The 112,206-nt window shown below is 51.9% G+C and carries 117 protein-coding genes (2 of these 117 cut by a window edge); 64 read left to right on the top strand and 53 right to left on the bottom strand.

Annotation, left to right across the window (positions count from 1 at the left end; genetic code table 11):
- The 3 genes from L4D79_RS22085 to L4D79_RS22075 all read right to left on the bottom strand — a co-directional run.
- Positions 1-1,057: the 5' portion of a coniferyl aldehyde dehydrogenase gene (locus tag L4D79_RS22085; protein ID WP_428654517.1), read on the bottom strand. Its footprint begins 374 nt before the window's first position; only the first 1,057 of its 1,431 coding nucleotides appear in the window; its start codon is at positions 1,055-1,057; its stop codon lies off the left edge, out of view.
- Positions 1,058-1,151: 94 nt separating this feature from the next.
- A complete protein-coding gene (locus tag L4D79_RS22080; RefSeq protein ID WP_428654426.1) occupies positions 1,152-1,733 on the bottom strand; it encodes a tRNA-uridine aminocarboxypropyltransferase in 582 nt (193 codons plus the stop codon).
- Positions 1,734-1,815: 82 nt separating this feature from the next.
- The gene (locus L4D79_RS22075; RefSeq protein ID WP_428654424.1) at positions 1,816-2,859 is read right to left on the bottom strand and encodes a COG3650 family protein; all 1,044 of its coding nucleotides are present in this window, start codon (positions 2,857-2,859) and stop codon (positions 1,816-1,818) included.
- Positions 2,860-2,926: 67 nt separating this feature from the next.
- Between L4D79_RS22075 and L4D79_RS22070 the strand changes: the two genes are divergently transcribed.
- Positions 2,927-3,385: an EVE domain-containing protein gene (locus L4D79_RS22070; RefSeq protein ID WP_428654422.1), complete on the top strand. Its 459-nt coding sequence runs from the start codon at positions 2,927-2,929 to the stop codon at positions 3,383-3,385.
- A 60-nt stretch (positions 3,386-3,445) separates the two neighbouring features.
- Here L4D79_RS22070 and L4D79_RS22065 read toward each other — a convergent pair whose 3' ends face one another.
- Together L4D79_RS22065 and L4D79_RS22060 are read right to left on the bottom strand one after the other, a co-directional pair.
- Complete coding sequence (locus L4D79_RS22065; RefSeq protein ID WP_428654420.1) at positions 3,446-4,246, bottom strand: Cof-type HAD-IIB family hydrolase; 801 nt, start codon at positions 4,244-4,246, stop codon at positions 3,446-3,448.
- Positions 4,247-4,341: 95 nt separating this feature from the next.
- Positions 4,342-5,343: an alpha/beta fold hydrolase gene (locus L4D79_RS22060; protein WP_428654418.1), complete on the bottom strand. Its 1,002-nt coding sequence runs from the start codon at positions 5,341-5,343 to the stop codon at positions 4,342-4,344.
- Between the two features lie 147 nt (positions 5,344-5,490).
- Here L4D79_RS22060 and rhtB point away from each other — a divergent pair, with 147 nt between their 5' ends.
- Positions 5,491-6,108 carry a homoserine/homoserine lactone efflux protein gene (gene rhtB, locus L4D79_RS22055; protein ID WP_428654416.1) on the top strand — a complete coding sequence of 206 codons (618 nt, stop codon included), beginning with the start codon at positions 5,491-5,493 and terminating at the stop codon, positions 6,106-6,108.
- Positions 6,109-6,186: 78 nt separating this feature from the next.
- On the top strand, positions 6,187-7,437 hold the full coding sequence (locus tag L4D79_RS22050) for an EAL and HDOD domain-containing protein (protein WP_428654414.1): 1,251 nt from the start codon (positions 6,187-6,189) through the stop codon (positions 7,435-7,437).
- On the opposite strand, the gene L4D79_RS22045 is transcribed toward L4D79_RS22050, so the two are convergent.
- Positions 7,415-8,254 carry a LysR family transcriptional regulator gene (locus tag L4D79_RS22045; protein WP_428654412.1) on the bottom strand — a complete coding sequence of 280 codons (840 nt, stop codon included), beginning with the start codon at positions 8,252-8,254 and terminating at the stop codon, positions 7,415-7,417. The genes L4D79_RS22050 and L4D79_RS22045 overlap by 23 nt on opposite strands.
- A gap of 152 nt (positions 8,255-8,406) precedes the next feature.
- The gene (locus tag L4D79_RS22040; protein WP_428654410.1) at positions 8,407-10,002 is read right to left on the bottom strand and encodes an AbgT family transporter; all 1,596 of its coding nucleotides are present in this window, start codon (positions 10,000-10,002) and stop codon (positions 8,407-8,409) included.
- 553 nt (positions 10,003-10,555) lie between these two features.
- Here L4D79_RS22040 and L4D79_RS22035 point away from each other — a divergent pair.
- Positions 10,556-11,278 (top strand): SDR family oxidoreductase, encoded by a 723-nt coding sequence (locus L4D79_RS22035; RefSeq protein ID WP_428654407.1) that lies wholly within the window; start codon positions 10,556-10,558, stop codon positions 11,276-11,278.
- A 154-nt stretch (positions 11,279-11,432) separates the two neighbouring features.
- Positions 11,433-12,437, top strand: a complete 1,005-nt coding sequence (locus L4D79_RS22030) for an acyltransferase (RefSeq protein WP_428654405.1) — start codon at positions 11,433-11,435, stop codon at positions 12,435-12,437.
- Positions 12,438-12,455: 18 nt separating this feature from the next.
- On the opposite strand, the gene L4D79_RS22025 is transcribed toward L4D79_RS22030, so the two are convergent.
- Positions 12,456-12,791 (bottom strand): DUF2500 domain-containing protein, encoded by a 336-nt coding sequence (locus L4D79_RS22025; RefSeq protein ID WP_428654403.1) that lies wholly within the window; start codon positions 12,789-12,791, stop codon positions 12,456-12,458.
- A gap of 228 nt (positions 12,792-13,019) precedes the next feature.
- Here L4D79_RS22025 and L4D79_RS22020 point away from each other — a divergent pair, with 228 nt between their 5' ends.
- The 5 genes from L4D79_RS22020 (at position 13,020) to L4D79_RS22000 (ending at position 16,507) form a co-directional block, all read left to right on the top strand.
- The gene (locus L4D79_RS22020; protein ID WP_428654401.1) at positions 13,020-13,385 is read left to right on the top strand and encodes a DUF4145 domain-containing protein; all 366 of its coding nucleotides are present in this window, start codon (positions 13,020-13,022) and stop codon (positions 13,383-13,385) included.
- 989 nt (positions 13,386-14,374) lie between these two features.
- A complete protein-coding gene (locus tag L4D79_RS22015) occupies positions 14,375-15,001 on the top strand; it encodes a lysoplasmalogenase (protein WP_428654399.1) in 627 nt (208 codons plus the stop codon).
- 68 nt (positions 15,002-15,069) lie between these two features.
- Entirely contained in the window at positions 15,070-15,402 is a 333-nt protein-coding gene (locus L4D79_RS22010) for a DUF7577 domain-containing protein (protein WP_428654397.1), read from the top strand.
- Between the two features lie 98 nt (positions 15,403-15,500).
- Positions 15,501-15,746 carry a YecH family metal-binding protein gene (locus L4D79_RS22005; RefSeq protein WP_428654395.1) on the top strand — a complete coding sequence of 82 codons (246 nt, stop codon included), beginning with the start codon at positions 15,501-15,503 and terminating at the stop codon, positions 15,744-15,746.
- Between the two features lie 170 nt (positions 15,747-15,916).
- Complete coding sequence (locus L4D79_RS22000) at positions 15,917-16,507, top strand: YhgN family NAAT transporter (RefSeq protein ID WP_428654393.1); 591 nt, start codon at positions 15,917-15,919, stop codon at positions 16,505-16,507.
- Between the two features lie 55 nt (positions 16,508-16,562).
- Here the strand turns inward: L4D79_RS22000 and L4D79_RS21995 are convergent, their stop codons facing one another.
- Positions 16,563-16,829 carry a DUF1145 domain-containing protein gene (locus L4D79_RS21995; RefSeq protein ID WP_255040276.1) on the bottom strand — a complete coding sequence of 89 codons (267 nt, stop codon included), beginning with the start codon at positions 16,827-16,829 and terminating at the stop codon, positions 16,563-16,565.
- Entirely contained in the window at positions 16,826-17,431 is a 606-nt protein-coding gene (rsmD, locus tag L4D79_RS21990) for a 16S rRNA (guanine(966)-N(2))-methyltransferase RsmD (RefSeq protein ID WP_428654390.1), read from the bottom strand. The genes L4D79_RS21995 and rsmD overlap by 4 nt, the downstream gene beginning before the upstream one ends.
- Positions 17,432-17,576: 145 nt before the next feature.
- Between rsmD and ftsY the strand changes: the two genes are divergently transcribed.
- The 10 genes from ftsY (at position 17,577) to glpD (ending at position 27,529) form a co-directional block, all read left to right on the top strand.
- A complete protein-coding gene (gene ftsY / locus L4D79_RS21985) occupies positions 17,577-18,938 on the top strand; it encodes a signal recognition particle-docking protein FtsY (RefSeq protein ID WP_428654388.1) in 1,362 nt (453 codons plus the stop codon).
- A gap of 3 nt (positions 18,939-18,941) precedes the next feature.
- Positions 18,942-19,613, top strand: a complete 672-nt coding sequence (ftsE, locus tag L4D79_RS21980; protein WP_428654386.1) for a cell division ATP-binding protein FtsE — start codon at positions 18,942-18,944, stop codon at positions 19,611-19,613.
- Positions 19,600-20,526, top strand: a complete 927-nt coding sequence (gene ftsX, locus L4D79_RS21975; RefSeq protein ID WP_428654383.1) for a permease-like cell division protein FtsX — start codon at positions 19,600-19,602, stop codon at positions 20,524-20,526. The genes ftsE and ftsX overlap by 14 nt, the downstream gene beginning before the upstream one ends.
- 122 nt (positions 20,527-20,648) lie before the next feature.
- Complete coding sequence (gene rpoH, locus L4D79_RS21970; RefSeq protein ID WP_428654381.1) at positions 20,649-21,509, top strand: RNA polymerase sigma factor RpoH; 861 nt, start codon at positions 20,649-20,651, stop codon at positions 21,507-21,509.
- 247 nt (positions 21,510-21,756) lie between these two features.
- Entirely contained in the window at positions 21,757-21,978 is a 222-nt protein-coding gene (locus tag L4D79_RS21965; RefSeq protein WP_428654379.1) for a hypothetical protein, read from the top strand.
- Between the two features lie 2 nt (positions 21,979-21,980).
- Entirely contained in the window at positions 21,981-22,310 is a 330-nt protein-coding gene (glpE, locus tag L4D79_RS21960) for a thiosulfate sulfurtransferase GlpE (RefSeq protein WP_428654377.1), read from the top strand.
- A gap of 80 nt (positions 22,311-22,390) precedes the next feature.
- A complete protein-coding gene (gene glpG, locus L4D79_RS21955; protein WP_428654375.1) occupies positions 22,391-23,221 on the top strand; it encodes a rhomboid family intramembrane serine protease GlpG in 831 nt (276 codons plus the stop codon).
- Between the two features lie 269 nt (positions 23,222-23,490).
- Positions 23,491-24,861, top strand: a complete 1,371-nt coding sequence (glpT, locus tag L4D79_RS21950) for a glycerol-3-phosphate transporter (protein ID WP_428654373.1) — start codon at positions 23,491-23,493, stop codon at positions 24,859-24,861.
- A 168-nt stretch (positions 24,862-25,029) separates the two neighbouring features.
- Entirely contained in the window at positions 25,030-25,791 is a 762-nt protein-coding gene (locus L4D79_RS21945) for a DeoR/GlpR family transcriptional regulator (RefSeq protein ID WP_428654371.1), read from the top strand.
- A 226-nt stretch (positions 25,792-26,017) separates the two neighbouring features.
- Positions 26,018-27,529, top strand: a complete 1,512-nt coding sequence (glpD, locus tag L4D79_RS21940) for a glycerol-3-phosphate dehydrogenase (RefSeq protein WP_428654369.1) — start codon at positions 26,018-26,020, stop codon at positions 27,527-27,529.
- An 83-nt stretch (positions 27,530-27,612) separates the two neighbouring features.
- Here the strand turns inward: glpD and L4D79_RS21935 are convergent, their stop codons facing one another.
- A complete protein-coding gene (locus L4D79_RS21935) occupies positions 27,613-28,032 on the bottom strand; it encodes a flagellar basal body-associated protein FliL (protein ID WP_428654513.1) in 420 nt (139 codons plus the stop codon).
- A gap of 163 nt (positions 28,033-28,195) precedes the next feature.
- Here L4D79_RS21935 and L4D79_RS21930 point away from each other — a divergent pair, with 163 nt between their 5' ends.
- Positions 28,196-28,741, top strand: coding sequence for a chorismate lyase (locus L4D79_RS21930; protein ID WP_428654367.1), 546 nt, complete (start codon positions 28,196-28,198; stop codon positions 28,739-28,741).
- Positions 28,738-29,592, top strand: a complete 855-nt coding sequence (ubiA, locus tag L4D79_RS21925) for a 4-hydroxybenzoate octaprenyltransferase (RefSeq protein ID WP_428654510.1) — start codon at positions 28,738-28,740, stop codon at positions 29,590-29,592. Before L4D79_RS21930 ends, ubiA begins: the two co-directional genes overlap by 4 nt.
- Before the next feature lie 204 nt (positions 29,593-29,796).
- Here the strand turns inward: ubiA and plsB are convergent, their stop codons facing one another.
- Positions 29,797-32,247 carry a glycerol-3-phosphate 1-O-acyltransferase PlsB gene (gene plsB / locus L4D79_RS21920; RefSeq protein WP_428654365.1) on the bottom strand — a complete coding sequence of 817 codons (2,451 nt, stop codon included), beginning with the start codon at positions 32,245-32,247 and terminating at the stop codon, positions 29,797-29,799.
- Between the two features lie 276 nt (positions 32,248-32,523).
- On the opposite strand from plsB, the gene lexA reads away from it, so the two are divergent.
- From lexA to L4D79_RS21890, 6 genes are all read left to right on the top strand, one after another.
- Positions 32,524-33,141, top strand: a complete 618-nt coding sequence (gene lexA / locus L4D79_RS21915) for a transcriptional repressor LexA (protein ID WP_107349729.1) — start codon at positions 32,524-32,526, stop codon at positions 33,139-33,141.
- Between the two features lie 86 nt (positions 33,142-33,227).
- Positions 33,228-34,028: a class I SAM-dependent methyltransferase gene (locus L4D79_RS21910; protein ID WP_428654363.1), complete on the top strand. Its 801-nt coding sequence runs from the start codon at positions 33,228-33,230 to the stop codon at positions 34,026-34,028.
- Positions 34,029-34,312: 284 nt separating this feature from the next.
- Positions 34,313-35,458 carry a cytochrome c oxidase subunit II gene (gene coxB / locus L4D79_RS21905; protein ID WP_428654507.1) on the top strand — a complete coding sequence of 382 codons (1,146 nt, stop codon included), beginning with the start codon at positions 34,313-34,315 and terminating at the stop codon, positions 35,456-35,458.
- A gap of 14 nt (positions 35,459-35,472) precedes the next feature.
- Positions 35,473-37,083 (top strand): cytochrome c oxidase subunit I, encoded by a 1,611-nt coding sequence (ctaD, locus tag L4D79_RS21900; protein WP_428654361.1) that lies wholly within the window; start codon positions 35,473-35,475, stop codon positions 37,081-37,083.
- Between the two features lie 8 nt (positions 37,084-37,091).
- Complete coding sequence (locus tag L4D79_RS21895) at positions 37,092-37,697, top strand: cytochrome c oxidase assembly protein (RefSeq protein WP_428654358.1); 606 nt, start codon at positions 37,092-37,094, stop codon at positions 37,695-37,697.
- A gap of 9 nt (positions 37,698-37,706) precedes the next feature.
- Positions 37,707-38,609: a cytochrome c oxidase subunit 3 gene (locus tag L4D79_RS21890; protein WP_428654505.1), complete on the top strand. Its 903-nt coding sequence runs from the start codon at positions 37,707-37,709 to the stop codon at positions 38,607-38,609.
- Between the two features lie 43 nt (positions 38,610-38,652).
- Here L4D79_RS21890 and L4D79_RS21885 read toward each other — a convergent pair whose 3' ends face one another.
- Positions 38,653-38,859, bottom strand: coding sequence for a DUF2909 domain-containing protein (locus tag L4D79_RS21885; protein ID WP_428654356.1), 207 nt, complete (start codon positions 38,857-38,859; stop codon positions 38,653-38,655).
- 29 nt (positions 38,860-38,888) lie between these two features.
- Here L4D79_RS21885 and L4D79_RS21880 point away from each other — a divergent pair, with 29 nt between their 5' ends.
- The 6 genes from L4D79_RS21880 to L4D79_RS21855 all read left to right on the top strand — a co-directional run bounded on the left by L4D79_RS21880 (position 38,889) and on the right by L4D79_RS21855 (position 44,119).
- Positions 38,889-39,566 (top strand): SURF1 family protein, encoded by a 678-nt coding sequence (locus L4D79_RS21880; protein WP_428654354.1) that lies wholly within the window; start codon positions 38,889-38,891, stop codon positions 39,564-39,566.
- Entirely contained in the window at positions 39,563-40,111 is a 549-nt protein-coding gene (locus tag L4D79_RS21875) for a cytochrome oxidase (protein ID WP_428654352.1), read from the top strand. Before L4D79_RS21880 ends, L4D79_RS21875 begins: the two co-directional genes overlap by 4 nt.
- A 12-nt stretch (positions 40,112-40,123) precedes the next feature.
- Positions 40,124-41,152 carry a COX15/CtaA family protein gene (locus L4D79_RS21870; RefSeq protein WP_428654350.1) on the top strand — a complete coding sequence of 343 codons (1,029 nt, stop codon included), beginning with the start codon at positions 40,124-40,126 and terminating at the stop codon, positions 41,150-41,152.
- Positions 41,153-41,187: 35 nt separating this feature from the next.
- Entirely contained in the window at positions 41,188-42,108 is a 921-nt protein-coding gene (cyoE, locus tag L4D79_RS21865; protein WP_428654348.1) for a heme o synthase, read from the top strand.
- 163 nt (positions 42,109-42,271) lie between these two features.
- Positions 42,272-43,621 carry an MATE family efflux transporter DinF gene (dinF, locus tag L4D79_RS21860; protein WP_428654503.1) on the top strand — a complete coding sequence of 450 codons (1,350 nt, stop codon included), beginning with the start codon at positions 42,272-42,274 and terminating at the stop codon, positions 43,619-43,621.
- A gap of 105 nt (positions 43,622-43,726) precedes the next feature.
- Positions 43,727-44,119, top strand: a complete 393-nt coding sequence (locus L4D79_RS21855; protein WP_428654346.1) for a 3D domain-containing protein — start codon at positions 43,727-43,729, stop codon at positions 44,117-44,119.
- 185 nt (positions 44,120-44,304) lie between these two features.
- On the opposite strand, the gene nfuA is transcribed toward L4D79_RS21855, so the two are convergent.
- Positions 44,305-44,883, bottom strand: coding sequence for a Fe-S biogenesis protein NfuA (nfuA, locus tag L4D79_RS21850; protein WP_107349739.1), 579 nt, complete (start codon positions 44,881-44,883; stop codon positions 44,305-44,307).
- A gap of 128 nt (positions 44,884-45,011) precedes the next feature.
- Positions 45,012-45,701 carry a ComF family protein gene (locus L4D79_RS21845; RefSeq protein ID WP_428654344.1) on the bottom strand — a complete coding sequence of 230 codons (690 nt, stop codon included), beginning with the start codon at positions 45,699-45,701 and terminating at the stop codon, positions 45,012-45,014.
- A 36-nt stretch (positions 45,702-45,737) separates the two neighbouring features.
- Between L4D79_RS21845 and bioH the strand changes: the two genes are divergently transcribed.
- From bioH to L4D79_RS21830, 3 genes are all read left to right on the top strand, one after another.
- Entirely contained in the window at positions 45,738-46,502 is a 765-nt protein-coding gene (gene bioH / locus L4D79_RS21840) for a pimeloyl-ACP methyl ester esterase BioH (protein ID WP_428654342.1), read from the top strand.
- A gap of 134 nt (positions 46,503-46,636) precedes the next feature.
- Positions 46,637-47,014: a hypothetical protein gene (locus L4D79_RS21835; RefSeq protein ID WP_428654340.1), complete on the top strand. Its 378-nt coding sequence runs from the start codon at positions 46,637-46,639 to the stop codon at positions 47,012-47,014.
- A 74-nt stretch (positions 47,015-47,088) separates the two neighbouring features.
- On the top strand, positions 47,089-47,547 hold the full coding sequence (locus L4D79_RS21830; protein WP_428654338.1) for an ATP-dependent Lon protease: 459 nt from the start codon (positions 47,089-47,091) through the stop codon (positions 47,545-47,547).
- Between the two features lie 196 nt (positions 47,548-47,743).
- On the opposite strand, the gene L4D79_RS21825 is transcribed toward L4D79_RS21830, so the two are convergent.
- Together L4D79_RS21825 and greB are read right to left on the bottom strand one after the other, a co-directional pair.
- The gene (locus tag L4D79_RS21825) at positions 47,744-50,101 is read right to left on the bottom strand and encodes a Tex family protein (RefSeq protein ID WP_428654336.1); all 2,358 of its coding nucleotides are present in this window, start codon (positions 50,099-50,101) and stop codon (positions 47,744-47,746) included.
- A gap of 113 nt (positions 50,102-50,214) precedes the next feature.
- Positions 50,215-50,685 (bottom strand): transcription elongation factor GreB, encoded by a 471-nt coding sequence (greB, locus tag L4D79_RS21820; protein ID WP_428654334.1) that lies wholly within the window; start codon positions 50,683-50,685, stop codon positions 50,215-50,217.
- Positions 50,686-51,012: 327 nt separating this feature from the next.
- Between greB and ompR the strand changes: the two genes are divergently transcribed.
- Entirely contained in the window at positions 51,013-51,732 is a 720-nt protein-coding gene (gene ompR / locus L4D79_RS21815; RefSeq protein WP_107349746.1) for an osmolarity response regulator transcription factor OmpR, read from the top strand.
- A gap of 3 nt (positions 51,733-51,735) precedes the next feature.
- Positions 51,736-53,085, top strand: coding sequence for a two-component system sensor histidine kinase EnvZ (gene envZ, locus L4D79_RS21810; RefSeq protein WP_428654330.1), 1,350 nt, complete (start codon positions 51,736-51,738; stop codon positions 53,083-53,085).
- A 102-nt stretch (positions 53,086-53,187) separates the two neighbouring features.
- On the opposite strand, the gene recG is transcribed toward envZ, so the two are convergent.
- The 6 genes from recG to L4D79_RS21780 all read right to left on the bottom strand — a co-directional run bounded on the left by recG (position 53,188) and on the right by L4D79_RS21780 (position 60,232).
- A complete protein-coding gene (recG, locus tag L4D79_RS21805) occupies positions 53,188-55,269 on the bottom strand; it encodes an ATP-dependent DNA helicase RecG (RefSeq protein WP_428654328.1) in 2,082 nt (693 codons plus the stop codon).
- A 26-nt stretch (positions 55,270-55,295) separates the two neighbouring features.
- Positions 55,296-56,009 carry a tRNA (guanosine(18)-2'-O)-methyltransferase TrmH gene (gene trmH / locus L4D79_RS21800; RefSeq protein ID WP_428654326.1) on the bottom strand — a complete coding sequence of 238 codons (714 nt, stop codon included), beginning with the start codon at positions 56,007-56,009 and terminating at the stop codon, positions 55,296-55,298.
- 79 nt (positions 56,010-56,088) lie between these two features.
- Complete coding sequence (spoT, locus tag L4D79_RS21795; RefSeq protein WP_428654324.1) at positions 56,089-58,191, bottom strand: bifunctional GTP diphosphokinase/guanosine-3',5'-bis pyrophosphate 3'-pyrophosphohydrolase; 2,103 nt, start codon at positions 58,189-58,191, stop codon at positions 56,089-56,091.
- Between the two features lie 18 nt (positions 58,192-58,209).
- Complete coding sequence (gene rpoZ / locus L4D79_RS21790; RefSeq protein ID WP_107349751.1) at positions 58,210-58,485, bottom strand: DNA-directed RNA polymerase subunit omega; 276 nt, start codon at positions 58,483-58,485, stop codon at positions 58,210-58,212.
- 53 nt (positions 58,486-58,538) lie between these two features.
- A complete protein-coding gene (gene gmk / locus L4D79_RS21785) occupies positions 58,539-59,165 on the bottom strand; it encodes a guanylate kinase (protein WP_428654322.1) in 627 nt (208 codons plus the stop codon).
- Between the two features lie 203 nt (positions 59,166-59,368).
- Positions 59,369-60,232, bottom strand: a complete 864-nt coding sequence (locus tag L4D79_RS21780; RefSeq protein ID WP_428654320.1) for a YicC/YloC family endoribonuclease — start codon at positions 60,230-60,232, stop codon at positions 59,369-59,371.
- 297 nt (positions 60,233-60,529) lie between these two features.
- On the opposite strand from L4D79_RS21780, the gene rph reads away from it, so the two are divergent.
- Entirely contained in the window at positions 60,530-61,246 is a 717-nt protein-coding gene (rph, locus tag L4D79_RS21775) for a ribonuclease PH (protein ID WP_428654318.1), read from the top strand.
- A 125-nt stretch (positions 61,247-61,371) separates the two neighbouring features.
- Positions 61,372-62,013 carry an orotate phosphoribosyltransferase gene (gene pyrE, locus L4D79_RS21770; protein WP_428654316.1) on the top strand — a complete coding sequence of 214 codons (642 nt, stop codon included), beginning with the start codon at positions 61,372-61,374 and terminating at the stop codon, positions 62,011-62,013.
- 152 nt (positions 62,014-62,165) lie between these two features.
- Here pyrE and slmA read toward each other — a convergent pair whose 3' ends face one another.
- On the bottom strand, positions 62,166-62,756 hold the full coding sequence (gene slmA, locus L4D79_RS21765; RefSeq protein ID WP_428654314.1) for a nucleoid occlusion factor SlmA: 591 nt from the start codon (positions 62,754-62,756) through the stop codon (positions 62,166-62,168).
- A 193-nt stretch (positions 62,757-62,949) separates the two neighbouring features.
- Positions 62,950-64,167 (bottom strand): bifunctional phosphopantothenoylcysteine decarboxylase/phosphopantothenate--cysteine ligase CoaBC, encoded by a 1,218-nt coding sequence (gene coaBC, locus L4D79_RS21760; protein WP_428654312.1) that lies wholly within the window; start codon positions 64,165-64,167, stop codon positions 62,950-62,952.
- A gap of 280 nt (positions 64,168-64,447) precedes the next feature.
- Between coaBC and radC the strand changes: the two genes are divergently transcribed.
- From radC to L4D79_RS21730, 6 genes are all read left to right on the top strand, one after another.
- Positions 64,448-65,122 carry a RadC family protein gene (gene radC / locus L4D79_RS21755; protein WP_428654310.1) on the top strand — a complete coding sequence of 225 codons (675 nt, stop codon included), beginning with the start codon at positions 64,448-64,450 and terminating at the stop codon, positions 65,120-65,122.
- Between the two features lie 173 nt (positions 65,123-65,295).
- A complete protein-coding gene (gene rpmB, locus L4D79_RS21750) occupies positions 65,296-65,532 on the top strand; it encodes a 50S ribosomal protein L28 (RefSeq protein WP_107349761.1) in 237 nt (78 codons plus the stop codon).
- Between the two features lie 13 nt (positions 65,533-65,545).
- Positions 65,546-65,713 (top strand): 50S ribosomal protein L33, encoded by a 168-nt coding sequence (rpmG, locus tag L4D79_RS21745; RefSeq protein ID WP_004405486.1) that lies wholly within the window; start codon positions 65,546-65,548, stop codon positions 65,711-65,713.
- Between the two features lie 184 nt (positions 65,714-65,897).
- Entirely contained in the window at positions 65,898-66,383 is a 486-nt protein-coding gene (locus L4D79_RS21740) for a hypothetical protein (RefSeq protein WP_428654307.1), read from the top strand.
- Between the two features lie 37 nt (positions 66,384-66,420).
- Positions 66,421-67,230: a bifunctional DNA-formamidopyrimidine glycosylase/DNA-(apurinic or apyrimidinic site) lyase gene (gene mutM / locus L4D79_RS21735; protein WP_428654305.1), complete on the top strand. Its 810-nt coding sequence runs from the start codon at positions 66,421-66,423 to the stop codon at positions 67,228-67,230.
- 221 nt (positions 67,231-67,451) lie between these two features.
- Positions 67,452-68,459: an NAD-dependent epimerase gene (locus L4D79_RS21730; RefSeq protein ID WP_428654303.1), complete on the top strand. Its 1,008-nt coding sequence runs from the start codon at positions 67,452-67,454 to the stop codon at positions 68,457-68,459.
- Between the two features lie 98 nt (positions 68,460-68,557).
- On the opposite strand, the gene coaD is transcribed toward L4D79_RS21730, so the two are convergent.
- Together coaD and L4D79_RS21720 are read right to left on the bottom strand one after the other, a co-directional pair.
- Complete coding sequence (gene coaD, locus L4D79_RS21725) at positions 68,558-69,043, bottom strand: pantetheine-phosphate adenylyltransferase (RefSeq protein WP_428654301.1); 486 nt, start codon at positions 69,041-69,043, stop codon at positions 68,558-68,560.
- Positions 69,044-69,069: 26 nt separating this feature from the next.
- Complete coding sequence (locus L4D79_RS21720; RefSeq protein WP_428654299.1) at positions 69,070-70,107, bottom strand: glycosyltransferase family 9 protein; 1,038 nt, start codon at positions 70,105-70,107, stop codon at positions 69,070-69,072.
- Between the two features lie 91 nt (positions 70,108-70,198).
- Here L4D79_RS21720 and L4D79_RS21715 point away from each other — a divergent pair, with 91 nt between their 5' ends.
- Positions 70,199-70,903: a 3-deoxy-D-manno-octulosonic acid kinase gene (locus L4D79_RS21715; RefSeq protein ID WP_428654296.1), complete on the top strand. Its 705-nt coding sequence runs from the start codon at positions 70,199-70,201 to the stop codon at positions 70,901-70,903.
- Position 70,904: 1 nt separating this feature from the next.
- Here L4D79_RS21715 and waaA read toward each other — a convergent pair whose 3' ends face one another.
- A complete protein-coding gene (waaA, locus tag L4D79_RS21710; protein ID WP_428654294.1) occupies positions 70,905-72,197 on the bottom strand; it encodes a lipid IV(A) 3-deoxy-D-manno-octulosonic acid transferase in 1,293 nt (430 codons plus the stop codon).
- Between the two features lie 141 nt (positions 72,198-72,338).
- Here waaA and L4D79_RS21705 point away from each other — a divergent pair, with 141 nt between their 5' ends.
- From L4D79_RS21705 to L4D79_RS21685, 5 genes are all read left to right on the top strand, one after another.
- On the top strand, positions 72,339-73,403 hold the full coding sequence (locus tag L4D79_RS21705) for a CDP-glycerol--glycerophosphate glycerophosphotransferase (RefSeq protein WP_428654292.1): 1,065 nt from the start codon (positions 72,339-72,341) through the stop codon (positions 73,401-73,403).
- Positions 73,404-73,457: 54 nt separating this feature from the next.
- A complete protein-coding gene (locus tag L4D79_RS21700; protein WP_428654290.1) occupies positions 73,458-74,237 on the top strand; it encodes a glycosyltransferase family 2 protein in 780 nt (259 codons plus the stop codon).
- 48 nt (positions 74,238-74,285) lie between these two features.
- The gene (locus L4D79_RS21695; protein ID WP_428654288.1) at positions 74,286-75,365 is read left to right on the top strand and encodes a glycosyltransferase family 4 protein; all 1,080 of its coding nucleotides are present in this window, start codon (positions 74,286-74,288) and stop codon (positions 75,363-75,365) included.
- Between the two features lie 112 nt (positions 75,366-75,477).
- Positions 75,478-76,545 carry a glycosyltransferase family 52 gene (locus tag L4D79_RS21690; RefSeq protein WP_428654286.1) on the top strand — a complete coding sequence of 356 codons (1,068 nt, stop codon included), beginning with the start codon at positions 75,478-75,480 and terminating at the stop codon, positions 76,543-76,545.
- The gene (locus L4D79_RS21685) at positions 76,542-77,621 is read left to right on the top strand and encodes a glycosyltransferase (RefSeq protein WP_428654284.1); all 1,080 of its coding nucleotides are present in this window, start codon (positions 76,542-76,544) and stop codon (positions 77,619-77,621) included. Before L4D79_RS21690 ends, L4D79_RS21685 begins: the two co-directional genes overlap by 4 nt.
- A gap of 42 nt (positions 77,622-77,663) precedes the next feature.
- Here the strand turns inward: L4D79_RS21685 and L4D79_RS21680 are convergent, their stop codons facing one another.
- Genes L4D79_RS21680 through rfaD form a run of 3 tightly spaced genes read right to left on the bottom strand, consistent with a single transcriptional unit; the run spans position 77,664 to position 80,756 of the window.
- Positions 77,664-78,845 carry an O-antigen ligase family protein gene (locus L4D79_RS21680; RefSeq protein WP_428654282.1) on the bottom strand — a complete coding sequence of 394 codons (1,182 nt, stop codon included), beginning with the start codon at positions 78,843-78,845 and terminating at the stop codon, positions 77,664-77,666.
- The gene (gene lpxM, locus L4D79_RS21675; RefSeq protein WP_428654279.1) at positions 78,846-79,799 is read right to left on the bottom strand and encodes a lauroyl-Kdo(2)-lipid IV(A) myristoyltransferase; all 954 of its coding nucleotides are present in this window, start codon (positions 79,797-79,799) and stop codon (positions 78,846-78,848) included.
- Complete coding sequence (gene rfaD / locus L4D79_RS21670; RefSeq protein ID WP_428654277.1) at positions 79,800-80,756, bottom strand: ADP-glyceromanno-heptose 6-epimerase; 957 nt, start codon at positions 80,754-80,756, stop codon at positions 79,800-79,802.
- 111 nt (positions 80,757-80,867) lie between these two features.
- Here rfaD and L4D79_RS21665 point away from each other — a divergent pair, with 111 nt between their 5' ends.
- Positions 80,868-81,512, top strand: coding sequence for a TetR/AcrR family transcriptional regulator (locus tag L4D79_RS21665; RefSeq protein ID WP_428654274.1), 645 nt, complete (start codon positions 80,868-80,870; stop codon positions 81,510-81,512).
- Here L4D79_RS21665 and L4D79_RS21660 read toward each other — a convergent pair.
- From L4D79_RS21660 to gpmM, 3 genes are read right to left on the bottom strand one after another with little or no spacing between them, the layout of a single operon-like run.
- Complete coding sequence (locus tag L4D79_RS21660) at positions 81,509-82,264, bottom strand: divergent polysaccharide deacetylase family protein (protein WP_428654272.1); 756 nt, start codon at positions 82,262-82,264, stop codon at positions 81,509-81,511. The two genes, L4D79_RS21665 and L4D79_RS21660, sit on opposite strands and share 4 nt — an antisense overlap.
- Positions 82,265-82,321: 57 nt before the next feature.
- Complete coding sequence (locus L4D79_RS21655; protein ID WP_428654270.1) at positions 82,322-83,476, bottom strand: peptidoglycan DD-metalloendopeptidase family protein; 1,155 nt, start codon at positions 83,474-83,476, stop codon at positions 82,322-82,324.
- 8 nt (positions 83,477-83,484) lie between these two features.
- Entirely contained in the window at positions 83,485-85,026 is a 1,542-nt protein-coding gene (gene gpmM, locus L4D79_RS21650) for a 2,3-bisphosphoglycerate-independent phosphoglycerate mutase (RefSeq protein WP_428654268.1), read from the bottom strand.
- A 422-nt stretch (positions 85,027-85,448) separates the two neighbouring features.
- Here gpmM and L4D79_RS21645 point away from each other — a divergent pair, with 422 nt between their 5' ends.
- From L4D79_RS21645 to cysE, 4 genes are all read left to right on the top strand, one after another.
- Positions 85,449-85,898 carry a rhodanese-like domain-containing protein gene (locus tag L4D79_RS21645; protein ID WP_428654267.1) on the top strand — a complete coding sequence of 150 codons (450 nt, stop codon included), beginning with the start codon at positions 85,449-85,451 and terminating at the stop codon, positions 85,896-85,898.
- A 129-nt stretch (positions 85,899-86,027) separates the two neighbouring features.
- Positions 86,028-86,498 carry a protein-export chaperone SecB gene (gene secB / locus L4D79_RS21640; protein WP_428654265.1) on the top strand — a complete coding sequence of 157 codons (471 nt, stop codon included), beginning with the start codon at positions 86,028-86,030 and terminating at the stop codon, positions 86,496-86,498.
- Positions 86,499-86,515: 17 nt separating this feature from the next.
- Positions 86,516-87,532, top strand: coding sequence for an NAD(P)H-dependent glycerol-3-phosphate dehydrogenase (gene gpsA, locus L4D79_RS21635; protein ID WP_428654263.1), 1,017 nt, complete (start codon positions 86,516-86,518; stop codon positions 87,530-87,532).
- 134 nt (positions 87,533-87,666) lie between these two features.
- Positions 87,667-88,488 (top strand): serine O-acetyltransferase, encoded by an 822-nt coding sequence (gene cysE, locus L4D79_RS21630; RefSeq protein ID WP_428654501.1) that lies wholly within the window; start codon positions 87,667-87,669, stop codon positions 88,486-88,488.
- 176 nt (positions 88,489-88,664) lie between these two features.
- On the opposite strand, the gene trmL is transcribed toward cysE, so the two are convergent.
- The 3 genes from trmL to L4D79_RS21615 form a co-directional block, all read right to left on the bottom strand.
- Positions 88,665-89,129, bottom strand: a complete 465-nt coding sequence (gene trmL / locus L4D79_RS21625) for a tRNA (uridine(34)/cytosine(34)/5-carboxymethylaminomethyluridine(34)-2'-O)-methyltransferase TrmL (RefSeq protein WP_428654499.1) — start codon at positions 89,127-89,129, stop codon at positions 88,665-88,667.
- A gap of 119 nt (positions 89,130-89,248) precedes the next feature.
- Positions 89,249-90,610, bottom strand: a complete 1,362-nt coding sequence (gene cpxA, locus L4D79_RS21620; protein WP_428654261.1) for an envelope stress sensor histidine kinase CpxA — start codon at positions 90,608-90,610, stop codon at positions 89,249-89,251.
- Complete coding sequence (locus tag L4D79_RS21615) at positions 90,610-91,302, bottom strand: response regulator (protein WP_428654259.1); 693 nt, start codon at positions 91,300-91,302, stop codon at positions 90,610-90,612. The genes cpxA and L4D79_RS21615 overlap by 1 nt, the downstream gene beginning before the upstream one ends.
- A 189-nt stretch (positions 91,303-91,491) precedes the next feature.
- Between L4D79_RS21615 and L4D79_RS21610 the strand changes: the two genes are divergently transcribed.
- Positions 91,492-91,995, top strand: coding sequence for a CpxP family protein (locus L4D79_RS21610; protein WP_428654257.1), 504 nt, complete (start codon positions 91,492-91,494; stop codon positions 91,993-91,995).
- Positions 91,996-92,570: 575 nt separating this feature from the next.
- Complete coding sequence (gene pfkA, locus L4D79_RS21605) at positions 92,571-93,533, top strand: 6-phosphofructokinase (RefSeq protein ID WP_428654254.1); 963 nt, start codon at positions 92,571-92,573, stop codon at positions 93,531-93,533.
- Positions 93,534-93,684: 151 nt separating this feature from the next.
- On the opposite strand, the gene tpiA is transcribed toward pfkA, so the two are convergent.
- Positions 93,685-94,455 (bottom strand): triose-phosphate isomerase, encoded by a 771-nt coding sequence (gene tpiA, locus L4D79_RS21600; protein ID WP_107349789.1) that lies wholly within the window; start codon positions 94,453-94,455, stop codon positions 93,685-93,687.
- Between the two features lie 450 nt (positions 94,456-94,905).
- On the opposite strand from tpiA, the gene L4D79_RS21595 reads away from it, so the two are divergent.
- Positions 94,906-95,253 (top strand): 5-carboxymethyl-2-hydroxymuconate Delta-isomerase, encoded by a 348-nt coding sequence (locus L4D79_RS21595; RefSeq protein WP_428654251.1) that lies wholly within the window; start codon positions 94,906-94,908, stop codon positions 95,251-95,253.
- Here the strand turns inward: L4D79_RS21595 and L4D79_RS21590 are convergent.
- From L4D79_RS21590 to L4D79_RS21560, 7 genes are all read right to left on the bottom strand, one after another.
- The gene (locus tag L4D79_RS21590) at positions 95,250-95,579 is read right to left on the bottom strand and encodes a DUF3135 domain-containing protein (RefSeq protein WP_428654249.1); all 330 of its coding nucleotides are present in this window, start codon (positions 95,577-95,579) and stop codon (positions 95,250-95,252) included. The genes L4D79_RS21595 and L4D79_RS21590 overlap by 4 nt on opposite strands.
- 191 nt (positions 95,580-95,770) lie before the next feature.
- Positions 95,771-96,514: a ferredoxin--NADP reductase gene (locus L4D79_RS21585; protein ID WP_428654247.1), complete on the bottom strand. Its 744-nt coding sequence runs from the start codon at positions 96,512-96,514 to the stop codon at positions 95,771-95,773.
- Between the two features lie 13 nt (positions 96,515-96,527).
- Positions 96,528-97,145, bottom strand: a complete 618-nt coding sequence (locus L4D79_RS21580) for a helix-turn-helix transcriptional regulator (RefSeq protein WP_428654245.1) — start codon at positions 97,143-97,145, stop codon at positions 96,528-96,530.
- Between the two features lie 187 nt (positions 97,146-97,332).
- Positions 97,333-98,340: a class II fructose-bisphosphatase gene (gene glpX / locus L4D79_RS21575; protein ID WP_428654243.1), complete on the bottom strand. Its 1,008-nt coding sequence runs from the start codon at positions 98,338-98,340 to the stop codon at positions 97,333-97,335.
- A gap of 213 nt (positions 98,341-98,553) precedes the next feature.
- Positions 98,554-100,071: a glycerol kinase GlpK gene (gene glpK / locus L4D79_RS21570; RefSeq protein ID WP_428654241.1), complete on the bottom strand. Its 1,518-nt coding sequence runs from the start codon at positions 100,069-100,071 to the stop codon at positions 98,554-98,556.
- 97 nt (positions 100,072-100,168) lie between these two features.
- Positions 100,169-101,017, bottom strand: coding sequence for an MIP/aquaporin family protein (locus tag L4D79_RS21565; protein ID WP_428654239.1), 849 nt, complete (start codon positions 101,015-101,017; stop codon positions 100,169-100,171).
- 185 nt (positions 101,018-101,202) lie between these two features.
- Positions 101,203-101,526, bottom strand: a complete 324-nt coding sequence (locus tag L4D79_RS21560) for a hypothetical protein (protein ID WP_428654237.1) — start codon at positions 101,524-101,526, stop codon at positions 101,203-101,205.
- Positions 101,527-101,675: 149 nt separating this feature from the next.
- Between L4D79_RS21560 and zapB the strand changes: the two genes are divergently transcribed.
- Positions 101,676-101,918: a cell division protein ZapB gene (gene zapB / locus L4D79_RS21555; RefSeq protein ID WP_428654235.1), complete on the top strand. Its 243-nt coding sequence runs from the start codon at positions 101,676-101,678 to the stop codon at positions 101,916-101,918.
- A gap of 108 nt (positions 101,919-102,026) precedes the next feature.
- Here the strand turns inward: zapB and rraA are convergent, their stop codons facing one another.
- The 7 genes from rraA to priA all read right to left on the bottom strand — a co-directional run bounded on the left by rraA (position 102,027) and on the right by priA (position 109,836).
- Complete coding sequence (gene rraA, locus L4D79_RS21550; RefSeq protein ID WP_428654233.1) at positions 102,027-102,512, bottom strand: ribonuclease E activity regulator RraA; 486 nt, start codon at positions 102,510-102,512, stop codon at positions 102,027-102,029.
- 134 nt (positions 102,513-102,646) lie between these two features.
- Positions 102,647-103,558 (bottom strand): 1,4-dihydroxy-2-naphthoate polyprenyltransferase, encoded by a 912-nt coding sequence (locus L4D79_RS21545; protein WP_428654231.1) that lies wholly within the window; start codon positions 103,556-103,558, stop codon positions 102,647-102,649.
- A gap of 145 nt (positions 103,559-103,703) precedes the next feature.
- Positions 103,704-105,035 carry an ATP-dependent protease ATPase subunit HslU gene (gene hslU / locus L4D79_RS21540; RefSeq protein WP_428654229.1) on the bottom strand — a complete coding sequence of 444 codons (1,332 nt, stop codon included), beginning with the start codon at positions 105,033-105,035 and terminating at the stop codon, positions 103,704-103,706.
- Positions 105,036-105,047: 12 nt separating this feature from the next.
- Positions 105,048-105,572, bottom strand: coding sequence for an ATP-dependent protease subunit HslV (hslV, locus tag L4D79_RS21535; protein ID WP_107299002.1), 525 nt, complete (start codon positions 105,570-105,572; stop codon positions 105,048-105,050).
- Between the two features lie 134 nt (positions 105,573-105,706).
- Positions 105,707-106,306 carry an SPOR domain-containing protein gene (locus L4D79_RS21530; RefSeq protein ID WP_428654226.1) on the bottom strand — a complete coding sequence of 200 codons (600 nt, stop codon included), beginning with the start codon at positions 106,304-106,306 and terminating at the stop codon, positions 105,707-105,709.
- Positions 106,307-106,457: 151 nt separating this feature from the next.
- A complete protein-coding gene (gene cytR / locus L4D79_RS21525; protein WP_255040362.1) occupies positions 106,458-107,462 on the bottom strand; it encodes a DNA-binding transcriptional regulator CytR in 1,005 nt (334 codons plus the stop codon).
- 172 nt (positions 107,463-107,634) lie between these two features.
- The gene (gene priA / locus L4D79_RS21520) at positions 107,635-109,836 is read right to left on the bottom strand and encodes a primosomal protein N' (RefSeq protein ID WP_428654223.1); all 2,202 of its coding nucleotides are present in this window, start codon (positions 109,834-109,836) and stop codon (positions 107,635-107,637) included.
- Between the two features lie 233 nt (positions 109,837-110,069).
- Between priA and rpmE the strand changes: the two genes are divergently transcribed.
- The gene (gene rpmE / locus L4D79_RS21515; RefSeq protein ID WP_008988141.1) at positions 110,070-110,282 is read left to right on the top strand and encodes a 50S ribosomal protein L31; all 213 of its coding nucleotides are present in this window, start codon (positions 110,070-110,072) and stop codon (positions 110,280-110,282) included.
- 294 nt (positions 110,283-110,576) lie between these two features.
- Positions 110,577-111,827, top strand: a complete 1,251-nt coding sequence (locus L4D79_RS21510) for a malic enzyme-like NAD(P)-binding protein (protein WP_428654221.1) — start codon at positions 110,577-110,579, stop codon at positions 111,825-111,827.
- 116 nt (positions 111,828-111,943) lie between these two features.
- On the opposite strand, the gene metJ is transcribed toward L4D79_RS21510, so the two are convergent.
- Positions 111,944-112,206: the 3' portion of a met regulon transcriptional regulator MetJ gene (metJ, locus tag L4D79_RS21505; RefSeq protein ID WP_068330548.1), read on the bottom strand. Its footprint extends 55 nt past the window's final position; 263 of the gene's 318 nt are visible here — the last part of the coding sequence; the start codon falls outside the window, past its right edge — the gene reads right to left on this strand; the stop codon is at positions 111,944-111,946.

The following is a 112,206-nucleotide window of genomic DNA, read 5'->3' as shown; positions in this document are numbered from 1 at the left end:
TTTCTTCCTGCATCAGCGTGGCCTGACTGGGAATATAGCTGAGAAGATGGGGGATCAAACGGTGCTGAGTGTCACTGCGCGCTTTCTCGTGACACGGAAAGACATTGGCACCGAGCTGCTTGGCTTCGTCAAGCCACTGGCACAGGCGCTGGTATTGGCGCTCGTTGATCACCGAGGCAAAGTCCGGGTTATCCACCCCGTCCGGGTAATGGTGGTTGAACTGTTTGATAAAGTTATCGATAAAGGCTTGGGCCAGTCCTTTGGGTACCAGAATATAGTCGGGGGCAACACAGATTTGCCCGGCATTCATGCATTTTCCGAACAGGATCCGTTCTACCGCTAATCCTATCGGCATATCTTTCGCAACAATGACTGGGGACTTGCCCCCCAGTTCAAGGGTCACCGGTGTCAGGTTGCCGGCAGCAGCCCGCATCACATGGTGGCCGACAGCAGTGGAGCCGGTAAACAGTAGGTGGTCAAACGGTAACTGGGTGAAGTGGGCGGCGGCGTCTGCTTCACCCTCGAACACGGCAACTTGATCGGGCTGGAAGATCTCTTCAATCAGGGTGCGGAGAACCTGGTTGGTCGCCGGGGTAAACTCGCTGAGCTTGATCATCGCCCGGTTACCTGCGGCCAGGGCAGAAACCAGCGGCCCGAGGCTGAGCATCACCGGGAAGTTCCACGGCACCACGATACCCACCACACCGACCGGCTGGTAGTGAACGGCAACTTTGGCAGGGGAAAGCATCAACCCGGCGTGCCGGCGAGAGGGTTTCATCCAGCGTTTGAGCCGTTTCAGGGTGTAATTGATGTTATTGATACAGGGGACAATATCGGCGACTAAGGAATCTTGGTGGTGGCGTTGACCGTAATCCTCGTCGAGTGCTTGGCAGAACGCCTCCCGGTGTTGCTTGATGGCACGCTTGAGGGCGGTGAGCTGGCTTTTTCGCTCGTCAAGAGAAGGCATGGTGGTCTCCCTGAAGGCCGCCTTCTGGGTTTGTAGTGTACGGTCCATTTCGGTGCAGTATGCTGGCTGGATCTGGATATTCTCGGCCACAGTCATCGGTGGGTCTCCCTGTCAATAAAACTGACTAGTCAGTCGGTTTTAGTATAGAAGACTTTCCCTGGCGCGGAGCTGGAAATTTACCCGATTATTTTTTATGGCCGCTTTTCTCGGCATGGAACACATCGATAAAATGATTGAAATAGTGCTGGAGTTGCTCGGCATCTTGAGGGAAACCGGCTGTTTCAAGCAGCGAGATCCCAGCTTCGCAGGTGCACAAGTTGCCCTGTTTCTGGTTGCGGCGCAGGGCGTAGGTCGAGTTTATCGTTGGGGTCAATTCCAGCCGTGGCAAGGTAGCCAGCCACGGGCTGCGGCGGATCATCTTGCGCGCTTCCTGCCAAGTCGCATCGAGCAGGATGAACAAAGGCGTTTTGCGAGTGTGTGTTTGGTATGGCATGGCTGGCACGGTGTCATCGCCGGGAAATAGCAGCCAAGGCTGGTATTGGGGATCGGCCAGCATATCCAGCAATGCTCGGGGAGGGGTAGTCCTATCCCAGATTTGGCGCTGGCAGTGGGGCAGGCTGCGCTCCATCAACTGGCCGGTATTGGTGTCTTTGTTTAATTCCTTGGGGTGAGTGAGTAAGACAAAGACATACGGGCAGTTCAGCGCGGGCTCGGCGTGACAGATACAGTTGTGGTGAAAGCCGCAGCGCGGGCAGGGAGTATTCATGACGATGGATTGTAGCCAGTGGGTTATGCCACGCAGTGTGGCATAACCCAACCCAAAAAAGGAGGGTTTTCCGTTTTGTCGCTTATTCCTGCACTGGGCTGAGCTTGTCGAGGGTTAGGCCACTGTCGCCCAGCTCATAGGTTTCGCCGTTGATGACCTCTTGGCGGGTCGATAATTGGCCATCCTCACGAGTAAACAATCTTTCGCTTATCAGCCTGCGGCCTTGGTACTGGGCCATGGTGACTTTGATTTTGCCGTCACCGGCTTGTTGCCAGAAGCCTTTCTCGCTCAGGCCTGGCTGTCCATCACTGTAGCTGTACTCAGTGACCGCCGAGTGATCCGGCAGCAGGTTCAGCGTCGTTGTCAGTACTGTCGCACCCAAATCGCTATGGCCCTGATATTGGCCGACCCAATGTTGGGTAACGTCAGTGGATCCGAGCGTGGCGCATCCGGTATATTCCGTACCTTGCCAGATAAGGTTCGACTGCCAGCCATACAGTGCATCGCTCATGGTGTCGTTGCATTGGGCCTGGGTGATGGTCAGGGTAAAATCACGCCCCTTGTAGGTTTGCTGTCCTGAGCGGATATCGCGGCTGGTAATGGACTGCTGTTGGGTTGGATAGCTGATCCGGCTGAGAGAGGCCGTGTCCCCGGCGACGTCGATAGTCCACCCAGGCTCATTGCCAAACGCCCGTGTTTTACGCGGTGGTTGCTGGCAGGCCTGACGCATTTCGCTGGCAAGTAAATTGATTTGTTTGACGTTGAAGCGAGCATCATAGTCGGCGGCAAAACCTTCTTCCGGCGCTGGCTCGAGATAACCGATAAATTCGCCGTACATCGGCTCGTATCCGCGTGGTGCTACCGCATTCGCGGCGGGCAGATCACCTGCCGGCAAATGCAGCCAATACTGCTGATTGCTACCGCATGGCTGAATACTACGGCTTTCGTGGCCGAAGACGACCTGACCACGCAGCATGAAGGCCTGCACCTTGCCGCTGCTGGTGGCAACCTCAGGTGTGGTTAGCGCTTCTTCTTCTGGCGTTGGGCCGGTGGCAGGATCACTGGCACAGCCTGCTAGCAGCAAGATGGCGGCTATTGGTGCTAGGGTAAGTTGTCGGCATATCATCGGGATCCCTCGTTGTGATAGGCTGGGTATAAAGTCAGTTATACCAGATAAATAAAAGAGTATCAGAATGGCGTATTGGTTATTCAAGACAGAGCCGGACACCTTTTCGATAGACACGCTCAAGCAGCAAAAAGTTTCCTGCTGGGAAGGTGTCAGGAACTATCAGGCGCGAAATATGATGCGTGATGACATAAAGCTAGGGGATCAGGTATTGATTTACCACTCTTCTTGCAAGGATGTCGGTGTGGTGGGGATTGCCGAAGTTGTGCGCGAGGCGTATCCGGATCATTTCCAGTTTGATCCCGAGGGGCCGTATTTCGACCCAAAATCCGATCCAGACAACCCGCGCTGGATCATGGTGGATATTGAATATCGCCGCCATTTGCGGCTGGTGTCATTGAAGCGGATGAAAGCCAACCCAGCTTTGGCTGAGATGCCGCTGGTCAAGCGGGGCAATCGTCTCAGCATCATGCCGGTTTCCGAAGGCCAATGGTTGGAAATTTTGCAGATGACCGGGCAGTTCTAACACCGTGGCAAAAAAAGGAAGCAGCTCTACTGCTTCCTGATCGCTTTTCCGTTGTGGACCTTACTTAAGAAACCGCTCACTGAGGTAGTGCGCAACGGCCTCATCACTGCAGTCGCCGATCACTTCATTCTTGGGTAGGGCGGTCTTGACCTTGATGTGCGAGGTCCCCATCACCAGCCCCTTGCCGGCCATGGTCAGCATCTCGACATCGTTCATCCCGTCCCCAAAGGCAATACAGTCAGCCAGGGCGTAGCCTTTTTCTTTGGCTACCGCTTCCAGGGCATGGCCTTTGGACACACCGGCATCCATAACCTCGAGGCACCACGGGGTCGAGAAGGCGACATTGGCCTTGTCGCCAAATTGGGCGTTGATCTTATCTTCCCATTCCACCAATTTGTCATGGTCATGGTCGTCGCGGGTGAAGAAAATCTTGGCGACGCCTTCCAGCGGTGGGTTCTCGACATCGAACAGCTGGTAGCTGAAGGTATCGTGGAACTCGCGCAGGCTTGGATCTTCTTGGTTCAGCAACCAATCATCGTTGCGGTAGATATGGATTTTAAGCGCTGGATCTTGCTTGGTCATGGCAATGATGCCGGTAATGACCTCAGGCTGGACATCCTGCTTGAAAATCACTTCGTTTTTGCAGTTGTGTACCCGAGCGCCGTTGGAGGTGATCATGTAAGCCGGGATCCCCAGTTGCTCACGCAGCCCTGCCACATCAATATGATGGCGACCGGTGGCGAAGATGAAATCTTTACCCTGGTGATGGAGCTGGTTGAGGGTATCTTTGGTGAATGGGGCAATTTTATGGTCTGGTGTGAGCAGGGTGCCGTCCAGATCCGATGCAATAATTTTGTACATGAAACCTCTCGCGGTAGGAACAGAGGCCCAATGCCTGAGCATTGGGGGAAACAGTGCAATATTAAACCAGTTCCCCCAAGAGAAAAGAGGCTATTTTATGCGTTGGGTATTTCCGCTTTCCGAAAATGCTCAAGGGTAGAGGCCAGTGCCGGGATGCGGTAGGTGTCGGCCTCGAACAATAGTTCGTGGCGGGCACCTTTAATCACCTTGAACTGGCAGTCACGGTTGGCTTGTACCATGGCCTGATGAAACTGCTGCTGGGCAGCATTATCGATGATGGTGTCTTCACTGGCCTGCAGCAGCAGAATAGGAGCGGAGATGTTGCCGGCTTCGCTGATACAGCGTTTGGCTGCCGCCAGTCCTTGCCATACCCAACGGGCGCTGGGGCCACCGATCTTCAGCTCTGGTTTATGCTCGTAGAGATCTCGGAACCACTGGTAGCGCACCTTGCTTTGGGTCAACGGATTGTTGCTAAATGGCTTGGGGTAATAGGGAACCTGCCCCGGCGCATAGCTGGGCTGGCCCTGCAATTGCTCCATGACCCGGGCGAGGGGCGAGGCGATAGGGCGCATCCACTTGTTGATATTGATGCCGTGCATCGGGGCGCTGAGTACTGCCCGCTCAATGGTGCCGGGGTGGCGGGCTAGGTAAAGGCTGGTAATGGTCCCCCCCATTGAGTGACCGAGCATAAATAGCTGCTGGTAGCCTCTGGGCTTGACCACCGACTCGATGAAGGTGTTTAAATCGCTGACGTAGTCGTCGAAGTGGCCGACATGGCCAAGCTCGGTATCTTCGGCCAGTCGGTCGGAGACGCCTTGGCCCCGGTGGTCGAGGGCGAAAACATCGTAACCCTGACGCACCAGATCATAAAACAGCTCTTGGTATTTCCAGTAGCTTTCAATTCGTCCGTTAACCACGACAATGGCCTTCTCCGGGTTGTTCCCGGTAAAGGCAGCCCAGCCAATATTGGTGTGGTGGCTCCCCTGGAACATGCCTTCCTGGCGCTGCTGCCATAGCTCAGCGACGGGCCCAGCCATGGTCTCTTCAAAGCAACTTTCTTGGGATAGATCAAAAAAAGAGGGGGGCTGGACAGTCATTTATCATCTCGGTTAACAGCATCTGGGGCAAGTATAACCCAATGTCATACAAGATGTTGCCATAAGGCGTGAACAGCTGTTAACGTGTGGCGTTTTTATGCGGCTAGTGACAAACTTTGTTAGAATAGCGAAAAAAGGAATGGGTCTATGGCGCTTGAAATTTGGCTAGCTTACCTGGCGACAGCGATTGTATTTAGTATCGCCCCGGGATCGGGCACGGTGAACTCAATCAGTAATGGTATGACCTATGGCTGGCGCAAGTCGCTGGCGTCAATTGCTGGGTTGCAGCTTGGTCTGGGAATATACATTGTACTGGTCGGTATTGGTCTGGGTGCGTTGATTGCCCAGTCGGCAACGGCGTTTGCGGTGATCAAATGGGCTGGGGTCGGTTACCTGATCTGGCTCGGGGTACAAAAGTGGCGTGACCGTGGCCAGTTTGATATTGCTGGTGACATACCGACTACCCCGGCAAGGCAATTGTGCCGCCAGGCGGTATTGGTCAATATGACCAACCCGAAAACCGTGGTTTTCCTGGTTGCGTTATTTCCCCAGTTTATCGACCCTGCCCAACCACAGGCACTACAGCTCTGGGTATTGGGGGTGACGACGGTTGCCGTGGATACCTTGGTGATGCTGGGTTATGTGTTGCTGGCCTCTCGGCTAGCGGACTATATTCGTTCGGCCAGGATCATGGCTGCCTTGAACCGTGTGTTTGGTTCGATGTTTATCGGTTGTGGGGCGTTATTGGCGACGGCCAAGGCCTGAGTTTTTTGACCGCCTTTATTGGACTGTCATTAAAGCGATGCGGTATTTGTCCTCTGTTGTGGAGACTCGTTCAGATTTATGTATTCCTATGTTGCACGCCAGCCTATCTTCAATCGTCATCAGAAGACGGCGGGATATGAGTTGTTGTTCCGAGACGGTGAGAGTAATGCCTTTCCTGCCGGCGTCGACGAAAACAAGGCGACCTGCTGTTTATTGCTAAATAGCTACATTGCCGACAGCGAAGGTATGACCCAGGCCGGCAAGCGCTGTTTCATTAACTTTCCCCACCGGAGCCTGATCCGCTTGCTGCCGACCTTGCTGCCGAAAAAGCAGGTGGTGATCGAGGTGCTTGAAACGTGCGAGCCAAATGATGAGTTGCTGCTAGCGATCCGTCATTTGAACCAGTTGGGATACATGATTGCCCTTGATGACTTCACCATGGACAAGCGCTGGCAACGCTTTTTGCCGTATGTCCATATCATCAAACTCGATTTGCTCAAGGTGGGGATGGATGCGGCATGTGGATATGTGGCGCAGAACCGCGACAGGAAATTGATGTTCCTTGCCGAGAAAGTCGAAACCCACGCTGACTATACTCAAGCTCATCAGGCCGGGTTTCATTTTTTCCAGGGCTATTATTTCAGCCGCCCTGAGATGCTGAAAAGCCGTAACCTCAAACCCGAGCGGCTTTCTACGTTGCGCCTGTTACAGGAAGTGTGTCGGGATCAGGTTGATTTCGAGCGGGTTGAGCAGATCATCGCCTCGGATTTATCACTGTCCTACTTGTTGCTGCGCTACGTCAATACTGCCGTCGACAGGCTTAAGGTGCCGATCAGTGAATTCAGGCAGGCACTTGTGTATCTGGGCGAGGAAAAACTCAAGGTATTTGTCAGTGCTGTGGCAACGGCCCAGGCCTCATTTGATAAGCCCCATGAGCTGTATGCCTTATCGCTCCAGCGCGGCCGGATGTGTGAAATTCTCGCCTCGGCCTGCGGGCAGGACATTGAGGCCAAACCCGCGTTTATGACCGGTTTGCTTTCTATGATCGATGCCTTGTTGGATCAGCCTCTGGATGATCTGCTTGAGCAACTGCCCCTGCAGACCGAGATCCGGCAGGCACTGTTGTACCAGGAGGGGGTGTTGGGTCAACTATTGGAACTGGCGATTGCCTTCGAACAGGCAAAGTGGTGGCAGGTCAACCAGATAGGCGAGGCGCTAGGGATCGAAGGCTCGAGTATAGGCCAAAGCTACCAGCTTGCCCTTCAGTGGTCGTCAAAATACGGCTTCCATGCCTCCGCCCGTCCGCTTACTGCCGTAAAAACTGGCTGAGTGCTTTCACCGTTTCGGTCAGGGCAGGATTTAGCGTTTTGTTGGCTGGGTAGCATAACCCGAGTCGGCGAAACATCCGCGGCCCATCAAGCGGGACGGTGACCAGCTCCCGGGCGGTCTCCAGTACTCCGGTTGGCAGGAAGGAAATGCCGAGACCGGCCTGTACCAGATGCATCACTTGGGTTTTATGCTCGGCCTTGGCGACCAGATTGACCGCCAGCCCATCGCAGGCCAGCAGGCCGATAGTTTGCTGGTGGGCTTCGCATGGCGGGCACTCGATGAAATCATGCTGGTGGAGCTGCTCCGGTTTGACCTTGTCCAGTTTGGCCAGCGGATGGGACGGCAGCATACACAGCACATAGTCCTCTTCCCACAGCGGCAGGAAAATCTCGCCATCTTGTTTGAACATATCGAGCGTCAGACGCGCATCCGCAGGCACATCATGATCGACCAATTCTAATAGCACATTCGGAATGTGCTTATTCAGGCAACTGAATACGCTGGCAAGGGCGGCTTGGCTCAGATCCGGGAAGTTGCCCAGCCTGAGCGGCAGGCATTCGGTGCGTTGCTGGAACAATGACGGCAGACGATTGATGTCCCCGAGCAACCTGACGGCCAGTGGGTAAAGGTAATGGGCTTCGTCGGTCAGGTTGACCCCTTTTTTGTGCCGTTCGAACAAGGTGGTATTGAGCTCGTCTTCCAGCTGCTTGATGGCGTTGGAAATCGATGGCTGGGAGACAAAGCAGCGCTCGGCAGCAAGGGTGATGTTCTTTTCTTCGTAGACGGCGACAAAAAAGCGTAGGAGTCGGAGATCCATGGGAGTGCTCTGGCTGGCAAGTGATGGGGCCTATGATAGCAAAGAAGCTTTGATAGCCAAGAACCTTAGCAAAGCGGCTTGGCAATGGAGGTTGGGCGGGGCAGAAAACACAAAGCCGGGCATAAGCCCGGCTTTGGTGACAGAGTGTAGTGTTAGCCTACGCTGTAGTAGGTCGCAGCACCTGGACCGACAGGCATACCGAATACGAATACCCATAGGTAGAACATGAGGCTCCAGCCCACGATGAAGACGATTGAGTACGGTAGCATGGTTGAAATAAGCGTACCTAAACCTAGGTTCTTCTTATAGCGTGTCGCAACCGCCAGGATCATACCGAAGTAGCTCATCATCGGTGTGATGATGTTGGTGACTGAGTCACCGATACGGTAAGCCGCCTGGATAGTTTCAGGTGCATAACCAACCAGCATCAGCATAGGTACGAAGATCGGTGCTGTTACCGCCCACTGTGCCGATGCCGAACCGAGCATAAGGTTGATAAATCCACACATTAGGATGAAGGCGAAGAACAGTGCCGGGCCAGTCAGACCGATTGACTGAAGGAAGTCAGCACCGCCAACCGCGAACACCTGGCCGAAGTTAGTCCAGCTAAAGAAAGCGACGAACTGAGCAGCGAAGAATACCAGTACGATGTACATGCCCATTGAAGACATTGACTTCGACATCGCATCGATCACGTCGCGGTCATTCTTCATGGTGCCGACGACTTTACCGTAGACAAAGCCAGGAACGGCGAAGAAAACGAAGATGAAGGCCACGATACCTTTAAGGAATGGAGAGCCTGCAACCATGCCCGTTTCAGGGTGACGCAAGATACCATTTTCCGGCACGATGGTTAGCGCCAGTAGGCCAGCCACAACAAGTGCTGCCAGCCCCGCCATTTTCAGACCTTTCTTCTCAATATCTGTGAGCTTGCCAAGCTTGTCACCGCCGAGATCTTCACTGGCTTCTTCCGGGTTGTATTTACCCAGTTTCGGCTCAACGATTTTTTCGGTAACAAAGGCACCCATGATGGTGATAGCAAAGGTTGATGCGAACATGAAGTACCAGTTAGCTTCAGGGCCAACAGAGTAGTTCGGATCGATCATTTGCGCAGCCGTCTGGGTAATACCCGATAGCAGTGGGTCAACGGTTCCGAGTAGTAGGTTGGCACTGTAGCCACCCGATACACCGGCGAACGCCGCCGCAAGGCCAGCGAGTGGGTGACGACCCAAAGAGTGGAATAGCATGGCTGCCAGCGGTACCAGTACCACGTAGCCTAGCTCTGATGCGGTGTTAGAAATGATACCGGCGAAGACGACAACCAGTGTCACCATACGCTTTGAGGCACCCATTACTAGGCCACGCATTGCAGAAGATAGCATGCCAGAGTGTTCGGCAATTGCTACACCTAGCATGGCTACAAGAACGGTACCCAATGGGGCGAAACCTGTGAAGTTAGTGACCAGGTTAGCGACGATTTTTTGCAGGCCTTCTGCATTGAACAGGCTGACCACATGGATCATGCCGTCAGCGGCACGGCCAGCTGCACCCTCAGGGCGTGGATCGACGACAGATAAGCCGAAATAGCCAGCAATACCAGAAGCGACCAAGATAGCCACACAGAAAAGGGCAAAAAGGGTAATTGGGTGTGGTAGCAGGTTACCCAGCCACTCGACGGTATCTAGAAAACGGGTAAATAATGTTTTCTTCGGTTGTTGTTGTGTTTGCGGTGAAGCAGATGAATGCATCACGACCTCCATTTATCGTTTTAATCCCATCAATGGGTACATCTCTTGTCGCGGGGAAGGTTACGTCATTGTTAACATCACAAACAAGATATAATTGTGTCAAAATGTGTCAGTTGCTCATTTTTTGTCTGGTTATTGTTAATTTTTGGTTGGTATATGCTGTTTGTGTGATGGCTGTTCTATTTGTTATTTTTAGTTTTTATGAAATTGGTTGTTTATTTTCGGTTTGTTAACCTTTACTCAATAACCGGATATCAATTAATTAGAAACCGCAGCCCGAAAAAAGCGTGCTTGATTTCACAAAAAGGGTAATTTATCGTCTATTAATTCCTGTGTGGCAGCATTTCATTAACTGTTTGTTAGCATTTTTCTGTCGGGGTTTTCAGTGATATGGCGTATCCATAGCTAAAATTTATGATAAACAGAGGTAATCGATATTTTTCACTAAGGGATTAGGCCGATATAGTAGCGTCCATCTGCTGGTGGCCACTGGTAATAACCTGGCGGGCAAGGGCCCGGGGTGATTTTCTCTTTCTATATATAAGGTGAAACTATGTCTAAGTCTCTTGTTGTGATCACAGGCGCAAGCTCAGGTATTGGTGAGGCGACAGCTAGAACATTATCAGCACAAGGCCATCCTCTATTATTGCTGGCTCGTCGTATTGACCGATTGACTGCATTGGGACTGCCAAACACCCTATGCCGCCAAGTGGACGTAACCGATGGTCCGGCATTTTCTGCGGCGATAGAAGAGGCGGAAGCCCAGTTCGGCCCAGTGGATTGCTTAATTAATAACGCCGGGATGATGTTGCTTGGCCTTGCCCATGAACAAGATCCGGCAGAATGGAAAACCATGTTCGATGTTAACGTGCTGGGTCTGCTAAACGGTATCCATGCGGTGCTGGCCAAGATGAAAGCCCGTCAGGGCGGTACCGTGATTAATATCAGTTCGGTTGCCGGTCGTAAGACGTTCCCTAACCATGCAGCTTATTGCGGCACTAAGTTCGCGGTCCATGCTATTACTGAAAATATCCGTGAGGAAGTGGCTGACGACAACGTTCGCTTTATTACGATTGCACCTGGCGCGGTGGACACTGAATTGCTGAGCCACACCACCAGCGATGCGATTAAAGCGGGTTATGAAGAGTGGAAAGACGGCATGGGCGGGGTGATAGCGCCGCAGGATATTGCCAATGCCATTCATTACGCTTACCAGCAGCCACAGCATCTGTGTATTCGTGAAATCGTGCTGGCTGCGACTCGTCAACAGCCATAAGCCAAGTTGGGCGGTGTTTTTTCTGAATGTCAGCGCTGAGTGATTTTGTCTGCAAATCTACGCTTATTCAGTTACTTAATAAAAATCGCCTGCTATATTCAAAAGGGTATCCCAACGGGATACCCTTTTTAGTTTGTGCGGTGAGGGGGCAGAAGTGAGGGAGAAGGTTCGCTTTTTTGATGTGTTGCGCTGCGTCGCCGCCGTGGCGGTGGTGGTAATACACGTACTGGGCCCTTATCGTGATCAGTTTGGGGTGATGCCCGACAGCGGTTGGATAACCGCCACCACTTTCAATAGCTTCAGCCGCTGGGCGGTGCCGATCTTTATTATGATCACCGGCGCCTTGATGCTGACCGACACCCGCCCGTTTGAACTTAGCTATTATGTCCGTCGCCGGCTCGGTAAGGTACTGCTGCCGTTCCTAGTATGGTCGGTGTTTTATGCTTGGCTATCTGGGGTATCGCCAGCGGGTTTTGATGGCGATGTGGCGATCGAAACGTTAAAGGCGATGCCGGTACATGAAACCTACTACCACCTTGGCTTTTTCTATTACTTTATCCCGCTCTATTTCGTTGTGCCTTTCCTGCGCTACTTTGTCCAGCATTACGACAGGCAGGCGACATTGGCCCTGACCTTGGTATGGCTAGCCCTGACAACCTTGCTCCTGCTCAAAATTGACGGTCCCTGGAGCCATGAACTGGTTTTGTATAGTGGTTACTTACTGTTTGGCTACTGCGTGTTCCAGTTGCGTTGGCCGAGCCTGAAGTGGCTGTTGCCACTGGGCATCGTGGCGTTGTTGTTAACCGATGCCATGGTGCTGAGCAATAGTTTTGCCGCCGGGGAATACAAGGTTGGCCGCTGGATGTCTTACAAAACGCTCAATACCGCGCTTATCGCAGCCATGATTTTTGCGCTGGGCAGGTATGTGGCAGATAAGATCAGCGAAGGCTGGCTCGATAAATTGGCCTTTATGAGCCGTTATAGCCTCGGGATCTATTTGCTTCACCCTATCTTTTTGTGGCCGGTAAGGGCGTATGACTGGTATTTCCTGCCACCGGTGCTGATGATCCCGTTTTGGACGGTGATCATCACGGCACTGGCCCTTGCTGCTAGCTGGCTACTGGGCAAGAGCCCTAAAACTGCCTGGTTGGTGCCCTGAGTTTGATTCCAAGGGGCATCATTCGTCCCGGTGTAGAGCAAAATGGCGGAAAGTGACGCCTTGGTAGGTCATCACTCCCTTATCCCCCGGATTGAGGGCATGGAAATAATGGATACCGACCATGAATTCACGTTTTGGCCCACCTCGGGTGGGTTGCACATAAATCCAGTATTCCTCGTCGTCTTCACCCGGTCTGGCGCCAATGATCGGTGAGCTTTGTTTGTCGAGGATCTGAACTTCGATTTGCTTTTCCGGGGCATTTTCCCCCACGGTGTGTTGGCGGTAGACTCGGATGAAGCAGAAAAGAGCAATGGCCAGCAGGGCAATAATAATAAAGGGAACACTGGTTGGCATAGGGCTTCCTTGTTGGACACAACGGGATTTCATTATTGGGCAAGTTTGGGGATCTGGATACGGTCTGTCGCAAAAAGCGTGATCGCTGCAAGTATGACTTCAACAGTTATACGGCCCAGTCCTGCAAGTATTCCCTGGTCGTATCGGTTATCACTGAGAGACGCGGTACTTTGCTTTAGTGCAAAGTCGAGGTAAGTTAGTAGAAAGAGTGAGCAAGGAAGAGATTAGATGGCAAACATTGAGTTAGTGGTAACACGTTCAAGGCGGATTGAAAGCCTGTTGCGTGAACATTACCATGCTGAGGGCAAAGGCTTGCACCAGCTGATCACTAGCTGTGAAGAACGCCTGCCACACGAAATTATTCCCAAGTTACGTTTTATTGCTTCTGTCCGTAACAAAACCGTGCATGAAGAAGGGTATAAACTCGACGACAAGAAAGGTTTTATTGCGGCTTGTAATGCTTGCGAAAAGGAACTGACCCCGCGAAGTGGCCGTTTTGTCTGGACGGCAGCGGTATTATTGGTTGTGGGGGTGACGGCGTTGGCAATATGGTTCTATTCCCTCCACTGGCACCGGATCAATTTGACCCCTTAAGGGCCAACGGGCGGTAGCAGAGATCTCTAGCGGATAGAATTGATTGGATAAAACAAAAAAGGTGCCGAAAGGCACCTTTTTTTATGAATTTTTTTTGCTTAATAAATCACTGGCAGCGTCATGAGTCCGACAACCACTGCGATCATCATAAGGCCTTGTTTTTGTGAAGGTGTGAACATGCAGAGGCTCCTTGTAGCTGCTAAGTTGATGTTGTAAATAAGAATAGCACTTATTTTATGGTTTTATCAAGTTGAATTGTCATATTGTTGTCATAAAAATAATTTATAGAGGCTGAATGAGGCCTTTTAGGGTTAAGTGAACTGTGTTTTTTGGTGTGGTTGAAAAGTGTTCTAGTGTCTATTTGTGGAGTGTTTTGTGTTTTAAGTATCTGTTTTTTAGTTGTTTTTGTTGGTGGTGAGTTGGCTTTTTTATTGGTGTTTTTTGGTTTTTGTGTTTTTTCTTTAAAAACTGGCGGTGAGTGCTTTTGCTGATCGAAAGTGGTATTAATTGCTGGCTTTGAACGTGTTGATTAGCCCCTTTTATCGAACGCTAAGCCTTTGAAGTGCATATTTGCGTTGATTTTATGTATTGTCCTTAAGCGACTTGCGTTAAGTACTGTCTTGAGTCTCTGCTGATGTAAAACTTATGGTAAAGTCATTTATTTGTTGGTTATCTATTTGTTTTTTAATGTTTTTATTTGTTTTTTAGAATGGGTGTTGTAGGGCGTTAGTCTTGGTTTTTGATTGTGCTGACTAGTGCTATGGACCGTCAATGCTGTTCAAGCAATGCCAAACGTTTGCTATTTTATTTTTCTAATAGGCGATAACAGCTGGCTTTCGGAGCATCCGCAGAGATAATGATTAATATGATTCGCCGCTAGTTATTGGCCTTCCTTGCTAGACAATCGCCTGTCAGATCCTACACTGTGCTTGCCGCGGAGCGCTCAAACTCTTGCTCTGTGACAATTCCATAATAATAACGGTGAAACTATGTGGGTTTGGTTAGCCATTGCTCTTTCTGCTCTTCTACACATCACAGCGGCGTATCATGGTCCCCGCTGGCAATTTTATGTCTTTAAGCCTTTCACCTTGCTGTTGTTGCTCGTCGTCGCATGGCCGGCTGGTGATGGCGGGGTCTATCATCTGGCTATCTTGGCGGGGCTGGTATTGTCCATTGCGGGTGATATCTTCCTCATGTGGCCGAAAGATCGGTTTATCCCCGGTTTAGTGGCTTTCGCCCTGGCACATGTCAGCTATTCTGCCGCGTTCTGGTCCCAGCTCGAAAGCCAGATTGTTTGGTGGCTGCCTGCTATGCTGGCTGCCGCCGGTGTGATTGTTTTCCTTCTCTTGTTACCGTCACTAGGCAAGATGCTGATACCGGTTGCTATCTATATTGCCGTCATTTCCCAGATGGCCTGGGCGGCTGGTGAATTCTGGCTAACGACTTCAACCACGCCGGCACTGCTGGCCTTTGCGGGGGCGGCAATCTTTATGTTTTCCGATCTCTGCCTGGCGATTGATCGCTTTCGTGGGCCGTTTCGCTCGGCAACGACGATGATCATGTCTAGCTATTTTCTTGCTCAGTCGCTATTTGTTGCCACCTTGCTGGTCGTGTAGTGGCTGATAAATGAAACTTTCCCGGCCATTAACCTGTCTTTAGATCATACTGGTAGCAGGTGAGAGGCATGGGGAAGGTTATGTCAGAAGCGTGGTGTAAAATCTACGATGCGGGTAATGCCCTTGAAGCGCATAGCCTTAAGGGCATGCTGGAAGCCAGGCACATTGAGGTTCATCTTAGTGGTGAGGGGTTGGGAGCCGCTGCAGGTGAGTTGCCAGCCAATGTGGTGGAAGTTGGTTTGTGGGTGAAGGCTTCGCAACAATCCAGTGCCCAATTACTGCTGGAAGAGTATGAACACGCCGATCCATCGGGGTGGGTCTGTCCGGCTTGTGGTGAGGCCAATGGTAGCCAGTTCGAATTATGCTGGCAGTGCGGGCAGGACCGTTTGGTTGATCCATAAAACATATATACAAAATGCATTAATTTGTTTTTGGTCAAATTTCCTCCAGCAGGTGACCGCTACAATGGTGCTATTGTGCTGTGAAGAGAATACCTACCATGAGTGATAATCAAGTCCATGCCCATAACCTGCTGAATATGTTATTGGCCGCTGAAACCCCATATACCTTTGCGAGCCTGAAGCAGGCGATTGTTGCGGAATATGGCGAAGATGTGCGTTTCTACACGTGTAGCCAGCAAGACCTGACATTTGATGCTTTGATGACTTTCCTATTGGATCGACGCAAGGTGGTACAGGACGGCGAGTATGTCGCGGCAAACCGAGAGCGGATGTGCAGCCACTAGTTCTGATTTGAGTTGGCTAGCGCCCGCTAGCCGCTCTGATGCATGAGAGGTAAAAATATCGCCACCCCGCTGATGCTTTGTTATACTCTTTCGCCTCCGGTTGGCTTTCTGGCTGATCGTTCTTAATTCTTGATACTTCTTTTACTTTTTCTCTATCTGAGGTCTGCTCTGTGGAAATTATTTCTGCGGCGGTCATGCTATTTCTGATCATGGATCCGCTCGGCAACTTGCCGGTTATGTTGTCTATCTTGCGGCATATTGAGCCAAAGCGTCGTCGCTTTATCATGATTCGGGAACTGCTGATTGCCTTGGTGATCCTGCTGTTGTTCCTGTTCGGTGGCCAGAAAATGCTGAACTTTCTGCATGTCTCGACAGAGACCGTCAGCATCTCCGGCGGTATCATTTTATTCTTGATAGCGATCAGGATGATCTTCCCGCAGCCCGGAGGGGTAACCGGACTTGCCGCGGGTGAAGAGCCATTTATCGTGCCGATGGCGATCCCGATGATTGCCGGACCGTCGGTGTTGGCATCGCTGCTGCTGCTGTCTAATCAGGAGCCGGGCCGGACTACGGACTGGGTGATTGCGGTGTTGTTGGCTTGGGGAGCATCGTTTGTGATTCTGATGTTCTATGAAGTATTCAACCGCTTGCTTGGCGAAAAGGGCCTCAAGGCGGTCGAGCGCTTGATGGGCCTATTGCTGATCATGATATCGACCCAGATGTTTCTGGATGGCGTCCGAAACTTTTTCATGATGTCTTAATAAAAAAAGAGCGAAGCTGTTAGCCTCGCTCTTTTTTTAATTCGTGCTGGTGGGTTTACATCATATGCTTGCGGCGAATGTCGAGCAGGGCAAAAATGCCGAAGATTAAGATTGACCACTTTTCCCAGCGGGTCATGGTAATTTTGTCACCGAAAGCACCGATGAAAATCAGCATTTGCAGGCCATGCATCATGAACAGGAACCCGGTCATGATATAGAGTGCCATCGCTGCGACCCCCGGAAACGGGTGGAAAATGTTGATCAGCAAAATCAGCCAGACAAAGCCGATCGCCGCTTTGGCTAGTAAAATCAGTGCTTTCATGCTTCCTCTCTTTCGAATAAGCGGTAACAGACCTGTCCCGCTGTTTTTTCCCTGTGAAGATGCCAGTGGGCTGGCGTTACTGGCGATCCGAATTCTTTTTCTGCTTCAATGTAAATAACCGCATGGGGCGATAGCCAGTTATTTTTTTCAAGCAGAGCTATCGTTTCATCCAGCAGGTCTTTGCGAAATGGTGGGTCGATAAACACCACATCATGCGGGGTGCCGGACTGTTTTAAAAACACCAAGCTGTCGGTATTGAGCACCTTGGCATTGTCGGCACCGAGCGTTGCCCGGTTTTTTTCCAGCTGTTCAGCGGCTTTTTTGTCGAGCTCCAGCATGGTGACATGGCTAGCCCCCCGAGATAGGGCCTCGAAGCTTAAACTGCCGCTGCCGGTGAACAGGTCAAGGCAGCGAGACTCGATAAGGTCTTGCGCCAACCAGTTGAAAACGGTCTCTTTGACACGATCTGTGGTCGGGCGAAGGCCTTCAACGTCGTGAACGGGCAGTTTACGCCCACGCCAGCGCCCGCTGATGATCCTTACGAACCCGTCACGGCCACTGTTTGGCATATTTCGCCCTGATTGTTGTCTGCGTCTTGTCATAGATTTCTTCGACCGTTTAGAAAATGATAGTATACCTAAACCTCTCGGCAGTATGCGAAAACAAGCATGCCGAAATTTATGCTGCTGAGGGAATACACCTGTGTTTAGGCCGCAAATTGTACCAATCAAGCTCTAGGATTTGCCAATGGCAGAAAAAAAGAAACGCGGATTATTTTCGTGGTTGGGTTTTGGCTCTGAGGAGCAAACCGAACAAAATCAAGAACAATCAACTGTTTCAGCTGAGGCTGAAGCGGTAAAAGAACAATCGAATGAACAGCTAGATGCTGAGGCGGCGGCGAAAGTCGAAGCCGAGGCAGCAGCGAAAGCAGCGGCGGAAGCTGAAGCCGAGGCAGCAGCGAAAGCGGCGGCGGAAGCCGAAGCCGAGGCAGCAGCGAAAGCAGCGGCGGAAGCCGAAGCCGAGGCAGCAGCGAAAGCGACGGCGGAAGCCGAAGCTGAGGCAGCAGCGAAAGCAGAGGCGGAAGCCGAAGCTCAGGTGACGGCTGAGGAGGAAGCCAAGGCACAAGAAGCCCTGTTACAAGAAAATCAGTTACAAGACGCTGAGGCCCTGCAAGAAAAACCGAAAAGCGAAGGCTTCTTCGCCCGCCTGATGCGCGGTCTGAAGAAAACCAAGAGCAATTTCGGCTCGGGCTTTGCCAGCTTGTTCCGGGGCAAGAAGATTGACGATGATTTGTTCGAGGAGCTGGAAGAGCAGCTGCTGGTGGCTGATGTCGGTATGGACACAACGCTTAAGATCATCGAAAACCTGACCGAAAAAGCCGATCGCAAATCATTGAAAGATGGTGATGCCCTGTACGGCCTGCTGAAAGAAGAGTTGGCCGGCATGCTGGCCAAGGTCGAGCAGCCGTTGGTGATTGATGATGCCAAGAAGCCCTATGTGATCTTGATGGTCGGGGTGAACGGCGTCGGTAAGACGACCACCATTGGTAAGCTGGCCAAGCAGTTCCAGAGCCAGGGTAAATCAGTGATGTTGGCTGCCGGTGATACCTTCCGTGCCGCGGCGGTTGAACAGCTGCAGGTTTGGGGCGAGCGTAACAGTGTCCCTGTTGTTGCCCAGCACACTGGGGCTGACAGTGCCTCGGTGATTTACGATGCAATCGAGTCGGCCAAGGCGAAAAATGTCGATGTGGTGATCGCCGATACAGCAGGCCGCCTGCAGAACAAAGGCAACTTGATGGAAGAATTACGCAAGATTGTCCGCGTGATGAAGAAGGTTGACCCGCATGCGCCGCATGAAATTATGCTAACCGTCGATGCCGGTACTGGCCAGAATGCGATCAGCCAAGCCAAGTTGTTCAGTGAAGTGGCACCGGTGACCGGTATTACCCTGACCAAACTGGACGGCACCGCCAAGGGTGGTGTGATTTTTGCGATTGCTGATCAGTTCAACATTCCTATCCGCTATATCGGTATCGGTGAGGGGATCGAGGACTTGCGCCCGTTTGCGGCGGATGAATTTATCGAAGCGTTGTTTAGTGACGAGGATTAAGGTGTGATTCGGTTTCAGCAGGTAAGTAAGGCTTATCGGGGCGGACGCCAGGCTCTGCAAAAGGTCGATTTCCATCTGCAGCCAGCAGATATGGCGTTCCTGACCGGGCACTCAGGTGCGGGTAAGAGTACCCTGCTGAAACTGATCTGTGCCATTGAGCGTCCCAGTGACGGCAAGATCATGTTCAATGGGCATGATATTACCCGCCTTGAGAATAAGCAGATCCCATTTCTGCGTCGCAATATCGGCATCATTTTCCAGGATCACAAGTTGTTGATGGATAGGACTATCTACGACAATGTGGCGTTGCCACTGCGGGTCGAGTTGGCGACCGAGCACGAGATCAAACGCCGGGTGTCGGCGGCTCTCGACAAGGTCGGGTTGCTGGACAAAGCCCGCTGCCTGCCGATTCAGCTTTCGGGAGGCGAACAGCAACGGGTAGGTATTGCCAGAGCGATTGTTAATAAACCGATGCTGTTGCTGGCGGATGAACCGACCGGTAACCTTGATGCGGCCTTGTCCCGTCAGATCATGGCATTGTTTGAGGAATTTAATCGAGTTGGGGTCACGGTCCTGATGGCGACCCACGATACCTCGCTGCTGACCACTCATCACTACCGCCGATTGGATCTGCATCAAGGACAGTTAAGGGAGCTAGCCAGTGGCGCAAAATAAAACGGGCTTTTTTGCCTTGCACAAGCAGCAATGTAAGCAGTCACTCGCAGACATGATGCGCCGCCCGCTGGGCAACATCTTGACCTTGGCGGTCTTGGCTTTTGCCCTGACTCTGCCTACCAGTTTCTATTTGTTTGCCAAGAACGTCACCATGGTGGCACAAGTGTGGCAGAACCCGACCCAGATGACGGTATATCTAGAATCGGGTACGCCGGCAGGACAGGTTAAACAGCTGCATGATGAGCTGGCCCAATGGCCGGAAATTGCATCGCTCGAGTCGATTTCGCCCGAGCAGGGATTGGTTGAGTTCCGTCAGCAGGCCGGTTTTGAGCAAGCCCTGAGCCTACTCGATGACAATCCGTTACCGCCAGTGTTGATCATCAAGCCAGCCGAAGCCTGGCAGCTGGATGCCAAGGCAACCGAACTGGCATCCCGTTTGCGTCTCCAGACCAGGGTCGACGAAGTACGGCTCGATAGCGATTGGCTCCAGCGTTTGGCTGCGATTAAGCAACTTGTCGTTATTCTGGCTATGATTATCTCCGGGCTGATGCTGTTTGCGGTGTTCTTGATTGTCGGTAATACCCTGCGCTTGCAGGTACTCAATCAGCGTGACGAAATTCAAGTCATGAAGCTGGTGGGGGCAACCGACAGTTTTATCCTGCGTCCTTATCTCTATACCGGTGTTTGGTATGGTTTGATCGGTGGTGTGGCGGCATGGGTGCTGACAGCATTGGTTGCGATGCTGCTGGATGGCGCCGTGGCCCATTTGGCGAATTTGTATGACAGCCCGTTTAGAATGGTCGGTTTAGGTTGGGATGAGTCGTTGATCTTATTGATGATCTCAGTCTTCCTTGGCCTGTTGGCTGCGCGTTTGTCAGCAGGACGCCATTTGAAAGAAATTGAACCTATCTGACATTTTTCACTCTACAAATAGGGTAAATTACGCGGCTTGCTTGCAATAGGGCCTGTTTTACAGGCATCATTGTCGGTTCATGCAATTTCGCATTGGTACAAAAAATAAACGAGGTTTGTTGAATGGCAAAAGAGATGACTTCAATGGCTCTGGTTACTGCAGATAGTCTGGATAGCTATGTCCAGAGCGTCAACGGCTATCCTATGCTGTCGGCGGAGCAGGAACGCGAGTTAGCTGAGCGTCTTCATTTTGATGGTGATCTCAATGCAGCAAAAGCATTAGTCATGTCCCATCTGCGCTTTGTTGTTCACATCGCTCGTGGCTATTCTGGCTACGGCTTGCCAATGGCTGATTTGGTTCAGGAAGGCAATATTGGCTTGATGAAAGCGGTCAAGCGCTTCAACCCTGAGGTCGGGGTTCGCTTGGTGTCATTTGCGGTTCACTGGATCAAAGCGGAGATCCATGAGTATGTTCTGCGTAACTGGCGTATCGTTAAGGTTGCGACAACCAAAGCTCAGCGAAAATTGTTCTTTAACCTGCGTAAGGCCAAAAAGCGTCTTGGCTGGTTCAATAATGATGAAGTGGCGATGGTTGCCGAGCAGCTCGGTGTTGAGGCGAACGAAGTCCGTGAGATGGAATCCCGCCTTGCCGCTCAGGATCCGGCTTTCGAAATGCCGGCCGAAGATGATGATCGCGGCATTAGCTACAGCGCGCCAGCGTATTATCTTGAAGATAAATCATCAGATGTTGCCTTGAGCGTTGAGGAAAACAACTGGGAAGCCCATGCGAACAACCGTTTGTCCAATGCCCTGTCGGGTCTCGATGAACGAAGCCAGCACATTGTGCGTTCGCGTTGGTTGGAAGACAGTAAGTCTACCTTGCAAGAGCTTGCAGAACATTATCAGGTCTCTGCTGAGCGGATCCGCCAGCTTGAGAAAAATGCGATGAAAAAGCTCAAGGAAGCAGTGGGTGATTTTGCCTAAGGATCCTTGGCAAACTATCCACAAATCGCGAAGAAAGAAAACCAGCCAAAGGCTGGTTTTTTTGTGCCTAAAATCCGAGAGATAGCTCACGAAATCCAGCAAAAATGTGACGTTGAAATAACGTTATCCACAGCTTTTTACATGATCCGATCTATATATAGTGGATCCAAATTTGACAGAACACATTATCAACGCAATTCACAGATTTTTCCACAGCTGGTGATGTTTTAATCACCTGGGGTGGTTGATGTTTGCATCTGTTGTTGCCAGCCCTTGCCGTACGCGGCTTCGGGTTTATTTTGCGCTTGGCCGATATCCCTATTTTTTCGATGGGGTTGTGAGTAACTTGATCGGTTACAATGACAAAATAAGACGAGGTGAGGTGGTTTCGGCCAAAACGGACGATCGTCACATTTTTCCCGGGCAGCAGATCCTGCCTGTTGATCAATACCAACAAGAGTCAGCGTAATTATGGAGCAATTTGAACACATTTCTGCCGAGCAGGCCCATGCCATGCTCACGCAGGACGGTAGCGAAGCGGTACTGGTGGATATTCGCGATCCTCAGTCCTATGCCCTGAGCCATCCTGAAGGCGCGATTCATCTAACTAATGATACAATGGTGGCGTTTATGGATGAGGTTGATTTCGAGCAGCCTGTGATCGTGATGTGTTACCACGGCATCAGCAGCCAAGGGGCTGCCCAGTACTTGATCCACCAGGGCTACGACTGTGTCTACAGCCTCGATGGTGGGTTTGAAGCTTGGAAGCGCAACGCATTCGCGTGTATCCAGATGGCCTGATCCCAAAGGCGGCGGCGGGACAGGTATCGCTTGGCTTCATCACCTGATGTTGCCGAAAGTCTTTCACTGTGGAGATAGATATGCACCGCTTAGCCGGATTGAACAACCCCCGCCAGGCGCAGGCGTTTATTGACTATATGGCCTCGCGTGGGATTTCGCTGGTGATGGCCCCCGAACCCGAGGGGTTGTTTGCCCTGTGGCTGGAAGACGGACAGCATTGGGTCGAGGTAGAGGCTGAGCTCAACCAGTTTCTGTCCAACCCCTCTGATCGCAAGTACCAGGCGGCATCATGGCAGGTGGCCGAAAGCCGGACCGCCAAGTTTCATTACCGCAGCCCCAGCTTACTCGGTTTGGTTCGTGCTCAGGCCGGGCCGTTCACGCTATTGGTAATGGCCGCGTCGGTGGTGATTTACCTGCTGTGGTTGCTGGGATTGCAGCAGCCCGTTTTTGCCCTGATGCATTTTCCGCTGATGGAAGGGGATGAGTGGCAGCTGTGGCGCTTTTTCTCTCACGCGCTGATCCATTTCTCGACCCTGCACGTGATCTTCAATTGCCTGTGGTGGTGGATCCTCGGCGGCCAGCTCGAGCAGCACAGCGGCAGTGCCAAGCTGCTTCAGGTCTTTCTGATCTCGGCGTTGATCTCGGGGTTTGCCCAATTTTGGTTCCATGGCCCGAACTTCGGTGGCTTATCCGGCGTCGTTTATGCCCTATTGGGTTATATCTGGTGGATGGGGTGGCTGGCGCCGCAGCGCGGCTTGTCCATTCCCAAGCCTTATGTCGCCTTTATGCTAGCCTGGTTGGTGCTGGGGTTTGCCGATGTGCTGGGCATGTCCGTTGCCAATATGGCCCATCTATTTGGCTTGCTCAGCGGCTGTGCCCTTGGCTGGGTGGACGCTAAACTACGTCGATAGGTCAATGTTGGCGCAAAAAAGAGGTGGATATCCGTCTTGGGGTGTTCACCTTTTTTGTTGATATATCAAACCCGTCCATACTTTAGGCAAAATCTCTCACATATTTCCTCCCAGGTAGCGATTTAATCTACCTATTTGACACTATTCACATTTTCTTACCTTCATTAGAGCAATAATTTGCATACCTTGAGTGAAATTGATTACTTTCGCTCGTCCTGTACTCGTTTGTACCCATACTATCGTAAAAATACTATAAAAAGGAACATTCTATGTTTGGTCTTTTCAAACCGGCAATGCATCGGGCGCGTCTTCCCGATGGCCAGGTCGACTCCACTTATCAGCGTCTGCGTTGGCAGCTTTTCGCTGGTATTTTCTTTGGTTATGCCGGCTACTACCTTGTTCGTAAAAATTTCAGTCTGGCCATGCCTTACCTTATCGAAGAATACGGCTACAGCCGTGGTGATCTGGGCGTAGCACTGGCTGCCGTTTCGATTGCTTATGGCTTGTCGAAATTCTTGATGGGTAGTGTGTCTGACCGCTCCAACCCTCGCTATTTCCTTGCGGCTGGCTTGAGTATGTCGGCGATTGTGATGCTGTGCTTCGGCTTTATGCCTTGGGCTACGAGTAGTATTGCGGCCATGTTTATCCTGCTGTTTTTGAACGGTTGGTTCCAGGGCATGGGGTGGCCTGCTTGTGGCCGGACGATGGTGCACTGGTGGTCGCGCAAGGAAAGGGGTGAAGTCGTTTCGGTCTGGAACGTTGCCCATAACGTGGGTGGCGGTTTGATTGGTCCGATGTTCCTGCTTGGTCTGTGGGCGTTTAATGACGATTGGAGATCAGCGTTCTACGTACCGGCTTTCTTTGCTTTGCTGGTGGCCGTATTTACCCTGTTGGTGATGCGTGATACGCCGCAATCTTGTGGTCTGCCTTCAATCGAAGAGCACAAAGACGACTACCCGGATAGTTATGATGCCTCCCACGAAAAGGAGATGACTGCCAAAGAAATCTTCTTCAAGTATGTATTTAACAACAAACTATTGTGGTTTATTGCGATTGCTAATGCCTTCGTTTACCTGATCCGCTACGGGGTATTGGACTGGGCGCCGGTGTACCTGAGCGAAGTGAAACACTTCACCGTCGACAAATCATCTTGGGCTTACTTCCTGTACGAGTGGGCGGGTATCCCGGGTACGCTGCTGTGTGGTTGGATGTCGGATAAATTCTTCAAGGGCCGCCGTGCACCGGCAGGTATTCTGTTCATGGCACTGGTGACCATTGCGGTATTGGTTTACTGGTTCAACCCAGCCGGCAACCCGACAGTGGATATGGCTGCATTGGTCGCTATCGGCTTCTTGATTTATGGTCCGGTCATGCTAATTGGCCTGTATGCACTTGAGTTGGCACCGAAAAAAGCAGCGGGTACCGCAGCTGGCCTGACCGGTTTGTTTGGTTACCTCGGTGGTGCAGTGGCAGCTAACGCCATTCTAGGCTATACCGTTGACCACTTCGGCTGGGACGGCGGCTTTATGGTACTGACTGCATCTTGTGGTATGTCTATCTTCTTCCTGACCTTGGCATTGATTGGTGAAAGCCGCTTGCACCGCGAGAAGGAAGCTGGCCAGATCGAACAAAATGTATGATTGGGAGCGCCATCATTGGCATCTTGATTAGACCCTAGGTAATATGACAAGGCTTCGCATTGTGCGGAGCCTTGTTGTTTTACAAGCTGATCTCGCCTTGAATGATATCGATTGCATAAGACAGTTTGTTAGAGTACCTGGCCACAGCGAAAGGGAGCCGCATCAGTCGTGAAGCAGAGTAAACGTCATCAGGAAATTATTGATCTTGTCAAAACCCAAGGCTACGTCAGCACCGATGACTTGGTTGAGCGGTTTAATGTGAGTCCGCAGACTATCCGACGGGATCTCAACGAGCTGGCGGAAGACAACAAGATCCGCCGTCACCATGGTGGAGCGACTATCCCATCGAGCTCGGTGAATACCTCATACAGTACCCGTAAAGTCATGCAGCTGGCTGAAAAAGACAGCATTGCCCAGGCCATGGTTGCCCATATTCCAGATGGTGCGACCTTGTTCATTGATATCGGTACGACACCGGAAGCCGTTGCTCGTGCACTGCTCGACCATAATGACTTGCGCATCGTAACCAACAACCTTAATGTCGCGAGCATTTTGACGGGTAAGGATGACTTCAGGGTGATCCTCGCCGGTGGTGAAGTGCGTAACCGTGATGGTGGCATTGTTGGTGAAGCAACATTGGACTTCATCTCCCAGTTCCGCCTCGACTTCGGTATTTTGGGGATCAGCGGGATTGATCTTGACGGCTCACTGCTTGATTTTGATTACCACGAGGTACGGGTGAAGCAGGCGATCATCGAAAATAGCCGCTGCGTGATGCTCGGGGTCGACCATACCAAGTTCGGCCGCAACGCAATGGTCAATCTTGGTGATATCAGCCAGGTCGATATGCTGTTTACCGACCATACGCCGCCGGAAGAATTAGCCAAGCGCCTGGCCGAACATGAAACGCACATTGAAATTATCCGTTAATTCATCAATGTCATCGGCTTAGAGGCCAAAGTACCCTTCTCTATAAACGGGCTGCTGAATAAGCAGCCCGTTTTTTTTCGTAAAAATGCCATCTTGATCATAATTACTTAAACATTCGAGCATAATAATGATGATCTTAATCAATTTATTGTCTATAGTGCTCGATATCGAGCGTTTATGCGCGAAAAAGAACATTATAACGAAAGTCGGTAGTCGAGGTGGTGAAATGGCAGCAAATAACGAAGTATTGGATCTGATTGTCGTCGGTGGCGGTATCAATGGGGCGGGTATTGCCGCTGATGCCGCTGGACGTGGCTTGAGTGTCGGGCTTTATGAAGCACAAGACTTTGCCTCGGCGACGTCGTCAGCCAGTTCGAAATTGATCCATGGCGGCCTGCGCTACCTTGAGCACTATGAGTTTCGTTTGGTTGGCGAAGCGTTGGCTGAACGTGAGGTGCTGTTGAAAAAAATTCCCCACATTGCCCGCCCAATGCGCTTTCGTCTGCCTCACCGCCCTCACTTGCGTCCGGCCTGGATGATCCGTGCGGGCCTGTTTTTGTATGATCACCTTGGCAAGCGTACCACCCTGCCGGCGAGCTGCGGCTTGAAATTCGGTGCTGACTCGGTGCTGGTACCGGAAATTACCAAAGGCTTCGAATATTCTGACTGCTGGGTGGATGATGCGCGTTTGGTGATCCTCAATGCGATGGAGGTGGCCCAGCGTGGTGGTGAAGTGCGCAATCGCTGTATGGTCGAAGCGGCCGAGCGCGACGGTAAATTGTGGCGTGTTACGGTGCGCAACGCCTTGACTGGCGAAGTGTTCGAGCGCCGCTGCCATGCGTTAGTCAATGCCGCTGGTCCATGGGTGAAAACGTTTTATGATCAGAGCCTAGCACTGCCATCACCCCGCAATATTCGTTTGATCAAAGGCTCGCATATTGTGGTGCCACGGGTCCACGGCGAGGAGCAGGCGTATATTCTGCAGAATGAAGATAACCGTATCGTGTTCGTGATCCCGTATCTTGACCGATTTTCGATTATCGGTACCACAGATGTGGAATATAACGGTGACCCGCGTGAAGTGGCGATTGACGATAATGAAATCGGCTACTTACTTGATGTCTACAACAATCATTTCGTCAACAAGCTTGGCCGTGATGACGTGGTATGGACCTACAGCGGGGTGCGCCCTCTGTGTGATGATGAATCGGACTCGCCACAGGCCATTACCCGTGACTACACACTGGAGCTTGAGCAGGAAGGGCAGCAAGCGCCGCTACTGTCGATTTTCGGTGGTAAGCTGACGACCTACCGGAAACTGGCCGAGACGGCGATGGCGAAACTGGCGCCATTCTTCCCGCAGATGCAGCAGCCGTGGACGGCGGATGCCTACCTACCCGGCGGGGAATCAGGCTTTGATGCCAAAGCACAGGCAGCGGATTTGCAGCAGCGTTTCCCATGGTTGGAAACGGTAGCGGCTGAGCGGATGGCGACCAACTACGGTAACCGTAGCGCGGGGCTGTTTGAGGGCGTTACCAGTGAGGCCGATATGGGGCAGCATTTTGGGGCGGGGTTCTATGCCAAGGAATTGAATTACCTGCTGTGCTATGAGTTTGTTCAGCAGGCCGACGATGTGTTGTGGCGCCGCAGTAAGCTGGGGTTGTACCTTGACCAGGAGCAGCAGCAGCAAGTCGCCGATTACATTGCTAACTGGCAATCGATCCAAAGTGCAGCTTGATCAGTAAACCGTAACCCAATAAAAAGGCGCCTTAGGCGCCTTTTTTTGTATTAGAAGAATGTTTGTATCTAAAGGTACCGGGTTTACTGATAGAGATACTTAGTAAACAGCAGCTCGGTGAGTAGTCGTTTGTTGGTCTCGATAAGTAGCAGCTCGTTGACCTTGTTCAGGCAGGCCTGACGGATTTCTTCTCGTCCAGCCAGCGATTTGATCCTGGCCTCGGGCTGCTGGCCGATAATACTGATGATGGCATCACGGATCAGCGGGGCATGGTGCTCGACCTCCGGGATCAGTGAAGGGTCAGCGACCATGAGGTCAATCTGTAAGCGGAGATAACCTATCCGCTTGCCTTGGCTAACATAATTGGTCGTAATGTCTGGGGCCAGGGTGTAATAGGTATATTGTGGGTTGGCCGTGGCCCCATCGTTGGCTTGGGCTGACATCGGCACCAGTAAACTCGCAAAAAGGAAAAGTAATCCAGGTAAAGTTAATTTCATTATCATGCTCATAGAGTTATTGGTTTTTATGGCTGCAAATGAGTTTCTTTCGATCGTAACGATATTCGTACTGGTTACAGCTTGCTACAATAGTGTTTCTTCATGGTAATAAATTAACCTTGATCTACCAAGCCCTTGTCGGTAATTGGGTAGAGATTTTGTTGGAAAGATGTCGAAATTCAAACAGTTGTACAAGCCCTTGTTAGATAGTGCCCAATGGCTGGCACCGGAAGAAGCAGTCATTGAAGGGACTGAATTTGGGCATTGGTTGTTGGAGTTGGACTCCTTGTCCCGCCGGTTTGAGCGCCACTGCAGAGCATTTACCGTGTCCCTGGAAGAACAGGGACAGATCAGCCGTGAGCGTTTGACCGACGATGAACGTGCCCTGATCGGTGATGTTGATTGCCTATTGCGCAAGGTCGTGCTCAAGGGAGACGGGGTACCATGGGTGTTTGCCAGAACCCTGATCCCGCTGACTACCCTGACAGGGCAGGAGCAGGATTTGGCCCAGTTGGGGGAGATGCCACTCGGATTCCGCGTGTTTACCGATCGCAGTGCGCGTCGTGATGCACTGGAAGTCGCCAATGTCGGGACTGAAAATAAACCGGTCTGGGCCCGCCGCTCGCGGTTGTGGCTCAATGATAAGCCGCTACTGGTTGCGGAATTGTTTTTGCAGGAAGCACCTATTTATAAGGAGACCCTAAGTTGGAAATGACCAAGATGAAAGCGTTCTGGCAATTGGCGCGCTTCGATCGTCCTATTGGTAGCCTGTTGCTATTGTGGCCGACGCTATGGGCGTTGTTTTTGGCTGCCGAAGGAATGCCCAATCCCCATGTGATGCTGGTGTTTGTGCTTGGGGTCATTTTCATGCGGGCGGCAGGGTGTGTGATCAACGACTTTGCTGATCGTAATTTCGATGGCCATGTTAAACGTACCGCCAAGCGGCCGATGCCGTCAGGCAAGGTGTCAGAGCGTGAGGCGCTGGCTTTGTTTGGCCTGTTGGTGTTGGTGTCATTCTTGTTGGTACTGACCATGAATACCCTGACTATCATGCTGTCGGTGGTGGCGGTGATATTGGCGGCGGCTTATCCGTTCATGAAGCGCTATACCCACCTGCCTCAGCTGGTGTTGGGGATGGCGTTTGGCTGGTCGATTCCAATGGCCTACGCGGCTCAGGCAGGGGAACTGCCGGCGGTGGCATGGTTGCTGTTTGTGGCCAATATCCTGTGGACCATCGCCTATGATACCCAGTACGCCATGGTTGACCGTGATGATGACCTTAAGGTCGGGATCAAGTCTACCGCCATTCTCTTTGGTCGATTCGACAAGATGATCATTGGCCTGCTGCAACTAGGGACTCTGGTGTTGCTGATTGCCGTCGGGACGATTGAAGATCTGTCACAGGTGTATTACTGGTGTCTTCTGTTGGCCTCGTCATTGTTCGTCTATCAGCAGATGCTGCTGCGTGGCCGTGAGCGTGAACCGTGTTTCAAAGCCTTTCTCAACAACAATTATGTCGGTATGTTGATTTGTGTCGGTATCGCGGCCAGTATGTATCTGTCATAGAGACAGCGATAATACGGTTATTGAAAAGCGCCTTTAACGGCGCTTTTTTTGTGCCAGATTTCTTGCTGGGCAGCGAAAAGAGAGCTTTTGGGCTACCGCAGGCAAGGGCTCGAAAAGCAGTACAGTATGATTGATGGTAGGGCAGTCGGTAGGTATAAAAAAGGGCTGCAAACAGCAGCCCTTTGGGTGTGGTAGAGAGTGCGATTACTCGTCGCTGTTGGCCTCTTCGCCCCGGTCTTCGCGGTTCATGACCGCTTGGATGGTCAGCTTCACTTCCGGTGACACCAAGGCTGCCAGCTGCTCGGCAAGTTGCTCGACCGGTTGTGATACCGCGTGACACTCCTCGTTGAGGTAGCCTTCGTTGCGCAGGGTTTTCACCAAGCTCGCAAATACGCCCTTGTCGAAGAATTCCGGTGCATTAATACCATGTAGGCGGCTCAGGCGTTGGGCCATCATCTGGCTCTGCTGCTCGAGGTCGCTTTTCATCAGCTGTGGCTCGGAGTTAAGCAGGGTCAGGGAAATAGCATAACGCTGCAGGGTTTCTGAGATAGTACGTGCCAGTAAATGCAGCGGTCCGATACGGGCACTGTTGAGGCTGATTAGATCGCCCTCACGCAATACCAGTCGCTGGCGAACCAGTTCGTCGACTTGTGCTGCAATCACTGTTTCAAGCTCTTCTTTGCTAAAGCGCAGGAACAGCTCGGCCTGAAGGAATGGGTACAGGCGGGTGACTTGCTCGACAATCTCATCCACGGCCAATTTCTGGTGGTGGATCATGATATTGGCGATCAGTGACGGCATCGCAAATAGGTGGATGATGTTGTTGCGGTAGTAGGTCATCAGGATCGCCTGCTGGCGGTTCAATGACACCATTTCACCTAGGCTGTCACGCTCGACTACAAACTTATCCATATCAAGTGCATGCTTGACCATCGCCTTGGCATCTTCATCCGGTACGGTAAATTTCTCTGAATACGGCACGTTGCGCAGCAACTGCAGGTAGCAATCAAGTTGTTGTTCGAGATCTTCACGGCTAAGGGCGCGCTGGCGGGCGGCAAGCAGTGCCACACCACATAATGTCAGGGCATTGGTCGCAGCGGCATCGTTGATGTGGGTCATCATTTTCACGGCCAAGTCGTTCACCACCGGGCTGAGCCATTGCGGGCGCTGCGGCTCGATTGGATCGATATCCTTGTGCCACTCAGGGACATGCTCGTTGAGGTAGTGGTTGAGTGAGATCGGCTCTCCGAAGTTGACATAGCCCTGGCCGAGGTTACGCAGCTTACGCAGGGTACGGATCACCTGACCGACGTTTTCCTTCTCTTTGCGCTTACCGCGGAGCTCTTTGGCATAGGTCGCCACTTCCATCACGTGCTCGTAGCCGATGTAGACAGGTACCAAGGTAACTGGGCGGTTAAGGCCACGCAGCATCGCCTGGATTGTCATCGACAGCATACCGGTTTTGGCCGGCAGCAAACGGCCCGTTCGCGAACGGCCACCTTCGCTGAAATACTCCACCGAATAGCCCTTGGCAAACAATTCAGCTAGGTATTCGCGGAAGACTGTTGAGTAAAGGCGGTTGCCCTTGAAGCTGCGGCGGATAAAAAAGGCACCGCCGCGGCGGAAAATCGGTCCGGCCGGGAAGAAGTTAAGGTTGATGCCTGCTGCAATGTGCGGCGGCACTAACCCTTCTCGATATAGCACGTAAGACAGCAGCAGGTAGTCCATGTGGCTACGGTGGCAGGGCACATAAACAATCTCATGGCCGTCTTGGGCCAGCTTACGTACCTGCTTGGCATTGTTGATGTTCAGCCCTTGGTAGAGCTTGTTCCATAGCCAGCCAAGGAAGCGTTCCCCGCGTTTGATCAGCGAGTAGGAGAAATCAGCGGCAATTTCTTCCATCATATCGACGGCTTCTTTGCGCACCTTTTCAATCGGCACATCACGGCTTGCGGCTTCTTCTGCCACGACTTTTTCAATCGCTTTGGAGTTCAACAGGCGGTTGAACAGCACTTGGCGATCGGGCAATTTCGGCCCTGACGCAGCCAGTTGCTGGCGCGAAAAGTGGATACGGGCCACCCTCGCCAGTTTGTTGGCTATCGAATCGTCGGTACCGTGGTGATCGGCCATGTAGCGCAGGGAAACAGCCGGGCTCAGGCGCACCATACAGTCGCGGCCATGGCCAAGGATAGTGAAGAACTTCTCCGGACCATTGAGCGGGCGCAGTACAGGTTTGTGGTTCTCTTCCTTGCCGGGTTTGCGGCCCCAGAGAATAGAAGCAGGAACCACCTGAATATCCAGCTCGCTGTCTTGCGTGTGGTGCTCGAGCAGGGCGGTAAACAGGTCGATAGATTCCTGCGGCAGCGCGTTCTTATCACCGAAGACACTCGGGCCATCGGAAATATAGACATAGCGGACAAACTGCTGCCCGTTGATCTCCAGAGGGGATAGGGGATCAGGCAAGCCCAGAGCTTTAGTGCTGCTGCGCAGAGTCATCAAATCGGTGTTGGAACGGAACGGCAGGATGTAAACAATCGGGCGTTCTAGGTCCAGTTCCAGATCCGCAACTGGATCGGAAGGGATTGAGTGGGTTTTAACCAGCAGAGAAAGCGGCAAATCCAGTATTTTTTGATAGATTTTCTGCCAACTTGACATATCTTTTACTAGCCTCGAATTCTTAATGCGTGGAAGGATAGCAGAAAAAAACCAGTTATAAGCAGCGAAATAGCACAGACTTGCCGTTATATGACATTTTTATTGATTTCCCAACGCACCTTGGCTGATCAAAAGAGTAGGAAAAAGCCAAGGCCACGATCGGTTACTCGTTGGTGAATTTGCGCCAAAATTGTTGTTTTCCTAAACAATAACCTTTTCAAGCGTGATAACACTGGATATACTCACAGTGAACTGTATAAAAAGACAGGGTGAGTTATGAAGCCGTTAACGCCGCGCCAACAAGAAGTCTTTGATTTGATCAAAGCAAAAATTGAAGATTCTGGAATGCCGCCAACACGTGCTGAAATAGCCCGTGAACTCGGCTTCCGTTCTGCTAATGCTGCTGAGGAACACCTTAAGGCATTGGCCCGTAAAGAAGTGATTGAAATTATTCCTGGCGCTTCGCGTGGGATCCGCTTGCTAGGGAACCGCGAAGATGAAGAGAGCGGCCTGCCACTGATCGGCCAGGTTGCTGCTGGTGAGCCGATTCTGGCTCAGGAGCATGTTGAAACCCATTACGAGGTTGACCCATCACTGTTCAAGCCGCGTGCAGACTTTCTGCTGCGGGTGAATGGTATGAGTATGAAGGATATCGGGATCATGGACGGCGATTTGCTTGCTGTACACAAGACTCAGGATGTCCGTAATGGTCAGGTCGTGGTTGCCCGGGTTGAAGATGATGTGACCGTCAAGCGACTGGAGCGTAAAGGTGCGCAGGTCTTGTTGCATGCCGAGAACGAAGAGTTTGCGCCGATTGTGGTAGATCTCAATACCCAGCACCTGTCGATTGAAGGTATTGCCGTCGGTGTGATCCGCAATACCGACTGGATGTAACCGAGTCCAGCTTAAAAAATATCCATTACCACTTTACAAGTGCTAATGATAGTCATTATCATCTCTGTATTCAAAAGGAGATGATAATGACTGAGACCGTCCGCCATGATATTCCCGCTGATCTGCTCCAGCCGCTGTGGCTCCGCAGCCGTGAAAGCTTGGCTGATGATCGCCTGATTTATGATCCCGTCGCCGCTGCCGCTTGTACCCAATGCAGCCTTAAGCCTGAATGCCTCAAGGGCAATGTCTCCCAGCAGCAATTGCTGCACGCCAGCCTGACCTTGGTTTGCGATCGCCAAATCCAGCATTTTCTTCGTCGTCACCCTGATGGGCGGATCATCAACCTTGGTAGTGGCCTGGATACTCGCTTTTATCGGGTCGATAACGGCCGTTGCCGTTGGTTTGATATCGATGTCGGTGAGAACTTGCTGTGGCGACAACGGCTGTTCCATCGCAGCGAGCGCTACCGGATGCTGCCTGGCTCCACCACAGATTTGTCCTGGTTGCAGGCCTTGCCACCGATGTCCGGTGCGCCAGTTATGGTGCTGTGCGATCACGCCCTGCTGGCATCTAGCGAGGCCGAGCTGGCCCATGTTGTCCAGTCATTGGCCTGCCACTTTGGCCGCTTCGAGTTGTGTTTGGTGGTTGCAGGGGATCTGTGTCATTCGCCGCTGTCTGGCAAAATGGGCGTCGATACCTCTTTTGGCCATGCTTTGCGCGATCCACGCCGCAAGCTGCTGCAATGGTTACCTTGGGCAACCGCCGTCGGCCATTATAGCCCGATGGATAGTGCCTGTTCGCGTTGGCGCGGATGGCAACGCTGGTTAGCGCGGATCCCTGGATTGAAATTCCGTATCTTGCCAGTATTGCTGCATATTCATCTGTGATCTTTCACGCAGGCACAGCGTTGCTGCTATTTTGCTTCCTATCTATGACTAGCATGCAATATGCCAGTTTGGATTTTTTCTCTATTTTTCCCGTCTATTTTTTTGCGTGATCTCACGATCCTGTCCTAAGTTAAATGTAAACAAACTGTTAACCATGTAACTGCAGGTGACACATCATCTGCAAAGTCTGCAGGGAAGACTCTGATTCATTTTGCGCTGTCCCCTTAAACGAATTCGCGTTCACGGGGGTATTTGATAGGAAAGGGATAGGAGGGATCCGGGTGATGATTCGCCATCTGATGTGCTGTCTGTTTGCTTTGCTGGTTGTACCGGCACAGGCAGACGTTCAACCCATGCCACTGAATATGACCCAGGGAGTGACCGAGGTCAGTCAGCGGGTGTTCGATCTCCATATGACGATTTTCTACATCTGTGTGGTGATCGGTTTGGTTGTTTTCGGGGTGATGTTCTGGTCTATCATCCATCACCGCAAGTCAAAAGGAGCGGTCGCTGCTTCCTTCCACGAAAGCACCAAGGTTGAAATCCTCTGGACGGTGATCCCGTTCGTTATCCTCATAATCATGGCAGTGCCTGCCACCAAGACGCTACTGGCAATGGAAGACACCACGCAGGCGGACATGACTGTTCAGGTCACCGGCTCGCAATGGAAATGGCATTACCGTTATTTCGACGAGGATGTCGAATTCTACTCTCTGCTGGCAACCAGCCAAGCTCAGATCACCAATGAGCGTGAAAAACGCAGCAATTACCTGCTTGAGGTTGATCGCCCTTTAGTACTACCTGTCGGAAAGAAAGTGCGTTTTCTTATTACCTCTCAAGATGTTATCCACTCTTGGTGGGTTCCTGACTTCGCAGTGAAGAAAGATGCCAACCCCGGCTTTATCAACGAAGCCTGGACCCGCATCGATGAGCCCGGGATCTACCGTGGTCAGTGTGCTGAGCTGTGCGGCAAGGATCACGGCTTCATGCCGGTGGTGGTGATTGCCAAGTCACAGGCGGATTATGAAGAGTGGCTGCAAACGACCAAGGTGGCCCAGCAACAGGCACGGGAAGAAGAGCAGCGCCTGCTGGCGATGCAGATGGACATGGATGAACTGATGACGCTAGGCGAGCAGGTCTACAACACCCGCTGTGCGATGTGTCATCAGGCCAATGGTCAGGGGCTACCGGGTGCATTTCCTGGCTTGGCGGGGCAGGGGCTATCAATTGATCCCAATGCCAAGCTTGAGCACATCAGTATTGTGGTTCACGGCAAGCAGGGAACGGCGATGCAGGCGTTTGGCCCGCAGTTGAGCCTCAAAGAATTGGCGGCGGTGATCACTTACGAGCGCAATGCCTGGGATAACAATACCGGAGACACCATTCAGGCTGCTGAAGTGCAGGCTGTGATGGACGGTCAGGATCTATAAGGGAGAGAGTGACGATGACGGATATGTTGCGTGAGCAAACCGAGGTCGAGGAAACCCAGACCGAGCAGCATGAGCATCACGAACACCACCAGACCGGTCTCAAGCGCTGGCTGTTTACGACCAACCATAAGGATATCGGCTCGCTGTATCTGATGTTCAGTTTTGCCATGTTCCTGATCGGCGGGGCAATGGCGATGGTGATCCGGGCGGAGTTGTTTCAGCCTGGCCTGCAGTTGGTTGACCCTAATTTCTTCAACCAGATGACCACGGTCCATGGTCTTATCATGGTTTTTGGCGCGGTGATGCCGGCGTTTACCGGATTGGCAAACTGGATGGTACCGCTGATGATCGGTGCGCCGGATATGGCCTTGCCGAGAATGAACAACTGGAGTTTCTGGATCCTACCATTTGCATTCACCATGTTACTGGCTTCGCTGTTTATGGAGGGGGGCGGCCCTAATTTCGGTTGGACCTTCTATGCGCCGCTGTCGACAACCTACAGCCCGGAAAGTACCGGCCTGTTTGTCTTTGCCATCCATATCATGGGGATCAGCTCGATCATGGGGGCGATTAATGTCATCGTCACTATCGTCAATATGCGCGCACCGGGCATGACCTATATGAAGATGCCGCTGTTTGTCTGGACATGGCTGATCACCGCATTCCTGCTGATTGCCGTCATGCCGGTACTGGCCGGGGCGGTGACTATGGTACTGACCGACAAGTATTTCGGAACCAGCTTCTTTGATGCCGCCGGCGGGGGCGATCCGGTGATGTTCCAGCATATCTTCTGGTTCTTCGGTCACCCGGAAGTCTACATCATGATTTTGCCGAGCTTCGGCATTATTTCGGCGATTATCCCGGCTTTTTCCCGTAAGAAACTCTTCGGTTACAGCTCGATGGTCTATGCTACGGCGTCGATTGCCGGGCTGAGCTTCTTGGTATGGGCCCACCATATGTTCACCACCGGGATGCCGGTGGCGGCCGAGCTGTTCTTCATGTATTGCACCATGCTGATCTCGGTACCGACCGGGGTCAAGGTGTTCAACTGGGTGGCAACCATGTGGCGTGGTTCGTTGACCTTCGAAGTCCCGATGCTGTTCGCCATAGCCTTTATCGTGTTGTTTACCATCGGCGGCTTCTCCGGGTTGATGCTGGCCATTACCCCGGCGGACTTCCAGTACCATGATACCTACTTTGTGGTGGCCCACTTCCACTATGTACTGGTGTCGGGGGCGATCTTCTCCATTATGGCGGCGGCCTATTATTGGCTGCCGAAATGGACCGGGTATATGTTCGATGAGAAGTTGGCCAAGTGGCATTTCTGGTGCTCGATAGTCTCGGTCAATATCTTGTTCTTCCCGATGCACTTTTTGGGCCTTGCCGGCATGCCGCGACGGATCCCGGATTATGCGCTGCAGTTTGCCGATATCAATGCGGTGGTCAGTGTCGGTGGTTTCCTGTTCGGCCTGTCCCAGCTCATTTTCCTCGCTGTGGTGATCAAGTGTGCCCGCGGGGGTGAGAAGGCGGCGGCCAAGCCGTGGGATGGTGCCGAAGGGTTGGAATGGACGGTGGCTTCACCGGCTCCGCACCATACCTTTTCCACGCCACCCAAAGTGGATTAAGCGGAGGGTTGTCCATGGATAAGCCTCAGCCTGAACAACAGTCTGATACACAACCTAAGTCTGGATCAGCCTCCGCTGCGGGTAACAAAAAGCAGCGTTCTATCTGGTCGTTGACCCTGATGGCCGTCGCGATGTTCGGTTTTGCCTTTGCCTTGGTGCCGTTGTATGACGTGTTCTGCGATATCACCGGCATCAACGGCAAAACGTCGGACACGCAGGCCGCAGCCAGTGATCGGGTTGATACCAGCCGCGAGATCACGGTGGAGTTTGTCTCGTATATCAATCCCGGGGTGCAATGGACATTTGAACCGGAAATCAAGCAGTTGGTGGTCAACCCCGGCCAGACCCATACCATTACCTACCGGGCCAAGAATCTGACCGGGCAGAAGACTGTCGGCCAGGCCGTCCCCTCGGTCAGTCCGGGGATGGGGGCTCGCTACCTGAATAAAATCGAATGCTTCTGCTTCAACCGTCAGCCGTTGGCTGCCGGTGAAACGGCCAGTTTGCCTTTGGTGTTCTATGTCGACCCGGAGTTGCCGGATGATATCAACACCTTGACCCTAGCCTATACCCTTTACAACGCCCAGCCGGATGCGCCGGCACAAACGCAATGAGGTTGAATGATGGCGAACCCTTATTCTGAACATGATCAATCTGTGACTCCTCCCCACGAGAACTATTATGTGCCCGAAGCCAGTGGCTGGCCGATTATCGGTGCTGTCGCCTTGTTCCTGATTGCTATGGGGGCTGGGGCGACGGTTGGTGATCTCTTCGGCGGCCAGGGACCTTGGATTTTGCTGGCCGGAGTTGGTTTGCTGCTGATCATGCTGGTGGGGTGGTTCCGCGATGTGATTGCTGAGTCGATGGGGGGGCTATACAGCCGCCAGATGGACCGATCATTTCGTCAAGGCATGAGCTGGTTCATTTTCTCCGAGGTGATGTTTTTTGCGGCCTTCTTCGGCACGTTGTTCTATGCCCGGATGATTGCGGTGCCATGGCTGGGGGGCGCTGGTAATAATGCCATGACCCATGAGGTGTTGTGGCCTGAGTTCATTGCTCAGTGGCCTTTGGTCATGACGCCGGGCGGGGCTGAAACAACCGCGATGGGACCCATAGGCTTACCGCTCTATAACACCTTGATCCTACTCGTGTCATCGGTGACGGTGCACATTGCCCATACGGCACTGGAGCAGGATAACCGGCCCAAGCTCAAGCTGTTCCTGTTGCTGACCGTATTGCTCGGTTCGCTGTTTGTTTATTTGCAAGGGGTGGAATACGTCCATGCCTATGAAGATATGGGATTGACGCTCGATGCTGGGATCTACGGCAACACCTTCTTCATGTTGACAGGATTCCATGGCTTGCATGTCACGCTTGGGACCCTGATCTTGTTCATTGTGTGGTTGCGGGTACTGCGGGGCCACTTTACCCCCGAGAAGCATTTTGCCTTCCAGGCCGGAGCTTGGTACTGGCATTTTGTCGATGTGGTTTGGCTCGGGCTATTTGTGTTTGTTTATATCCTGTGAGGCTAGAGGCTAGAGGCTAGAGGCTAGAGGCTAGAAGTGGCCTCTAGTAAGGCCTGGGGTTGGGTGTGATGTAGCCGCTGGCCAGTGCGATAAGCAGTAGGGCAAACAAGAAGACGGAGAACAGTATCCGACGTCCGAGGTGGCGTGACATCGGTTGGCTCTGTTTGCCCTTGAGCATTACCGGTAGGGCACGGAACAGATTCAGTACGATAAAAATCAATAGGCAAACAATCAGAGCTTTCAGCAACATAGAGGTCTCCGGTCAGGACTGGGTGAATCATGCGTCGGATAGGTTTTGTTCTTTTTACTGTGGCGGTACTGATGACATTGGTCAAGTTGGGATTTTGGCAAATGACCCGCGCCCAGGAAAAAGAAAGCTTGGGCCATGCACTGAAGTTTCGCAGCGAACAGATGTATTACAGCTTAGCGAGCCTACCATCGGATCCACGTTGGTACAGCTTGACCCTGAGGGGCAAATTTGACCACAGCAAGGCAGTGTTGCTAGATAATCAACTCTACCAAGGTCGTCCGGGATACCACGTGCTATACCCCTTTGAAGCTGATGAAGGGTGGGTGCTGGTAAATTTGGGATGGATTGCAGCGCCGGCCTACCGGGAGCAGATCCCGGTGTTGCCGGAGCACCATGGTGAGCTCAAGGTCAGTGGCATTATCGCCCCGCCGTCTTCCCTGCTTGAGCTAGCGCCCGAGGTGATGGGACAGGGGTACCCTTTGAGGGTGCAGAACATCAGTGTGGCGGATTTGAACCAGCACATGGGTTTGTCCCTTCCGCTTTGGGTGTTGCAGATCGATCCGGACAGTCCGTTGGCCCTCAATCAGACTTGGATCCCGGTGGTGATGGGACCGCATAAACATTATGCCTACGCGCTGCAATGGTTTTTGATGGCGCTGGCGGTATCAGGACTCGCATTTTGGTGGCTGAGACGGAGTAAACCATGAAGAAACAGGGAACGTTGCTATTACTTTTCGGTGCCTTCGCCCTGCCGGTGATTTTGGCCAAGCTGGTGCTGGATCTCAACTGGTACCAGGGCGGTGTGACCAACCGCGGGGAACTGCTGGATTCACCGATGGCCTCGGAATGGCTGGGTGAGAGCAAACAGTGGCAGTTGATCTATCTGCTACCTGAACAGTGCGATGAACAGTGCCAAGGAGCCTTGTTCAACCTGCGTCAGGTTCCGCAGGCGGTGGGAGCAGACCAAGATAGGCTCAGTAGTGTATTGCTGATCGATGGTGACTCGCTTGATGAGCAACCCTCCGATGTTAAAAAACAGCTGTCCGGCCTCGCTCAACGGCAGGTGCCAGACTATGTGGTGAACCAGCTCAAGACTCTGGAGTATGGTGCTAAGGCTATCTATATTGCCGACCCTCTCGGTAATGTGATGATGGCTTACCCTTTGGTCAAAGGGCAGGTGGCGGTGTTGGCGCAGGGCAAGGATGTGCTGAGGGATCTCAAGCGGCTGCTGAAAATTTCCAAAATTGGCTAGGGAGAGCCTGTGATGAAACACGACCATTATCGACTGTGGGTTGCTCTGACTTTTGCGTTGTCACTGTGTGTGATTGCCCTCGGGGCCTATACCCGTCTTACCGAGGCGGGCCTGGGGTGTCCGGATTGGCCGGGGTGTTATGGCTTTGCTGGGGTACCTCAGGATGAAACGCAGCAGGCTCTGGCGGCTGCGCGCTTCCCGGATGCGCCGCTGGAAGCTGGCAAGGCCTGGAACGAAATGTTGCATCGCTATGTCGCCGGTACCTTGGGGCTGATGATTTTAGCACTCAATATTATGGCGTGGCGCAAGCCTTCCCGGCCTAAAGGGCTACCGGCCTTGCTGCTGGCGACCGTTATCTTCCAAGCACTGCTCGGGATGTGGACCGTCACCCTGGTGTTGATGCCCGTGGTCGTGATGGGGCACTTGCTGGGGGGCTTTACCACCGCTTCCCTGCTGTTCCTGCTCTGGCTGCGGCTGGGTAGAACATCGTTGCATCCCTCTTCAAACCATACCAGTACCACCCTGCAGGTTTTTGCCTTGTTTGGCTTGCTGGTGGTTATCGGGCAGATCGCGCTAGGGGGCTGGACGGCAGCGAACTACGCCGCTGTTGTCTGTACCCAACTTCCGCTGTGTGAGGTTGATTGGCGGCAGGGGTATGATGCCTCGGCGTTTGCCCTGATCCAGCCTGAGCACGATACCTACCAGTACGGGGTGCTGGATTACCAGCAGCGGGTCACTATCCATGTGACCCACAGGATCGGGGCAATCGTTACGGCAGGGGTGCTGTTTGTACTTGCCTGCTTGTTGTGTCGGCACAAGGCGCTTCGAGGTGTGGCAGCGGCGATGCTGCTGGTGCTAGTGGGGCAAATTGGCCTGGGCGTTACTAATGTTGTAGCCAGCTTACCCTTGTCAGTTGCGGTGGCTCACAACGTGACCGGCGTCTTGCTGTTGCTGTCTCTGGTAGTGGTAAATATGCAGGTATATCGGATGCGCCAGTCAGGCCGTTATACCAATCGAATAGCATCCCGGATGGGTAGCTGATTAAGCGTGTGGAATAGCCAAAGGAGGGCCTGAGCATGGCAAAGAGTCAGGTTGTAGCAAAAGGGGGCTTTAAGCCCCACTCATCGGCAAGGGTGTGGCAGGACTACCTGACCATGACCAAGCCCAAAGTCGTTGCCATGTTGTTGCTGACAGCATTGGTCGGGATGTGCCTGGCAGTACCGGGGATCCCGCCACTCAAGGCGGTGGTATTCGGTCTGGTTGGGATCGGCTTACAGTCGGCAGCTGCGGCGGCCTTCAATCATGTTTTGGATCGCCGCTTTGATGCCAAGATGGCAAGAACGTATCACCGCCCGCTGGCAAAAGGCCGGGTGGAGACTTACAAGGCGGTCATTTTTGCCTGTGTGCTGATGGTGGCCGGTTTTGTGGTGTTATGGCAACTCAATGCCTTGACCGCTTGGCTGACGTTTGCCAGTTTGATTGGCTATGCTGTGGTGTATACCGTCTGGCTCAAACACGCAACGCCGCAGAATATCGTGATTGGTGGCCTTGCCGGGGCGGCGCCTCCCTTGCTTGGGTGGACAGCGGTAACCGGAGAGCTGCATTCCCATGCGCTGTTGTTGGTGATGCTGGTGTTTACCTGGACCCCGCCACATTTCTGGGCGCTGGCTATCCATCGTCGCGATGACTATGCCAAGGCTGGGATCCCGATGCTACCGGTGACCCACGGTATTAGTTACACCAAGACCATGGTACTACTGTATACCTTGATGCTGGCCTTAGTGGGCCTGCTGCCGTGGTTGACGGGAATGAATGGCTGGTTGTATCTGGCGGGTAGCAGTGTGCTGAATCTTGGCTTTATTGGCTATGCGCTGAAGCTGAAGTTTGCCGATGAGCCCGGTCATGCATGGGCCACTTTCAAGTACTCTATCTGGCATTTGCTGGCGTTGTTCGTGGTTCTGTTGGCGGATCACTGGCTGGCAGCGCTGCTGGTTTAGTTGTGGGCTTAATGACTGCTTAGTTGCAGCATTGGGCCGCTCCCCCTGAATATTCCCATCCTGCAGACTGGGGATAGCCCCTGTGGATTTTGTTCACAGGGGCTTTTTATTTGGCCCTGAACACCAGATAATCGCGGGCCGGATATCGAGAGTTGAGGTTGTTGTGCTGCAAGCGTTGCGAGATAGAACATTGCACCGTCAGGTGTTTGCCCTGGCGTTGCCGATGGTGTTGTCGAATATTACCGTTCCCTTGTTGGGGTTGGTTGATGCTGCGGTGATAGGGCATCTCGAACATGCTTGGTATTTGGGCGGGGTTGCCGTTGGCGGGACCATGATCAATGTCACCTTCTGGCTGTTGGGCTTCTTGCGGATGGCCACTACCGGGCTCAGTGCCCAGGCCTACGGCGCTTCTGATCGCGACGCGCAGGCAAGGGTTTTCATTCAGGGTATCGCCTTGGCGTGGTTGATGGCGCTGGTGCTGCTCGTGTTCCACCGTCCGGTAGCCGATCTTATCTTCCATTTCAGCTCGGCCAGCAGCGAGGTGAAAACCTACGCCGAGCAGTATTTCTCCATCCGTATCTGGGGGGCGCCCGCAGCGTTGGCAAACTTTGTCATCATGGGCTGGCTGCTCGGTAGCCAGAATGCCAAGTTGCCAATGTGGCTGTTGATAGTGACCAACGTGGTCAATATCAGCTTGGATGTACTGTTTGTCCTCGGCTTTGGCTGGAAAGTGCAGGGTGCGGCGGCTGCCTCGGTACTGGCCGAGTACAGCGGGTTGGCTCTGGGGCTATGGTTTGTTTCCCGCCAATGGTTGAGCCAAGCGCTGCCGGCGTGGCGAAGTAAGCTGGGCAGCATACTCCATGGTACGGGCCGCTTGCTCAAGCTTAACCGGGATATATTTCTGCGTAGTCTGTGTCTGCAATTAACTTTCACCTTCATGACATTTCAGGGGGCCACACTAGGCGATAATGTGGTGGCAGCTAATGCGGTGTTGATGAGCTTCCTGATGCTTGTTTCCTATGCCATGGATGGGTTTGCCTATGCCATGGAGGCGATGGTGGGCAAGGCCATTGGTGCCCGTAACCGTGAGGAGCTCGGCCGCAGTTTGGTCGGGACGACCTTCTGGAGCCTGATGATTTCTCTGGTGCTGACCTTGGCATTTGCTGTCTTTGGCCGAGACATCATAGCGCTGATTTCCGATATTCCTGCCGTGCAACAAGAAGCGGCCCAGTACCTGCCATGGTTGGCTGCAGTGCCGTTGGTGGCGATGTGGTGCTTCTTGCTAGATGGCATATTTATAGGGGCGACACGGGGTAGGGAAATGCGTAACAGCATGTTCGTTGCCACCTGTTGTTATTTTGCTCTCTGGTGGCTGTTGGCCGGTTTTGGCAATCATGCTCTCTGGGGCGCGATGCTGGGGTTCATGGCAATGCGCGGGATCGGTTTGGCCGTGGTATTTGCCTATCAATGGCAAAAAAATATTTTCCTGCAACCAGCTAGTGCAAACAAATAGTTAGGACGAATTGACTTAATTTGTTCACTTTTGCGGCAAAAAAAGCTACCCAGGTGAGACATGATCTGTTTAAAATGCGAGCAATTATGTCACCTGGGGGGTTAAATGAAAAAAGCAGTATTGGCACTTTTTTTAGCGGTAATGACGATAAGTTGGGTCGCGCCTGCGATGGCCGCTATCCAGGGAAAGTCCTACAAAGTGACGGCAACGGCGTATAACTCAGTTCGGGCCCAGACTAACTCCAACCCATCGATAGCGGCTTGGGGTGATCGGTTGAAACCGGGGATGAAAGCGATAGCAATTTCGCGGGATTTTCTGGGCAGGGGCTTCAAGCGCGGAACCATCGTGAAAATCTCCGGCCTACCGGGTGAATATGTGGTACTGGATAAGATGAACAAGCGCTGGAGCAACAAGATTGATATCTACATGGGCCAGGATATCAAAGCCGCACGGAATTGGGGTCGCCGCAATGTGACCATTACCGTTGTGAAGTCGTAATGACGGTATCAACAACCTGAAAACATAACTGTTCTAATTAATTGCTAGAATCGCTATTTTTTCAGATTCGAGAGAATGCCAAGCGTATACACCTTTTTTTAGATCGGCCCTATTCAGTTTGGTATACAAAAAGCGAGAGCCAAGGCTCTCGCTTTTTTTATTTGTTTTACTCAGCTAGGAAGCTGTTAGTAGTAAGAGTGCTCACCACGTGCGTGCTCGGTGACATCGCGTACGCCTGTTAGCTCACCGGCAAACTGGGCCAGTAGCTCTTTTTCGATGCCTTCTTTCAAGGTCACATCGACCATTGAGCAGCCGTTACAACCACCGCCAAACTGAAGGATAGCGACGCCATCTTCGGTAATTTCAGCCAGTGATACATGACCACCGTGGCCGGCTAGCTGTGGGTTCACCTGAGTTTGGATCACGTAGTCGACACGCTCCATCAGCGACGCGTCGTCAGAGACTTTGCGTACCTTGGCATTCGGGGCTTTCAATGTTAGCTGTGAGCCCATTTTGTCGGTGACAAAATCAACTTCTGCATCTTCCAGAAACGGTAGGCTAAGTTCATCAACAAAAGCTGAAAACAGATCAAACTTGATTTCGGTGTCACTGGCTTCCACCGCTTCCGGTGGACAGTAGGACACGCCGCACTCTGCATTTTGGGTCCCAGGGTTTACCACGAATACACGGATGTTTGTCCCTTCAGGCTGCTGGGCCAGAAGTTTGCCGAAGTGCTGTTGAGCATTCTCAGTAATAGTAATCATAGACACGACGTAATACCTGACTTATTTAGTAAGATTAATTCTATTCTACTCTTTGCTGCCCTTTCTATCACCCATTAATCGCTGCAACTATGATTTCGGCACAGATCTCGGTGACTTTCTTCAAAATTTTACGCTGGGGTATAGCACAGACAATAGATATCTATTCGCTCCACTCCATGTTGGCGCAGCAGGATCGCCGCTGCAGCGACGGTACTGCCGGTCGTGACGACATCATCGACTAGGGCAACATGGCAAGGCAGTGCCTTATCGGTAAGTATAAATGCCCGTTCAAGGTTATGCAGGCGTTGTGCCTTACTGAGGCGGTGCTGGGGAACGGTATAGCGTTGGCGTTTTAATCGCTGGGTAGCAAGGCGGCTGCCGGTGTGCTGGGCGATGACTTGGGCGATAAGGCTGCTTTGGTTGAAACCGCGCTGTAGGCGGCGAAACGGGTGCAGGGGAATGGGGAGCAATAATGGGGCTGGATCATCGATCTGTTGTGCCAAAAGCTCTCCGAGGGGTTTGGCCAGCCAGAATTTTCGTTGGAATTTGAACTGGTGGATCACATGGCGCAGGGGAAATTGATATTCGCCGGCGCGGTATAAACGTTGCCATGGACGAGGGGCATTGAGGCAATGACCGCACTGGTCGGCATCCTCCGTGAGGGTATGGCCGCAGTGGCGGCAATATGGCGGACATGGAAAGCGAGCCAGACAATGTTGGCACCATATTGGATGTGGGCCCGTAGCCGGGAGGTGGCATAGCTGGCAACGGTGGTCGCGGCGGAGAAAGTTGGTGAATCGAGTAATAAGCGATACCATCCGTGTTATCCCAAGGCGTAAATAAAGGAAATATAGATGACCGCAGAGCTGCATTGGCAAACGCGAGGCCAAGGTTCCGATCTACTTCTCATTCATGGCTGGGGAATGAATGGTGCTGTGTGGCAGCAGGTCCTGCCTGCACTGGCCCAGCATTACCGGGTACACGTGGTTGATCTGCCGGGTTATGGCCACAGCCAGCACCGCTCGGCTGCCGATGTTGATGAAATAGCCCGTATGCTGCTAGATCAAGCGCCAGAGCAGGCGACGTGGCTGGGCTGGTCTTTGGGAGGCTTGGTCGCCACGACTGCTGCGTTGCAGGCTCCGGAGAGGGTGCAGCAGTTGGTAACTGTCGCGAGTTCACCCTGTTTTGCGGCTGAAAAGACGTGGCGAGGGATCAAACCGGAAGTCTTGGCGGATTTTCGCCGTCAGCTCGATCTGGATTTTAGGACTACGGTAGAGCGCTTCATGGCCTTGCAGGCGATGGGAAGCCCATCGGCCAAACAGGACATCCGCCGCCTCAAGGAAGCGGTATTATCTCGCCCCGAGCCCGAACCGGCTGCATTGGCGTTGGGGTTAGATATGTTGGCACAGGTGGATTTACGGCCAGAACTGGCTGCAATATCCCAGCCATGGTTGAGGCTCTATGGCCGACTTGACGGCTTGGTGCCGGCCAAGGTGGCCCGTGATCTTGATAAGCTTGCTCCGCAGTCGCAACAGCATGTATTTGCTGCCGCTTCCCATGCGCCGTTTATCTCCCATCCTGATGAATTTATCGATACGCTAAAAGCATTTATGGGTTAGCATGAGTAGATCTTTATGATGTTCGTGACTTGTCTGGCCTAAACTTTTTGCTATGTGGGCCGATAGCAGTGTTAGAGCGAAAATTTCAACGCTGTTTCTGACTTTAGCGCTATGGTGGGAGAAGGAAAACCAACATGACAATCGGCACTATCAATAATTCGCTAACGTATTCTCCGGTAAGCTTGCAGGCGGCTGCACAGCCTGATGCTGTTGTGGTAGAGAATAAAGCAGCAAATCTGGCGACTCAAAACAGCGAAGCGCCAACCGCCCAGACCAAGGTATCGATCTCTGATGAGGCGCGTCAGCTTCAGGCTAATGACGCAGCTGCGCAGAAGGACAAGTCGCAAGCGTCTGAACAAGATATGGGGGATAAGGCAGAAGCCTTTGCCTATGGCGCATTGGGTATGGATCACCCTGATGAGGTCAAATCCAATAGTGATGGCTTTTACAATGCCGGACAGTGGTTGGCTGCAGCGGGTACGGTAGCGACCGTTCTGTTGGCCGTCGCCTGATCGTTTGAAAACCTGAGATCGATTTCACTATCGCCCGCAGCATAATATGCAGATGACAGGAGAGATGTACCAGCATGTTAGTCACTCCCGTACAGGTAGGTGCCCCCGCTGTTGCCCCGACGATAAATCCGCCGACTGAGCAAACCGCGCGGGATAATCGTGTACGCGAGAAAATTGTACCGACGACTGAAATGCAGTCATCTGCTCAAGAGCGAGCGCTGAGTAGCGAAGAGAAACAGCTCAAGAAGCCATCTTGGGATCCCTCCGAACACCCCAATTATCAGCAGGCCGTTGAAGAAAAGCATTACGGTTATCAAGAATCCATGGAGATGCTGGTTAAAGCCCTGTCGGCTGACAGTTATTTAGCCGATGTTAATGAACTGGGGTACTCCATGCATATCAAGTTGCCGCGTGAACTGCTTGAGGCGCTGGAGCAGATCAGCCAGTCAGAGCGCACCAAAGGTGTGGTTGCCCACAAGTATGCGCAGGCTACAGTGCCCAACCCGCCGACGGAATACTTGGTAGTGCTTTAATGTGGCTAGGGGCAAGCGGCCAGAGGTTAGAGGGGCAGCAAAGTCATATTGGTTCGCTTTACTAAGCTCGGCAGTAGGGCAACTCATTTAAATCGCCAATCGCCAATCGCCAATCGCCAATCGCCAATCGCCAGATAACAAAAGAGCCAGCATTCTCATGCTGGCTCTTTGCGTTTTCATTTGCGTGAAGCCTAAATTACTTCTTCTTCGCGTTGGCAAAAGCGGCAGCGAATGCACCGCCCACCGCATTGTTGCCATTGTCTGCAGGCTTGTTCTGGCGCTGACGTGGCTGAGGGTTGTTTTGTGAACGGTTGCCCTGGGAGCGGTTGCCTTGTGAACGGTCTCCCTGCGGTTTGCGGGCCGGCTTGTTGTCCTGTCCCGGCTCATCGCTTAGGCGCATCGACATGCCAATGCGTTTGCGTTGCAAGTCCACTTCCATCACCTTGACTTTGACGATATCGCCGGCCTTGACCACTTCGCGTGGGTCGGAGACAAACTTGTCTGACAGCGCAGAGATATGCACCAGACCATCTTGGTGAACGCCGACATCGACAAAGGCACCGAAGTTGGTGACATTGGTGATCACCCCTTCAAGCACCATACCCGGGATCAAATCTTTGACCTCGTTGACCCCTTCGGCGAAGGTGGCGGTCTTGAACTCAGGGCGCGGGTCACGGCCCGGTTTATCGAGCTCGCTGATAATGTCGGTGACAGTCGGCAGGCCGAATTTTTCATCAGTGTAGTCTGCGGCCTTGACCGTACGCAGGAACTCGCTGTTGCCGATGATCGCATCGAGGGCCTTGTCGTTGGCTGCGGCCATATTCTTGACCACGGCATAGGATTCCGGGTGAACTGCCGAGCTATCAAGCGGGTTCTTACCGCCCATGATACGCAGGAAACCGGCACACTGCTCGAACGCTTTTGGCCCAAGGCGCGAGACTTTTTTCAGCGTGGTGCGGCTGTCGAAGCGGCCGTTTTCATCACGGTAGCTGACAATGTTCTGGGCAATGGTACCGTTCAGGCCCGCGACTCGGGTCAACAGGGCTGGAGAGGCGGTGTTTACATCAACACCGACGGCATTTACACAATCCTCGACCACGGCATCCAGTCGCTTGGCCAGCATGTTCTGGCTGACATCGTGCTGGTACTGGCCCACTCCGATAGATTTCGGGTCGATTTTCACCAGCTCGGCCAGCGGATCCTGTAGGCGGCGGCCGATAGAGACAGCGCCACGCAGTGACACATCCAGATTCGGGAATTCGTTGGCTGCCAGCTCGGAGGCCGAATAGACCGATGCCCCGGCTTCGCTCACCATCACGCTTTGGATCTTGAGGCTATTGTCCTTGAGCAGGTTGGCAACAAAGCTGTCTGTTTCACGTGAAGCAGTGCCGTTGCCGATCGCAATCAAATCGACATCATGTTTGTTAAGCAGTGCCAGCAAGGTGGCTTCGGCTTCGGCAACACGGGATCGGGCGGTGTGCGGATAGATAGTGGCTGTATCGAGTAGTTTACCGGTGCTATCGACAACCGCGACCTTACAACCGGTACGCAAGCCCGGATCCAGCGCCAGCGTCACGCGCGGGCCGGCCGGTGCGGCCATCAGCAAGTCCTTGAGGTTGTCGGCAAATACCTGCATCGCGCCGTCTTCGGCCTTTTCCTTCAGTGCCGCCATCAGCTCGGTTTCCAGGTGCATGGCAATCTTGATCCGCCATGCCCAGCTGATCACCTGCTTACGCCAGATATCGGCCGGTTGGGTTCCCAAGGTCACACCAAGGTGGTCGATAATCATCACTTCGCAGTAGGAGCCGCGGACGCCTTCGTCCTGATTCGGATCGGCATTGAGGCTGATTTGCAAAAAACCTTCGTTACGGCCACGGAACAGGGCCAAAGCACGGTGGGAAGGGATATTCTTGAACACTTCGCTGTACTCGAAGTAGTCCTTGAATTTGGCGCCTTCCTGCTCCTTGCCCTCAACAACCCGCGAGGTTAGCTCGGCCTGTGATAGCAGGTGGCGGCGAATTTTCTCCAGCAGCGTGGCATCTTCGGCAAAGCGCTCCATCAGGATCGCGCGGGCACCGTCGAGTACGGCTTTGCTATCGGCAAAGCCTTTATCTGCATCGATATAGGCCGAGGCGCTGTCTTCTGGTGTTTGGCTTGGATCGGCCCAAAGTGAGTCGGCCAGCGGCTCAATACCCGCTTCGATGGCGATCTGACCTTTGGTACGGCGCTTGGGCTTGTAAGGCAGGTAGAGATCTTCTAAGCGGGTCTTGCTGTCGGCATCTTTGATGGCCGCTTCGAGCACGGCGCTCAGCTTGCCCTGCTCGGTAATGGATTTGATGATCACCTGTCGGCGATCTTCGAGCTCGCGCAGGTAGCCAAGGCGAGATTCGAGGTTGCGGAGCTGGGTATCATCCAGTCCGCCGGTCACTTCCTTGCGGTAACGGGCCACGAAAGGCACGGTGTTACCGTCATCGAGCAAAGTGATTGCGGCTGTGACTTGTTCCTGGCGAACATTCAGCTCGGTGGCAATCAACTGGTTGATCGTATTGCTCATCCGTTCATTTCTCTTGTTGTTTTGTATAAGCCCATTCTACGGGCGATTGGGGTGCAGGCAAGGCATTGCGTGTTAGCGAACTGTCAGTATCTGACAGCGTTATCAAACCGCCACTACTGATAGCGGATACTGTTGACAAACCACTCTTTTTTGCCTGCTGGTGTATTCACTTTCACCTCGTCATCGACTTCTTTTTTCAACAGGGCGCGCGCCATGGGGGAATCAATCGAGATGTAGTCGTTGCGGCCGTATATCTCATCCGGGCCGACAATGCGGAAAGCCTTGGTCTCACCGTCGTCGTTTTCGATTTCGACAAAGGCACCAAAGAAGATCTTGCCGTCTTGCTGCGGCGAGTAGTCGACCACCTGTACTTGTTCTAGTCGTTTGCGCAGATAGCGTACCCGGCGGTCGATTTCGCGCAGGCGCTTCTTGTTATACTGGTAGTCAGCATTTTCCGAGCGGTCGCCAAGGCTAGCTGCCCAAGTGACCTTTTTAGTGACCTCGGGGCGATCTTCCTTCCACAGGAAATCGAGTTCACGTTTAAGCTTGTCATAGCCCTCGCGGGTAATGAGGTTGGTTTTCATTGCAGGGTCCGGTTGTCTATCGGGTTGCTGAAACTGAATGTCTCTCTTGTTTCACATAGTCGTTCGGTGCGAGGCGCAGATCAAGTATCAGCGACCCAGAATGCGTATTGTTTTGGATAGTTCATTGAATTTAGGTTAGTTTAAAAGGTAGGTAAACAAAGATTGTTGTTACGGTAACAGTGTCAACCACCAGAAAACTGGCGCTTTTGACATAAACGGTAACAATTTAGTGGTTATTTTAGCGGCAATTTTCAGCTAACCGCTGGGTACGTCGAGTAAAATACGCCCAAAGCACGATAACTTTGGTCGATGCAAGTAAGGTGAGATATGCAGGAAAATTATAAGATTCTAGTTGTTGATGATGACATGCGTCTGCGCGCGCTACTGGAGCGTTACCTGTCAGAGCAGGGCTTCCAAGTGCGTAGCGTGGCCAACGGTGAGCAAATGGACCGCTTATTGTCCCGCGAAACCTTCCATCTGATGGTATTGGATTTGATGCTGCCAGGTGAAGATGGCCTATCGATTTGCCGCCGTTTACGTAATGCCAACAACATGCTGCCGATCCTGATGCTGACCGCCAAAGGTGACGAAGTAGATCGCATTGTCGGCTTGGAAGTCGGTGCGGATGATTACCTGCCTAAGCCATTCAACCCACGCGAACTGCTGGCTCGTATCCGTGCCGTTTTGCGTCGTCAGACGGTTGAAGCACCGGGTGCACCGAGTGTTGATAGCAAGGTTATCGAGTTCGGCGAGTTCCGCCTGAATCTGGGTACCCGTGAAATGTTCCGTGGCGAAGAATCAATGCCACTGACTTCGGGTGAGTTTGCGGTATTGAAAGCCTTGGTGACCAATGCCCGTGAGCCGATGTCCCGTGATAAATTGATGAACATGGCCCGCGGCCGTGAATATTCTGCGATGGAGCGTTCGATTGATGTTCAGATCTCTCGCTTACGCCGAATGATTGAAGAAGATCCAAGCCGCCCGCGCTACATCCAGACTGTTTGGGGACTGGGCTACGTGTTTGTCCCGGATGGCAGCGAGGCGTAAGCCATGCGACTGTCGCCACGCAGTACCTTTACCCGGACACTGATCCTTCTGGCTGGCTTGTTGATAGCCAGCCAGATTTTCTCTTATCTGGCTGTCCTCAACTATGCCTTGCTGCCGAGCCTGCAGCAGTTCAACCGGATCCTCGCCTATGAAGTGCGTTTGATGCTCAAGGAAGATGTCGAGTTGGCTGACGGCAATACCTTCCACCTTGATACCCCGCTGCGTCGCCAGTTGCTTGAGCAACTGGGCGTGACCTTGCACGCTGAAGATGGGACTGATCCGATCCATGACGAGGAGCTGCAGGAGTTTTCCAAGGCGACCGTGATTGAGTATCTCAGCGAGGAGATGACCCAGGAGCTGGAGTCGCCGACGGAAGTCCGGCTGGTGCTGGGGGCAGACAGTTATGTGCTGTGGCTGAAAAGCGAGTCGATACCCGGCTACCTGATGCGGATCCCGTTGTCTGAATTGCAGGAAGATGACTTTTCGCCGCTGTTCCACTACAGCCTGATCATAGCCTTTATGGTGATCGCGGGCGGTTGGTTGTTCATCCGGATCCAGAATCGGCCATTGGTGGCACTGGAGCAGGCTGCCTTGCAGGTGGCCAAAGCTGAAACGCCGCCGGTGCTACCTGAGCGTGGGGCATCGGAAATCCGGGCGGTGACCAAGGCCTTCAACAAGATGTCGGCAGGGATCAAGCAGCTGGAAGATGACCGGGCCTTGCTGATGGCCGGGGTAAGCCATGATTTGCGTACACCTTTGACCCGTATTCGTCTGGCGACGGAGATGATGTCACCGGAAGATGGTTATCTGGCCGAGAGTATGATTAAGGACACTGAGGAGTGTAACGAGATCATCAGCCAGTTCATGGACTACCTCAAGTCAACCAAAAAGCAGGCAGAGGAAGAGCTGGAGCTTAACTACTTGCTGGAAGAGGCTGCGGAAGCCGAAGGGGGCTATGAGCGTCAGGTCGAGCTGGAATTGGCTGCCATTCCCGGTGTCGTGATTGGCAATGGGGTCTCTATCAAGCGCTCTATCGCCAATTTGGTGGTCAATGCCCAGCGCTATGGTAATGGTTGGGTCAAGATATCCAGCGGGACGGCTGCGGATCGCAAGAGTGCATGGTTCTGTGTCGAGGACGATGGCCCCGGTATTGATCCCGAGCAGGTGGCAAGGATGTTCCAGCCATTGACCCGTGGGGACACGGCGCGTGGTACGGATACTGAAGGGACCGGTTTGGGGCTGGCGATTGTCAAACGTATCATCGACCAGCACGAAGGGGTGATCCAGGTATCCAACCGCCGCGAAGGTGGCTTGCGGGTGCAGATCAGCTTACCTTTGCTCGTTAAGAAGTAGCCGGTTGAAAAGTAATGATTGGCCGTCTTGAGCTAAGCCGCTAAACGTAAAAAGCGAGGGTGATATCACCCTCGCTTTTTTTATTGCCGCTAGAATAGCTTGTTAGGCATTAGAATAGTTTTCCCGCTGGCCGAGCCAGCGGTCGATGATCGCCTTGGCGTTGTCCGGGTAGTTATCGTGTAGGTAACGGGCCAGCTTCTGGACCTGTGGGATCAGGTGCTGGTCACGGATCAGATCGGCCACCTTGAATTCGGCCACACCGGTCTGTTTGGTGCCGAGCAGTTCACCGGGACCTCGGATTTCCAAATCGCGCTGGGCAATCACAAAGCCATCACTGCTTTCGCGCAGTACCCCAAGTCGTTTTTGCGCTGTTTTTGACAGCGGGGCATGGTAGAGCAGTACACAGTGGCTGGCGACATTGCCACGGCCAACCCGGCCGCGTAACTGGTGCAGCTGGGCCAATCCGAGCCGCTCGGGGTTTTCAATTACCATCAGGCTGGAGTTGGGGACGTCGACACCCACTTCGATAACGGTGGTTGCAACCAAAAGGTGCAACTCACCATCCTTGAAGCGTTTCATCACTTCCTGCTTTTCTGCTGGCTTCATACGGCCATGGACCAAACCGATGTTGAGCTCTGGCAACTGGGCCGTCAGCTCGTCGGCGGTATCAGAGGCGGCTTGCGCTTCCAGTACCTCGGACTCATCAATCAGGGTACAGACCCAGTAGGCCTGGCGGCCTTCATTGAGGCAGGCCGAACGAATACGTTCGATAATTTCCTGGCGGCGTGAATCGGGCAGGGCCACGGTTTGGATCGGGGTACGCCCCGGTGGTAGCTCATCGATGACCGAGGTTTCCAAATCGGCATAGGCGGTCATCGCCAAGGTACGCGGAATAGGGGTCGCGGTCATGATCAGCTGGTGCGGATAGCAGCCACCGTTGGCGCCTTTCTCACGCAGCTCTAGGCGCTGGTGGACCCCGAAGCGGTGTTGTTCGTCGATAATGACCAAAGCCAAGTTATTGAATACCACCTGCTCTTGGAACAGGGCATGGGTACCCACCACCATTTTGGCTTCGCCGCTTTCGATCCGGGCCAGCTCCTTGTCGCGGGCTTTGCCTTTGAGCTTGCCGGCGAGCCAGCCGACTTCAATACCCATTGGGTTGAGCCAGGCGGCAAAGTTGATAGCATGCTGTTCGGCGAGCAATTCGGTCGGCGCCATCAGGGCCACTTGGTAGCCATGCTCGATAGCACGCAGCGCGGCTAGGGCGGCGACCAGGGTTTTACCCGAGCCTACATCCCCTTGAACCAGGCGCATCATCGGGTGTGGCACGGCAAGGTCGCGTTCGATATCGGCTACCACCCGTTGCTGGGCACCGGTTGGGCTGAACGGCAGGCTTTCTAGCAGTTTGTCTTTGAGCGTATTGCTCTCGGCAAGCGGCCATGCTGCATGGCGCTGGCTCTTGTGGCGTACTGCCAGCATCGACAGGTTCTGCGCCAGCAATTCCTCGAGGATCAGACGCTGCTGGGCTGGGTGCTTGCCTTCCTCTAGCTGGTCGAGTGACACATCCGGTGTCGGTCGATGCATCACATGCAGTGCTTGGGACAGGGTCATCTGGCGGTCGTACAGGCCTTCTGGCAGCAACTCGCGCACCGCAGACTTATCGAGCAATCGCATGGCTTGATCGGTCAGGTTACGCAGGGTCAGCTGGCGTAGGCCATCGGTGGTCGGGTAGACCGGCGTCAGGGTTTCCTCGGTACTGAGTTCAGTGGGCTCTGAGAAAACTTTGTAGTCAGGATGGATGATCTCCAGCCCGTATTTGCCACGTTTGATCTCGCCGTAGGCTTTGACCTGCTTGCCTTCGGCCAGGCTGTTTTTCATAGCCGCATTGAAGTTGAAAAAGCGCAGAGTGGCACTGCCACTCTGGTCGCTGATCTTTACAGTCAGCATCCGGCGTTTGCCAAAGGCGATATTGCTGCTGATCACCTCACCCTGAATGGTCAGGTGCTGGCCGGCTATTGCACTGGCAATAGGCCAGATCCGGGTGCGGTCTTCGTAGCGGAGCGGTAGGTGGAAGAGGAGATCCTGCACCGTATGCAGGCCGATTTTTTCCAGTTTTTCTGCCATTTTGGCACCGACCCCCGACAGTTCTGTCAGGGCTATAGTATCGAGAAGTTGTCCGCTCATTACTACTCCATTATCGCCACATCCGTTTAAGGTAATGATTTTTTCTTTTTCGGCTCGGTGGCCTGCATGATGCTCCACCACTGCTCATCGGCAGCAATTTGGCCATTCTCGTCCAGTGGTGGGTAAGGCAGCCCCTTGCGGCGGGCGACCTTGGCCAGTACCGGGTGGCCGCGCTCGAACAAGATACGGTGGACCACGTCATCGGGCAACGGGGTTTTATCCCTGTTATACATACCGGCATTTTGGCGTTGGCGCTGTGCTTCATACAAGATCAGGGCGCTGGCGACCGAGACATTCAATGACTGTACCATACCTACCATTGGGATGATGATATCCTGATCGGCCATCGACAGGGCTTCAGCGGTGATCCCATTTTTCTCGCCACCCAAGATAATGGCTGTCGGTTTGGTGTAATCCACTTCACGAAAATCAACTGCCGTGTCGGACAGGTTGGTTGCCAATACCTGCATCCCTTGTGCTTTGAGTGCGCTGACCGCATCGACCATCGAGTTGTGGGTTTCGAGCTCGACCCAGTTGCGGGCACCAGCCGACGTGTGGCTCAGCACTTTCATGCCCTCTTTAGGCCATACGGCATGGACCTTGTGGATCCCTACTGCATCGGCGGTACGGATAATCGCCGAGACATTATTGGGTTTGTGGACTTCTTCCATGCACACCGTCAAGTCTGGCTGGCGGGTGGCAAGGACCTCGTGGATACGTTGGAAGCGTTCTGGGCTCATTGTTCTTTGTTACCTAAAGAAAACGCCCGAGAACGGGCGTTTTTTAATTTTTGACGGGCCAAGCGAGATGCTGGCGCGGTTAATTTTTCTGGCGCGAAACGCGCACCACATTGGGCATGACCCGGATCCGGCGCATAATGTCGGCCAGATGGATACGTCCCTTGGTGGTCAGACGCACAGTAATGGTATACAGGCGACCGTCTTTCTCTTCCGTTGCCAGGCCCTGGATATTCGATCCGGTCGCAGCAATGGTATTGGTCAAGTCGGCCAGTGCACCCTGGTGGTTTTGCATATCGACCTTGAGCGAAGTGACAAACTCCTGCTCGAAGTCTTCGCTCCACTCAACTGCCATGTATTTGTCCGGCTCTTTCTGGTAACCACGGATGTTGGCACATTCTTCGCGGTGGATCACCAAGCCTTTACCCGGGCTGACATGGGCCATAATTGGGTCACCGTGGATCGGGTGACAGCAGTTGGCAAAGGTCAGTAAGATACCGTCAGCGCCGCGAATTGGCAGGCGTTGATCAGACTCTTTGGTGGTGAGTTCATCGGCGCTGCCCAGTAGGCGGCGGGCAATGACCACACTCATCAACTCACCCAGGCCTATTTCGGCCAGCAAATCTTCGAGGTTTGCAAGGCGAAGATCGGTCAGTACCTGATGCAGGTTATCTTCATCAATCTGGTCGATGTTGATCGCACCTAGGGCGTGGTTGAGCAGGCGGCGGCCAAGGGTAATGGATTCTTCGCGACGCATGGTCTTGAGCACCTGGCGGATCTTGGTGCGGGCGCGGGAAGTCACCACATAGTTGAGCCAAGCGGCATTCGGGCGAGCACCCGGTGCGCTGATGATTTCAATGGTCTGGCCATTTTTCAGCGGCTTGCTGAGCGGGTACGGTTGGCGTTCGACACGGGCACCGACACAAGCATTACCGACATCGGTATGTACTGCGTAGGCAAAATCGACCGCGGTGGCACCGACAGGCAGCTCGACAATCCGGCCTTTCGGTGTGAAGACGTAAATCTCATCCGGGAACAGATCCGACTTAACGTTTTCAATGAACTCGAACGAGCTACCCGCACTTTGCTGCAGCTCCAGTAGGCTCTGCATCCAGCGCTGGGCTTTGACCTGCGCTGTGGTACCAGGGCTTTCGCCGTCTTTGTAGGCCCAGTGGGCAGCGACACCTTTGTCGGCCATCTGATCCATATCTTCGGTACGGATCTGGACTTCCACTGGTACCCCGTGTGGGCCTACCAATGAGGTATGGAGCGACTGGTAGCCGTTGGCTTTCGGGATCGCGATATAGTCTTTCATCCGGCTCGGGCGGGGCTTGTACAGGTTATGGACCTGTCCCAGTACGCGATAGCAGGTATCCAGATCTTTGACTAGTACGCGGAAGGCGTAGATGTCCATGATCGAGTGGAAGCGCTGCTCCTTGTTCTTCATCTTGTTGTAGATGGAGTACAGGTTTTTCTCGCGGCCTTGTACCGTGCCTTCAATCCCCGCGTCTTTGAGGCGGCCCTCAATTTCGGCGTGGATCTTATTAATCATTTCTTTGCGGTTACCCCGTGCGGCAGCCACCACTTCCTTCAAAACACGGTAGCGGTTCGGATACAGGGCCTCGAAACCCAGTTCTTCCAGTTCGGTTTTGATGTTGTGGATACCCAAGCGGTGCGCCAGCGGAGAGAAGATCTCCAGCGTCTCGCGGGCAATGCGGCGGCGTTTGTCCGGACGCAGGGCACCCAAGGTGCGCATGTTGTGCGTACGGTCGGCCAGCTTGATGAGGATAACGCGGATGTCATGGGCCATGGCCATGATCATCTTGCGGAAGTTCTCGGCTTGCGCTTCTTTGCGATCGCGGAACTTCAGCTTGTCTAGCTTGGAGACCCCATCAACCAACTCGGCCACGGTGGAGCCAAAGCGACTGTCGAGATCGTCTTTGGTGACCTCGGTATCTTCGATGACATCGTGGAGGAGGGCTGCCATTAATGTTTCGTAGTCGAGGCGCATTTCGGCCAAGATACGGGCAACGGCAATGGGATGGATGATGTAAGGTTCGCCACTGGAGCGGGTCTGCCCCTCGTGGGCATCACGCGCAACTAAATAAGCCTGCCTGAGCGCCTCTATTTGAGACTCAGGCAGGTATTCGATCGCGACTTCTTTCAGGCTATCAAAAAGATACAATTCGCCCGGTTCCCTGAATTAACGGTTGTCGCCGGCAATAGCGCTAACAGCTGCTAGCTCTGCTGCTTCTTGCTCTTGAAGTTCCTGACGCTCGCGAGCATCAAGGATGTCTTTAGTGATTAGGCCTTCTTCGATTTCACGAAGTGCGATCACTGTGTACTTGTCGTTTTCTTCTGGAACCAGTGGATCCTTACCGCCAGTTTGCATCTGACGAGCGCGGCGTGAAGCAATTTGGATCAGATCGAAACGGTTGCCAATTTTATCAACAGCGTCTTGAACGGTTACGCGTGCCATGGAGGACTCCAGTGGTTATCTATAAGTAAAGAGGGAAAATTGTACAAAAATACTTACTGTTCTGCCAGTAGCGCATTCAACATGCTGTTATATTTAGCAGCTTGTTTGTCTTGCTTCAATCGTTCAGCGCGGATGATAGCTTTAAAATCCAATAAAGCAGCATCGAAATCATCATTGACGATCACGTAATCGTATTCGTCGTAATGAGAGATCTCAGCGCGGGCTTCTTGCATGCGACGGGCAATAACAGTTTCGCTGTCTTGACCGCGTGCATTCAGGCGACGTTCCAGCTCTTCTTTTGATGGAGGCAGAATAAACAGACTTTTCGCTTGTGGCATTTGCTTGCGGATTTGACGCGCACCCTGCCAATCGATGTCAAGGAATACGTCGATCCCTTTGTTTAGCTGCTCTTCAATCCAAAGGCGAGAGGTGCCATAGAAGTTACCAAAGACTTCAGCGTGCTCTAAAAATGCACTTTTTTCTGTGAGTTCAGTAAATTCTTCTACGCTGACAAAATTGTAATGAACACCGTGCTGCTCACCCGGACGCATACCACGCGTAGTGTGAGAGACGGATACTTTCATGTCATAGGTCGGATTAGTTTCAAGAAGGGCGTTAATCAAACTTGATTTACCAGCGCCACTTGGGGCCGACACGATGTATAGAGTACCTTTGCTCATTGCCTATTTTCACTCAGTGATAGAAGGGCGCGCAGATTATCATGATCTGCGTGCAAAAGAAATTAGCTGGCTGCTTGAAAATTCAACTTTTTGTCGGTGCTCTGACAACCAATAGACTAAGCCTAGTTGGAATTGATGATGATTTCATGCCAACTGGATCATCCTCCCCGGCGAGGCAGTGCTGACCGGGGAAGCCGTGCGGCTTATTCGATGTTCTGGATTTGCTCGCGCATCTGCTCGATAAGCACTTTTAGCTCAACGGCAGCTGCGGTGATCTCGGTGTTGATTGATTTCGAGGCCAGGGTGTTCGACTCGCGGTTGAACTCCTGCATCATGAAGTCCAAGCGACGGCCACAGGCACCGCCTTTTTTCATGATTTTCTGGGTTTCTTTGACGTGCGAGTCAAGGCGGTCTAGCTCTTCGGCCACATCGCTCTTCTGCGCCAGCATGATCAGCTCTTGCTCGATGCGGTTGGCATCAAGTTCTACCTTGGCTTCTTCCAGGCGGGTCATGATGCGCTCACGCTGCCAGGTCAATACTTCTGGCATCATGCTGCGAACCTTGGTCGCTTCGACAGAAATCGCTTCAAGACGTTGGTCGATAAGCGCCTTCATGTTCTCGCCTTCGCTGGCGCGGGCTGCGATGAAGTCATCAACTGTGCTGTCGAATGCATTGAGCAAATCTTTGTTGATGGCATCGAGGTCTTGCTCCGGCGCTTCCATTACACCTGGCCAGTTCAATACCTGGAAAGGACCCACATTGCCTTCGCCTGCAGTCTCTTTGACCCATTTGGCCGCATTGATCACCTGCTTGGCCAGACCTTCATTAATTTTCAGCTCGGTATTGGCGGCTGGGTTAACTTCAAAACGCAGGTTGCATTCAACTTTGCCGCGAGCCAGGCGCTTACGGAAGCGCTCGCGTAGTACAGGCTCAAGGCTGCGGAACTGCTCTGGCATACGCAGGTAAGTTTCCAGATAACGTTGGTTTACAGAGCGGATTTCCCATACGGCAGTACCCCAGTCGGCTTTGACTTCGCGACGGGCGTAGGCGGTCATGCTATGAATCATTGGCTAGAGCCTCTAATAGTGGTGGTTGATAACTGCTTAGGGTGGGGTGCCTGTGGCAAGCCACCGTCAATAACGTGGAGGTGGTGCGCAGTCATCCGAATGCCAAGAGTATACTTAGCCTTAAGCATATACCCAAGTAACTTCAAGGTGCTTGGTTCAGCGAGAGTTACTTGGGTATATGATGATTCTGTCCGCAGTCAATGCGGGAAATGTTGTACCAGTTGGGTTTCGCGTGCACAACCTGTTGGTTGTGGCTATAATCGCCGGTTAATGTCATCCAGCCAGAGGGAGCCACTGATGCGTCCAAGCGGAAGAAGCAACAACCAAGTTCGTCCTATAACTATTACCCGTAATTTTACTGCCCATGCCGAAGGTTCGGTGTTGGTTGAATTTGGTGATACCAAGGTGATTTGTACCGCAAGTGTGGAAGAGAATGTGCCACGCTGGCTGAAAGGTAAAGGACAGGGTTGGGTGACGGCTGAATATGGCATGCTGCCGCGTGCAACCCACTCGCGCAACCGCCGTGAAGCGGCCGGTGGCAAACAGGGTGGCCGTACCATGGAAATCCAACGCCTGATCGCTCGTAGCTTGCGTGCTGCGGTGGACTTGGAAGCGCTGGGTGAGCAGATGATCACTGTAGACTGCGATGTTATCCAGGCCGATGGTGGTACCCGTACCGCGTCTATTACCGGTGCGATGGTGGCCTTGGTTGATGCTATCAATTACATGCTGGAGAAGGGAACGCTTAAAGCCAGCCCGCTTAAAGGCATGGTGGCTGCCGTTTCTGTCGGTATCTACAACGGCGAGCCGATTTGCGATCTGGAATATGTCGAAGACTCGGCAGCAGAAACAGACATGAACGTGGTCATGACCGAAGAAGGTAAGATGATCGAGATCCAGGGCACGGCAGAAGGCGAAGCCTTTAGCCACGAAGAGTTGCTGGCCATGCTGGCTCTGGCGAAAGACGGCATTGCCGACATTGTCAGCATTCAGAAGCAGGCGCTGGAAAGTTAATTTTTTGAAGCGGTTCCTATTGGAGCCGCTTTTTTTTGGCTTGGATGTCGCTGTGCCTGAAAAGCGAGGTCCGGCCGATTGATTTAAATCGTGTAATGATTAGTTGCATCTATTAAGGAGAAACCATGAAAGCATATCAGCGTCAGTTCATCGAATTTGCCTTGGAGAAAGGGGTACTGAAGTTTGGTGAGTTCACTCTGAAATCCGGCCGTAAGAGCCCGTACTTCTTTAATGCGGGTTTGTTCAATACGGGACGTGATCTTGCGCGCCTAGGCCGTTTCTATGCTGAGGCTTTGGTGGATGCCGGTATCGAGTACGATGTGTTGTTCGGTCCTGCGTATAAGGGGATCCCAATTGCTACAACCACGGCTGTTGCACTGGCTGATCAGCATGATGTTGATACCCCTTACTGTTTTAACCGTAAGGAAGCCAAGGCTCACGGTGAAGGCGGCAATCTGGTAGGTAGTGCGCTGGAAGGCCGCATTATGTTGGTAGATGACGTGATCACTGCCGGTACGGCAATCCGCGAGTCAATGGAAATCATCAAGGCCAACGGTGCCGATTTGGCCGGTGTGTTGGTTGCCATTGACCGTCAGGAAAAAGGCAAGGGTGAGCTATCTGCGATCCAGGAAGTAGAACGTGATTTCGGCTGTGCGGTGATCTCTATCGTGTCGCTGGGCGATGTGGTGAGCTACTTAGCAGAGCAGGACGGTATGGAGCAACACCTTGAAGCGGTGAAGGCCTATCGTGCGGAGTATGGGGTATAAGGTTCTAGAACCTAGATCCTAGTTCCTAGCAAGAGCGGGGCCTAGGAAAAGCAGAACCCATAACTGCAAATAAAAAAGCGAGAGGTAAAAACCTCTCGCTTTTTTATGTTCGATATTTCTAGGAACCATGAACTAGGATCCCGCTTCTGCTCTTAGCCAAGCTCTGCGCTTAGCAGGTGCCAGTAGTCGTCGAAGTTGGCGGTCGGCTTGTACTTGAAGTTCGAGCGGACAAAACGGTTAAGGCTGCCTTCTACCTGACCAAGAAGCTGGGCGGCCAGGATTGACTCGTCCACCGGGAAGCCTTTGCCTTCACGTAGTTTGCGTTCACGCAGGATCTGGCGCAGCTGGGTTTCGATACGTTCGAACAGTTGGTTGATACGAGCCTGTAGGCGATCTTGTTCAAACATCAGGGCATGGCCAGTCATGATACGGGTTAGACCCGGATTGCGCTCGGCAAAGCCGAGGATCAGCTGCAGCACCATGCGCAGGCGTTGCAGGGTGTCTTTTTCATCATCGAGGATGCGGTTAATCCGGGTGGTGATAGTGTCTTCGATAAACTCGATAAGCCCTTCAAACATTCTCGCCTTGCTTGGGAAGTGGCGGTAGAGGGCGGCTTCTGAGACACCAACCTGGGCTGCCAGCTTGGCGGTGGTAATACGTTGGCTGCCTTGGGCAGATTCCAACATTTGTGCCAGCGCTTGCAAAATTTCTTCGCGGCGGTTGTTTTTCTTGTTGCCAGCCATGAATAACCGTTCCTTTTCAAAATAAGACTGTCATTGGACAGGGTGAAACCCGCATATCTTAGCGGCGTAATCCTGTTGTGAAAAGCATTGCCCGCCGATACTGATCTCTTTATCGACAAAAAAAGCCCAACCTGAAGGGCTGGGCTTTATATTTGATCTTATTCGGTTAATTCCTCAGCACTGGAGGGGAGAGTTAACCTTCTTGCCCAGCCCTGAACTGCCCGACGATGACATCGACTAACTGCGCGCCAAGCTCTGCCTTGCTGGTTAGCGGTAAGGCTTTATTGCCTTGCGGCCAATATAGGTGCAGGGCATTTTGATCACTGTTGAAGCCTTGCCCTGCGTTCGATACGTCATTGGCACAGATCAGGTCAAGGTGCTTGCGCGCCAGCTTACCGCGGGCGTATTGCTCGACATCTTGGGTTTCGGCCGCAAAACCGACGGTGAATGGGCGGTCGGCTTCCAGCGCAGCAATGCTGGCAATGATGTCCGGGTTTTTCACCAGCCGGATCACCATGTCATCCTCACCGTCTTTCTTTTTCATCTTCTGCTCGGCAACCGCTGCTGGGCGGAAATCGGCAACGGCAGCGCAGCCAATGAAGATATCGCTGGCAGGGGCTTGTTCCAGCGCCACCTGGTGCATCTGCTCGGCGCTGCTGATATCAATACGGGTGACGCCATGCGGTGTCGCCAGGTTCGTCGGGCCGCTTATTAGAGTGACGGTTGCGCCACGTTTAGCGGCGGCTTCGGCAATGGCGTAACCCATTTTGCCGGAGCTGTGGTTGGTCAGGTAACGAACCGGGTCAATGGCTTCACGGGTCGGGCCGGCGGTAATGGTTAGAGACATACCGTTTAGGTCGGCGGGCTTAAAAAAGTCTTCCGCCAAGTGGACCAGTTGCATTGGCTCGAGCATTCGACCCGGGCCGACATCACCGCAGGCCTGTTCGCCGCTCGCGGGTCCCCAGATGTGGCAGCCACGTCGGGCGAGGGTAGCAATGTTTTCCTGAGTGGCAATATGACGGTACATCTGCTGATTCATCGCCGGGGCGACAGCGATCGGTGAGTCGGTTGCTAAGCACAGGGTGGTGAGCAGATCGTTGCCCATACCTGCTGCCATGCGGGCAATCAAATCGGCGGTTGCTGGGGCAAGCAGTACCAAGTCGGCCCATTTGGCCAGTTCAATGTGGCCCATCGAGGCCTCTGCTGCCGGGTCCAACAAGCTGTCGGATACCGGCCTGCCGGATACAGCCTGCATGGTGAGCGGGGTGATGAACTCCTTGGCGGCCTTGGTCATAACGACTTGCACCTGTGCGCCGCGCTCAATGAGTCGGCGTGTGAGTTCTGCACATTTATAGGCCGCGATGCCACCGCTGATCCCAAGGAGAATTTTTTTTCCTGCCAAAGTTTGCATCTTATTGCCTGCTCTCGATATCCGGAATGTCAATGCGCCACACCTTACCACCAAAAATTGTTAGTCACCAAAAAAAGCCCGCTTCCTTGCTTGGGATCAAATTTGGTCTGTAGTTTGTTGGTATGAGCGGTATTGGGGCGCTTGGGTTGCGAGCCAGTTGGCAGCTTGGAGAGCGGTGTTGCAAGTCAGTCATGAGTTTTTGTGTGGGTGGCAGGAGATACCGCGACGCACCTTGCTTAATGCAGAAGAGGGCGCTTAGCTAAGGCTTCAGGAGGTTGATATGACGCTCAAGTTATTACCGGTGCAGTCTCGGCCGAGGGAGAAATTATTGGAACGCGGCCCTGGGGCCCTATCAGATGCCGAGCTGCTAGCTATTTTTTTGCGTACCGGCATTACTGGGATGAATGCGATAGAACTGGCGACAGAGCTGTTGGATAAATTTGGTTCGCTGCGGGCACTGCTAGCAGCCGATAAAGCCACGTTTTGCCAATATAAAGGGCTAGGACCTGCCAAGTATGCCCAGCTGCAAGCGGTTCTGGAAATGAACCAGCGCCATTTGGAAGAGACGCTCAAGAAGGAAGATGCGCTGACGAGCCCCGTTCATACAAGACGTTATCTCAGTCATGTGCTGCGTGATCGCCATCGTGAAGCGTTTTATATTTTATTTCTCGATAACCAGCATAGGGTGCTCAACGGAGAGGTACTTTTCGAAGGAACGATCGATTCTGCGAGCGTTTATCCGAGGGAAGTTGTAAAAAGATCACTAGAACTTAATGCAGCGGCGCTCATTTTAGCGCATAATCACCCGTCAGGCGTGGCAGAGCCAAGTCAGTCAGATCGCCGAATTACCCGCCGCATCAGTGATGCACTGGCATTGGTGGATATTCGAGTTCTGGATCACTTTGTTGTCGGTGACGGAGAAATCACTTCTTTTGCAGAGCGAGGATGGCTATAAAATGGCCATTTTTTGCTTAAAAAGTTGAGAAAGGACTGCTCGGGACTTGAGCAACTGGTTTTGACTTAGTATAATGCGCGACCTTTGATAGCTGTGGTTATGTGTGAGAATTGTTTTTCACATTGAAATAGCCACGGTAGATATCGAGCTGAAACGATTTGGAGAAGACAGTAATGTCCCGAGTATGCCAAGTAACTGGTAAGCGTCCTGTAACGGGTAACAACCGTTCACACGCACGTAATGCCACCAAGCGTCGTTTTCTGCCGAACCTGCAAACTCATCGTTTCTGGGTAGAAAGCGAAAAACGCTTCGTTAAACTACGCCTTTCTGCGAAAGGTATGCGTATCATTGATAAGAAAGGCATCGATGCCGTTCTTACTGATATGCGTACTCGCGGCGAGAACGTTTAAGAGGATTTGAACAATGGCTAAAGGCATTCGTGAGAAGATCCGTCTAGTATCATCTGCTGGTACAGGCCACTTCTACACTACCGACAAAAACAAACGTAACATGCCAGGCAAATTCGAGATCAAGAAATTTGATCCTGTAGTTCGCAAGCACGTTATGTACAAAGAAGCGAAAATCAAGTAATTGATTGACAGCTTTTTTGATAAAAACCCAGTTTTCTAACTGGGTTTTTTTATACCTGAAATTCACCGTTCAACCTCCATAGCTTCCTCTTCGTCTCTTTATCCGTGTCATTACACCTGCATTATGAGTACCTTAACGGTATAGTTTTAGTTATCCCTTCCGATTGCGCTTAAGGAGTACCGTGATGAGGCTGTCTCGCCGAGGTTGGAACAATGTGATGATTATCGCTGTGGTGTGCTTTATCGCTGTGGTGCAGTTGCCTGAACTCGTCAAGCAGCGTCTAGGTGGTGAGGCTCCCGCTCACGTGGAATCGGGTATGACGGCTCTGCTTCCTGAAGCATCGACGATTGATCAGCTACACCTGCCATATACCAGTATTGGCCAGCAGGATACGGGGTGGCTTGCCAGCCCGCGGGTTGCAGTGCCAGCCGATCAACTCATTGCCCGCTGGCAGGTACTATCCGGAACGGCTGTCAGTGAAGAAATGGTGGGGAAACTCAAGCCGACCCTGCCGCCACCAAGTAGTGTGGAAATCTGGTTATCCAGCCAGGAAGAGCCGATCAGGGTGACGGTTTACCAGCAGCCGCAGTTTTGGCTTATGCAGAACTGGCAAGGCGAGTGGCTGGCGGTATCGGTGGAAGAGGCCTATTTGTTTCCGCCGGTGTTATAGTTGACGCCATAATATTATCGCCAAGATAGAGAACGTCATGCCTGAATTACCTGAAGTTGAAGTCAGCCGGATGGGGATTTCGCCCCATGTGACCAATCAGACCGTCACCAAGATTATTGTGCGCAACCCCAAGCTGCGCTGGCCGGTGCCGGACGAGATCTGCCAAATTGAAGGGCAGGTGATCCGCCGTGTAACCCGGCGTGCCAAGTACCTGATGCTCGAGACCGACGCCGGTTATGCCATTGTCCATTTGGGGATGTCGGGCAGTTTGCGGGTTTTGCCATCAGACATACCACCGGAAAAACATGACCATGTTGACCTTTGCCTGTCGAGTGGTGAGATATTGCGCTATAACGACCCACGCCGCTTTGGGGCTTGGCTGTGGCAGTCTGGTGAGGGTGAGCATTCGGTCTTGGCTAAATTAGGCCCAGAGCCACTGAGCGAGACCTTCACGGTGGCTTACCTGCAAGATAAAGCCAAGGGCAAACGTACAGCGGTTAAGCAATTTATTATGGATAACCACGTTGTTGTCGGTGTCGGTAATATCTATGCCAATGAGTCGCTGTTTGCCGCGGGGATCCACCCCAAGCGTGAGGCTGGTAAGATCTCCGCCCAGCGTCTTGGTTTGCTGGTCGAGGAAATCAAATCGGTGCTGGCCTTTGCCATCAAACAGGGCGGCACGACCTTGAAGGATTTCAAGAATGCCGATGGCAAGCCGGGTTACTTTGCCCAGGAGCTTCAGGTTTATGGCAAGGGAGGAGAGCCTTGTCCACGCTGTGATAAACCACTCAGCGAAGTCAAAATTGGCCAGCGGGCCACGGTGTATTGCAGTGACTGCCAGAAATAGCGGCTGAATATTCTCAAAGGTGCATTAAGGCATGCTGAACCTCGGTGTCAGTTTTATTGATGTGGCTTTTGCTTTTTGTCGCTACCGTCGTTAGCGAGCGGGTGCTATGATCCCGTCACATATCGTTATACTAAGTATGTATATACCAAGTAATTTCAAGTTGCTTGGTTCAGCGAGAATTACTTGGGTATAATTCGTACAGTTTTGTAAGGTCTATGCAGATGAAGAAGTATTTGGTCACCGGCGCCGCCGGCTTTATCGGAAGTGCCGTGGTAGAACGGCTTTGTGCCATGGGACATGAGGTGATCGGGATTGATAACCTCAATGACTATTATGAGGTGTCGCTCAAAGAAGCCCGGCTCGCCAGAGCTGCCCACCCGCACTTCACTTTCATTGCGTTGGATCTGGCTAATCGTGACGGTATGGCTAACCTTTTCGCCGAGCAGAAATTTGACCGGGTGATCCACCTTGCCGCTCAGGCCGGTGTGCGTTACTCGATTGATAACCCGATGGCGTATGCCGACAGTAACCTAGTCGGGCATTTGGCGATCCTCGAAGGCTGCCGCCATCATAATATTGAGCATCTGGTGTATGCCTCTTCCAGCTCGGTTTACGGCCTTAACCAGAAAATGCCGTTCGATACTGCAGATAGTGTCGATCACCCGATCTCCTTGTATGCCGCCACCAAGAAATCGAATGAGCTGATGGCGCACACCTATTCGCATCTTTATGGCGTGCCGACGACGGGCCTGCGCTTTTTCACTGTTTATGGTCCTTGGGGCCGTCCTGATATGGCATTGTTCAAGTTTACCAAGGCGATTATCGAGGGACGTGAAATCGATGTGTACAACAACGGTGATATGCGCCGTGATTTCACCTATATCGATGATATTGTTGAAGGGGTTATCCGTATTCAGGATGAGATCCCTGAAAAAACACCAGACTGGACAGTAGAAGCCGGCACGCCGGCAAGCAGTTCTGCACCGTACCGTGTGTTCAACATTGGTCATGGTAGCCCGGTGAAGCTGATGGATTACATCGAGGCGTTGGAAGATGCGCTGGGTATCGAAGCGAAGAAGAACTTCATGCCGATGCAGCCGGGTGACGTCTACGCCACCTATGCTGATACCAAAGATTTGTTCGAAACGACAGGTTACAAGCCGGCAGTTAAGGTCAAGGAAGGGGTTCAGGCCTTTGTTGATTGGTACCGTGATTACTACCAGTGCTGATGGCTAGCCGCGTCTAGGACGTCGGGGGTGCCAACGAGATAGGCAAAGATGAAAAAGAAGGAGGCGATTGCCTCCTTCTTTGTTTTGGTCGGTAAAGATTATTTTTTGCTGAGTTTTTTTTGCAGTGCCTCGCAGATCACTGGGTCGACGAATTGGCTGACATCGCCTTTGTGCAGGGCGACTTCCTTGACGATGGTCGATGAGATAAAGGAGTTCTCTTCGGACGGGGTCAGGAATACGGTTTCCAGCTCAGGCATCAGGCGGCGATTCATGTTGGCCAGTTGGAATTCAAACTCAAAATCCGAGACGGCGCGCAAGCCTCGGACCAGTATATTGGCTTGGTATTCTTTGGCAAAATCGACCAACAAGCCAGAGAAGCCAACAATGTCTACGTTCGGCAGGTGCTGGGTGATCTGTTGGGCCAGTTCCACACGCTCTTTGAGATCAAATAGCGGCTTCTTGCTTGGGCTGAATGCAATGCCGACCACCACATGGTCGAACATGGCAGCAGCGCGCTCGATCAAGTCGAGGTGGCCGTTGGTAATAGGATCAAATGTACCTGGGTAAATAACGCGGGTTGTCATAATGAATACCAGTCAGAAAATCAAAATTAGGAAATAAGTTGGTCTAGGATGGCGGTGACATCATCGAGTTGGATGTCTTGCATCAGGGCCTCGCCCTTGACCCGGGTGCCCCATGGGAGCTGAGCCACTGGCTTTCCGTGTTGCTGCTCGGCATGTTGCTCGTAGGCGCTGGCGACATATTGTAGGCTGTTGTACGGGCCGGTACGCTTTGGATTACTGTGCGCATACAGGCCAATGACCGGTGTCCCCTGGGTCGTTGCCAAATGGGCCGGACCGGTATCCGGGGCGACGACGACGTTGGCGGCGCCGAGTAGGGCGGTCAGCTGTTTGAGGCTGGTTTTGCCGATCAGGTTAACCGGCGCATGCTGGCAGTGCTGGCTGATCGCCTCACCCAAGGCGACTTCACGTGGGGCCGGTGAGCCACACAGCATGACCTGCATCCCTTTCTCCGTAGCATAGTCGGCAAGTTGGGCGTAGCGCTCGGTCAGCCAGTTACGCTCGTCCTTGCTCGCGGCCGGCGAGATAATAAGGGTCGGCGTGCCATTGATTTGTTGCTCGGCAAAGGCTTTATCATCCTCGCTCAGTGGAATGTTCCACTGTGGGGCCTCGAAAGGGACGCCAAGGTAGCGGGCAAAATCGGCAAAGTTATCCAGGACATGGAAGCTTTCCGTATGAGGTAAGTGACGGTTGGTGAATAGCCACTGGCCTTCTTTGGTGCGGTTCTTGCCAAAGCCAATGCGGTATTTGGCTTTGATCCCTAGGGATAGCGCACTGGCGCGAAGGGCAGCCTGCATATGCAGTAGGGCATCGAACTGCTGGCCTTTAAGCGCTTTCCATACCGTTTTCATACCGGTCAATCCGGCTTTCTTGTCAAATACCACAACCTTGATGCCGGGCAGATCGCCGATCAGCTGGGCTTCGATTTTCCCGCTAACCCAAGTGATCTCGGTTGACGGCCAATGGGCCTGAATAGCCTGCACGACTGAAATGGCGTGGCAGACATCGCCGATGGCAGATAGCCTAAGAATACAAATTGAGCGTGGCGGGGTGGTAAATAACGCCATGACAAAGTCCTGTTAATCAATCAGAGATGAAATTATGCAGTTCAGGTAAGTGATTGTAAAATACTCTGTCCCTCAAGCTTGGAGATAAAGTGTGCAAGAAATAGCAAGCAGTAACCAGAGGATCTGGTTTGCCCCTGAATTATTGGCTGAAGATCCGCAGCAATGCTTCGAACCAGCTTTCTGGCAGCAGCAAAACTTGGTCATTGGCTCGGCCCAAGGTCGCGGGACGACATGGTTTGTTAAAGGTAAACAATTAGAAATGGCGCTGCGCCATTACCGCCGAGGCGGTCTGTTCGGCAAACTGGTCGAGGATGCCTATTGGTTTACGGGATGGGAGAAGACCCGCTGTGCCGAGGAGTTCCAACTGCTTGATAAGCTGGCTCGTGGCGGGGTGCGGGTACCGCGTCCAGTCGCTGCCCGAGCGATCAAACAAGGTTTGACCTACCGTGCCGATCTCTTGGTGGAAAAAGTGCCTGATGCAAAGGATTTAGTCGCGCTGCTGGAAAAAAACGCTTTGCCGGAAGATAACTGGCAGGCAATCGGGGTAATGGTCAGGAAAATGCACGACCTCCAAGTCTGTCATACCGATCTCAATAGCCATAATATTTTGCTGGATAGCCAACAGCAGATCTGGCTGATTGATTTTGACAAGTGTTATGAAAAAGGGGGGCAGGGCTGGAAGGAAGATAACCTGTCCCGCCTGCACCGCTCTTTTGTCAAAGAGCAGGGCAAGCGAGGAATTCAGTTTGAACCGCAATGCTGGCAATGGTTATTGAACGGCTACCAAGCAGATTGATTTACCGGGTTGATGACTGTAGCTGCTGGTCGATCACCGCAAGTGTTTTAGCCACGGCGCCTTGGTTTTGTTGCACGACTTTCACAGCCGCCTTGCCCATGCGCTGACATTGCGCGGGGTCGGACAACAGGGCGGTGAGGCGCTTGCCTATCTGTTCTGCGTTATTGCAAACCGCCAATGCGCCAGCTGTTTCGAGTTGCTGGGTAATGTCGGTAAAGTTGTAGTAGCTCGGCCCGGTTAATACGGGCTTGGCTAGAGCGGCAGGTTCAAGCATATTGTGGCCGCCGACTTTATCGCCGATCAAACTGCCGCACATCACGGTGACATCGGCTGCTCCCATCAGCAGCAACATCTCTCCCATGGTATCGGCCAGATACACATCGGTTGTGTCATCGACAGTTTGTGCTGAGGTGCGGCGAATGCAGCTTAACTGCTGCGACAGGCACAGATCGGCAACGCTGTCGAAGCGCTCCGGATGGCGTGGCACTAGGATCAGCAGGCACTCAGGGTGTTGCTTTTTCACAGCCTTGAAGGCTGTCAGGATTTGCTCGTCCTCCCCCTTGTGGGTGCTGGCGGCTATCCATACCGGTCTTGCATCTCCCAGTTGCTGGCGAAGCTGTTGGGACTGTTCACGCAGAGCTGGCTCTATCTGGATGTCGAATTTGACCGACCCGGTGACGCTAAGGCGGTTTGCCGGGATCCCCAAGCCGGCAAAACGCTCGGCATCGTCTTGATGCAGGCACAACAAGTGACTAAGGTTGGGCGCTATCATATTGAACACCGGCTGGAATTTGGTATACCGGCTGGCTGAGCGTGCGGACAGGCGGGCGTTCATCACAATCACTGGGATCCTAGCGTTGTGTACGGTAGCCAAGGTATTGGGCCAGAGTTCGGTTTCCATGATCAGCATGGCCGATGGGCGAATGGCCCGCAGGAATCCTCTGACACACCATGCAAAATCAATCGGCATGTAGCGGTGCTCGACCAAATTACCTAGCTTACTGATTTGCTCAGCTCCGGTGCTGGTGGTCGTGGTGACGACGATAGTTTGTTCTGGACTCTGGGCTTTGATGGCCTTGATAACCGGAATCGCGGCAATCGACTCACCGACAGAGACCGCATGGATCCAAATAGGCTGGGTGCCATTTGTTTCCGACAGTGGCGGTGTAAAGCCGAAATGTTCTTTCCAACGCGGGCCAAAAGTAGGTTTGTTGGGCCGGCGGCGGTAGAGGCCATAGAGCAGTAGTGGAGACAAGACTGCTAGCATCGAGGTATACAGGGCTCGGGTAAACATACAGAAGATTATGGTCTTGGGTTATTGGCCTATTATAACGCTATATACGCCTGATAACAGGCTGGGAAATTTCCCAATTTTTCTAGTGATTGCGATAGAATGCACCATTAATCTTTGTAAATTGACGCCAAGGGTGGAGCCGTGAGCCAGCAGTGCAAACGCTATTTGATGTATGTTGCCCAGAATTATTCCTATGCCATGCTGCGCCCGCTGCAAGCTGCGATACATGAACAAGGTGGCGAAGTTTGCTGGTTTGTCGAAGGGAATGAAGCTGATCCTAGCTATATCAAAGCCAGTGAAACATTGCTGACGTCGGTTGAGGCGGTCAAAGCCTGGCGGCCAGACGCCGTTTTTGTACCTGGTAATGTGGTTCCTAGTTTTATTCCTGGCATTAAGGTCGGCGTATTTCACGGTTTTAATGCCGGTAAGTTAAACCGTCGTGGCCGTGAGGACCATTTTGAAATCCGTGGCTGCTTTGATCTGTACTGTACCCAAGGTCCAGATACGACTGCGCGTTTTGAACTATTGGCGGCTGAGCATGGCTTTTTTCGTGTCGCCCAGACAGGTTGGCCTGCGTTAGACCCACTTTTTAACCCAGAGCCCGGTAACCCTTATCTTGTCTCAGAAAATGATCGACCGACGGTACTGATGTGCTCGACATTTTCCCGTAATTTGACCTGTGCACCGATCCTTTACGATAAAATTAAGGCTTTGGCAGCCACTGGAAAGTGGCGCTGGCTGATCCAGTTTCACCCGAAGATGGATCCGGCGGTTGTTGAGCAGTACAAGCAGCTGCAAAGTGATCATTTACAGTTTGTTGAGACAGACAATGTACTGCCATTGCTGCAAGCTGCTGATGTTATGTTATGTGATACCTCATCGGTATTGTTGATGTTTTTACTTCAGCGCAAACCGGTGGTGGCATTCCGTAACCAGTCACCAGCAGGCCACCTATTGAATGTCACTGAGGTTGAGCAGGTCGAAGCGGCACTGGAACAGGCTTTACAGTACCCAGAGGCATTGATGGCGCACATTGAACAGTACTGCCAGACCATTCATCCCTATATGGATGGACAATCTAGTGTACGGGTGCTGGAAGCTACCAATCAGCTGGTGGAAGACGGCCGAGCGGGATTAAAATCCAAGCCACTAAACCTAGTTCGCCAATTTAAAATGCGGAAGAAATTGGGTTACTGGAAATTGTAGAATTCAAGCCGCCAGTAGAATGGCGAATTAAACATAAGAATAGAAGGTCACCGTATGAGAAGGCATTCACTGTCAGTGATTGTGATCACTAAAAATGAAGCCGACCGAATTGAAGGCTGCCTACAATCTGTCGTTAAAATTGCGGATGAGATCATTGTACTTGATAGCGGATCGACCGATGAGACTGTCGAGATCTGCCGTGGTTACACCGATAATATTACCGTGACTGACTGGCCCGGGTTCGGTAAACAAAAGCAACGCGCCTTGGACAAAGCCAGTTGTGATTGGGTTCTGTCTATTGATGCCGATGAAGCGCTGGATAATGAAATGCAGCAAGCGTTGACTGACATGCTAGAGCAAGATGTCATTGAACATACGGCCTACCGTCTACCTTGGGGGGTGACCCTTTATGGTAAAACGCTGAAGTATGGTCGAAGTGCCCGCTCTGTCCTGCGTTTGTTTAAGCGTGAGGGGGCGAAATTCACCCTTGATGAGGTGCATGAGACAGTGGTGCCCGCGTCTGGTAGCAGGGGCGTCATGAAGGGTTTGTTGCTGCATTATACCCACCGTGATTACGGGCATGGCCTAGATAAGGCGGCCAAATATGCTTGGCTTGGCTCACAGAAATACCATCGCAAGGGGAAAAAGTCTCATGGTCTTTTTTTGGCTCTGTTGCGTGCCATCTGGACCTTCTTCCTCATCTACGTAATTCGACGTGGCTTCCTTGATGGAAGTGTCGGTTTTATTGTTGCTATGACTTATGCCCAGGTTAATTTCAATAAGTATGTAGGGTTGTGGTTACTGGAACAAGAATCACATTCGAAGAAGAAGTAAATGAAAGCTTGGACGCTTATTTTTAATTGATTTTGAGGCATTGCGTAAATGAAAATTCTTGTATGTGCATCATACTTGCATGCGTGGAACAGTATCCGACCTGAAGCTGAAATCTTCCTTGAAATGGTCAGGCAGGGTCATCAGGTTACTGTGATGACACAAGGCGAGTCAGAGCATGTTATTCGGTTGCAAGAAAATGGCGTAAAAGTGATAGATTGCTATCCAACGCGTAAAATCTGTCTTAAGACAATAAAGCGGTTCCGCCAGGAGCTAACTGAAGGAAATTACGATGTGTGTTATGCCTTCAACTCTAAAACTATTCCGAATGCAGCTTTTGCTTGTATTGGTTTTCCCGTCAAACTAGTGGTTTACCGTGGTACGACAGGGGGCCTATATCGTCATGACCCTTCAGCATACTTAACTCAACTTCACCCACGTGTCGACGCGATTGTCTGTGTATCAGAGGCTGTCCGTAAGGATGTTGTGAAGCGAGTGTGGAAAAATCCGCAGAACGTCGTCACGATTTATAAGGGACATGAATTACAATGGTACGATGTTGCGCCGACTGACCGGGAGTCGTTAGGGCTCAATGAGCAAGATATTGTGGCCGTGTGTGCAGCGCACGTTCGTCCGAGTAAAGGTATCTCTATCTTACTGGAAGCAACGCATGCCATTGAAAGTGAAAACTTTCATCTTGTCTTGGCAGGGCATGGTTTTGAACCTCATTTTCAAGAAATGAAAGACAGCCCGATGGCAGATCGGATTCATTATATCGGCCACCGTAAAGATGTTCCTTCGCTGATGGCGATGGCTGACATTCAGGTACAACCTTCTATTAGTGGTGAAGGATTACCGAGGACTATTATTGAAGCGATGGCGAATGGTACCGCTTCAGTTGTGACAACAACTGGCGGCTCTCCTGAGCTCGTTGATGATGGTTCTACTGGCTATATCGTCCCTACAAACGATGCTTCGGCATTAGCATCTGCGATTAACAAGATGGCCGCTGACAAACAAATTTGTAGAGATATGGGAAAGGCTGCACAAGAAAGGCTTCAGCAACATTTTAGCTCTAAAGTCACGGTAAAAAGGCACTTAGAGTTATTTAATAGGTTGCTTGAGCAATAAATAAAATGTGTTGTACTTTATAGCAGTTTTATATCGCTAATATAAATGCTTATCTATTTTAGTTGGTTTCTGTATTGGCAATAAAAATGATTAGACATACTGATGGAAGCGAATGAGTAGCATGAATCTTTATCTATGCTCAACAATCAGGCATTTAATGTTGGCGGTACTAAAAGCGTTGAATGAACCGCATGCACAATCGACAATTTTGCTGATCACTGATCAGCAAAACTTACAAGAAGCAGACTTTGATATCAGCGCTCTGCCAAAAAATGTAAATATTCGATTTGTTAATCGAAAAAAAATACTGTCTAACGTTTATCGGGGGACGGCTGGTGTATTGTTGAAGTGTGCTGCTATTACTGGGTTGAGACCGTTTCCTAGCTTGAAGCAGTATTCTCGTCAGAAAGTATTTCATCAAGCTTTGGGGCTAAATGATACAGCGGATTTTCAATTATTTCTTTTTAACGACAGGAATCGGTTGGCAAGGTTGTTGAAGCTCTCTGTCGATAGTTATTCTGTTATTGAAGATGGTCTGTCAAATTACTATGGTGTTCCTCTTAGCTATTTCGATAAGTTAAAGCAGGTTTTCAGTGGAAATAAAAATACACTGAGATACATCGGCGACAGTAGCCGGTGTCGAGAGATATGGCTTTTAAATGTAGATAAGGCTCCTAAAGAAATTTCAGGTAAAACAAGGGATATTAATTTCATTCAGCCACGTAATGTAACTGAATTTTGCTATCCATTATTCAAAATATCTGAAAGTTTGGATAAATCGATTGATGCAATTATTGCAACACAGCCTATCTCAGTGGGTAACTTAACAGCATCTAATTTTGATTTAAATGTGTATAGCGATCTGATTGATCATCTCAAAAATCAGAAAAAAAACTTTATTTGCAAATTGCACCCACGCGAATCTATACAGCGTTATCAAGATGCTCTTCCTGGAATAAACTTTATTCAAGGTAAAATCCCTCTTGAATTGCTGATCTTCGGCGCGGAAAAAAAACTCGATATTCTTTCAATTTATTCCAGTGCAGGAATGGGTTTTGAGAGCTATTGCACTCGTAAGACTCTGGTTAATGACACTGAAGCTGAAGTAATGGCCGATATTTTTGATACTTGGAGAAAAGATCCAGCTCAGTTGGAACAGAGGTTAAATAGTATTCTATGAAAAAAAAAGCAGTATTAGTCGTATCTGCCCTACGAGGTGGTGGTGCTGAAAAGTTTGTACTTAATTTATACAAAGCACTAGAAAAATATGAGAACTATGAGTGTCATATTCTAGCGATTGAAAAAGCAGTAGAGCATGATATAACTGGTTTTAGGGTACATTTCGCGAGTGATATTTGTAATGTATCTAAAAAAGGTTGGCGAAGGCTTTTCTATAAGAAGAATGTTGCTAAGGCGATAGATGGTTTCGTGAGGGATAATATTGGTGGAGATGCATTAGTGTTATCAAATATGCTGCTTGCTGATAAAATTATGTCTCAAAGTAAATTGAATGTATTTCATGTTATCCATAATTCATACTCGACATCCTTACTTTTAGGTAAAAGTAAATTTAATCAGTTTAAAGTGATTACTAAGACAAACAGTATTTATAAAAATCACCCATTGGTATTTGTTTCTAATTCTTCCAAAAACAGTTATTTTGAAAGATTTAAATCAAAACAGAAAAGCCATGTAATTTATAATCCTATAGATACTGAGGAAATAACGTTACTATCAAACGAATTTATGAGTGATATAGATGGTGATTATATTATACATGTAGGAAGGTTTAATAGAGCTAAACGTCATGATCGTCTAGTTACTATCTTTAGTGAAGTAAAGAACAAAGATATAAAACTAGTGCTTCTTGGTGATGGTAAATTAAAGTCTGAAGTTTCAAAAAAAGTAAAAGAGCTTGGGCTGGATAATAGGGTGATCTTTTTAGGCTTCAAAGAAAATCCATATCCTTATATAAAAAGTGCAAAAGCTTTAGTATTAACTTCTGATTTTGAAGGTTTGCCAACGGTTCTACTTGAAGCGATGAGCCTCAATGTTCCCGTTGTATCAATGAACTGTCCTGGTGGTATCTCTGAGATTATAAATATTGATACTGAATCAATATCCCCAATGGCAGATAATAAAATTTTTGCTAAGAAGGTTGATAACCTTTTAGAAAACCCAAATGAATATACTTCACATGTTTCGGAGACTTTTTGGCCTAAGATTGTCGCAAAAAAGTATAGTGAATTAATGTAGGGCTTTCTAAGCAGCCACAAAAAAGTGGCTGCTATTGATAAATTAATTATCTAATTTGCTTTTACTTAATATGAAATAAAATAATAACAATAATGGCAGAAGAGTGAATGATTGACTGAATGGGGTATCAGTTAAGCATGCAATACTAAATGCTAGTGTTAGAGTAAAAGTCAATTGAGCTTCATCACTGTTTCTATTTTTTTTGTTTTTATAGTAATAATAAGCAGGATAATATATTACCAGTAAAAACAGAATTAGGCCAATGACTCCACTTTTAATTGCTTTATCAATATATTGGTTGTGATAATGTGTCGGTGCATATAAAGCTAGAGACTCTTGTATATCTCCATTTTTGTATAGTTTTTGTAATTCTTCCTTATGTTGGTTGCCCAAACCAAATGCTGGATTAATAGAAACTAGTTTTGGGCTAGCTTTCCACATTTGTAACCGTAATCCAATGGAAGTGTTGTAATTTCCATGATTTATTGATTTTATCTCTGCTACAGTTTCATTAACTCTCGCATTAACTATTCCATAAGAAAAAACTAATGTAATGATTGAGCCAATAACCGTTGTTGTGATTATTTTCTTTAGGTTTCTTTTTTCTTTGATTTTAAGGAATAGCAAGAAAATCAAAGAAATGAATAAAGTAAGGATAGCCCCTCTTGTTTCGGTTAAAACAATGGTGATAGAGAAAATTAAAAAAGCCAAAAGTATTAAATTGTTCTTCTTCTTAAAGAAAAAATAAAGGCTAACAATAGAAAATAAGCATAGCGCTATCGAGTAGGGAATAGGGTTGATAGGCTCTGCTCCCCTTGGAATATCTAAATAAAATTTAATATAAAGATAGTAGCAGCAAGATATTATAGCGCTAAGTAATAGGAAGTGAGGGAGACACTTTAGTGAAATTTTATCTTTAGGGAAGCACAAGGTAAATAGTGAAATTGCGATTAATGTGCGAATTTCGCCAGAAGCGTATCCAATTGTTTCGTATAGGAAAGAACCGTACAGTGTAGTAATTAGTAATATTACTACGTACGGATCTTTATAGTTTTCTCTAATTGTCTTAAATCCATATTTACAAATAATAGCGATTATAGATACGGAAAAGAGGACCACGATCTTCTTGTCCCAGCCAGGGACAATAAAAGCTGCTGTAAACAAACTTATTAGTGGTAGATACAGTATGGTATCAAACCAATTATCTTTTATCTTATTACTCATTTACTTAATCTTATACGGATTCGCCCCGCCTTCCGGCCGGGTTTTCAATAAACGTAAAATCCACATGTACTGCTCAGGGCGCTCGGTGACGTACTGCTCGATACACTGATTCATCAAACGGGCGTCTTGCTCCTCGGTGTCCAGCGGGAACGGAGAAAGCGGTGGATAGATGTCTATCTCGTATTTGCCTGTTTCGCTGTTGTAAATCGAGTACAACGGTACGATTTTGGCACGGCTTAATTTTGCCAGGCGGCCCAGCCCGGCAATCGTCGCTTTGGTGGTGGCGAAGAAATCAACAAACACACTGTGCTCGGCACCCAAGTCTTCATCCGGTAAGTAGTAGCCCAAATAGCCCTCGCGGATAGACTTGATAAAGGGTTTGATCCCGCCACTGCGTTCGTAAACGCGGCCGCCGTATTGTACACGCTGCTTATGCATTAACCAGTCAGAGACGATATTTTTTTGCTTTTTTGCCATCGCGGAAACGGGCAAACCACGAGATGCCAGCAAAACGGCTGGAATATCAATGGCCCAAGTGTGGGGGACCAGCAAGATGGCACTGTCGCCATTTTCTTTCAATGCTGTCAGGTGTTCTTCACCTCGGACAACGGTGTTGTCTTCCAGCCACTGGCGGTTGCGTACACTGAGCGCAGCGAAGCCCATCAGGAAACTGCCGGCGGTAATGTAGTTCTCGAGCAGCATTGCCTCGCGTTCTGCCTCGCTCTTGTCAGGGAAGCACATCTGCAGGTTGACCCGGGCGCGCTGGTTGGCTTTGTTGTTGAACTTCACCGCCCGCTTGGCAAACAGGCTCGCTATTGCGCGTCGGGTGGAGTGTGGCAGTAGACACAGCAGCGCGGCAAACGCGACGGCCAGCCAGGTTCCCCAGTATTTGGGGTGCAGGAAGGCCCAGCTGAACTCGGGGTTGTAGGCATTTTTATCGTAGTGATCTTTCATCTAGTGTTTTGGTGCTTGGTTGATGGTTGCCATGTAGTCGGCCACGCCCTCGGCGACAGACTTGAAAGTATCGGTGTAGCCGGCGGCACGTAATTTGGTCAAATCGGCTTCGGTAAAAGATTGGTAGCGGCCTTTGAGGTGGTCAGGGAAGGGGATCTCCTCGACTTCACCTTTGCCGTGATGCTTGAGCACTGCCTTGGCCACTTCGCTGAACGGCTCGGCTTTGCCGGTACCGCAGTTGAAGATCCCCGAGATACTGTTTTGCCAGAACCACAGGTTGACCTTGCAGACATCACCGACGAAGACAAAGTCACGCTTGAGGTTATCCGAACCCTCGAACAGTTTCGGGTTGTCACCTTGGTTAATTTGGTTGTTGAGGTGGAAGGCGACCGAGGCCATGCTACCTTTGTGCTGCTCGCGTGGGCCGTAGACATTGAAGTAACGAAAGCCGGTAATTTGCGGCAGGGTTTCGCCATGCTCTTTGGCATCTTGCCACAGGCGGCGGACATAGTTGTCAAACAACTGCTTGGAGTAACCGTAGACGTTGAGCGCGCCTTCGTACTGACGCTCCTCGATAAAGTCGTGGTCTCGGCCACCGTAGGTCGCGGCAGAGGAGGCATACAGGAACGGAATATTACGCTCGAGGCAGTAATGCAGTAGCTCCTTGGAGTACTCGTAGTTGTTGAGCATCATGTATTTGCCATCCCACTCGGTGGTGGATGAACAGGCGCCCTGGTGGAATACCGCATCGATTGGGCCGAAGTCGTCACCCGCCATGATTTGGGTGATGAAGTCTTCTTTGTCCATGTAGTCGGCAATATCCAAGTCGACCAGGTTGGCAAACTTGGTGCCGTCTTTGAGGTTATCGACCACCAGAATGTCACTGCGGCCTTGCTCATTGAGAGTTTTTACGAGATTGCTGCCGATCATACCGGCACCACCAGTTACTATAATCATGGCTCTTCCAGTCTGTAGGGTGATAACAAGGGTAAGACCCGCTGTTATAGATTATGTTTATGATAGTATTAGCAGATTGCCAAATGATCTGGGCAAAGAAGTGAGAAGCAAATGAAAACCCGTGACAAAATTATCCTGGCTGCACTGGAGCTTTTCAATGAAAGCGGTGAGCCGAATATTACCACTAACCATATTGCTGCCCATTTAGGGATTAGCCCCGGTAATCTGTATTATCATTTCCGTAATAAGGAAGAGATTATACACAGTATTTTCGATCAATACGCGCATGATCTCAGTGTTCACTTCCAACCTCTTGAGAATGAACAAATAACCGCTGACGACTTGCTGGTTTATCTTGATTCAGTCTTTATGCTGATGTGGCGCTACCGTTTTTTCTACGCCAACCTGCCGGATATCCTACAGCGTGACCCGGAGCTCCAGCATAAGTACCTTGCAGCACAGGAAGGGCTGCACAAGGATATTATGGCGATGATGGCAAGTTTTCGCGCTGGCGGGCTGCTGGATATCGAAGAAGAAGAGCTGGAAAACCTGGCGACAACGTTAAAGCTTGTGGCCTCAAGCTGGATTTTTTACCAGACTACCCAAGCGCCAGGTGCGAAGATCACCAAAGCGGTACTTTACCAGGGGGTACTGCATATTCTGGGGATCGTGAGACCGTTGACGACCACCGAAGGCAAGTCGCAGGTATTGCAGCTTAAAGCGCACTATCGTGAGCAGATTGAAAAAGATATCTAATCAGACGGATTAAGCTCGGATAGCCTGACCAGTTGGATCCCTTGCCCTGCAAGCTGAGGTAGAGCTCGACTCAACACGTCCAGCGTCACCGGATAAGGGTGGCCAATAGCAATCGCGTAGCCATTTTTCTTGGCCTGATGGACTGCGCGGGAAAGTTGCTGATTGACGAACTTCTCGGTACTGAGGTGGTCGAGGAACACATGGCGGCGCAGCGCAGGCACATTCTGTTGCTTGGCTTGTTTGAGTGCAACTGATCTTGCGGTAGTGCGGCTATCCAAGAAAAATAACCCCTGTTCTGACAGCACTTCCATTACCCAGTCCATTGCCTGTGGACTTTGGGTCAGGGCGCTGCCCATATGGTTATTGACTGCGATGGCGTCCGGCACTCTTTCCAATCCCCAGCGCAGAACGTGCTGCAGGGTTTGCTGATCCATCTGCCGGGTCAGGGTTGCCATCTCGACCGGAGCTCGGTGTAGCGGCTCCATTGGCATGTGGAGCAGGACATCGCGTTGCTGCTTGTCGGCCAGTTTACTGGTTGCTCTGTCATAGGGGGTATCCGGCAGGATAGAAATGCTGATCTGTGGCGGCAGCGCTGACAAGGCGGCGGGCATGGGCTGGTAGCCGAGATCGTCGATGACGATAGCCAGCTTGGCTGCGAGGGCAATACTGGGCAACCCAAGGCTGGTTAATACGCTGGTTAGTACAAGGGCAAGGCCAAAGGCCCATTTCCCCACTCTACGACTCTTCGCCAAAAGCTATCCTTTGCTTGTTTATTGCGATGAAAGGGTTTTATCTGTTATAACGCAGTTTTATCTTGTTAGCCAACTGCTTGGGTTGGTCGGCGAGCCCTTGCGGCGTATCTCAAAATACAGCGAAGACTGATCCTGGCCGCCACTGTCACCAATCAAAGCAATGTTCTCGTTGGCCTGTACCGTATCGCCAACTTTTTTCAGCAAGGTCTGGTTATAGCCATAGAAGCTCATGTCCCCCTTGCCGTGGTCGACAGCAAGCACTAAGCCGTAACCGCGCAACCAGTCGGCAAACACAACTTTACCGGGATAGATTGCCTTTACCGGGCTACCGGCAGACTGGGCAATGACCATGCCTTTCCAGTGCAATTCGCCTTGTTGGCTGGTGCCATAGCGATGCAGGATCTTGCCTTTGACCGGCCAGGGCAGTTTGCCTTTCTGCTTAGCCAAGCCATCCATCGGGACCCGGCGTGCGGCTTCGGCGGCAGCTCTGGCTTTTTCAATTTCTTTGACCAAGCGCTGCTCGTTTTGCTTGAGCTCTGTCAGGTACTGATTGTCGGTCGTCAGCTGGCCGCGCAGGCTCCGTACGGTTTTTTGCCGTTGGCTACGATCGCTTTCCAGCTTGCGTTTGTGTTCATTGAGCTTGGCCAGCAGGGCCTGTTGTTCGTTTTGCTGCTCACCCAACTGGTGTTGTTTGAGCTGTAATTCGGTGGTGGTTGCTGCTAGCTCGTCGAGAGCATGGCTGCGTGCCTGGCTGAGGCGTTCTGTATACACAGTAAAGCGGTCGAGCTGGCTGCTGTCTTCGCCACTGAGCATCAGTGCCAATTGGCTTTGTTTACCTTGCTTATAATGGGCATTGAGTAGCTCTTTGAGCAGCTCTTGCTGGCCGAGCTGCTGCTGGCGCAGTTGTTCGAGCTGTTGTCTTAGTGCACGGATGGAGGTGCTGAGTTCGGCAGAACGTGATTCAGCCTGATGGATCGATTTGGCGGTTTCGGCGATGCCCACTTCCTGCTGGCGCAGGCTTTTTTGCAGTTGGTCGACTTTCTTGCGATTCGCTGCGACCTGGTCTTGCTGGCGGGAGATCTCCTGCTTAACCCCTTTGAGCTGACCGTCATTGGCCAAGGCGTGTAGGCTAAACAGCAGGCATAGCAAAGCGCCAGTGCAAAATGCACTGGCGCGAAGACTTTGGTGTAGGTGTTTGATAACTTCCCGCATAGGGGAGATTATTTCAGATCAAACAGCACCTGACCAGTCATCTCTTCAGGGATTTCCATATCTGTTAGGGCCAGCATCGTTGGTGCCAGATCAGATAGCTTACCGTCATTCTTCAGCGTCAGATCTTTGTTACCCACATACACTAGTGGAACAGGTAGGCTAGTGTGAGCTGTGTGGATGCCACCGGTTTCTGGGTTGACCATCATCTCTGCGTTACCGTGGTCGGCAGTGATCAGAAGCTGGCCGTCCATTTCACGGATAGCTTCAACGACACGGCCGATACAACCGTCAACCGCTTCGGTCGCTTGTACAGCAGCGTCATAAACGCCGGTGTGGCCAACCATATCAAGGTTAGGGTAGTTACAGATGATAGTGTCGAACTCACCGCTCTTGATCGCTGCAACCAGCTTCTCAGTAAGCTCAGGTGCGCTCATTTCAGGCTGAAGATCGTAAGTGGCTACTTTTGGTGAAGCGACTAGTCGACGCTCTTCACCGTCAAACTCGTCTTCCACGCCGCCGTTGAAGAAGAAGGTCACGTGTGCGTATTTCTCTGTTTCAGAGATACGTAGCTGCTTCTTACCTTTCTTTGATAGCCACTCGCCTAGCGTATTAACCAAATCCGCTGGTGGGTAAGCGATTGGAAGGTTGATGTCCGCTGCGTACTGGGTCAGCATGACAACATCAGCAAGTGCTGGGAACTGAGCACGTTCGAAACCGGCGAAATCAACTTCGAAGGCACGGGTGATCTGGCGGGCACGGTCAGCACGGTAGTTCATGAAGATAACGGCATCGCCATCTTCCATTGCTGCTGAGTCCTGACCTTCGGCGCGGATTTCTGTTGCTTTAACGAACTCGTCGTTTTCGTCACGGGCGTATGCGGCTTCCAGACCTTCAACGGCAGAGGCTACGCTGAATTCCGCTTTCGCTGCTGTTAGCAAGTTGTAAGCAACTTCAACGCGATCCCAGTTGTTGTCACGGTCCATTGCATAGTAACGACCCACTAGAGAGGCCACTCGACCTTTGCCTAGCTCAGCAAACAATGCGTCGAAGCGCTCTAGCGATGCCTGCGCGCTACGAGGAGGCGTGTCACGGCCGTCTAGGAAGCAGTGTAGGTAGATTTTTTCAGCGCCGCGTTTTGCTGCCATTTCAACGGCTGCGGCGATGTGGTCTTCGTGGCTGTGAACACCGCCTGGAGACATCAGGCCCATGATGTGTACAGCTTTGCCTGCGTCAACAGCTTTGTCGATAGCACCAGTAAGTGCAGGGTTTTCGAAGAAGTCGCCGTCAGCAATTGACTTGGTAATGCGGGTAAGATCTTGGTAAACGATGCGGCCGGCACCGATGTTGGTGTGACCTACTTCAGAGTTACCCATCTGGCCATCAGGCAGACCAACATCCATCCCTGATGCTGAGATCAGAGTGTTTGCTTCGTTTGCCATCAAACCGTCGATAACTGGCGTGTTGGCGTTAGCAATAGCGTTGTTGGCGTTGTCTTGGCGGTAACCCCAGCCATCTAGGATAACTAAAGCCAATGGCTTCTTAGCAGACATATGCTGTCCCTCGTATGTTAAAACCTGAAATGAAATATCGATCAATTACCTTAGCCCTCAATACACTAGGGCTAAGGTAATTGATCGTAGCGGACGTAATTTTACTACAGTTTATGGTGAAAACTGTAGGTCAAGATCAAACAATGCTGTAAATAGATTGTTATCTTCCTACGGAAATATATTCATTTCTGAGGATAAGTGTAAGTCCTGAAGCACAGTTTTTTTACTTTTTCTTATGCTGCAATAATGCTCAAGGTAGTTAAGGCTTATACTGAGAGCGCCAGGGGCCAGTGAGCCGCCGCGCGGATTTATTGCATCTTGCTGTACAACTAGGCTGTCGAGGGTATACTCGGGGTCTTTAAATTTTGTCGACTTGAGCCTGGGTTACAGCAGGCTGATATTAGGAATATAGAGCGAAGGTCATGCAACAATACATTGATTTTGTAACAAGTAACCCTATCTTGGCATTGGTATGGGTTGGCTTGGTTGTGGCTATCATTTCGTCTTACGTCAAGCAAAAGACGGCAGGCTATAAGATTGTCACCCCAAATGAAGCGACTGTAATGGTCAACCGTGAAGACGGTGTGTTTGTCGATATCCGCAGTCGTGATGAATACCGCGGCGGTCATATTGCGGGCTCACTTCACATTTTGCCAAGCCAAATTAAAGAACAGAACTTGGCGGATCTTGAAAAATACAAGCAAGCCCCAATCATCGTAGTATGCAAAACAGGTCAAACGGCGCAAGAGAGTGCCAACCTGCTGAGTAAAGCCGGTTTCGAGAACGTAAACTTGCTGAAAGACGGTCTGATTTCATGGAATGAGGCAAATCTGCCATTGATCCGTAGCAAGTCAGGCAAGGCGAAAAAGTAATTTTGCCGTCCCGCTGTGCGCTGTGTCGGGCAGTGGGATAACACTGAATTTTGTGCAGTTGTGATAGTTATCATGGTTGCGGTATTGATTGGCTCACGTACGTGAGCGCGAGAGAAAAAGGACTCTAACATGGCTGAAGCAGCAAACAACGAAGCACAGCAGAACTTCCAAATCCAGCGTATCTTCCTGAAAGATGTTTCTTTCGAAGCGCCAAACTCGCCACAGATGTTCCAGAAAGAGTGGAACCCTGATGTGAAACTGGATCTTGACACGCAAAGCCGTGAGCTGGGTGAAGGTGTTTTCGAAGTTATTCTTCGCCTGACTGTGACTGTTAAGAATGAAGAAGAGACTGCATTCCTGTGTGAAGTTCAGCAGGGCGGTATTTTCTCTGTTGCTGGTATGGAAGCGCCTCAGCTTGCGCATTGCCTTGGTGCATTCTGCCCGAACATCCTGTTCCCATACGCACGTGAAACGATTTCTAGCCTAGTGGTTAAGGGTACATTCCCTCAACTGAACCTAGCGCCGGTTAACTTTGATGCATTGTTCATGAACTACCTTCAGAACCAATCTCAAGCTAACCCAGAAAACACTGAAGCCTAAGCTTTAGGGTGGACACAATGAATCCAGGCTCTGAACAAACAATTTCCATGGCGGTACTGGGTGCCGGTTCGTATGGGACCTCCTTGGCGATCTCGCTGGCCCGTAACGGTGCCAATGTGATTCTATGGGGCCACGAGCCGGAACATATGGCGCAGCTGGAAATCGACCGTGCCAACGAGGCATTTTTGCCGGGTGTGGCTTTTCCAGATTCCTTGATTGTCACTGCCGATTTGGAGCAGGCGGTCAAGGCCAGCCGTGATCTACTGGTGGTAGTACCGAGCCATGTATTTGGTTTGGTACTAGGTAATATCAAACCGCACTTGCGTGATGATTCTCGCATTTGCTGGGCGACCAAGGGACTGGAGCCGGAAACGGGGCGTCTTCTTAAAGATGTTGCTGTTGAAGCACTGGGTGAGTCGGTTCCTCTGGCGGTACTGTCAGGCCCGACGTTTGCCAAAGAGCTCGCTGCAGGTATGCCGACAGCCATTTCCGTGGCGTCGCCGGACGACGAGTTTGTTCGCGATCTGCAGGGAAAAATTCACTGTAGCAAAACCTTCCGTGTTTATAGCAACAGTGATTTTATCGGTATGCAGCTTGGCGGTGCGGTCAAGAACGTGATAGCCATTGGTGCGGGGATGTCTGATGGTATTGGCTTCGGCGCCAATGCCCGTACAGCATTGATCACCCGCGGTCTGGCCGAAATGTCACGTTTGGGTGCGGCGTTAGGGGCACAGCCTGAAACCTTTATGGGAATGGCTGGCTTGGGTGACTTGGTACTGACCTGTACCGATAACCAATCCCGCAACCGACGTTTTGGTTTGGCGCTAGGTCAAGGTAAAGACGTTGACCAAGCCCAAGATGACATCGGCCAGGTCGTCGAAGGATACCGTAATACCAAGGAAGTCTGGGTTCTTTCTCAGCGGTTAGGGGTCGAAATGCCGATTACCGAGCAGATCTACCAGGTGCTTTATCAGGGCAAAGACGCCCGTGAAGCGGCCAAAGATCTGTTGGCCCGCGAGAAAAAAGACGAATAGCAGCTTGGGAGCTATCGCCTCCATTCTGTTTACTAACAATACAACGCGGGCTGCTGAGGCCTGCGTTGTTTTTTTTTCAGGGCGCGTTAAAGTTAAAGCAAGCCGATACCAACCGTAATGATACCGAGGGTAATGTGAGGGAATGTCAACAATATGCCGTTTGGCAGGCAATAAAGCAGGAAGCGAGAGAGCAGTCAGAGCAGGAGCCAATGCTCGCGAGCTTTTACCATGCCACCATTATCAAGCACGATAATCTGGCGGCAGCGCTGAGTTATATTCTGGCCAATAAACTTGCTACGCCATCGATGCCAGCGATGGCGGTACGAGAAGTGATAGAAGAGGCTTTTGCCGCCGATTGTTTGATCACCGAAGCTGCAGCCAATGATATTCGGGCCGTGGTAGAGCGGGATCCGGCGGTAGAGATGTTTTCTATCCCTTTGCTCTATCTGAAAGGCTTCCATGCTTTGCAAGGCTACCGGGTGGCCAATTGGCTATGGAAGCAAAAACGGGTGGCATTGGCGGTGTATTTGCAGAACCAAATTTCAGTCGCCTGTCAGGTTGATGTCCATCCTGCAGCGCGCATTGGCCAAGGCATTATGTTTGACCACGCGACCGGGATTGTGATTGGTGAGACGGCAGTGATCGATAATGATGTTTCTATCCTGCAGGATGTCACCTTGGGGGGGACCGGTAAGGAAGGTGGCGATCGCCACCCGAAAATCCGCGAGGGTGTCATGATTGGGGCCGGTGCCAAGATCTTGGGCAATATCGAAGTGGGCGAGGGTGCCAAGATTGGCTCTTGCTCGGTGGTGCTCAACCCGGTACCGCCACATACTACCGTCGCCGGTGTACCGGCCAAGATTGTCGGCCGCCCGAGCAGCGACAAGCCATCGATGGACATGGATCAGCAGTTCAACGGCACCAGCCAGACATTCACTGCTGGAGATGGGATATAGCTCAGGCCAGAGGCGATGGGCTAGAGGCGATGGGCTAGAGGCGCGAGGACGTGCGATGAGCATTGTTTGATAATGTCCTTGAGTAAATAAAGCCATCACCCAAAAACTAAAAAAGCGAGAGGAGAGCCTCTCGCTTTTTTAATGGCAACAATTCTAAATAGCCTCTAGCCTATTTCTTACATCGCGCCCTTGAAGCCCAGTTGGCGCCAGGCTTCGTAGCCGATGATTGCCGCTGCATTGGACAGGTTGAGGCTGCGGCTGTCCGGATGCATTGGAATGCGTAGGCGCTGTTCCAGTGGCAGGCTTTCGATAAGCTCCGCAGGTAGGCCGCGGGTTTCTGGGCCGAACAGCAGTACATCGCCTTGCTCGAACTTGGCATTGGTGTGGAAGTTAGTGGTTTTGGTGGTGCAGGCGAAGATGCGGCGATCGCCAATGTAGGCGAGGAACGCGTCGAAATTGGCATGGCGATGGACGTGGGCCAAGTCATGGTAATCCAAGCCGGCGCGGCGTAGTTTCTTCTCTTCCAAATCAAAGCCTAGCGGCTCAATCAAGTGGAGGTTGGCCCCACAGTTAGCACAAAGGCGGATGATGTTGCCGGTATTCGGGGCGATCTCCGGTTCGTAAAGAGCGATATCAAACATAGTAGACAATCCGTGGTGACAATAGCGCTATTGTAGCGGAAAAGGCAGCGTAAAAGCACGGCAGCAAGAATGGTGAGGCTAAAACGAGCAGCCCGGTGGGGCTGCTCTTTGGGTATGGCTTAGCGGGAGAGTGGTAGGGTGATGGTGACCTTGAGGCCTCCTAATGTGCTGCGCGATGCCTTGATAGTGCCGCTGTGCTGGCGGATGGCACTTTCGGTGATCGCCAGTCCCAGCCCGGTGCCGCCGCTGCTGCGGTCACGTGCCGTCGAGACGCGGTAGAATGGCCGGAATATATCCCCCAGTTCATTGTCGGGGACCCCTTCGCCGTTATCCTCCACCGTGATACACAGGCGCATAGCCTGCGTTGTGAAGCGGATCTGAATCGTATCATCACCATACTTGATGGCATTGCGGACGACATTCTCCAGCGCGCTGATCAGCAAGTTAGGATTGCCATGCAGCGGCCACTCCTCCAGCGGGGTATAGCTTAGCTGCTTGTTACATTGTTCGGCTTCGAAGCGGGCATCTTCCATCATGTCATACCATAGTGAGGCAGCATCGGTTTGCTCCCGCTGCTCGTGGCTGTTGACCTGCATCCGGGACAATTCCAGCAACTCGCCAATCATGGTCTCCAGCCGCTCGGCTTCAGTATCGATACGGGTGAGCTCGTTGCTCTCACCTTGCTTACGTTTTGCCAGTGCGGTGGCCATGCGCAACCGGGTCAGCGGAGAGCGAAGCTCATGGCTGATGTCGGATAGCAGACGTTGTTGGCCGCCGATCATGTGGTTGATAGCCTGGACCATTTGGTTGAAGCTGGCACCTGCCTGCTTGAACTCTTTCGATCCGGATTCTAGCTTGGGATCGGCTTCGAACTCCCCTTTGGCTACGCGCTCTGCGGCATTCTGCAAGCGGCGAGCCGGCAGGGATATCGCCCATGCCAACCACAGCAGCAGCGGGGTACTGACCAGCATGGTCAGCAGCAATAGCTGGAACGGCTTATCCAGGACCTGGATGAAAAACGGCGGCGGCTCCCTGACGATCCTGCCGATGTACATCAGCAAGGTGTCGCCCTTGTGTTTGACTTCGAACGGTCCGGCCATCATCCAGCGGCCATAGAGCTTCTGCTTGGGATCCTTAGGGCTGTCGGCCATGGTAATGAAATTACGCAGTGCCTTGCTGTTACGGCGTGGGGATATAACATCGCCATCGGTGGTGGTGAAGTAGAGCTGGAATCCCTTGTGGCGGTTGTGATCGGTAAAGCGGCCGAGCTTCTTCTCCAGCGAGCCGCTATTACTGGAAAGCTGGCTGGAAATGCTGGCAGCGGATTCTTGGAATCGCTCCTGCTGTGGCTGAGGGATAGTGTGTTGGGTACGCGGATCCAAATTGGGCAGTAACAGCAGTACCAGTACCACAATTAACAGGGTAAGCCAGAAGACCGCAAAGATGCGGCCGTAGAGGCTGGAAAAGCGCGGCAGCTTCATTATACGTCCTCGACCAGCAGATAGCCTTTGCCGCGCAGGGTCTTGATCCACGGCTTACCGTCATCGCGGACAGGCAGTTTCTTGCGCAGGTTGGACACGTGCATATCGATGGCACGATCAAACGGAGCAAGCCTTTTGCCTAGCACCTCAAGGCTGAGCTCGTTCTTGGCGATGATCTTGCCCGGGTGCTGGACAAAATAGCTCAGCAGCGCCAGCTCGGTACCTGTCATTTCGATAGGGATACCGTGGCACAGGACTTCCTGGCGTCCCGGGTAGATCTCGATATCCTGGTAGTTCAGGCACTCCGGTCCGGTTTTGGTCGAGGTGTTCTTGTTTTGGGTGCGGCGTAAGATAGCGCGGATCCGAGCCAGTAATTCACGGTCGCTGAATGGTTTGGGCATATAGTCATCGGCACCGAGCTCCAGCCCGAGCACCCGATCAATTTCTTCACCCTTGGCAGTCAGCATCAATACCGGGGTTTCATGCTTTTCGCGCAGCCGGCGCAGCATCTCGGTACCGTTCATCACCGGCATCATCACATCTAGCAAGATCAGGTCGATGCTGTCGTCCACCTTGGCTAACCCTTGTTCGCCATTATTGGCTTCGACAACCTCGAATCCTTCCATATCGAGAATATCGGAAAGCAATGAGGTCAGTTCAGTATCATCATCAACAAGCAGAATTTTGGCCATGGTGTCTACCTTCAATAGCAACAGCGATAGGGTAAGTATCCCTAATCAATGTAGGGCAGCCAAGTAAAACCACTTTAGCTTTACGCAGTTTTACGTTTGCCAGACAGCCCTTTACCTTGAAGGGGGTAATCTATAACCGTACCTGAGAACATGGTGCTGCAACAGCAGCCTCTATTGGAGAAGAACATAATGATGACTTTCAAAAAAACATTGGCTCTAGCAATTGCCCTTCCTCTAGCCCTGGGCTCTGCCTCTGCATTGGCATACGGTGGTGGCAAACACCACAACGGCCACGGTGGCAAAGGTGGCTGCGGCATGGACGACAGCCGTATGTTCCGCCAGTTGGATTTAACCGATGCGCAGAAGACTGAGCTAAAAGAGCTACGCCAGGCCAACAAGGAAAACATGCACGGCAAGATGGGCGAGCGTCATGCTGAGATGCAGTCGCAGCACCAGAAAATGCAGCAGCTGGTGCTGAGTGAAAACTTCGACGAGGCCCAAGTACGTGCCCTAGCTGAAGAAATGTCTGAGCAGCAAGTTGAGCGCCGTGTCGCTATGCTTAAGAAGCGCCACGAAATGATGCAAGTATTGACCGCAGAGCAAAAGACCAAACTGCAGGAGCTTCAGGCCGAGCGCAGTGAAAAGTGCCAGGCCAAAATGGAACAGCGCATGGAGCGTAAACAATCTAACTGATTGTAGTGATTGAACAGGGAAAAGCCGCCAAAGCACTTGGCGGCTTTTTTGTTATTTGCCCCCAAGTGAGGTAAAGCCACTTGGGGGTACTGCTTTGTAAATCATCAATTTGAATAATTTTGTTATTAATTTTCGTCATAAAAAAGCTATACTGCGGGGTATTGCCCAGCCCAGTGCAGTCTGTCTGGTGTGATTATCATGGATGAATTCACAATCACCCGCGGTCATCATCCTCATCCGGCACAACTGGAGGCGCTGGTGCCAGCCGTTATACTGAAAGAAGTAGAGTTATAGCGGCCGAGCAGTGCGCTGCTCGCGACTCCAGCCTAGGGGCTAACTGTTTATATCGATCCCGATAGTGTATGAGGTGGCGATAGTTTCCGCGTCATGCTGCAGTCGCAGGCTATCGTGATATGAATCAACAAATTTTTTTATCAAAATTGTAATACTCCTACATTAGTAGGAAAGTTACAGTTTACATAAGTCAGGGCCGGTTGAAGGCCTGTGGTCGAGCGGGGAACCTCGGCCGCTTATGTCGGATTTGAATTTTCATTTCCCAAAGTCAGAGGGTAACCATGATTAAGAAGATTGGTGTATTGACCAGTGGTGGTGACGCACCTGGTATGAACGCGGCTGTTCGCGGTGTTGTTCGTGCAGCATTGTCTGAAGGCATTGAAGTATACGGCGTGTATGACGGCTACCAGGGCCTGCACCAGAACCGCATTGAAAAGCTGACACGCTCTAGCGTATCAGATGTCATCAACAAAGGTGGTACATTCCTGGGTTCTGCGCGTTTTCCTGAATTTAAGGAAGAGAAAGTACGTCAGCAGGCTATCGAAAACCTGAAGATCCACGGCATCGACGCGCTGGTTGTGATCGGTGGTGACGGTTCGTACATGGGTGCGAAGAAGCTGACTGAAATGGGTTACCCATGTATCGGTCTGCCGGGTACGATTGATAACGATGTTGCAGGTACTGACTACACTATCGGTTACCTGACGGCACTGAACACGGTTATCGATGCGATTGACCGTCTGCGTGACACGTCTTCTTCTCACCAGCGTATCTCTATTGTTGAGGTGATGGGCCGCCACTGTGGTGACCTGACGCTGATGTCTGCGATTGCTGGTGGCTGTGAGTACATCATCACACCAGAAACCGGCTTGAACAAAGAAGAGTTGCTGGCGAAGATCAAAGAAGGGATCTACAAAGGCAAGAAACACGCGATCATTGCACTGACCGAATTGATGACCGATGCCAACGAGCTGGCGAAGTACATCGAAGATGAAACCGGTCGTGAAACCCGTGCAACCGTACTTGGCCACATCCAGCGTGGCGGCCAGCCAACAGCCTTTGACCGTATCTTGGCATCTCGTATGGGTGCATACGCAGTCGATCTGCTGATGGAAGGCCAGGGCGGTCGCTGTGTGGGTATCCAGAACGAGAAGATGGTTCACCACGATATCATCGACGCGATTGAGAACATGAAGCGCCCAGTACGTAAAGATCTTTACGCATTGGCTGACAAGTTGTTCTAAGGGGATCCCCTGAATGAAAAAACCGGCGACTATAGCCGGTTTTTTTGTGCCGCAAATTCTCAAATCTACCGGCAATATATTGCAGGCAATAAAAAAGCTACCCTCGGGTAGCTTTTTTTATCAGCCTGTCTTCTTCAAAAGAAGAGGGCGATTATTTTTTCGCTTCAGCAGCAGCTTTCGCGATAGCGGCGAAGCTTTCAGCGTTTAGAGCAGCACCGCCAACTAGCGCGCCGTCGATGTCTGGCTGTGCGAAGTAAGCTTGTGCGTTTTCTGGCTTAACAGAACCGCCGTACTGGATCACAACTTTCTTAGCAACGTCTTCGCTCTTCTCAGCAATGTGAGCGCGGATAGCGGCGTGGATGCGCTGTGCATCATCAGCTGTCGCTGCTTTACCGGTACCGATAGCCCAGATTGGTTCGTAAGCGATGATTGCGCCTTCTAGGGCTTCAACGCCTTGCGTGTTGATCACTGCATCGATTTGACGAGCACAAACAGCGACAGTTTCGCCAGCTTCGTTCTGTGCTTCAGACTCACCGATACATAGTACAGGTGTTAGGCCGTGCTCTTTTAGGAAAGCGAACTTCTTGGCAACGAACTCGTCTGACTCATTGTGGTATTCACGACGCTCAGAGTGGCCGATGATGATGTGGCTTGCACCAAAGTCTTTCAGCATCTCTGGAGAGGTATCGCCAGTGAATGCACCGCTAGCGTTAACGTCAACGTTCTGTGCACCTAGGATGATTTTGCTCTCACCTTTGCTGATTAGTTGCTCAGCCAGGTCAAGGTACATAGCTGGTGGTGCAACGGCAACGTCTACACCTTCAACGCCTTTAAGTTCAGCATCAAGGCCCTTAAGCAGGTTAGATACCATTTCTTTGCTACCGTTAAGCTTCCAGTTACCCATAACCACAGGATGGCGCATAGCTTTTCTCCATATCAAATTGACTTAAAAAATACTCAATAGCTTAATATACAGCCCCGGGGAGGTAACCCGCTATTGGCGGCGCTGAATACTAGGCTATAGAGTATCATCCGGCACGCACGCTGGCGGTCATATCAGTGAACACCGCGAGCAGCGCCAACATTACCACAGCTTAGGAAATCAGTTTCCTGTCCGAAATCATATCAGTGCTCGGTTGTACCCTTTTCCCCGGCAAAAGTGAACCGCTACGGAGGAATTTTTTTCACCTTGGTGCTATTCCCATCATGACGGGGAAAAAAAAGACAGTGATCCGTGATTGAAATATAGCCTGTATCTTTGGCGTAGTGGGATAAGATCCGCTAAGGTTGGGGGCTATTTCAGGATAAAGCCATGTCAAACATGGCTTTTCCCAACAAAAATAAGTGAAGTGTAAAGCACAAGGAGAAGCGGATGCCTAACTTAGTGATGGAGTACGCCGAGCCCGTTGTTGAGCGGGTTAATATTTCGGGGTTACTCGATGATCTACACACTATTTTGCTCGAATGCGGGGTTTTCGAGCCGGATTCGGTCAAGTCACGAAGCTACCGGTGCCATAACTGGCTGGTGGGTGAGAACCGCGATCTCGACACCTTTATCCACATCGAGTTGACGATGCTGTCAGGCCGCAGCGTTGAGGTGAAACGCGAATTATCCCGCGCTCTGATGACCGCGCTGGAGCAGCATGCCGGCACAATCAACAGCCTGACCATCGATATCCGCGATATGGATAATGATTGTTTCCTCAAGGTCAGCTGCTAGGCGGACTTATCCTGTGAGCCCGGACGGCGGAAAGGCTTGATGTCAGCTTGATGCTCGGTCAGGGTTTCCGGGGCATTGAGTGCCTGGGCAAAACGTTTGAGTTGCTGTTGCAGCTCGGCCATCAACAAGATATTGGTATGGTTGGGATTTTTTCCCTTGTCGATCACCTGGTTGATATGGCTCATCTGCGCTCGTAGCCGCGGCTGCATCTCTTCACTGGCATTGCTGATGATTTCCTCACTCATTGTCAAACGCAGTTCCTCGAGCTTCTCTGGCTCGTTTTCGGCCATGGCTTTCAGCTCGTCAAACGGTGGCAGTGTCTGCATTTTACTCCTCCTATCCCCAAACCTTTACCTCTGCCCTGCAGGTCACGGGCTGAAGTGATGCCTATCAGCAGGATTGCTATGCAATAAAGTTAGTTGTCAATAAGGTGACTATCTGGCTCAGGAGTGAGACAAAAGGGCATAACTAGGGAGAGGGAGAGAGGCAGGCTCGGCGACCAAACCTGCCGAAAGCGTTACCAGTAGTGCTCCATGGTGATTTGACCGGGTTTGCGGCGCAGGTTCTTGGTGAAGCCTTTTTGCTCCAATACCACTTTGGTTTCTCGGACCATTTCCGGGTTACCACATAGCATAATTTGACTTTTCTCTGGTGCCAGTGCCAGACCAACATGACGTTCTAGCATACCGTCTTCGAGCGCTTGAGGGATCCGGCCTGGCAGGGCGGGTGGCGCTGGCTCACGGCTCACGAAAGGCTGAACAATCAGCTGTTCAGGGTAGCGCTCTTTGAGGGCATTGATTTCGGCCTGGTAGCTGAGATCAGCCGAAAAACGTACCGCATGAACCAAGACAATTTTACGAAAGCGCTTCCAGGGCGATGCTTCGCGCAAAATAGAAAGGTATGGCCCGATGGCAGTACCTGTTGCCAATAACCATAGTTGCTCGGCATCGGGCACTTCGTCTAGGGTGAAATAGCCGTTGGCACGGGCAGAGATGAAGACTTCTTGGCCCGGCTCAAGGGCGTGCAGCCTCGGTGACAGCAAGCCGTCAGCGACCCGGGTTGCATACACTTCGATTTGATCTGTAGAAGGGGGATTAACGAAAGAGTAGGCGCGCTGGATCATTTTGCCATCAATCTCCAGTCCCAGCTTGGTAAACTGGCCGGCTTTGAACGGCTCGATGTTGGCTTGCAGCACAAGGCTGAACAAGTCATTGTTCCAATGTCGGTTATTGATGACTTTCGCAGGGATCCAGTCAGCCATAATGTTCTCCTCGTTATGATTTTATTATTCGATACGCGCAGCGCCTCTCTCCGGCAATGATGTGTTCCTGTCTGTTAACCTGGTATTCGTTGCCTAGCAAGCGTTGGAAAACGGCCAGTTCGGACTGGCAAAGTGATGGGCAACGTTGGGCTGCGTGGCAAATAGGGCAGTGGTTTTCGATCAGCACGAAATCTTCGCCGTCCTGGTGAAGTTCGGCCATATAACCCTCCCGCTCCCTGAGTGTAGTAAGGATCTGCAGTTTTTCTGCGATATTTTCCACTCCGGCCAGTTGGGCTTGGTATTGTTCAAAGGTTTGATCCTCCCGCCGATCGACAACCTTGCTTAGCCCTGCTTGGCCAAACAACTCCTCAACAGAATCAAGCATTTGAATAATAAGATCGCCATGACGGTCGGCAAAACGCCGATGTCCCTTCTGAGTCAGGTGCCAGTGGCGAGTCGGCCTGCCGACTTTGGCCTTGATGTCTTCGAAGTCGACCAGACCTTCCTCTTCCAGTCCTTGTAGATGCTGGCGAACTCCCATGGTGGTGAGCTGGAAATCCTCGGCAAGGATTTTGGCGGTGACCGGGCCTTCGCGTTTCATCCGATAGAGTATTTTGTCGATGGTTTTCATAGTCATCTTTGGTAACAAATTGGCATAGTTAATTATGTAGTCAGCTTTCTAAATAAAGCAACAACTTTACAAAGTCAAAAATACGAGGGAAAGGAATAAGGGAAACAATGCGAAGATGAGGGGGAGTTGAGGAGATAAAAAAGCGCGCCAGGAAGCGCGCTAGATAATCGATATGACGTATGGGGCTTTACAGGATATGGCCCTTGATCGCGTCGTCTTTACGATTCAGGTAGTGAGTTGATTTGATACGGCGGATAGTACGGCACTTGCCGCGGATCAACAGTGTTTCTGTTGTCGCGATATCGCCTTGGCGACTGATGCCTTCCAGCAGATCACCTTTGGTGATGCCAGTCCCGGCAAAGATGACGTTATCGCTACGTGCCATGTCTTCCATGCGCAGTATGGTATTGGTCTCAATGCCCATTTCATGACAGCGGTCGATTTCCATCTGACCGTGTTTGCGGTTTTCTTCGGTGTCGCCTTTCACTTCGTGGCGAGGCAGCAGGCGGCCGTGCATGTCACCGCCAAGTGCACGAATTGCAGCGGCAGAAACAACGCCTTCAGGTGCACCACCGATGCAGTACATCACATCGACTTCGCTGTCAGGCATACACGTTAGGATTGATGCGGCAACATCACCATCAGGGAAGGCAAACACACGTACACCCATCGCTTGCATTTCAGCAATAATACCATCGTGGCGAGGCTTCGCTAGCGTAGTCACGACTAGCGTATCAAGGGTTTTACCTAGTGCTGCCGCGATGTTCTCTAAGTTTTCAGTCAGTGGTTTAGCCAGATCAATGACGCCTTTCGCAGCAGGACCGACAACCAGCTTTTCCATGTACATATCTGGTGCTTTAAGGAATGAGCCTTTCTCGCCAGCCGCCAATACTGCCAATGCGTTGTTCTGGCCCATTGCTGTCATGCGGGTACCTTCGATTGGGTCTACCGCAATATCCACAGCATCACCACCAGTACCGACTTTCTCACCGATGTAAAGCATAGGGGCTTCATCGATTTCACCTTCACCGATAACAATTTCGCCTTCGATTTCTGTTTGGTTTAACAGGGTACGCATAACCTCAACGGCAGCGTTATCCGCTGCAATTTTATCGCCACGGCCTAGCCATTTATAGCCTGCAAGTGCTGCACCTTCAGTGACACGGGAAAATGCCATCGCCAAATCGCGTTTCATGGTAACTCCAGAAATAGAAATCAGTGGGCTAGGGCCTGTAGGCTACAGGCCCAGAATAAATCTGGCGGCGATTTTAACACAGGTTGCAAGGAAACGTTTGCGTTAGCGCAAAAATGTTTATTTCTTGCCATTTCGCCACCAATGGACGAAAAAAGGCCTGCTTTCGCAGGCCTTGATGGGAACCGAGGGTAACGCTAGGGGTGGGCTTTCACCTTAGATGTCGTCGCCATCTACCGCCCAGCCTTTGGCGCACTCGACAGCACGCTTCCAGCCGTTGTAACGACGGCTACGCTTGCCTTCGTCACTGCAGGCGATGAACTTACGGTCCAATACCGCTTTGTTCTTCAGCTCATCGATGCTGCCCCAGAAGCCAACGGCAAGACCAGCTAGGTAGGCTGAGCCAAGTGCTGTCACCTCGGTAACCACTGGACGGTGTACCTCGGTATCCAGAATGTCAGACTGGAACTGCATCAAGAAGTTGTTGGCAACGGCGCCGCCATCAACACGCAGAGTGGCCAGCTTGATACCGGAGTCCGCCTGCATTGCATCCAGTACGTCACGGGTCTGGTAGGCCACACTTTCTAGCGTTGCGCGGATGATGTGGTTGCTGTTAACACCGCGGGTCAAGCCGACGATAGCACCACGGGCATATGGGTCCCAGTATGGCGCGCCAAGGCCGGTGAAGGCCGGTACCACATAGACACCATTGGCACTGCCGACTTTCTCGGCAAAGTATTCGGAATCCCCGGCATCGCCAATCAATTTCACTTCGTCACGTAGCCACTGGATGGAGGCGCCGCCCATAAACACAGCCCCTTCCAAGGCATAAGCCACTTCACCTGTCGGGCCACAAGCCAGTGTGGTCAATAAGCCGTTATGTGAGGTGACTTTTTCCTTGCCGGTATTCATCAGCAGGAAGCACCCTGTGCCATAAGTGTTTTTCGCCTGACCCGGTTCAACACACATCTGGCCGAACAGTGCGGCTTGCTGGTCACCAGCGATACCCGCGATTGGGATACGGGTACCACCCTTACCGCCAATGTTGGTCTTACCGTATACTTCAGACGACGATTTCACTTCCGGCATCATGGATAGCGGGATATCCAGTGCTTTAAGCAGTTTTTCATCCCACTGAAGGGTATTGATGTTGAATACCATGGTACGGGAAGCATTGGTGAAGTCGGTAACGTGAACACGTCCTTGGGTCATCTTCCAGATCAGCCAGGTATCAACGGTACCGAACAGTAGGTTACCGGCTTCGGCTTCTTCGCGGGCGCCTTCGACATTGTCGAGGATCCATTTGATTTTGGTGCCTGAGAAATACGGGTCAACAACCAAACCGGTGTTTTCACGGATGTATTCTTCAAGACCGGCGTTTTTCAGTTCTTCACAGGTATCTGCTGTGCGGCGGCACTGCCAGACAATCGCGTTGTAAACAGGCTTACCTGTGTTCTTGTCCCAGACAATGGTGGTTTCGCGCTGGTTGGTGATACCGATACCAGCAACTTGATCGGAGCGGATCCCTGCCTTGGCCAACGTTTCAACCAGCGTCGAACTTTGGGTGGCATAGATTTCTAGAGGATCGTGCTCGACCCATCCAGCCTTTGGATAGATTTGGGTGAATTCACGCTGTGACGAGCACACAATGTTGGCGTTGTGATCAAGCACCACGGCACGGGAGCTGGTCGTACCCTGATCCAGCGCAACAATGTACTTTTGCTCAGTAGTCATAACGGTTTCCTCTCATTGTCATTATATAAGGGTAGTAGAGTGTGGTGTTCTGATCGGCCTGTGCGGGGCAGGCCGATAATGTTCAATAACTTGTGTGTTAGGCTTTCGCTGTTTCTTCGCCAGTCTCTTCGCACTGGTTCGGCAGGGTGCAGCGATTGCCCGGCAAGTAGGCGCCGATGGCTTTAGGATATAGCCAGCCACCGAATGCAGCACCCATGATTGGCGCCAGGATAGGCACAATCATGTATGGGATGTCTTTACCACCGGTCAGGGCCATATCGCCCCAGCCAGCTAAAAAGGCGAAGAATTTAGGGCCGAAGTCACGTGCTGGGTTCATGGCAAAGCCAGTCAATGGACCCAATGAGCCGCCAATCACGGCAATCAAAATACCGATAAGCAGTGGTCCCATCGCGCCGCGAGGGGCACCATTTTTCTCATCGCCAATGGCCAGGATGGCGAACATCAATACGGCGGTGATCACAAATTCCACCGCAAATGCGCCGACAAATGACAGGGCGGCATGCGGGTAGGTTGAGAAAATACCGGCAGTCGCCAAGCTTGCTTCGCTGCCGCGGACAATACCGTTGGCGGTTTCGAACTCAACAAACAGGTTACTGTACAGGCCGTAGATCAATGCCGCAGTACAGAAAGCACCGAGCATCTGTGCGGCGATGTAAGGTAAGACTTTGCGTTTGTCGAAGCCGTGAAAAAGGGCAAGGGCAATGGTAACGGCTGGGTTGATATGGGCACCGGAAACGCCGGCGGTACAGTAGATAGCGATGGCAACGCCAAGGCCCCACATGATACTGATTTCCCACTGGCCGAATTCGGCCCCGGTCAGTACCAGTGCGGCAACACAACCGACGCCAAAGAAGATCAGCAGCCCAGTACCAATGAACTCGGCCAGGCATTCGCCGAGCAGGGTATGTTGTTTTTGGGTAGTCATTGTTCAGTCCTTTTGTCAAATGTCGTAGGGGTATAGCTATTTTTGTATTTATGTGTGGCTAATGTACTCGAATCCACCAAGAATAAAATTGGACCGAACGAAAAGTGTGCGTTCGAGCATAAAATGAATTTGTTTTTTGAGCGTTCGCGCAAACGGTTGCAATTTGGCGGGAAATTCCCCCATTGCTACCAGTTGCTTAATGGTTGGCGGGGTGAAAATATGGATATTGAAGGTATGTGTTTGTTTTTGAAATAAAAAATCCGACCTAAGAAGGTCGGATGTGCCAGAGGGGCAAATTCTTGGATTTTTCCAAGAGAGATACGATCAAGATAAAAATTAGCACGCTGTCGGTGCATTAAAATAGAGTTTGATCGCAATTCTACGCATTTGGCTGCGAGGCCGAATGAATTTTGCACGGCTTGCTCATTTCTTTTGCCAATCTTCTTGGCGTTACACTTGGGCGGTATAGCAAGCGCATGGAAAGCAAGGATTTGATGAATTTCGCGCAAAATTTCCCCATTTGCCAAAAAGCATGGTATTTGTAGATGTCAGAAGGCGGTAGCCTCGTTAGAATAGGTGATAATCAATCGTAAATGTGCCTGTGGAACGTTGCCTTAACAGTTAGGGCAAATAGATAGGCTGAATACAGGTGGACAATATGTCATTAGAAATGTTCGAAAAGCTGGAAGCCAAAGTACAAATGGCTGTTGATACAATTTCCCTGCTACAGATGGAAATTGAAGAACTAAAAGAAACAAATAATGGTCTGGCGGGCGAAGCGCAAGAATTGCGTTCTAACCGTGAAGAGCTTGAGCAAGAGAACAGCAAACTGCGTCATGACCACGAGGCATGGCAAGAGCGCGTACGTGCGCTATTGGGCAAGATGGAACACGTTGAATAAACGTACTGTTGCCGGGCAGTCAATGCGCCTGCCGTGCAAGAAAAAACAGAGCCGACTGGCTCTGTTTTTTTATGGGTGTATGACAGGTTTTTATGGGTGCATTGCAGGCTAGTCGATATCGAGCGGCTCGGGGGAGAGGATCACCCCGGTATTGTCAGCATAGATATGATCTTCCGGCAGGAAGGTGACCCCACCGAAATTGACCGCGACATCCATCTCGCCGATACCGTTTTCATCGGCGCCGACGGGAATCGAGGCCATGGCCTGAATACCGATATCCAGCTCGTCGAGATCATCAACGTGGCGGACACAGCCATAAATGATCAACCCTTCCCACTCATTGTCGACGGCTAACTGGGCTAGTTCGGCATCGATCAACGCCCGACGCAGAGAGCCGCCGCCATCAACCAGCAATACCCGGCCAGCCCCTGTTTCTTGTAGGGTGGAGCGGATCAGCCCGCAATCTTCGAAGCATTTAACCGTGGTAACTTGGCCGCCAAAGGAGCTACGACCGCCATAGGAGCTGAACATGGGTTCGACGACGTCAACTTTGTCGAGATAGATATCGCATAACTCGGACGTATTATATTCCATAAGCGCGCTTCTTCTGTGGCAATTGAAAAGGGTTGGTTGGCCGCTGGCTGCAGCGGCCAAGCTTAACTTGTTGAAAGTATAACCAGTTATTTAGCCTTCGCACAAGGATATATCCCTTCGCACTTTAAGGTTAATTAGGCCGCAGCCAGCACTACGCCAGCTGCAAACAACAGGTTGGTGAGCAAGGCACATTTGACCATGGTTGCCATCATCGGGCGCAGCGCGGCCCCGTCAGTCGACTGCAGTACCTGCTTACCGTGCTTGAACAGTAGCGGGGCGCTGAGGATAAACAACCAACCAAATGGAGAGTGCAGCTCCAGCAAGGCAAACAGTGCCAAACACAGCACACTGCCAAAGAGCAAGAACAGGTGGTATTTGCGGCCCCATTCCGGCCCCATGCGCACTGCCAATGTCAGTTTTCCACATTCACGATCGTTGTCGATATCACGCAGGTTGTTGATATTGAGTACGCCAACGGCAAGTAGGCCGCAAGCCGTTGCCGGTAGCATGATGATTGAATCAATCTGCCCGGCTTGCAGGTAATAGGTCCCGGCCACACCGAGCCAGCCGAAGAACATCAAGACCGACAGGTCACCCAAGCCACGGTAGCCGTAAGGCTTGTTGCCGACGGTGTAGGCAATCGAGGCGGCAATCGCCATCAGGCCGAGCAGCATGAAACCGACCATATCCTGCAGGTTGTTGGTGGCGATAAAGATCAGGCTCAGGCCGCTGGCAGCGGTCAGGATGATGTTGAGGATCATCGCCTTGCGCATGGCTGACGGAGTGACGAGGCCAGACTGGATCGCTCGCTGGGGACCCAATCGCTGGTCGTTATCTGTGCCTTTGACTGCATCTCCGTAGTCATTGGCGAGGTTGGAGAGAATTTGCAATAACAGTGCGGTCAGCAGGGCCAGACCTGCAATGACTGCGGAGAAACTTCCTTGCCATCCTGCTACTGCACTGCCACAAATAATTGAGGCGATGGCCAGAGGCAGGGTCTTCGGCCTTGCAGCATCGAGCCAAATTGCGAGAGAAGATGATTTCATAATGTGATCTTAAACCGGTAAACAAGTAGGTGCTTATTATGGCGTAACTGTAGCAGGGGGCAACTTTATCGCCACTTTGTTTGTTTGAGAACAAAAAAACGGCACCCTGTAGGGTGCCGCTTGACAGTATTAAGTGAGTGCCGGGTTATAGGATAAAGCGGCTCAGATCTTCGTCTTCAACCAGCTCACCAAGGCGTGAGGTGACATAGGTATCGTCGATCACAATCTTGTCACCGGATTTTTCCGAGGCATCATAAGACAGCTCTTCCATCAAGCGTTCCATGACGGTGTGCAGACGGCGGGCGCCGATGTTTTCGGTACGCTCGTTCACCTGCCATGCGGCTTCGGCCAGCTTGTCGATACCGCTCTCGTCAAAATCGATGTTCACCGACTCGGTCGCCATCAAGGCCTTGTACTGCTCGGTCAACGAGGCATTCGGCTCGGTCAGGATGCGTTTGAAATCGTTGCTGGTCAGTGCTTCAAGCTCAACACGGATCGGTAGGCGGCCTTGCAGTTCTGGGATCAGATCCGATGGCTTGGCGACCTGGAATGCGCCAGAGGCAACAAACAGGATGTGGTCGGTACGGACCATACCGTGCTTGGTTGATACCGTGCTACCTTCTACCAGCGGAAGCAGGTCACGCTGGACCCCTTCGCGAGACACATCTGGGCCCGAGGTATCGCCACGCTTACAGATTTTGTCGATTTCATCGAGGAACACAATACCGTTGTTCTCGACAGCAAAAATCGCCTGCTCTTTCAGCTCTTCCTGGTTAACCAGTTTTGCGGCTTCTTCCTCGGTCGCGGCCTTCATCGCGTCCTTGATTTTCATCTTGCGTTTATTGGTGGTGCTACCTGCCAGGTTCTGGAACATCCCCTGAAGCTGGTTGGTCATCTCTTCCATGCCCGGAGGGGCCATGATTTCGACACCCATCTGCGAGGCAGCAACATCAATTTCGATTTCTTTGTCATCCAGCTTGCCTTCACGCAGCTTTTTGCGGAATGACTGGCGTGCCGATGAACTGTTGTCGGCTTCTTCGTTCTGGCCCCAGGCGTCGCGTGCCGGTGGCAGCAGGATGTCGAGGATACGGTCTTCGGCCAGCTCTTCTGCACGGAAGCGGACTTTTTCGGTGGCCTGCTGGTGGGTCATTTTAATCGCCACATCCGTCAGATCGCGGATAATGGTTTCGACTTCTTTACCGACATAGCCCACTTCGGTGAACTTGGTCGCTTCGACCTTGATGAACGGCGCATTGGCCAGTTTTGCCAGGCGACGGGCGATTTCTGTTTTACCGACGCCGGTCGGGCCGATCATCAGGATATTTTTCGGGGTTACTTCAACACGCAGTTCTTCTGGTAGCTGCATGCGGCGCCAGCGGTTACGCAGGGCAATGGCCACCGCACGCTTGGCTTTGTCCTGACCGATGATGTGGCGGTCAAGCTCGTGGACGATTTCGCGAGGAGTCATATCAGACATAGCCCTTCCTTATTATTCTTCAAGCTCTTCAATAGTGTGGAACTGGTTGGTGAAGACGCAAATATCACCGGCAATGGTCAGTGATTTTTCGGCGATTTCACGGGCGCTGAGATCGGTGTTCTCCAGCAGTGCGGTTGCTGCCGCCTGGGCGAAGTTACCGCCTGAGCCTATCGCGATCAGATCGTTTTCCGGTTGAACCACATCACCGTTACCCGTGATGATCAGTGAGCCGGTTTCATCCGCAACGGCCAGTAAGGCTTCTAGCTTGCGTAGCATACGGTCGGTACGCCAGTCTTTTGCCAGTTCCACCGCTGCTTTTAGCAGGTGGCCTTGGTGCATTTCCAGCTTGCGCTCGAAACGTTCAAATAGGGTGAAGGCATCCGCTGTGCCGCCGGCAAAGCCAGCCAGAACTTTGTTGTTGTATAAACGGCGCACCTTGCGGGCGTTACCTTTCATGACTGTGTTGCCAAGGGACACCTGGCCATCACCTGCGATAACGACTTTACCGTTTCGACGAACAGATACGATAGTTGTCACGGTCTTACCTCTTTTGGTCTGTTCCGGCCATCATGCCGGTTTCGATATATTGCAGATCTGGGGACGGCTGGGAAAAGTTTCAAGGGGCAAAAGAAAAGGATGCCATTGGCATCCTTGTTTATTCGGTTGCTGGGCTATTCCCAGAACCAGATAGCGCATGGCTCGATACCGGCCCGGCGTAACTGGTTGCGATCGCTCTCGGCCTTGCGCTTTTGCGGGTAAGGACCGAGCACGACCCGGTACCAGTTGCCCTTTTCACCCTGGCTGACCTTGATTTGGCTGGTCAGTCCCTGGAAGGCGATCATCGCCTTACGCTCCTCGGCCTGGCTCTGGCTGCGGTAGGCGCCGCACTGCATCAAGTATGGCTTGGTAGGGGCTTGTTCTTTTTTGGCTTCTACCTGTACTTCCCTGTTTTCCAGCTCTTCGATATAACGCCATTTCTCTTCCGGTTTAGGCGGTAGAGGCTTGGTCGTTTTTGGCGGCGCCACAGGCTCTGCCTTCGGTTTTACCGGCTTGACCGACTCGGGCTTGGTGGCCGGCGGCCCGGTCTGTTGCTGGGTTTGTGGTGCCGGGTTGGCGGATAGGTAGTATAGCCCATAGCCCAATCCCCCAACCAAGCACAGGGCGATAGCCGCCCATTTGAACGGGAAGCCATTGCTTGGGGCTTGATTGCGGGTGCCACGGGGTTTCTTGGCGGCAGCTCTGCCGCGTTTGACGTAATCTTTGGTAGCCACGGTGTCAATCAGTAAAAGGTAAGTAGGATAAACCTATGGTACAAATTTGCGTCAGCTCTGACCAGACCTTGCGATGCATCCTGACTTTGAGGTTGCACCGTAAGGCATAGGTTTTGTGAGCTTGTACCCAAAAATAGCCCAGTGAGCCCGCTTAGTTGGCGGGTGGCGCGGCACTTTCGCGGATCACCAACTTGGCATCAAGCAGGCGGGAGCCAGAGGCAATGTCTTTACCCTTGAGGATATCAAGCAGCATCATCATCGACTGACGGCCGATCTCGTAGCGCGGCTGGGATACTGTGGTCAGCGGTGGATCGCAGTATTCAGCAAACTGGATATCATCGAAGCCGACAATCGACAGATCTTGCGGCACCCGGAAGCCTAGGCGTTTGGCTTGCTGCATAGCACCGATTGCCATCACGTCATTGTGGCACAACAAGGCCGTTGGTGGCTCAGGTAGCGATAAGAGGGCCGTGACTGCACGGGCACCGCCGGCAAAACTGAAGTCACTCTTGACCGTATAGGCGGGGTTGAGCTCAACTCCGGCCCGACGCAACGCCTGCTGGTAACCCTGTGAGCGGAACTGGCATAGGGCGGCATTGTCTGGCCCAGTGACTTGGGCAATGCGTTTGTGCCCCATCTGGGTAAGATAATTGACAGCCTCGAAAGCGGCGGTCAGGTTGTCGATATGGACGGTTGGCAGTTCGAGTTCCGGGGCAAATTCACACGCCATGACCATCGGCGGCAAGTTCTTTTGCTCGGGTTTGCTGACATCAAAGGGGAGATCGGTGCCGAGTAACAACATACCGTCGGCTTGTTTGGTGAAGACTAGGTTTACAAACGAATTTTCACGGGTTTTTTGTTGCCCGCTATCGCCCAGCAGGACCAAATAGCCATGCTCCATTGCCGCTTCTTCGATACCCCGGATGATCTCGGTGAAATAAGGATCACAGATATCAGGGACGATAGTGACGATGGTTTTTGATTCGTTGCGACGAAGATTCCTAGCCAGTGAATTGGGTGAATAGCCAGCATCCATGACCGCCTGTTCGACCTTTTTCCGGGTCGAGGCTGACACTTTTTCCGGGTTCATCAGGGCACGGGAGACCGTGGCCGTCGAGACACCGGCGAGCTGGGCAACATCCTTCATTGTCGCCATAGTTAAGGTTCCTCTCTATTATTTTTCTCTCTTTTGCCGCTGGGGGATCATGGCCAAAACGGTCGATACCTGAGCCAGCGAGCTTGTTATTGTAGGCTGTCTGCCGGGGATTAAACATGCTTTAAACAGCATAAATTACATCCAAGATGTGACTTAGGTCGCATTGTTCATTTTAAGTTAAATCCTGTGGTTCGACATCGATAGACCAACGGATTTTCTTGGCAAGAGGAAGCAAAGCGATGGCTGGCTTGGCAACAGACAACCACTGCTGCAATGCCCTGCGGCTCGGTGCTTGTAGCAGTAATTGCCAGCGGTAGCGGCCCGCCCGGCGTGACAGCGGAGCGGGGTTGGGCCCCATCACCATTGTCTCTTGGCTGGCGACAGGACTGGTTTCAAAAATGCCTCTCACTTGCTGGAGAAACTGCTCAACCAGCTCGCTTTGGTTGGCCTCGGCCCGAAGCAGGGCCAAGTAGGTGAACGGTGGCAGCCATGCCTGCTTGCGCTCACTCAGGGCATCCGAGGCGAAGTGATCGTAACCCTTGTAGAGCAGCGCTTGGAGCAAGGTATGTTCGGGGTGGTGGGTTTGCAACACCACTTCACCGGGCTTGCTGGCCCGCCCCGCACGGCCGGCGACCTGGATAAATAGCTGGGCTAGGCGTTCGCTGGCCCGGAAATCGTTGCTGAATAGCGCGCTGTCGACATCAAGCAAGGCGACCAGGGTGACATCGGGGAAGTGGTGTCCTTTGGCCAGCATCTGGGTGCCGATCAAAATCTGGTATTCGTTGTTGCGGATCGCCTCAAGGTAGTGCTCCAGGCTGCCCTTGCGGCGGGTGCTATCGCGGTCGATACGCACTGTCCTGTAACTCGGGAACAGCATCTCGAGCTGCTGCTCGAGCTGCTCGGTACCGACCCCGACCGCATTGAGCTGGGTCGAGCCACACTGGCCGCACTGGTGCATCATCGGCCGCTGGGTGGCACAGTGGTGGCAGCGCAGCTCGCCGCTTTGCTGATGAAAGGTATAGTAGGCGTCACAGCGCTTGCACTCGGCCAGCCAGCCACAGTCATGGCAGATCACCGCCGGGGCGAATCCGCGGCGGTTGAGGAACAGCATGACCTGGTTACCGGCCTCGAGGTGCTGGCGCATTCTGGCAATCAATGGCGCAGATAATCCCGCCTCCAGATACTGCCCCTTGACGTCCAGTACGCCATGGCGGGCCGCTTGGGCGGTGCCTGCCCGGCGTGACAGGATCAGGTGGTGGTACTTGCCGCTTTTGGCGTTGTGCAGGGTTTCCAGTGCCGGGGTCGCCGAGCCGAGAACAATTGGGATATTGGCCTGGCTAGCACGCATCACGGCCAGATCCCGGGCATGGTAACGCAGGCTGTCCTGCTGCTTGTAGGAAGCGTCATGCTCCTCGTCGACAATGATAATGCCGAGGTTGGCAAACGGGGTGAACAGGGCTGAACGGGTGCCGATGATGATCCCTGCTTGATTATCCCGCCCGGCAAGCCAGGCTGACAGCCGTTCGGTATCGTTGAGCCCGGAATGGATCGTTTCCAGCGGCACATTGAAGCGGCGGCGGAAGCGGTTGATGGTTTGTGGTGTCAGGCCGATTTCCGGCACTAGGATCAACGCTTGCTTGCCGGCAGCCAGCACGGGTTCTAGCAGGTTGAGATAAACCTCGGTCTTGCCCGAGCCGGTGACTCCTTCGAGCAGGTAGCAACCGAATTCCGGGTTGGCGTTGACACTGGCAATCGCCAGTGCCTGCTCCTCGTTGAGACGGGGCTTCTCCTCGGTAACCGCGAACTGCGATTGCCAGTGACGCAGAGCCGGTGTTTGCTCAATCGCTTCAATCCACCCCTTATTCGCAATGGTTTTCAGTATGGGCCGGCTGATCTCTTCGGCCAGTAAGGCTTCCTGACTCAATGCCCCTTGGCGTAGCATGTTCAGAACCTGTGCCTGGCGAGGAGCTCCCTTGAGAGCCGTTAATGGCTGGTTATGTCCGTCCTCGGTCAACTGCCACATCTTCAGCGTCGATGGAGCTGCTTCCCTTCCTTTGCGTAAGTAGGTCGGCATCGCATTGGCCAGCGTATCACCGAGTGGATACTGGTAATACTGACTGGCCCAGTTCAGCAACTTGAACAGGCTCGGTTCCCACAGCGGCGTCTCATCCAGTACGCTGTAGATGGGCTTGAGCTGGTTGATGGGAAAATCGGACGTATCGGCGAGTGCCATCACGATCCCAACGAGTTGCTGTCGTCCGAACGGCACTTTGACCCGCCCGCCTATGGCAGGTTGCTGGCCGGGCTTGACCAGGTAATCAAATTGCTTGTCTAAGGGGACAGGAAGGGCCACTCGGGCGATGTTGGGCGTCATATATAACCGCTAAATCCGCATGTACTAAGATAGAGAAGTGTACCCTGCCCAGCCTCGGGCGGCAAAGCGGCGAAAAAAGGCGCATATTGGTTGATCTGAACTGCTCGATTGATTACTATACGCCGCCTAATTTGGCGTATTGGCAGTTCAGCCGTTACGTATATTTTTTAACGACGTGTGGTGCCCGGCTTTGGATCGGGAGAGCGACACGGCCTTACTTTTGAGGTTATCCCATGAAACAAGGTATTCACCCAGAGTACACTGCAGTAAACGCTCGTTGTTCTTGCGGCAACACTTTCGTATTTAACTCTACTATGGGTAAAGACATCAACCTAGATGTATGCGACAAGTGTCACCCTTTCTACACTGGTAAGCAGCGTCAGGTTAGCTCTGGTGGCCGTATCGACAAATTCAACAAGCGTTTCGGTGCGCTTTCTAGCAAGTAATTGCCAGATGAATGTCGAAAAAGGGGATGCGCAAGCATCCCTTTTTTTATGCCCATTTTTTATGCCATAGTTTAGCCTGCTTTCTTCCCTATCTGCATTCCACTGCCAGCGATGTTGGCGATTCCCTCCTATAGTTATCACCGAAGACGCTATATTCCCCATACTCCTTGGGCATTCAGTCTGGGAATCATTGGATCGACCAGATGTTCGGTGCTAGGATTTTGTGCTGCCATAGAATATGATCTATGTCCAAATTACAAAATAAAGTCACCTCCAGTCAGGATTTCGAACACTATGTCTGAAGATTTTCGCCAGCAGGCCCTTGATTACCATGCTTACCCAGTACCAGGAAAAATCGCCGTTGAACTCACCAAGCCGGCTAATACCGTAGAAGATCTGGCACTTGCTTACAGCCCTGGTGTGGCTGAGCCGGTGCGTGAAATCGCGCAAAACTCAGAGAATGTCTACAAGTACACCGGTAAGGGCAATATGGTCGCGGTGATCACCAACGGTACCGCTATCCTTGGCTTGGGTAACCTGGGTCCATTGGCTTCAAAACCTGTCATGGAAGGTAAAGCACTGTTGTTCAAACGCTTTGCTGGCCTGGACTCGATTGATATCGAAGTAAAGCACCGTACTATCGATGAGTTTGTCGATACGGTGGCGAATATTGCCGATACATTTGGCGGGATCAACCTGGAAGATATCAAGGCGCCGGACTGTTTTGAAATCGAAAAGCGCCTGATCGAACGCTGTCATGTGCCGGTCTTCCATGATGATCAGCATGGTACGGCGATTGTGACTGCGGCGGGGATGCTCAATGCGCTTGAGTTGCAAGGCAAGAAAATCAACGAAGCAGTCATTGTCTGTTTGGGTGCTGGCGCTGCAGCTGTGGCGTGTATGGAGCTACTGATCAAGTGTGGTGCCCAGCGTGAGAAAATCTACATGCTTGACCGCAAAGGTGTGATCCACACCCGTCGTGACGATATCAATGAATATAAGCAGCTGTTTGCCAACAACACCGACAAGCGTACGCTGGAAGATGTGATTGAAGGTGCGGATATCTTTGTCGGCGTATCGGGCCCCGATCTGCTGGCGCCGGAATCACTGAAACTGATGGCTGACAAGCCTGTGGTATTTGCGTGTTCTAATCCGGATCCTGAAATCAAGCCTGAGTTGGCTCATGCCGTTCGTGATGATTTGATCATGGGTACTGGCCGCTCGGACTACCCGAACCAGGTGAACAATGTTATCTGTTTCCCGTTCATCTTCCGTGGTGCGCTGGATGTTCGCGCGAGCGAAATCAATGACGAGATGAAGCTGGCTGCCGTTGACGCTATTCGCTCACTGGCAAAAGAGCCGGTACCAGCCGAAGTGGTTGCGGCAGCAGGTGCCGACAAGCTTGAGTTCGGTACAGAGTACATTATTCCTAAACCGATGGATCCACGCCTGTTGCCACGTGTTGCCAAGGCGGTTGCGCAAGCTGCGGTAGACTCGGGCGTTGCGCGAATCGATATGCCTGTTGGTTATATGGAAGAGAAGTAATTGCTTCGCACCACGTAGTGCAAAAAAACCAGCCGTATGGCTGGTTTTTTTTCGTCATAATTTGTCGGTATTATTGACCAAGTCGTCTTGTTGACCTAAGTGGTATTGGCTTGGGGCTACTCGTTAATGTCTTCGTATGTGATCCCCATTTCTTCCATTAGGGCCTTGGCTTCGGCTGGAAGATCGTCCGGACGGTCCTTACGGATATCGTCGTCGGTCGGCAGTGGCTGACCGGTATAGGCATGCAGGAAGGCCTCGCACAGTAGTTCACTGTTGGTAGCGTGGCGCAAGTTGTTGACCTGGCGACGAGTACGTTCATCTGTCAGGATTTTCAGAACCTTTAATGGAATCGAAACTGTAATTTTTTTGACTTGCTCGT

It is taken from the genome of Photobacterium satsumensis (assembly GCF_050336935.1).
Taxonomy (GTDB): Bacteria; Pseudomonadota; Gammaproteobacteria; order Enterobacterales; family Vibrionaceae; genus Photobacterium; species Photobacterium satsumensis.
Note: the sequence above shows the minus strand (reverse complement) of the source record. Positions and strands in the feature narration are given on the sequence as shown.

Bases quoted from the DNA above. Each gene is read 5' to 3' on its own strand.
- glpE (WP_428654377.1), top strand. From the start codon at position 21,981: ATGGAGCAATTTGAACACATTTCTGCCGAGCAGGCCCATGCCATGCTC.
- waaA (WP_428654294.1), bottom strand. From the start codon at position 72,197: ATGTTTACCCGAGCCCTGTATACCTCGATGCTAGCAGTCTTGTCTCCA.
- glpT (WP_428654373.1), top strand. From the start codon at position 23,491: ATGTTTGGTCTTTTCAAACCGGCAATGCATCGGGCGCGTCTTCCCGAT.
- slmA (WP_428654314.1), bottom strand. From the start codon at position 62,756: ATGGCTGGCAACAAGAAAAACAACCGCCGCGAAGAAATTTTGCAAGCG.
- L4D79_RS21585 (WP_428654247.1), bottom strand. From the start codon at position 96,514: ATGGCTGACTGGATCCCTGCGAAAGTCATCAATAACCGACATTGGAAC.
- rpoH (WP_428654381.1), top strand. From the start codon at position 20,649: ATGGCAAAAGAGATGACTTCAATGGCTCTGGTTACTGCAGATAGTCTG.
- nfuA (WP_107349739.1), bottom strand. From the start codon at position 44,883: ATGATTACTATTACTGAGAATGCTCAACAGCACTTCGGCAAACTTCTG.
- trmH (WP_428654326.1), bottom strand. From the start codon at position 56,009: ATGAGCCCAGAACGCTTCCAACGTATCCACGAGGTCCTTGCCACCCGC.
- rph (WP_428654318.1), top strand. From the start codon at position 60,530: ATGCGTCCAAGCGGAAGAAGCAACAACCAAGTTCGTCCTATAACTATT.
- L4D79_RS22070 (WP_428654422.1), top strand. From the start codon at position 2,927: ATGGCGTATTGGTTATTCAAGACAGAGCCGGACACCTTTTCGATAGAC.
- cytR (WP_255040362.1), bottom strand. From the start codon at position 107,462: ATGGCGACAATGAAGGATGTTGCCCAGCTCGCCGGTGTCTCGACGGCC.
- L4D79_RS22020 (WP_428654401.1), top strand. From the start codon at position 13,020: ATGGCAAACATTGAGTTAGTGGTAACACGTTCAAGGCGGATTGAAAGC.
- L4D79_RS22005 (WP_428654395.1), top strand. From the start codon at position 15,501: ATGAGTGATAATCAAGTCCATGCCCATAACCTGCTGAATATGTTATTG.
- L4D79_RS21665 (WP_428654274.1), top strand. From the start codon at position 80,868: ATGAAAACCCGTGACAAAATTATCCTGGCTGCACTGGAGCTTTTCAAT.
- coxB (WP_428654507.1), top strand. From the start codon at position 34,313: ATGATTCGCCATCTGATGTGCTGTCTGTTTGCTTTGCTGGTTGTACCG.
- greB (WP_428654334.1), bottom strand. From the start codon at position 50,685: ATGAAAACCAACCTCATTACCCGCGAGGGCTATGACAAGCTTAAACGT.
- priA (WP_428654223.1), bottom strand. From the start codon at position 109,836: ATGACGCCCAACATCGCCCGAGTGGCCCTTCCTGTCCCCTTAGACAAG.
- L4D79_RS21885 (WP_428654356.1), bottom strand. From the start codon at position 38,859: ATGTTGCTGAAAGCTCTGATTGTTTGCCTATTGATTTTTATCGTACTG.
- bioH (WP_428654342.1), top strand. From the start codon at position 45,738: ATGACCGCAGAGCTGCATTGGCAAACGCGAGGCCAAGGTTCCGATCTA.
- L4D79_RS21700 (WP_428654290.1), top strand. From the start codon at position 73,458: ATGAGAAGGCATTCACTGTCAGTGATTGTGATCACTAAAAATGAAGCC.
- L4D79_RS21655 (WP_428654270.1), bottom strand. From the start codon at position 83,476: ATGCGGGAAGTTATCAAACACCTACACCAAAGTCTTCGCGCCAGTGCA.
- L4D79_RS21720 (WP_428654299.1), bottom strand. From the start codon at position 70,107: ATGGCGTTATTTACCACCCCGCCACGCTCAATTTGTATTCTTAGGCTA.
- L4D79_RS21545 (WP_428654231.1), bottom strand. From the start codon at position 103,558: ATGAAATCATCTTCTCTCGCAATTTGGCTCGATGCTGCAAGGCCGAAG.
- glpX (WP_428654243.1), bottom strand. From the start codon at position 98,340: ATGAAACGCGATTTGGCGATGGCATTTTCCCGTGTCACTGAAGGTGCA.
- L4D79_RS21930 (WP_428654367.1), top strand. From the start codon at position 28,196: ATGTCGAAATTCAAACAGTTGTACAAGCCCTTGTTAGATAGTGCCCAA.
- ompR (WP_107349746.1), top strand. From the start codon at position 51,013: ATGCAGGAAAATTATAAGATTCTAGTTGTTGATGATGACATGCGTCTG.
- rpmB (WP_107349761.1), top strand. From the start codon at position 65,296: ATGTCCCGAGTATGCCAAGTAACTGGTAAGCGTCCTGTAACGGGTAAC.
- L4D79_RS21645 (WP_428654267.1), top strand. From the start codon at position 85,449: ATGCAACAATACATTGATTTTGTAACAAGTAACCCTATCTTGGCATTG.
- pfkA (WP_428654254.1), top strand. From the start codon at position 92,571: ATGATTAAGAAGATTGGTGTATTGACCAGTGGTGGTGACGCACCTGGT.
- hslU (WP_428654229.1), bottom strand. From the start codon at position 105,035: ATGTCTGATATGACTCCTCGCGAAATCGTCCACGAGCTTGACCGCCAC.
- L4D79_RS22025 (WP_428654403.1), bottom strand. From the start codon at position 12,791: ATGCCAACCAGTGTTCCCTTTATTATTATTGCCCTGCTGGCCATTGCT.
- L4D79_RS22045 (WP_428654412.1), bottom strand. From the start codon at position 8,254: ATGGATCTCCGACTCCTACGCTTTTTTGTCGCCGTCTACGAAGAAAAG.
- L4D79_RS22050 (WP_428654414.1), top strand. From the start codon at position 6,187: ATGTATTCCTATGTTGCACGCCAGCCTATCTTCAATCGTCATCAGAAG.
- L4D79_RS21965 (WP_428654379.1), top strand. From the start codon at position 21,757: ATGTTTGCATCTGTTGTTGCCAGCCCTTGCCGTACGCGGCTTCGGGTT.
- L4D79_RS22035 (WP_428654407.1), top strand. From the start codon at position 10,556: ATGTCTAAGTCTCTTGTTGTGATCACAGGCGCAAGCTCAGGTATTGGT.
- ftsY (WP_428654388.1), top strand. From the start codon at position 17,577: ATGGCAGAAAAAAAGAAACGCGGATTATTTTCGTGGTTGGGTTTTGGC.
- glpG (WP_428654375.1), top strand. From the start codon at position 22,391: ATGCACCGCTTAGCCGGATTGAACAACCCCCGCCAGGCGCAGGCGTTT.
- L4D79_RS21855 (WP_428654346.1), top strand. From the start codon at position 43,727: ATGAAAAAAGCAGTATTGGCACTTTTTTTAGCGGTAATGACGATAAGT.
- L4D79_RS22015 (WP_428654399.1), top strand. From the start codon at position 14,375: ATGTGGGTTTGGTTAGCCATTGCTCTTTCTGCTCTTCTACACATCACA.
- cpxA (WP_428654261.1), bottom strand. From the start codon at position 90,610: ATGAAGCTGCCGCGCTTTTCCAGCCTCTACGGCCGCATCTTTGCGGTC.
- trmL (WP_428654499.1), bottom strand. From the start codon at position 89,129: ATGTTTGATATCGCTCTTTACGAACCGGAGATCGCCCCGAATACCGGC.
- rpoZ (WP_107349751.1), bottom strand. From the start codon at position 58,485: ATGGCACGCGTAACCGTTCAAGACGCTGTTGATAAAATTGGCAACCGT.
- L4D79_RS21880 (WP_428654354.1), top strand. From the start codon at position 38,889: ATGCGTCGGATAGGTTTTGTTCTTTTTACTGTGGCGGTACTGATGACA.
- ubiA (WP_428654510.1), top strand. From the start codon at position 28,738: ATGACCAAGATGAAAGCGTTCTGGCAATTGGCGCGCTTCGATCGTCCT.
- L4D79_RS21680 (WP_428654282.1), bottom strand. From the start codon at position 78,845: ATGAGTAATAAGATAAAAGATAATTGGTTTGATACCATACTGTATCTA.
- L4D79_RS22065 (WP_428654420.1), bottom strand. From the start codon at position 4,246: ATGTACAAAATTATTGCATCGGATCTGGACGGCACCCTGCTCACACCA.
- ctaD (WP_428654361.1), top strand. From the start codon at position 35,473: ATGACGGATATGTTGCGTGAGCAAACCGAGGTCGAGGAAACCCAGACC.
- L4D79_RS21730 (WP_428654303.1), top strand. From the start codon at position 67,452: ATGAAGAAGTATTTGGTCACCGGCGCCGCCGGCTTTATCGGAAGTGCC.
- radC (WP_428654310.1), top strand. From the start codon at position 64,448: ATGACGCTCAAGTTATTACCGGTGCAGTCTCGGCCGAGGGAGAAATTA.
- zapB (WP_428654235.1), top strand. From the start codon at position 101,676: ATGTCATTAGAAATGTTCGAAAAGCTGGAAGCCAAAGTACAAATGGCT.
- secB (WP_428654265.1), top strand. From the start codon at position 86,028: ATGGCTGAAGCAGCAAACAACGAAGCACAGCAGAACTTCCAAATCCAG.
- L4D79_RS21685 (WP_428654284.1), top strand. From the start codon at position 76,542: ATGAAAAAAAAAGCAGTATTAGTCGTATCTGCCCTACGAGGTGGTGGT.
- L4D79_RS21845 (WP_428654344.1), bottom strand. From the start codon at position 45,701: ATGGTATCGCTTATTACTCGATTCACCAACTTTCTCCGCCGCGACCAC.
- L4D79_RS21875 (WP_428654352.1), top strand. From the start codon at position 39,563: ATGAAGAAACAGGGAACGTTGCTATTACTTTTCGGTGCCTTCGCCCTG.
- L4D79_RS21565 (WP_428654239.1), bottom strand. From the start codon at position 101,017: ATGACTACCCAAAAACAACATACCCTGCTCGGCGAATGCCTGGCCGAG.
- L4D79_RS21825 (WP_428654336.1), bottom strand. From the start codon at position 50,101: ATGAGCAATACGATCAACCAGTTGATTGCCACCGAGCTGAATGTTCGC.
- recG (WP_428654328.1), bottom strand. From the start codon at position 55,269: ATGAGCGGACAACTTCTCGATACTATAGCCCTGACAGAACTGTCGGGG.
- L4D79_RS22010 (WP_428654397.1), top strand. From the start codon at position 15,070: ATGGGGAAGGTTATGTCAGAAGCGTGGTGTAAAATCTACGATGCGGGT.
- coaD (WP_428654301.1), bottom strand. From the start codon at position 69,043: ATGACAACCCGCGTTATTTACCCAGGTACATTTGATCCTATTACCAAC.
- L4D79_RS21935 (WP_428654513.1), bottom strand. From the start codon at position 28,032: ATGATAATGAAATTAACTTTACCTGGATTACTTTTCCTTTTTGCGAGT.
- L4D79_RS21780 (WP_428654320.1), bottom strand. From the start codon at position 60,232: ATGATTCATAGCATGACCGCCTACGCCCGTCGCGAAGTCAAAGCCGAC.
- mutM (WP_428654305.1), top strand. From the start codon at position 66,421: ATGCCTGAATTACCTGAAGTTGAAGTCAGCCGGATGGGGATTTCGCCC.
- tpiA (WP_107349789.1), bottom strand. From the start codon at position 94,455: ATGCGCCATCCTGTGGTTATGGGTAACTGGAAGCTTAACGGTAGCAAA.
- L4D79_RS21510 (WP_428654221.1), top strand. From the start codon at position 110,577: ATGTCTGAAGATTTTCGCCAGCAGGCCCTTGATTACCATGCTTACCCA.
- L4D79_RS21580 (WP_428654245.1), bottom strand. From the start codon at position 97,145: ATGAAAACCATCGACAAAATACTCTATCGGATGAAACGCGAAGGCCCG.
- envZ (WP_428654330.1), top strand. From the start codon at position 51,736: ATGCGACTGTCGCCACGCAGTACCTTTACCCGGACACTGATCCTTCTG.
- L4D79_RS21835 (WP_428654340.1), top strand. From the start codon at position 46,637: ATGACAATCGGCACTATCAATAATTCGCTAACGTATTCTCCGGTAAGC.
- glpK (WP_428654241.1), bottom strand. From the start codon at position 100,071: ATGACTACTGAGCAAAAGTACATTGTTGCGCTGGATCAGGGTACGACC.
- cyoE (WP_428654348.1), top strand. From the start codon at position 41,188: ATGGCAAAGAGTCAGGTTGTAGCAAAAGGGGGCTTTAAGCCCCACTCA.
- L4D79_RS22075 (WP_428654424.1), bottom strand. From the start codon at position 2,859: ATGATATGCCGACAACTTACCCTAGCACCAATAGCCGCCATCTTGCTG.
- L4D79_RS21590 (WP_428654249.1), bottom strand. From the start codon at position 95,579: ATGCAGACACTGCCACCGTTTGACGAGCTGAAAGCCATGGCCGAAAAC.
- lexA (WP_107349729.1), top strand. From the start codon at position 32,524: ATGAAGCCGTTAACGCCGCGCCAACAAGAAGTCTTTGATTTGATCAAA.
- L4D79_RS21870 (WP_428654350.1), top strand. From the start codon at position 40,124: ATGAAACACGACCATTATCGACTGTGGGTTGCTCTGACTTTTGCGTTG.
- gpmM (WP_428654268.1), bottom strand. From the start codon at position 85,026: ATGTCTGCTAAGAAGCCATTGGCTTTAGTTATCCTAGATGGCTGGGGT.
- L4D79_RS21690 (WP_428654286.1), top strand. From the start codon at position 75,478: ATGAGTAGCATGAATCTTTATCTATGCTCAACAATCAGGCATTTAATG.
- coaBC (WP_428654312.1), bottom strand. From the start codon at position 64,167: ATGCAAACTTTGGCAGGAAAAAAAATTCTCCTTGGGATCAGCGGTGGC.
- gmk (WP_428654322.1), bottom strand. From the start codon at position 59,165: ATGAGCAAAGGTACTCTATACATCGTGTCGGCCCCAAGTGGCGCTGGT.
- L4D79_RS21610 (WP_428654257.1), top strand. From the start codon at position 91,492: ATGATGACTTTCAAAAAAACATTGGCTCTAGCAATTGCCCTTCCTCTA.
- L4D79_RS21595 (WP_428654251.1), top strand. From the start codon at position 94,906: ATGCCTAACTTAGTGATGGAGTACGCCGAGCCCGTTGTTGAGCGGGTT.
- L4D79_RS22040 (WP_428654410.1), bottom strand. From the start codon at position 10,002: ATGCATTCATCTGCTTCACCGCAAACACAACAACAACCGAAGAAAACA.
- L4D79_RS22060 (WP_428654418.1), bottom strand. From the start codon at position 5,343: ATGACTGTCCAGCCCCCCTCTTTTTTTGATCTATCCCAAGAAAGTTGC.
- L4D79_RS21830 (WP_428654338.1), top strand. From the start codon at position 47,089: ATGTTAGTCACTCCCGTACAGGTAGGTGCCCCCGCTGTTGCCCCGACG.
- rraA (WP_428654233.1), bottom strand. From the start codon at position 102,512: ATGGAATATAATACGTCCGAGTTATGCGATATCTATCTCGACAAAGTT.
- plsB (WP_428654365.1), bottom strand. From the start codon at position 32,247: ATGTCAAGTTGGCAGAAAATCTATCAAAAAATACTGGATTTGCCGCTT.
- rpmE (WP_008988141.1), top strand. From the start codon at position 110,070: ATGAAACAAGGTATTCACCCAGAGTACACTGCAGTAAACGCTCGTTGT.
- L4D79_RS21615 (WP_428654259.1), bottom strand. From the start codon at position 91,302: ATGGCCAAAATTCTGCTTGTTGATGATGATACTGAACTGACCTCATTG.
- pyrE (WP_428654316.1), top strand. From the start codon at position 61,372: ATGAAAGCATATCAGCGTCAGTTCATCGAATTTGCCTTGGAGAAAGGG.
- L4D79_RS21695 (WP_428654288.1), top strand. From the start codon at position 74,286: ATGAAAATTCTTGTATGTGCATCATACTTGCATGCGTGGAACAGTATC.
- glpD (WP_428654369.1), top strand. From the start codon at position 26,018: ATGGCAGCAAATAACGAAGTATTGGATCTGATTGTCGTCGGTGGCGGT.
- L4D79_RS21995 (WP_255040276.1), bottom strand. From the start codon at position 16,829: ATGAAAGCACTGATTTTACTAGCCAAAGCGGCGATCGGCTTTGTCTGG.
- rpmG (WP_004405486.1), top strand. From the start codon at position 65,546: ATGGCTAAAGGCATTCGTGAGAAGATCCGTCTAGTATCATCTGCTGGT.
- rfaD (WP_428654277.1), bottom strand. From the start codon at position 80,756: ATGATTATAGTAACTGGTGGTGCCGGTATGATCGGCAGCAATCTCGTA.
- lpxM (WP_428654279.1), bottom strand. From the start codon at position 79,799: ATGAAAGATCACTACGATAAAAATGCCTACAACCCCGAGTTCAGCTGG.
- L4D79_RS21890 (WP_428654505.1), top strand. From the start codon at position 37,707: ATGGCGAACCCTTATTCTGAACATGATCAATCTGTGACTCCTCCCCAC.
- rsmD (WP_428654390.1), bottom strand. From the start codon at position 17,431: ATGACAAGACGCAGACAACAATCAGGGCGAAATATGCCAAACAGTGGC.
- rhtB (WP_428654416.1), top strand. From the start codon at position 5,491: ATGGCGCTTGAAATTTGGCTAGCTTACCTGGCGACAGCGATTGTATTT.
- L4D79_RS22080 (WP_428654426.1), bottom strand. From the start codon at position 1,733: ATGAATACTCCCTGCCCGCGCTGCGGCTTTCACCACAACTGTATCTGT.
- L4D79_RS21910 (WP_428654363.1), top strand. From the start codon at position 33,228: ATGACTGAGACCGTCCGCCATGATATTCCCGCTGATCTGCTCCAGCCG.
- gpsA (WP_428654263.1), top strand. From the start codon at position 86,516: ATGAATCCAGGCTCTGAACAAACAATTTCCATGGCGGTACTGGGTGCC.
- L4D79_RS21740 (WP_428654307.1), top strand. From the start codon at position 65,898: ATGAGGCTGTCTCGCCGAGGTTGGAACAATGTGATGATTATCGCTGTG.